General features: G+C 39.5%; 116 protein-coding genes, 1 other RNA gene and 1 riboswitch (1 of these 118 only partly in view). Of the genes, 81 read left to right on the top strand and 36 right to left on the bottom strand.

The genetic code is table 11. From position 1 onward, the window contains the following. A protein-coding gene (locus AB986_RS07805) for a TetR/AcrR family transcriptional regulator (protein ID WP_048310296.1) crosses the window boundary here: on the bottom strand, positions 1–598 show its 5' portion. Its footprint begins 314 nt before the window's first position; only the first 598 of its 912 coding nucleotides appear in the window; its start codon is at positions 596–598; its stop codon lies off the left edge, out of view. Between the two features lie 199 nt (positions 599–797). On the opposite strand from AB986_RS07805, the gene AB986_RS07800 reads away from it, so the two are divergent. Then, a complete protein-coding gene (locus tag AB986_RS07800) occupies positions 798–2318 on the top strand; it encodes a DHA2 family efflux MFS transporter permease subunit (RefSeq protein WP_048310295.1) in 1521 nt (506 codons plus the stop codon). Between the two features lie 120 nt (positions 2319–2438). After that, positions 2439–3224: a class I SAM-dependent methyltransferase gene (locus AB986_RS07795; RefSeq protein WP_048310294.1), complete on the top strand. Its 786-nt coding sequence runs from the start codon at positions 2439–2441 to the stop codon at positions 3222–3224. A 42-nt stretch (positions 3225–3266) separates the two neighbouring features. Here AB986_RS07795 and AB986_RS07790 read toward each other — a convergent pair whose 3' ends face one another. Then, positions 3267–5126, bottom strand: a complete 1860-nt coding sequence (locus AB986_RS07790; protein ID WP_084006449.1) for an ABC transporter substrate-binding protein — start codon at positions 5124–5126, stop codon at positions 3267–3269. On the opposite strand from AB986_RS07790, the gene AB986_RS07785 reads away from it, so the two are divergent. The 4 genes from AB986_RS07785 (at position 5089) to AB986_RS07770 (ending at position 8652) form a co-directional block, all read left to right on the top strand. Beyond that, positions 5089–6348, top strand: a complete 1260-nt coding sequence (locus AB986_RS07785; protein ID WP_152670939.1) for an MDR family MFS transporter — start codon at positions 5089–5091, stop codon at positions 6346–6348. The two genes, AB986_RS07790 and AB986_RS07785, sit on opposite strands and share 38 nt — an antisense overlap. Positions 6349–6389: 41 nt before the next feature. Beyond that, the gene (locus AB986_RS07780; RefSeq protein ID WP_048310291.1) at positions 6390–6944 is read left to right on the top strand and encodes a DEAD/DEAH box helicase family protein; all 555 of its coding nucleotides are present in this window, start codon (positions 6390–6392) and stop codon (positions 6942–6944) included. Positions 6945–7078: 134 nt separating this feature from the next. Beyond that, positions 7079–8374, top strand: coding sequence for a S41 family peptidase (locus tag AB986_RS07775; RefSeq protein WP_048310290.1), 1296 nt, complete (start codon positions 7079–7081; stop codon positions 8372–8374). 47 nt (positions 8375–8421) lie between these two features. Then, positions 8422–8652, top strand: coding sequence for a hypothetical protein (locus AB986_RS07770; protein ID WP_048310289.1), 231 nt, complete (start codon positions 8422–8424; stop codon positions 8650–8652). A 104-nt stretch (positions 8653–8756) separates the two neighbouring features. Here the strand turns inward: AB986_RS07770 and AB986_RS07765 are convergent, their stop codons facing one another. Genes AB986_RS07765 through AB986_RS07755 form a run of 3 tightly spaced genes read right to left on the bottom strand, consistent with a single transcriptional unit; the run spans position 8757 to position 12431 of the window. Further along, a complete protein-coding gene (locus tag AB986_RS07765; RefSeq protein ID WP_048310288.1) occupies positions 8757–9905 on the bottom strand; it encodes a Ger(x)C family spore germination protein in 1149 nt (382 codons plus the stop codon). Next, a complete protein-coding gene (locus tag AB986_RS07760; protein ID WP_048310287.1) occupies positions 9902–10990 on the bottom strand; it encodes a GerAB/ArcD/ProY family transporter in 1089 nt (362 codons plus the stop codon). The genes AB986_RS07765 and AB986_RS07760 overlap by 4 nt, the downstream gene beginning before the upstream one ends. Further along, positions 10983–12431: a spore germination protein gene (locus AB986_RS07755; protein ID WP_053216079.1), complete on the bottom strand. Its 1449-nt coding sequence runs from the start codon at positions 12429–12431 to the stop codon at positions 10983–10985. Before AB986_RS07755 ends, AB986_RS07760 begins: the two co-directional genes overlap by 8 nt. Before the next feature lie 224 nt (positions 12432–12655). Here AB986_RS07755 and AB986_RS07750 point away from each other — a divergent pair, with 224 nt between their 5' ends. Together AB986_RS07750 and AB986_RS07745 are read left to right on the top strand one after the other, a co-directional pair. Next, complete coding sequence (locus AB986_RS07750) at positions 12656–13921, top strand: NAD(P)/FAD-dependent oxidoreductase (RefSeq protein ID WP_053216078.1); 1266 nt, start codon at positions 12656–12658, stop codon at positions 13919–13921. Between the two features lie 24 nt (positions 13922–13945). After that, positions 13946–14260, top strand: coding sequence for a Rieske 2Fe-2S domain-containing protein (locus AB986_RS07745; protein ID WP_048310285.1), 315 nt, complete (start codon positions 13946–13948; stop codon positions 14258–14260). Positions 14261–14326: 66 nt separating this feature from the next. On the opposite strand, the gene AB986_RS07740 is transcribed toward AB986_RS07745, so the two are convergent. After that, a complete protein-coding gene (locus tag AB986_RS07740) occupies positions 14327–14632 on the bottom strand; it encodes a DUF3243 domain-containing protein (RefSeq protein WP_048310284.1) in 306 nt (101 codons plus the stop codon). A gap of 232 nt (positions 14633–14864) precedes the next feature. Between AB986_RS07740 and AB986_RS07735 the strand changes: the two genes are divergently transcribed. Further along, positions 14865–15614 (top strand): class I SAM-dependent methyltransferase, encoded by a 750-nt coding sequence (locus tag AB986_RS07735; RefSeq protein WP_048310283.1) that lies wholly within the window; start codon positions 14865–14867, stop codon positions 15612–15614. A gap of 40 nt (positions 15615–15654) precedes the next feature. On the opposite strand, the gene AB986_RS07730 is transcribed toward AB986_RS07735, so the two are convergent. Continuing rightward, positions 15655–15996 (bottom strand): DUF192 domain-containing protein, encoded by a 342-nt coding sequence (locus AB986_RS07730; protein ID WP_048310282.1) that lies wholly within the window; start codon positions 15994–15996, stop codon positions 15655–15657. Between the two features lie 433 nt (positions 15997–16429). Here AB986_RS07730 and AB986_RS22040 point away from each other — a divergent pair, with 433 nt between their 5' ends. From AB986_RS22040 to AB986_RS07660, 15 genes are all read left to right on the top strand, one after another. After that, on the top strand, positions 16430–16591 hold the full coding sequence (locus AB986_RS22040; protein ID WP_152670938.1) for a Flp family type IVb pilin: 162 nt from the start codon (positions 16430–16432) through the stop codon (positions 16589–16591). Positions 16592–16665: 74 nt separating this feature from the next. Beyond that, positions 16666–17160: an A24 family peptidase gene (locus tag AB986_RS07725; protein ID WP_048310281.1), complete on the top strand. Its 495-nt coding sequence runs from the start codon at positions 16666–16668 to the stop codon at positions 17158–17160. Next, positions 17157–17531: a TadE/TadG family type IV pilus assembly protein gene (locus AB986_RS07720; RefSeq protein ID WP_048310280.1), complete on the top strand. Its 375-nt coding sequence runs from the start codon at positions 17157–17159 to the stop codon at positions 17529–17531. The genes AB986_RS07725 and AB986_RS07720 overlap by 4 nt, the downstream gene beginning before the upstream one ends. Next, positions 17531–18430 (top strand): pilus assembly protein TadG-related protein, encoded by a 900-nt coding sequence (locus AB986_RS07715; protein WP_048310279.1) that lies wholly within the window; start codon positions 17531–17533, stop codon positions 18428–18430. The genes AB986_RS07720 and AB986_RS07715 overlap by 1 nt, the downstream gene beginning before the upstream one ends. Positions 18431–18457: 27 nt before the next feature. After that, positions 18458–19036: a Flp pilus assembly protein CpaB gene (gene cpaB, locus AB986_RS07710; RefSeq protein WP_048310278.1), complete on the top strand. Its 579-nt coding sequence runs from the start codon at positions 18458–18460 to the stop codon at positions 19034–19036. Position 19037: 1 nt separating this feature from the next. Beyond that, a complete protein-coding gene (locus AB986_RS07705) occupies positions 19038–20210 on the top strand; it encodes a CpaE/TadZ family protein (protein WP_048310277.1) in 1173 nt (390 codons plus the stop codon). A gap of 13 nt (positions 20211–20223) precedes the next feature. Further along, the gene (locus AB986_RS07700) at positions 20224–21558 is read left to right on the top strand and encodes a TadA family conjugal transfer-associated ATPase (protein WP_048310276.1); all 1335 of its coding nucleotides are present in this window, start codon (positions 20224–20226) and stop codon (positions 21556–21558) included. A gap of 1 nt (position 21559) precedes the next feature. Beyond that, positions 21560–22519 (top strand): type II secretion system F family protein, encoded by a 960-nt coding sequence (locus tag AB986_RS07695; RefSeq protein WP_053216077.1) that lies wholly within the window; start codon positions 21560–21562, stop codon positions 22517–22519. Between the two features lie 2 nt (positions 22520–22521). Next, a complete protein-coding gene (locus tag AB986_RS07690; RefSeq protein ID WP_053216076.1) occupies positions 22522–23448 on the top strand; it encodes a type II secretion system F family protein in 927 nt (308 codons plus the stop codon). A 155-nt stretch (positions 23449–23603) separates the two neighbouring features. After that, positions 23604–24470, top strand: a complete 867-nt coding sequence (locus AB986_RS07685; RefSeq protein ID WP_048310275.1) for an MBL fold metallo-hydrolase — start codon at positions 23604–23606, stop codon at positions 24468–24470. A gap of 413 nt (positions 24471–24883) precedes the next feature. After that, positions 24884–24993: riboswitch (SAM riboswitch) on the top strand. A gap of 173 nt (positions 24994–25166) precedes the next feature. Then, entirely contained in the window at positions 25167–26963 is a 1797-nt protein-coding gene (locus tag AB986_RS07680; RefSeq protein ID WP_048310274.1) for an assimilatory sulfite reductase (NADPH) flavoprotein subunit, read from the top strand. Positions 26964–26984: 21 nt separating this feature from the next. Continuing rightward, positions 26985–28685, top strand: a complete 1701-nt coding sequence (gene cysI / locus AB986_RS07675) for an assimilatory sulfite reductase (NADPH) hemoprotein subunit (RefSeq protein ID WP_152670937.1) — start codon at positions 26985–26987, stop codon at positions 28683–28685. Between the two features lie 82 nt (positions 28686–28767). After that, positions 28768–29991, top strand: a complete 1224-nt coding sequence (locus tag AB986_RS07670) for a threonine synthase (protein WP_048310272.1) — start codon at positions 28768–28770, stop codon at positions 29989–29991. A 169-nt stretch (positions 29992–30160) separates the two neighbouring features. Beyond that, positions 30161–30502 (top strand): hypothetical protein, encoded by a 342-nt coding sequence (locus AB986_RS07665; protein WP_048310271.1) that lies wholly within the window; start codon positions 30161–30163, stop codon positions 30500–30502. Positions 30503–30624: 122 nt separating this feature from the next. Then, complete coding sequence (locus AB986_RS07660; protein WP_048310270.1) at positions 30625–31098, top strand: divergent PAP2 family protein; 474 nt, start codon at positions 30625–30627, stop codon at positions 31096–31098. A 61-nt stretch (positions 31099–31159) separates the two neighbouring features. Here the strand turns inward: AB986_RS07660 and AB986_RS07655 are convergent, their stop codons facing one another. Further along, positions 31160–31639: a site-2 protease family protein gene (locus AB986_RS07655; protein WP_048310269.1), complete on the bottom strand. Its 480-nt coding sequence runs from the start codon at positions 31637–31639 to the stop codon at positions 31160–31162. A 372-nt stretch (positions 31640–32011) separates the two neighbouring features. On the opposite strand from AB986_RS07655, the gene AB986_RS07650 reads away from it, so the two are divergent. Next, positions 32012–32440, top strand: a complete 429-nt coding sequence (locus AB986_RS07650) for a DUF1801 domain-containing protein (RefSeq protein WP_048310268.1) — start codon at positions 32012–32014, stop codon at positions 32438–32440. A 67-nt stretch (positions 32441–32507) separates the two neighbouring features. Here AB986_RS07650 and AB986_RS07645 read toward each other — a convergent pair whose 3' ends face one another. Further along, positions 32508–33077 carry an HTH domain-containing protein gene (locus tag AB986_RS07645; RefSeq protein ID WP_048310267.1) on the bottom strand — a complete coding sequence of 190 codons (570 nt, stop codon included), beginning with the start codon at positions 33075–33077 and terminating at the stop codon, positions 32508–32510. Between the two features lie 333 nt (positions 33078–33410). Between AB986_RS07645 and AB986_RS07640 the strand changes: the two genes are divergently transcribed. Further along, positions 33411–36455 (top strand): cell wall-binding repeat-containing protein, encoded by a 3045-nt coding sequence (locus tag AB986_RS07640; protein WP_053216075.1) that lies wholly within the window; start codon positions 33411–33413, stop codon positions 36453–36455. Positions 36456–36515: 60 nt separating this feature from the next. On the opposite strand, the gene AB986_RS07635 is transcribed toward AB986_RS07640, so the two are convergent. Then, positions 36516–37790, bottom strand: coding sequence for a hypothetical protein (locus tag AB986_RS07635; RefSeq protein ID WP_048310266.1), 1275 nt, complete (start codon positions 37788–37790; stop codon positions 36516–36518). Between the two features lie 479 nt (positions 37791–38269). Here AB986_RS07635 and AB986_RS07630 point away from each other — a divergent pair, with 479 nt between their 5' ends. The 3 genes from AB986_RS07630 (at position 38270) to AB986_RS07620 (ending at position 40397) form a co-directional block, all read left to right on the top strand. Then, entirely contained in the window at positions 38270–38500 is a 231-nt protein-coding gene (locus AB986_RS07630) for a group-specific protein (RefSeq protein WP_048310265.1), read from the top strand. 225 nt (positions 38501–38725) lie between these two features. Next, the gene (locus tag AB986_RS07625; RefSeq protein ID WP_048310264.1) at positions 38726–39082 is read left to right on the top strand and encodes a hypothetical protein; all 357 of its coding nucleotides are present in this window, start codon (positions 38726–38728) and stop codon (positions 39080–39082) included. A 121-nt stretch (positions 39083–39203) separates the two neighbouring features. Beyond that, complete coding sequence (locus tag AB986_RS07620) at positions 39204–40397, top strand: serine-tRNA(Ala) deacylase AlaX (RefSeq protein WP_048310263.1); 1194 nt, start codon at positions 39204–39206, stop codon at positions 40395–40397. Positions 40398–40447: 50 nt separating this feature from the next. On the opposite strand, the gene AB986_RS07615 is transcribed toward AB986_RS07620, so the two are convergent. Then, complete coding sequence (locus AB986_RS07615; RefSeq protein ID WP_048310262.1) at positions 40448–41431, bottom strand: DMT family transporter; 984 nt, start codon at positions 41429–41431, stop codon at positions 40448–40450. Positions 41432–41543: 112 nt separating this feature from the next. On the opposite strand from AB986_RS07615, the gene AB986_RS07610 reads away from it, so the two are divergent. Continuing rightward, positions 41544–42128 (top strand): helix-turn-helix domain-containing protein, encoded by a 585-nt coding sequence (locus AB986_RS07610; protein WP_048310261.1) that lies wholly within the window; start codon positions 41544–41546, stop codon positions 42126–42128. 339 nt (positions 42129–42467) lie between these two features. On the opposite strand, the gene AB986_RS07605 is transcribed toward AB986_RS07610, so the two are convergent. Beyond that, the gene (locus AB986_RS07605) at positions 42468–43916 is read right to left on the bottom strand and encodes a SulP family inorganic anion transporter (RefSeq protein WP_048310260.1); all 1449 of its coding nucleotides are present in this window, start codon (positions 43914–43916) and stop codon (positions 42468–42470) included. 355 nt (positions 43917–44271) lie between these two features. Between AB986_RS07605 and AB986_RS07595 the strand changes: the two genes are divergently transcribed. Both AB986_RS07595 and AB986_RS22565 read left to right on the top strand, forming a co-directional pair. Further along, positions 44272–44463, top strand: a complete 192-nt coding sequence (locus AB986_RS07595; protein WP_048310258.1) for a helix-turn-helix domain-containing protein — start codon at positions 44272–44274, stop codon at positions 44461–44463. A gap of 238 nt (positions 44464–44701) precedes the next feature. Beyond that, complete coding sequence (locus AB986_RS22565; RefSeq protein WP_169749933.1) at positions 44702–44866, top strand: glycine zipper domain-containing protein; 165 nt, start codon at positions 44702–44704, stop codon at positions 44864–44866. A 61-nt stretch (positions 44867–44927) separates the two neighbouring features. Here the strand turns inward: AB986_RS22565 and AB986_RS07585 are convergent, their stop codons facing one another. Then, positions 44928–45674 (bottom strand): MerR family transcriptional regulator, encoded by a 747-nt coding sequence (locus AB986_RS07585; protein ID WP_048310256.1) that lies wholly within the window; start codon positions 45672–45674, stop codon positions 44928–44930. A 198-nt stretch (positions 45675–45872) separates the two neighbouring features. On the opposite strand from AB986_RS07585, the gene AB986_RS07580 reads away from it, so the two are divergent. The 4 genes from AB986_RS07580 (at position 45873) to AB986_RS07565 (ending at position 48989) form a co-directional block, all read left to right on the top strand. Further along, positions 45873–46775: an alpha/beta fold hydrolase gene (locus AB986_RS07580; protein WP_048310255.1), complete on the top strand. Its 903-nt coding sequence runs from the start codon at positions 45873–45875 to the stop codon at positions 46773–46775. Positions 46776–46797: 22 nt separating this feature from the next. After that, on the top strand, positions 46798–47358 hold the full coding sequence (locus tag AB986_RS07575; RefSeq protein WP_048310254.1) for a maltose acetyltransferase domain-containing protein: 561 nt from the start codon (positions 46798–46800) through the stop codon (positions 47356–47358). 202 nt (positions 47359–47560) lie between these two features. Continuing rightward, positions 47561–48688 (top strand): sensor histidine kinase, encoded by a 1128-nt coding sequence (locus tag AB986_RS07570; protein WP_048310253.1) that lies wholly within the window; start codon positions 47561–47563, stop codon positions 48686–48688. A gap of 85 nt (positions 48689–48773) precedes the next feature. Next, a complete protein-coding gene (locus AB986_RS07565; protein WP_048310252.1) occupies positions 48774–48989 on the top strand; it encodes a hypothetical protein in 216 nt (71 codons plus the stop codon). Between the two features lie 123 nt (positions 48990–49112). Here AB986_RS07565 and AB986_RS22320 read toward each other — a convergent pair whose 3' ends face one another. Then, a complete protein-coding gene (locus AB986_RS22320; RefSeq protein WP_161797349.1) occupies positions 49113–49289 on the bottom strand; it encodes a hypothetical protein in 177 nt (58 codons plus the stop codon). A 318-nt stretch (positions 49290–49607) separates the two neighbouring features. Between AB986_RS22320 and AB986_RS22680 the strand changes: the two genes are divergently transcribed. The 4 genes from AB986_RS22680 to asnB all read left to right on the top strand — a co-directional run bounded on the left by AB986_RS22680 (position 49608) and on the right by asnB (position 53234). After that, entirely contained in the window at positions 49608–50213 is a 606-nt protein-coding gene (locus tag AB986_RS22680; protein WP_394172986.1) for a peroxiredoxin, read from the top strand. Between the two features lie 121 nt (positions 50214–50334). Continuing rightward, positions 50335–50736: a class I SAM-dependent methyltransferase gene (locus tag AB986_RS07550; protein WP_053216074.1), complete on the top strand. Its 402-nt coding sequence runs from the start codon at positions 50335–50337 to the stop codon at positions 50734–50736. A gap of 48 nt (positions 50737–50784) precedes the next feature. After that, positions 50785–50940 carry a hypothetical protein gene (locus AB986_RS22315; RefSeq protein ID WP_161797348.1) on the top strand — a complete coding sequence of 52 codons (156 nt, stop codon included), beginning with the start codon at positions 50785–50787 and terminating at the stop codon, positions 50938–50940. Between the two features lie 386 nt (positions 50941–51326). Continuing rightward, positions 51327–53234 (top strand): asparagine synthase (glutamine-hydrolyzing), encoded by a 1908-nt coding sequence (gene asnB / locus AB986_RS07545; RefSeq protein WP_048310249.1) that lies wholly within the window; start codon positions 51327–51329, stop codon positions 53232–53234. 155 nt (positions 53235–53389) lie between these two features. Here asnB and AB986_RS07540 read toward each other — a convergent pair whose 3' ends face one another. Then, entirely contained in the window at positions 53390–54775 is a 1386-nt protein-coding gene (locus AB986_RS07540) for a DUF2254 domain-containing protein (protein ID WP_048310248.1), read from the bottom strand. Positions 54776–54992: 217 nt separating this feature from the next. Here AB986_RS07540 and AB986_RS07535 point away from each other — a divergent pair, with 217 nt between their 5' ends. The 5 genes from AB986_RS07535 to ssrS all read left to right on the top strand — a co-directional run bounded on the left by AB986_RS07535 (position 54993) and on the right by ssrS (position 57821). Continuing rightward, a complete protein-coding gene (locus tag AB986_RS07535) occupies positions 54993–55469 on the top strand; it encodes a CBO0543 family protein (RefSeq protein ID WP_048310247.1) in 477 nt (158 codons plus the stop codon). 68 nt (positions 55470–55537) lie between these two features. After that, positions 55538–55864 (top strand): DUF3889 domain-containing protein, encoded by a 327-nt coding sequence (locus AB986_RS07530; protein ID WP_048310246.1) that lies wholly within the window; start codon positions 55538–55540, stop codon positions 55862–55864. A gap of 143 nt (positions 55865–56007) precedes the next feature. Continuing rightward, positions 56008–56304 (top strand): hypothetical protein, encoded by a 297-nt coding sequence (locus AB986_RS07525; RefSeq protein WP_048310245.1) that lies wholly within the window; start codon positions 56008–56010, stop codon positions 56302–56304. A gap of 305 nt (positions 56305–56609) precedes the next feature. Beyond that, positions 56610–57524, top strand: a complete 915-nt coding sequence (locus AB986_RS07520; RefSeq protein ID WP_048310244.1) for an AEC family transporter — start codon at positions 56610–56612, stop codon at positions 57522–57524. A 113-nt stretch (positions 57525–57637) separates the two neighbouring features. Then, positions 57638–57821: non-coding RNA, 6S RNA (gene ssrS / locus AB986_RS21535), on the top strand. 160 nt (positions 57822–57981) lie between these two features. Here ssrS and splB read toward each other — a convergent pair. From splB to AB986_RS07495, 5 genes are all read right to left on the bottom strand, one after another. Then, positions 57982–59010: a spore photoproduct lyase gene (gene splB / locus AB986_RS07515; RefSeq protein ID WP_048310243.1), complete on the bottom strand. Its 1029-nt coding sequence runs from the start codon at positions 59008–59010 to the stop codon at positions 57982–57984. Positions 59011–59023: 13 nt separating this feature from the next. Further along, complete coding sequence (locus AB986_RS07510; protein WP_048310242.1) at positions 59024–59281, bottom strand: transcriptional regulator SplA domain-containing protein; 258 nt, start codon at positions 59279–59281, stop codon at positions 59024–59026. Between the two features lie 436 nt (positions 59282–59717). Beyond that, on the bottom strand, positions 59718–59963 hold the full coding sequence (locus tag AB986_RS07505) for a hypothetical protein (RefSeq protein WP_236690318.1): 246 nt from the start codon (positions 59961–59963) through the stop codon (positions 59718–59720). Continuing rightward, entirely contained in the window at positions 59956–61155 is a 1200-nt protein-coding gene (locus tag AB986_RS07500; RefSeq protein WP_048310240.1) for a Ger(x)C family spore germination protein, read from the bottom strand. The genes AB986_RS07505 and AB986_RS07500 overlap by 8 nt, the downstream gene beginning before the upstream one ends. A gap of 26 nt (positions 61156–61181) precedes the next feature. After that, the gene (locus AB986_RS07495; RefSeq protein WP_048310239.1) at positions 61182–62768 is read right to left on the bottom strand and encodes a spore germination protein; all 1587 of its coding nucleotides are present in this window, start codon (positions 62766–62768) and stop codon (positions 61182–61184) included. Positions 62769–62957: 189 nt separating this feature from the next. Between AB986_RS07495 and AB986_RS07490 the strand changes: the two genes are divergently transcribed. The 7 genes from AB986_RS07490 to AB986_RS07460 all read left to right on the top strand — a co-directional run bounded on the left by AB986_RS07490 (position 62958) and on the right by AB986_RS07460 (position 69428). Further along, entirely contained in the window at positions 62958–63959 is a 1002-nt protein-coding gene (locus AB986_RS07490) for a DUF3231 family protein (RefSeq protein WP_048310238.1), read from the top strand. Between the two features lie 213 nt (positions 63960–64172). Continuing rightward, a complete protein-coding gene (locus AB986_RS07485) occupies positions 64173–64670 on the top strand; it encodes a CBO0543 family protein (protein WP_048310237.1) in 498 nt (165 codons plus the stop codon). 57 nt (positions 64671–64727) lie between these two features. Further along, entirely contained in the window at positions 64728–65813 is a 1086-nt protein-coding gene (locus AB986_RS07480) for a GerAB/ArcD/ProY family transporter (RefSeq protein WP_048310236.1), read from the top strand. A gap of 125 nt (positions 65814–65938) precedes the next feature. Beyond that, entirely contained in the window at positions 65939–66502 is a 564-nt protein-coding gene (locus AB986_RS07475) for an HD domain-containing protein (RefSeq protein WP_048310235.1), read from the top strand. A gap of 250 nt (positions 66503–66752) precedes the next feature. After that, positions 66753–66998 (top strand): biotin/lipoyl attachment domain-containing protein, encoded by a 246-nt coding sequence (locus tag AB986_RS07470; RefSeq protein WP_048310234.1) that lies wholly within the window; start codon positions 66753–66755, stop codon positions 66996–66998. 228 nt (positions 66999–67226) lie between these two features. Beyond that, positions 67227–68417: a dicarboxylate/amino acid:cation symporter gene (locus tag AB986_RS07465; protein ID WP_048310233.1), complete on the top strand. Its 1191-nt coding sequence runs from the start codon at positions 67227–67229 to the stop codon at positions 68415–68417. Between the two features lie 258 nt (positions 68418–68675). Next, positions 68676–69428 (top strand): class I SAM-dependent methyltransferase, encoded by a 753-nt coding sequence (locus tag AB986_RS07460; RefSeq protein WP_048310232.1) that lies wholly within the window; start codon positions 68676–68678, stop codon positions 69426–69428. Between the two features lie 78 nt (positions 69429–69506). Here AB986_RS07460 and AB986_RS07455 read toward each other — a convergent pair whose 3' ends face one another. Next, positions 69507–70190: a bacteriorhodopsin gene (locus tag AB986_RS07455; protein ID WP_053216073.1), complete on the bottom strand. Its 684-nt coding sequence runs from the start codon at positions 70188–70190 to the stop codon at positions 69507–69509. Positions 70191–70376: 186 nt separating this feature from the next. Here AB986_RS07455 and AB986_RS07450 point away from each other — a divergent pair, with 186 nt between their 5' ends. Further along, the gene (locus AB986_RS07450) at positions 70377–72338 is read left to right on the top strand and encodes a phospholipase D-like domain-containing protein (protein ID WP_048310231.1); all 1962 of its coding nucleotides are present in this window, start codon (positions 70377–70379) and stop codon (positions 72336–72338) included. Between the two features lie 445 nt (positions 72339–72783). Next, the gene (locus tag AB986_RS21530) at positions 72784–73698 is read left to right on the top strand and encodes an exonuclease domain-containing protein (protein ID WP_048310230.1); all 915 of its coding nucleotides are present in this window, start codon (positions 72784–72786) and stop codon (positions 73696–73698) included. A gap of 72 nt (positions 73699–73770) precedes the next feature. Here AB986_RS21530 and AB986_RS07440 read toward each other — a convergent pair whose 3' ends face one another. Next, on the bottom strand, positions 73771–74400 hold the full coding sequence (locus tag AB986_RS07440) for a redox-sensing transcriptional repressor Rex (protein WP_048310229.1): 630 nt from the start codon (positions 74398–74400) through the stop codon (positions 73771–73773). Positions 74401–74688: 288 nt separating this feature from the next. Between AB986_RS07440 and AB986_RS07435 the strand changes: the two genes are divergently transcribed. Continuing rightward, entirely contained in the window at positions 74689–74943 is a 255-nt protein-coding gene (locus AB986_RS07435; RefSeq protein WP_048310228.1) for a membrane protein, read from the top strand. 473 nt (positions 74944–75416) lie between these two features. Next, a complete protein-coding gene (locus AB986_RS07430) occupies positions 75417–75632 on the top strand; it encodes a hypothetical protein (protein ID WP_048310227.1) in 216 nt (71 codons plus the stop codon). 59 nt (positions 75633–75691) lie between these two features. Here AB986_RS07430 and thiM read toward each other — a convergent pair whose 3' ends face one another. Next, complete coding sequence (thiM, locus tag AB986_RS07425) at positions 75692–76483, bottom strand: hydroxyethylthiazole kinase (RefSeq protein ID WP_048310226.1); 792 nt, start codon at positions 76481–76483, stop codon at positions 75692–75694. A 214-nt stretch (positions 76484–76697) separates the two neighbouring features. Here thiM and AB986_RS07420 point away from each other — a divergent pair, with 214 nt between their 5' ends. Continuing rightward, positions 76698–77738: an STAS domain-containing protein gene (locus AB986_RS07420; protein WP_053216072.1), complete on the top strand. Its 1041-nt coding sequence runs from the start codon at positions 76698–76700 to the stop codon at positions 77736–77738. A 39-nt stretch (positions 77739–77777) separates the two neighbouring features. Here the strand turns inward: AB986_RS07420 and AB986_RS07415 are convergent, their stop codons facing one another. The 6 genes from AB986_RS07415 to AB986_RS07390 form a co-directional block, all read right to left on the bottom strand. Then, a complete protein-coding gene (locus AB986_RS07415; protein ID WP_048310224.1) occupies positions 77778–78017 on the bottom strand; it encodes a hypothetical protein in 240 nt (79 codons plus the stop codon). Continuing rightward, positions 78017–79657: an ABC1 kinase family protein gene (locus AB986_RS07410; protein WP_048310223.1), complete on the bottom strand. Its 1641-nt coding sequence runs from the start codon at positions 79655–79657 to the stop codon at positions 78017–78019. The genes AB986_RS07415 and AB986_RS07410 overlap by 1 nt, the downstream gene beginning before the upstream one ends. A 151-nt stretch (positions 79658–79808) precedes the next feature. Next, the gene (locus tag AB986_RS07405) at positions 79809–82169 is read right to left on the bottom strand and encodes an FdhF/YdeP family oxidoreductase (RefSeq protein WP_048310222.1); all 2361 of its coding nucleotides are present in this window, start codon (positions 82167–82169) and stop codon (positions 79809–79811) included. A 118-nt stretch (positions 82170–82287) separates the two neighbouring features. Beyond that, positions 82288–82647, bottom strand: a complete 360-nt coding sequence (locus AB986_RS07400) for a Na-translocating system protein MpsC family protein (RefSeq protein WP_048310221.1) — start codon at positions 82645–82647, stop codon at positions 82288–82290. Between the two features lie 69 nt (positions 82648–82716). Beyond that, positions 82717–83979: an L-lactate MFS transporter gene (locus AB986_RS07395; RefSeq protein ID WP_048310220.1), complete on the bottom strand. Its 1263-nt coding sequence runs from the start codon at positions 83977–83979 to the stop codon at positions 82717–82719. Between the two features lie 479 nt (positions 83980–84458). Next, positions 84459–84686 carry a hypothetical protein gene (locus AB986_RS07390; protein ID WP_152670935.1) on the bottom strand — a complete coding sequence of 76 codons (228 nt, stop codon included), beginning with the start codon at positions 84684–84686 and terminating at the stop codon, positions 84459–84461. A gap of 178 nt (positions 84687–84864) precedes the next feature. Between AB986_RS07390 and AB986_RS07385 the strand changes: the two genes are divergently transcribed. The 4 genes from AB986_RS07385 to AB986_RS07370 all read left to right on the top strand — a co-directional run bounded on the left by AB986_RS07385 (position 84865) and on the right by AB986_RS07370 (position 88740). Then, on the top strand, positions 84865–85752 hold the full coding sequence (locus AB986_RS07385) for a diacylglycerol/lipid kinase family protein (protein ID WP_048310218.1): 888 nt from the start codon (positions 84865–84867) through the stop codon (positions 85750–85752). Positions 85753–85881: 129 nt separating this feature from the next. Next, a complete protein-coding gene (locus tag AB986_RS07380) occupies positions 85882–86826 on the top strand; it encodes a nucleoside hydrolase (RefSeq protein WP_048310984.1) in 945 nt (314 codons plus the stop codon). A 197-nt stretch (positions 86827–87023) separates the two neighbouring features. Continuing rightward, entirely contained in the window at positions 87024–87632 is a 609-nt protein-coding gene (locus AB986_RS07375) for a serine/threonine-protein kinase (RefSeq protein WP_053216071.1), read from the top strand. A 4-nt stretch (positions 87633–87636) separates the two neighbouring features. Further along, complete coding sequence (locus tag AB986_RS07370) at positions 87637–88740, top strand: AI-2E family transporter (RefSeq protein WP_048310217.1); 1104 nt, start codon at positions 87637–87639, stop codon at positions 88738–88740. Positions 88741–88797: 57 nt separating this feature from the next. Here the strand turns inward: AB986_RS07370 and AB986_RS07365 are convergent, their stop codons facing one another. After that, complete coding sequence (locus AB986_RS07365; RefSeq protein WP_048310216.1) at positions 88798–89595, bottom strand: peptidoglycan-binding protein; 798 nt, start codon at positions 89593–89595, stop codon at positions 88798–88800. Positions 89596–89840: 245 nt separating this feature from the next. Here AB986_RS07365 and AB986_RS07360 point away from each other — a divergent pair, with 245 nt between their 5' ends. The 5 genes from AB986_RS07360 (at position 89841) to AB986_RS07340 (ending at position 93331) form a co-directional block, all read left to right on the top strand. Next, positions 89841–90104 (top strand): hypothetical protein, encoded by a 264-nt coding sequence (locus AB986_RS07360; protein ID WP_048310215.1) that lies wholly within the window; start codon positions 89841–89843, stop codon positions 90102–90104. 126 nt (positions 90105–90230) lie between these two features. Beyond that, positions 90231–90878, top strand: coding sequence for a type 1 glutamine amidotransferase domain-containing protein (locus AB986_RS07355; RefSeq protein WP_048310981.1), 648 nt, complete (start codon positions 90231–90233; stop codon positions 90876–90878). A gap of 114 nt (positions 90879–90992) precedes the next feature. Next, complete coding sequence (locus tag AB986_RS07350; RefSeq protein ID WP_048310214.1) at positions 90993–91946, top strand: alpha/beta hydrolase; 954 nt, start codon at positions 90993–90995, stop codon at positions 91944–91946. A 205-nt stretch (positions 91947–92151) separates the two neighbouring features. Beyond that, the gene (locus AB986_RS07345; protein WP_048310213.1) at positions 92152–92433 is read left to right on the top strand and encodes a hypothetical protein; all 282 of its coding nucleotides are present in this window, start codon (positions 92152–92154) and stop codon (positions 92431–92433) included. A gap of 28 nt (positions 92434–92461) precedes the next feature. Beyond that, the gene (locus AB986_RS07340) at positions 92462–93331 is read left to right on the top strand and encodes an aldo/keto reductase (protein WP_048310212.1); all 870 of its coding nucleotides are present in this window, start codon (positions 92462–92464) and stop codon (positions 93329–93331) included. Between the two features lie 203 nt (positions 93332–93534). Here AB986_RS07340 and AB986_RS07335 read toward each other — a convergent pair whose 3' ends face one another. Continuing rightward, the gene (locus AB986_RS07335; protein WP_048310211.1) at positions 93535–94041 is read right to left on the bottom strand and encodes a cupin domain-containing protein; all 507 of its coding nucleotides are present in this window, start codon (positions 94039–94041) and stop codon (positions 93535–93537) included. A 255-nt stretch (positions 94042–94296) separates the two neighbouring features. Between AB986_RS07335 and AB986_RS07330 the strand changes: the two genes are divergently transcribed. Next, positions 94297–94797, top strand: a complete 501-nt coding sequence (locus AB986_RS07330; protein WP_048310210.1) for a PTS sugar transporter subunit IIA — start codon at positions 94297–94299, stop codon at positions 94795–94797. A gap of 156 nt (positions 94798–94953) precedes the next feature. On the opposite strand, the gene AB986_RS07325 is transcribed toward AB986_RS07330, so the two are convergent. Further along, entirely contained in the window at positions 94954–95259 is a 306-nt protein-coding gene (locus AB986_RS07325) for a hypothetical protein (protein WP_048310209.1), read from the bottom strand. Positions 95260–95527: 268 nt separating this feature from the next. Here AB986_RS07325 and treR point away from each other — a divergent pair, with 268 nt between their 5' ends. Continuing rightward, positions 95528–96247 carry a trehalose operon repressor gene (treR, locus tag AB986_RS07320; protein WP_048310208.1) on the top strand — a complete coding sequence of 240 codons (720 nt, stop codon included), beginning with the start codon at positions 95528–95530 and terminating at the stop codon, positions 96245–96247. A 45-nt stretch (positions 96248–96292) separates the two neighbouring features. On the opposite strand, the gene sinI is transcribed toward treR, so the two are convergent. After that, complete coding sequence (gene sinI, locus AB986_RS22025; RefSeq protein ID WP_236690317.1) at positions 96293–96427, bottom strand: DNA-binding anti-repressor SinI; 135 nt, start codon at positions 96425–96427, stop codon at positions 96293–96295. A 258-nt stretch (positions 96428–96685) separates the two neighbouring features. Here sinI and AB986_RS07315 point away from each other — a divergent pair, with 258 nt between their 5' ends. From AB986_RS07315 to AB986_RS07305, 3 genes are all read left to right on the top strand, one after another. Further along, positions 96686–97204, top strand: coding sequence for an SRPBCC family protein (locus AB986_RS07315; RefSeq protein WP_048310207.1), 519 nt, complete (start codon positions 96686–96688; stop codon positions 97202–97204). Between the two features lie 27 nt (positions 97205–97231). After that, complete coding sequence (locus AB986_RS07310) at positions 97232–97474, top strand: hypothetical protein (RefSeq protein ID WP_048310206.1); 243 nt, start codon at positions 97232–97234, stop codon at positions 97472–97474. Between the two features lie 129 nt (positions 97475–97603). After that, the gene (locus AB986_RS07305) at positions 97604–98605 is read left to right on the top strand and encodes a zinc-dependent alcohol dehydrogenase family protein (protein ID WP_048310205.1); all 1002 of its coding nucleotides are present in this window, start codon (positions 97604–97606) and stop codon (positions 98603–98605) included. Between the two features lie 86 nt (positions 98606–98691). Here the strand turns inward: AB986_RS07305 and AB986_RS07300 are convergent, their stop codons facing one another. Beyond that, positions 98692–99555 carry a glycine betaine ABC transporter substrate-binding protein gene (locus tag AB986_RS07300; RefSeq protein WP_048310204.1) on the bottom strand — a complete coding sequence of 288 codons (864 nt, stop codon included), beginning with the start codon at positions 99553–99555 and terminating at the stop codon, positions 98692–98694. Positions 99556–99686: 131 nt separating this feature from the next. Here AB986_RS07300 and AB986_RS07295 point away from each other — a divergent pair, with 131 nt between their 5' ends. Beyond that, positions 99687–99881 (top strand): hypothetical protein, encoded by a 195-nt coding sequence (locus AB986_RS07295; protein WP_048310203.1) that lies wholly within the window; start codon positions 99687–99689, stop codon positions 99879–99881. A 38-nt stretch (positions 99882–99919) separates the two neighbouring features. Here AB986_RS07295 and AB986_RS07290 read toward each other — a convergent pair whose 3' ends face one another. Continuing rightward, a complete protein-coding gene (locus AB986_RS07290) occupies positions 99920–100558 on the bottom strand; it encodes a LysE family translocator (RefSeq protein WP_048310202.1) in 639 nt (212 codons plus the stop codon). A gap of 571 nt (positions 100559–101129) precedes the next feature. Here AB986_RS07290 and AB986_RS07285 point away from each other — a divergent pair. From AB986_RS07285 to AB986_RS07245, 9 genes are all read left to right on the top strand, one after another. Continuing rightward, positions 101130–104369 carry a DEAD/DEAH box helicase gene (locus AB986_RS07285; RefSeq protein WP_236690316.1) on the top strand — a complete coding sequence of 1080 codons (3240 nt, stop codon included), beginning with the start codon at positions 101130–101132 and terminating at the stop codon, positions 104367–104369. Between the two features lie 101 nt (positions 104370–104470). Next, positions 104471–104758 (top strand): HNH endonuclease, encoded by a 288-nt coding sequence (locus AB986_RS07280; protein WP_048310201.1) that lies wholly within the window; start codon positions 104471–104473, stop codon positions 104756–104758. Positions 104759–104988: 230 nt separating this feature from the next. Next, a complete protein-coding gene (locus AB986_RS07275) occupies positions 104989–106560 on the top strand; it encodes a glycine betaine uptake BCCT transporter (protein WP_048310200.1) in 1572 nt (523 codons plus the stop codon). Positions 106561–106918: 358 nt separating this feature from the next. Further along, the gene (locus AB986_RS07270; RefSeq protein ID WP_048310199.1) at positions 106919–107638 is read left to right on the top strand and encodes an NAD-dependent deacylase; all 720 of its coding nucleotides are present in this window, start codon (positions 106919–106921) and stop codon (positions 107636–107638) included. A gap of 129 nt (positions 107639–107767) precedes the next feature. After that, complete coding sequence (locus AB986_RS07265) at positions 107768–108232, top strand: GNAT family N-acetyltransferase (protein ID WP_048310198.1); 465 nt, start codon at positions 107768–107770, stop codon at positions 108230–108232. A 29-nt stretch (positions 108233–108261) separates the two neighbouring features. After that, positions 108262–108858, top strand: coding sequence for an LOG family protein (locus tag AB986_RS07260; RefSeq protein WP_048310197.1), 597 nt, complete (start codon positions 108262–108264; stop codon positions 108856–108858). 171 nt (positions 108859–109029) lie between these two features. Continuing rightward, entirely contained in the window at positions 109030–110586 is a 1557-nt protein-coding gene (locus AB986_RS07255) for a fatty acid--CoA ligase (protein WP_048310196.1), read from the top strand. A 148-nt stretch (positions 110587–110734) separates the two neighbouring features. Next, complete coding sequence (locus AB986_RS07250) at positions 110735–111976, top strand: DHH family phosphoesterase (RefSeq protein ID WP_048310195.1); 1242 nt, start codon at positions 110735–110737, stop codon at positions 111974–111976. A 131-nt stretch (positions 111977–112107) separates the two neighbouring features. Further along, positions 112108–112311, top strand: coding sequence for a hypothetical protein (locus tag AB986_RS07245; protein WP_048310194.1), 204 nt, complete (start codon positions 112108–112110; stop codon positions 112309–112311). Positions 112312–113165: 854 nt separating this feature from the next. On the opposite strand, the gene recQ is transcribed toward AB986_RS07245, so the two are convergent. Continuing rightward, a complete protein-coding gene (recQ, locus tag AB986_RS07240; RefSeq protein ID WP_048310193.1) occupies positions 113166–115259 on the bottom strand; it encodes a DNA helicase RecQ in 2094 nt (697 codons plus the stop codon). Between the last annotated feature and the right edge of the window lie 84 nt (positions 115260–115343).

Raw genomic sequence — 115343 nt, 5'->3', positions numbered from 1 at the left:
CAGGGGTGTTTAACTGATCGCCTGATTCCGAAGCTCCGTTAACGATATTCACGATTCGATCGACAGTATATCGGACAACAGGGTAGATGTCTGCACTTGCTCCATTAGCAATCGAATAATACTTCACATTGTGATGAAGCATTCCAAGGAACATGATTGAACTGTCAAGTAAATATGGGCGCTTTTCCTCACCGAATAACTCAATGAACCGATGAAATACCCAATTTAACATCCTCATTTGTCCCGCTTTAAGAAAGTTTTTCAATTCCTCATCCGTAGAGACGAAAACTTCTTCAAATAACGTGATCAACTTATTCTTTTTATTTGTGTTCATCTGGAATTCAATTTGTTTGACGAAGATGTCTAGGTTAGATGGATCTTGCCCAATGAGAAGTTCATTTCTGCTTGATTCCATTGATTCATACAGTGATTTAAAAAGTGCAATTAACAGCTCATTTTTGGAAGAGAAGTAATTGTAGAAAGTGCCTTTCGAAATGCTGCTATATTCTAGAATATCTTGAATCGAAGTTGATTGAAATCCTCGTTCTATGAAAAGCTGATGAGCCATTTGTATAACATGTTGTTTTCGATTATTCATCGTATCACCTTTGAGAATAGTTATTTTTATGAATTGTACTGCCTGTATAAAAATGATCATACATTACTTTTAACTCTAAGACAAATGCCTTAGAATAGGGAAATTTTATTGATTGCAATTAGTGAACTCATGGTATATGATGTGAAGAGTTGAAACGATAGTATAAATTATTGTACTAAAGGTGTATGGGGGAATTACCATGAGCAAAACAATGACTGAAACGCCTCGTCCAAAGTATGGCATTCTAGCTGTGCTAATCATTGGTGCTTTCATTGCATTTCTAAACAATACATTACTAAATATAGCGTTACCTTCCATAATGGCGGACTTGAAAATCGAGACGGCTACGGTCCAGTGGTTAACAACTGGATTTATGCTAGTGAACGGAATTTTGATTCCAACAACAGCTTTCCTAATTGAAAAATATACAGTAAGAAGACTTTTTCTAATGGCTATGGGGTTATTTACCTTAGGCACAGTTGTAGCTGGAGTCGCAGATGTTTTTCAAGTTCTTTTAAGTGGGCGTATGCTGCAAGCTTCTGGGTCAGCAATCATGATGCCGCTCTTAATGAACGTTATGCTTGTTAGCTTTCCGATTGAGAAAAGGGGAGCGGCAATGGGTGTTTTTGGTTTAATTCTTATGGCAGCACCTGCAATAGGACCTACCTTATCAGGGTGGATTATTGAAAACTACGATTGGCGGATGCTATTCCATTTCGTAACGCCAATTGCCATCACTGTATTTTTACTAGGCTTCTTCCTATTAAAAGATAGAAAGGAAAAAGTGAATATTCGACTTGATTTCACTTCTTTACTATTATCAAGCGCAGGTTTTGGCGGGATCCTATTCGGATTTAGTTCAGCAGGAAATAAAGGATGGGATAGCCCACAAGTTTATTTAACAATTGGTATTGGCTTTGTATCGCTCGTAACGTTTATCGTTCGTCAGTCTAAACTAGAGCGCCCAATGCTCAATTTTACAATCTTTAACTATCCGATGTTCGCTCTATCTTCATCAATTTCGATGGTGTTGAACATGGCAATGTTCTCAGCTATGTTGCTTCTGCCAATCTACGTGCAAACGATTAGAGGCATCTCACCGATAGATGCAGGATTAATGATGCTTCCAGGTGCACTTGTAATGGCATTTATGTCTCCTATTACAGGACGCCTGTTTGATAAGTTTGGCGGGCGCATTCTTGCGATTACTGGGCTATCAATTACAGTCGTAACAACCTATCTATTTAGTACGCTATCGATGGATACGACGTACAATTCGATCATGATTCTTCATGCTGTAAGGATGTTTGGTATTTCGATGGTTATGATGCCTGTATCGACGAACGGGTTAAATCAATTGCCTGCTCGATTCTATCCGCACGGTACTGCCATGAACAATACGCTGAACCAAGTAGCTGGTGCGATTGGAACTGCGTTACTTGTAACGATTATGTCCAATAGGACGGAATCTGTCGCTTCGGACTTAATGTCATCAAGTGCAGGCACCCAAACGGATCCGGCAGCACTAGCCACCATGCAAGAGCAGGTTGCTATGCAAGCGATGCTTGAAGGAATTAACTATGCCTTCTTTATTGCAACGTTTATCGCGGGTCTTGCCCTTTTCCTATCGTTCTTTATTAAACGGGCAGGTTTCGAAGGGAAAACAGATGATCAAGGTGTAGTGAAAGAGCAAAAATCAGGTAAATTGGTTACCAATTAAGTGAAGAGGAAAGCAGCTGGTATGTGACAGCTGCTTTTTCTAGTTGATTAGTAAAAATAGTGATGATTCCAGATTATAACCAGTTTATGGTATTCTTTAATCGAAGAGGGGGGTTAAATCATGGACTCAACGCTACATAACAGCAATGCATGGGATCGAAAGGTTGAAGAAGGTGCGAGGTACACGCAAGCGGTTAGTACAGAAATAATAGAGGAGAGCAAGAAGGGCAATTGGTCCATTTCAGTGACGACTGAGAAATCAGTGCCAAGGGAATGGTTTCCATCATCCTTGGATGGTGTAAAGGTGCTTTGTCTCGCCTCAGGAGGAGGCCAACAAGGTCCTGTTCTTGCAGCAGCAGGGGCAGATGTGACGGTGATGGACATTTCTAAGAAACAGTTAGAGCAAGATGAATTTGTGGCGAAACGTGATGGATTAGAACTCCATACTGTGCAAGGCGATATGACAGATCTCCACGTTTTTGATGATGAGGTTTTCGATATCGTTGTTAATCCGGTTTCGAATGTTTTTGTTAAAGATGTTGCACCGGTTTGGAGAGAAGCGTCTCGAGTTTTGAAGAACAATGGTGTACTGATATCTGGTTCTACGAATCCCCTTCTATTTATCTTTGATGACAATGAGGAGCAAAAAGGGGTACTGAGTGTGAAACATGCTGTGCCTTCCTCAACGTTAGATACCTTGGGTGAAAAAGAAATAGAAGCACATTTGAAAGCGAATCAAACGATTGAATATGCTCATACGTTGGAGGAGCTTATAAAAGGACAACTGGATGCGGGGTTCTTGATATCGGGCTTCTATGAAGATGATTTCGGTGGATCAAGAGTTCTTGATCGGTATATTAAAACCTTTATTGCAACGAGAGCAATTAAGATGAGTCCGAAGGTATAAGACAATAGAATGCGAGGAGGAGTTGCGTCCCCCGCGCTTTTTCTAATGCGGAATCCATAGTTTCTTCAGATCGAGATGTCCAAAGGACTGAAATTCGACGTCTTTAATGAGCGGATGAAACGTTCTTGTTTTGAGAGGATGGTGTTGGAAGAGTAATAGGTTATCACTGCGTATTTTTTCTTCAATTCCTTTCATGAAAGCTATCCTACCCTCTGTTGTAGGGCTTGCTTTCACAAGTTCTAATTGTTGATCAATCCAGTGAAGAGCATGATCAGGGAACATGCGACGGAACAGGAGCGTCTCGTTGTAGAAAGCATCTAGGAAGGAAAGGTGGGGATCAAGGGATGAGACTTCACCCATAAAAATCAGATCTGCTTCGCCATCCATACTCCGCTCAACGAACTCATCTAATGTAAAGGCCGTGGGCTTAAGGTCAATTCCGTACGTTTGAGCTCTCTCAACTAACCAGTCAGCTTCTTGTTTTGCACTAGTAAAATCAAGGTGATAGAGCTGTAGCGTTTCACCACTGTATGAAGATTGACGGAGCGATGGTTTGATTTTATTAGCCTCTTTAGCGTGGTGAGTCGATCTTGAATAGTGAAAGCTACTCGCTTCAATCCACTTTTCCCAATTCAAGTCACTTGCCATCATCTCCATGTCAAGAAGGTGATATATCGCTTCTCGAAAGTGTGAATCACGTACGACGTTTCTCTTGTTGTGATTAAAGATTAAATACCGAAACCCGGATTCGATTTCCTGCTTTTGAAGGGGCGGTGTACTTACATCATCATCGACCGTGTAATTTACGAGATCTGCGATTTCTTGTGACACAACGTAGAAATGAATTTCATCAAGCAGCGGTCGTTCTTTAAAGTAGCGATCAAATGCTGCAAGTACAATCTTGTGCTTCTTCCTTTCCTTAAGATAAAAGGGACCTGTTCCAATCCAGTCTTCTTCGTGAAATGGAACGCCTGCTGGAAGAATGCAAAGGTTTGGTGATGCCATGTATCGTAGGAAAAATGGATTAGGTTGTTTCAGCGTTATCGTTAATTGATACCGATTATTACACTGTACCTGTTGGATGCCACGTGTGAGCCATGAAAAAGATGCTGGTCCTTCTTTGACGCGTTGAATAGTCGCTTCCACATCTGTACTAGTCAGTTCATCTCCGTGATGAAACTGGATCCCTTTTCTTAAATAAAAGATCCACTTATGTCCACTGTCATTTGTCTCATAGTGATGCGCGAGGTGAGGGACCACAGTGTCTGTTAAAGGATCATACTTCACTAATGAATCGCCAAGCTGTTCGATAACGTGAGCTTCGAATGCAATAGCTACCTTAAGAGGGTGAAGCGTTGTTACAGGTCTAGAAATAAACGACCGGAGAATATCGCTTGAAGCGGTATCTTCTTGATAACCGAAAAGCCTGCGAATATCTTTCGAAGATTTAGCAATCCACGATTGTGGAATTGGTAGTCTTAAAATGTGCGCGGTTAAATCCAATTGCTCATTTTGAAGACATTTTTTCACATAGGATTCCACTTCGGTTTGGAAGGAAATAGGAAACGTGATTTTTGAAACGTTTCCCCTTCCTTTGCCGGGTATGTAAGTAAGCCATTTCTTCTCTTCTAAGCTATTCAAAATGCGCTTTGCGTTTTTAATTGATGTGTACCACATATCCGCCACTTCGGATAATTTAAAGGATATAGTACAGTCTTTTTCTCGCTCGTACATATATGATCTTAGTGTGAAATAGCGCTCGACTTGAATAGAAGCACCTCCTAAAAGGGGACAAGATTTCTTAAAGTGTACCCTTTTTAACCCCTTTTGCAAAGATGATAATAAAGGGGAAGGAGGGATGGTCTTGTTTCGCACACTGCATCCAAATATTAAAATCCGCATTTATACCTCTTTTCTAAGTCGTATTGTAGGTTCTGCTATTTTCCCGTTTATGGCCATTTATTTTACAACAAGAATGAATGCGTCCATTGCCGGCGTTCTTGTTATTAGTCAAGTTTTCATTCAATTTATTACAGGTTTGTATGGTGGTCATTTAGCCGATCTTGTAGGACGCAAACGGTTAATGGTAGCTGGTGAAGTTATTAAAGTAGGTGCTTTTATTGGCATGCTTCTAGCCAATTCACCATGGTATGAATCAGCTTTGCTTACATATGTGATGATGCTTCTTGTTGGTGTTTCAGGTGGGCTCGTTAACCCCGCTGCAGAAGCGATGTTAATCGACGTTAGTACGAAAGAAACGAGGTCATTTATGTACGCCGTTAACTACTGGGCGGTTAACCTCTCCATTATGATTGGACTTAGTATTGGTGGATGGTTTTTCGAAGATTATTTATTTGAACTGCTCATTATTCTTATGGCACTAAGTATTCTTACGTTATGGATGACAGTAACGTTTATTATCGATACGTATGTGGTGACTTCGGAGAAATCTCGTGGGCAATACGGAATTAAGCCACTGCTTAAGAGCTATCAGCTCGTTTGCAAAGATCTTTCATTTCTAGCCTTCACACTTGGAGGCGTTGCGATCTTAGCCATTGAATTCCAGCGCAATAATTACATATCGGTGCGCCTTGAGCGAGACATACAGCCAATGATTGTTGATTTCATAAACATCTATTCCTTTGAACTCGATGGCATTAAGCTGTTAAGTCTCCTTACGGTTACGAATACACTTATCATCGTCCTCTTTACTGGCATCGTTTCGAAATGGATAAAAGGGAAAGGAGAGCAACCGCTAATGTATGCTGGATTTATTCTTTTTGGATTGGGGTATGCGTATATGGCATTTAGCATAAACCTTCCTGGGTTATTCCTTGCCGTTGTTGTTCTATCGATCGGTGAACTCCTTTATGTTCCAACAAGACAAGCGATGTTAGCTGAAGTCGTTGACGATCGTCGAAGGGGAGCGTATATGGCTTTTAACGGTCTTGTATTTCAGTTAGGTAAAATGCTAGGTGGACTCGGGTTAATTATAGGAAACGTGATCGGAGGAGTTGGAATGAGTGTGCTATATCTCCTCCTCGTCTGTGCTGGAATATTCTTTACGAAACTCGCCCTTCATCGACATAAAATCAATGCAACTAGGACGGTGGAAGTGCAGTAAATGGTGATTACATAGAAAAAATAGAATAGGAGGCATTTTACATGAAGTTTGTATTACTATTTGGACCACAAGCAGTAGGTAAAATGACTGTTGGTCAAGAATTAGAGAAAATAACGGATCTTAATCTGTTTCATAACCATATGACAATTGACTTTCTTGAACCTTTCTTTGGGTTTAGCCCAGAAATGTGGCGACTATCCACTTTGATGAGAGAAGAAATCTTCTCATCATTCGCCAAAACGGACAACTATGGGATGATTTTCACTTATGTCTGGGCCTTTGATCAGCCGGAAGATTGGGAGTTCGTTGAAAAAATTTGCGAGATCTTTAGCGAAGCTGAAATCTATTTCGTTGAGTTGGAAGCTGGTGTCGATGAAAGACTAAAGCGGAATACGACACCGAATAGACTCGAACATAAACCAACGAAACGGAACATTGAGCAGTCAGAAGGAAACTTGCTTTCTACCATGAAAGAGTTCCGCGTGAACTCAGAAGTTGGAGAAATAGATAGAGATCACTACTTGAGAATAAACAATGAGAATATTAGTGCTGAAGAAGTGGCACAAATGATCAAAAAGAAGTTTGGATTCCACTAAACAAGGAAGGCGCTTTAGATAGAAGCGTCTTTTTTGGTGGAATGAAAGAAAAATGTTATTGAGTTTAGGAGGGTCATTTGAAATAATTGGTAAGTAGAGTGGTTGCTATAAAATAACAGTAAATGGGTGATAAGATGTTTGTAACTATTTTTGATGAAATTGTTCAAATCCTGCATCATGATTACGCCGGCTGTATCGATAAGAAAGGGTGGGATTCGCCTCATGATTATCGAAATAAGATTAACAGGCTTCAAGATCAAGGTGGTTTAAATAATCATACCTTTGTAGAGTTTGTAGAAGACTATTTACTTGATTTCAAAGACTTACATATGAGTTTTCGAGCGACAAATAAGGCTAAAGAACCTACGAGTTATGTTGGCTTTACCGTTCGGAGATACGAGGATCGTCTATACATTATTTCAAGTACGGAAGAAAATAGATTGAAACCAGGAGATTGCATAACAGCATTAGATGGGATAAGTATCTCTCAGCTTGTCGAAACTCACAAAAGACGCTTAATGGAAACGCAGGCAGAACGAGAAAACTGGAGCCCAATTCTTACACGATACGAGACAGCACAAGTGACGGATCAGGAAGGACAAACGTTCACGCTCGATCTTCGAAACTATGAGAAAGAGCCGTACGAAGCGGATTATTCCCTAAAAGAAGTAGCACCAGACACATTATTGTTAACGCTAACAGACTTTATGAATCATCACGCGATCTCATCGTTAATAGACGAGAACAGTAACCTACTTAAAAGGTGTGATCACTTAATCATCGACGTTCGTATAAACAAAGGTGGCAATGATTTAGCTTATTTTGAGTTACTCCCTTACCTTTTTGAAGGAGACGAAATTAACTTAGCGGATTTCACGACAGATCGTATGCTAACAAATTGTACAAAGCGTAACGTTGAGTTGCGTGTGGAATTTCTAGAGAAGATTCGACATTCAATTCAGGATGAGAATACATTGAATCAGCTAAACGCTCTTATCTGTGTATTGGAAGAAAACAAAGGGAAGGGCTTTGTTGAATTGACCTCTACAGCTATAGAGGACAGTCTTCTCATCAAAACGAAAGAAGGTCCAAAGAACGTTATTCTTTTAACAGATGTATATTGTGGAAGTTCAGGCGACTCTTTTGTTGAGGTGTGTAAACATTCCTCCAAGGTTACGGTCGTCGGAAGGCCAACAATGGGATTAAATGATTATTCCAACCTTGCAGTTAGAAATTGGCATGATGAATTTGAACTTTGGTATCCTACTTCTAAATTATCTAGAGTGGAAATAGGGAGAGGCATGAGTGGGAAAGGAATCGAACCTGATCTTTATATTCCATGGTCTAAACATCACATCCACGAGGATATCGACTTACAAAAAGCAGTGGAGCTAATTATAGAGCGGAATCGACTTTTTCTCAAATCGTAGCATATAGTAAATTCATCACTGAAAATTGAATGGAATGAGGTGTTGTGATGTTCAAGAAAGTGCTACTCGGGCTTTTGGCTTTCTTTGTTGTAAGCGGTATTCTTATATTCGTTGGTAACACGTTTCAAATTGAGATTCTGATGTTTCAATTCTACACGGAAACGTCAGATGGATTTGAAGCAGGTGGCTCTCTCATTCCTTTTGGTATTGCTGCAGTGGTTACTTACCTTGTTGGAAGATGGTGCGAGAAAAGAAAAAAAGTCGTACTTGATAAATAAAACGTGTTTTAAAGCAGAAGAACCTCTAGAGGTTCTTCTGCTTTACTTATGAACGAATAATTATCTGATGAGAAAACAGTAGTTTCATTAATATTCAACGTGAATCAATTAATATCCTGTGTTCCATAGCCTGTAAGCGTAAAATCAACGTCAACATTGACTGGGACATCACTGAATTTCGAATTCCATTCTTTTTCGTGTTTCATCCAATAGTCAGGATGCTGAATTCTTACCCAAGTGTAAAATTCAAGAAAATCTAATCCGTATTCTTTTTGTGCGAGTGATATGACGTGTTCGATTGATTCTTTCACAACTGCTTCACTGTTTTTCTTAATTTCTTTATCCCATCCCGGTTTAAATACATTTCGTTCCACATTCCAATCTTCTGCAAGTCGAAGGGAGGCGTTGACCGACAGATTAATCGATAGTTGATCCCCTTTTAGTACAGGTTCAATTTTTGTATTCGATTTATTAATTTCAAGTATTACCGGTTCTTCTCCTGAATGTTCCTCATCGATGGTTACAACTCCTCCTTGTACGGTATCCTTAATCCACTTTAATCCACCAACTTCGTCAGGTTTTAGCCAACCAGCAATTTTATGATCCAGGTTTGAGATAATTGCTGCACCTGTCAACCGGATTCGATTTTGATTAATAGAAACTTCAGGAATAACAAAGCTTGATCGATCGGAAATGTGTTTCGATAGATCACCGAAGTCCAGATTATCTTGAACGTTAAGACTTCGGTCAATGTTCTGTGTTAATTCTTTAATTTGTACAGCTGGGAACATTTCTTTAGTTGGTTCAATACTAAGAATGTCCTCCACGTTTTCCCTTGTTATAAACACTGGGACCGTTCGTCTAAATTCATGATCGCGCAGAAAGAAACTTATGATATTGTTGATTGGTTCATTTCTCAATAACTTTTCTGAGACGACCATTGATTTAAGGTGGGTGTAATTAGGGGGGCGGTCTGACTCTAATGAATTTTGGCGGATGATCGATAGGAAACTGTCTCCATTTAATGTCATATTTTGATACGGTGTTCCAACACTCCCTCCTGTCTGGGAACTTGGTATGTTATTTGGTACAACGTATTGATTCGTCATGGAGTAGCGAGCTGATTCTTCATCTAGAAAGTCAAGACCAATTGCCATAATAATCCCAAGGTCTTCGATTTCATCACTATCCCAGCAGGCAGATAGGTTCAGTAATAGGAGTGGGATGAGTACCATAAGATGTTTTCTTTTCATTGGAATTTCTCCTTTGCAAAAGAAATTACTAGTAGGATAAATGGAATTCCAATGAGTGCAGCATACGATAGGTTGTTTAAATAAGTAGCGGATGAGAAAAGCTCAGTTATACCAGATGGAACGAGTGCGAGCGAGAAAATAGCTGTACCGACTAAGGTGTTTAGGCAAATGTTTCGTTTGCAGTTGATAATTTTACATACGCCGAGAAGGGCTGAATAATAATATGCAGTCAGTGTTGTAAAGATGGTTACGATCCAACCAAAGAGAAATAAAAGCTCAAATCGCTCGAAGAAAAAACCTTGATATTCAATCGTTTTTGCCATTTCAATTGTTGGAAAGGTAATTACTTTTAATTCACCAATACTCAATATTCCAATGTTCAGTATAAAGAAAAGAACATAAATAGCACAAACAGAGCCTAGGCTAATGCCTATGATTTTGGTCATGCATCGCCATTTTGTAAACGTCTGATACCCTGAAAGAACCATTATAAGCTCGTAACCTACAAAAGAAAAAAAGGTTGTATTTGTCCCTTTTAAAAGTTCCAATCCATCATTCACAAAAATCGGACGTAAATGGGTCACTTCAATACTTTTGATACTTAAAATGGTGAGTATAATGAACATGGAAATGATGATAGGAAAATAAAGCTGAAAGAACATCAAGATGTTCGATAACCCACTCGAGACAAGATACATACACGACAGAACAAGTACGGCAAGTACGACAGAGTTTGGTGTTCTATCTAATAAGTAGTAATTGACGATTTCAGACATGGTTCGAATGATAAAAGCTGAGATGGAGATGGCGTACATAACAAAGATTAAACTAAATAACTTCCCAATCCACTTTCCTACTACCTTTGGAGCGAAATCAAACAACGTTTGTTTTGGAAATCTTTTAATCAACATGAAAATGAGGCAAGCGTTTAAGAAAGCGACAATTGAGCCGAAAATAACGCTCACCCACATGTTCGGCTGCCCAACGATTAAAGCGGTTTGTCTTGGCAACGTTACAATCCCCACCCCAATAATCGTTGAAATTAGAAAAATAATGATCGGGAGGGAAGGCTGTTTTTCATTCATTTACGTTATCCTCCTTAGCCCCTGCCTTAAAGTACAAACGGATAAAGCCGTCTTTCCATTCTTTTATGTTGATAGGTGCAAAAGGTTCAAGGTATGGAACAGAAAAGCTTCTTAATTTAACGAGATGGGTTGAGACAATAAAAATTGCAATCAGCATGCCGTATATACCAAGTGTTGCTGCTGAGAACAGAATAAAAAAGCGAATGGTTCGTAATGCGAGACTTAATTGATAGTTTGGAATTGCAAAAGAACAAATTGCTGTAAATGAGATGACCATTACCATCATCGGGCTAACAATACCAGAACTTACAGCAGTCTCTCCAATAACAATTGCCCCGACAATACTTACTGTAGAGCCAATTGGCTTAGGAAGTCTTACTCCAGCTTCACGGAGTATCTCGATGGTTAACTCCATAAGAAATGCCTCAATCACTGAGGGAAATGGTACACCTTCTCTTGTTTTCGAAAGAGAAACTGCAAGACTTGTTGGAATTAGGCCGTGTTGAAAAGAAACCAATGATATATAGGTGGCAGGAAGGAGTACTGATATGAATGCTGTAATATACGTTAGCATGCGAATTAATGAAGCTGGAATCCACTTGAAATGATAATCATCTGGCGTTTGTAAAAGCATATTCAGCGTCGTTGGAGCAATCAAAGCGGTTGGAGAACCATCTGTTAACAAGGATACTCTTCCTTCTAAGAGAGCATTGGCTACTTTCGTAGGGGTTTGAGTTGATGTTAATTCGGGAAACACAGAAAACTTATTTCGTTCAAGTAATTGTGCAAGAATTGCCCCATCCTTAACATAGTCCACTTCCACGGAACTGACTCGATCTCTTACTTCCTGTATTAACGTTTCTTTTGTTTTTCCTCTTAGATAAACCAAATATATATAAGTTGAAACATCCGTTCCTAAAGTAAACTTCTCAAAGATCAAATCCTTTGATTTTAAGTGCATGCGAAGCAGAGTCTTGTTGTCCTGAATACATTCAATAAACCCATCTCTAGGACCACTAATCGTTGGCTCATTGACTGGTTCATCAGGTGTACGTTTAATGAATTTAATCGTATCAACAACATAAACATTCTGTGTCTGTTTATCCCTCACAATGATGATCGTACAACCGTCCATTACATGTTCTGTTATGGAGTTATAATCAGTAACCTTTTGAATGGATGCAATTGGTAGGAGGTCAGGAAGACCTTCTATTTGAATTGAGTTATCTCCATCTGAGACTGTAAGAAGCGGAGAAATAATGGTTTTCTGTATTATTATAGGGTCAGAAATATCTTTTAGAAAAGCAAGTGTAATATCCAGAGAAGCCACTTTAAATTTCTTGAATTGAAGATCACTAGTGTTGTGAAATTCCAGTTTGATTTGATTCTCTAATGTCGATGAATTTGTAGTTTTATTGTGTTTGCTTCGACGTATTCTCATTAAGATATCACCCCAAACGTTTTCTACTCTATAGTGTTTGCAATGACAACCGTTCTATCCGCAGAGATAGGTATCTATTTTCTAATGCCTGATGATAGGTAATTTACGAGGCAATAAAGCTCTCTGCAAAACATTGTAAGGCTATCTCACCAAGTTGTTATTTTGACTATTCAATCATGTTAGGATTTCTTTATAGTGGTTCAGAGTAGAAAGAAGGGGATACTGTGAAGAGAATTGTGGTAGTTGGGGCAGGTATGGCAGCAATTCGATTTCTTGAAAGCCTCCTATCTGTGAAATCGTTCAGATTTGAAATCATGATTATTGGGGAAGAACGTCAGCCTGCATACAAACGACATCTTCTATCGCGTGTTTTGCAGGGTGAGATGAGGGTAGAAGAAACACTCTCACATGAGCAGGAGTGGTATCAGAGAAATGGTATTCGCTTTTTAATGAATGAAAAAGTTCAATCTATCGATTGTAATGATCAGCAAGTGAAAACGGATCGAGGTAGGAAAGTTAGATACGATTATCTCGTCTTGGCAACTGGCTCCACACCACATTTATTACCTGTTAAAGGCGTAGGGAAGCAGGGAGTTAGAACCTTTCGAACGTTGGAAGACTGTTATGCGCTTTTGGAAAATGCTCACCTATATAAGAAAGCAGCTGTTATTGGCGCAGGTGTTCTTGGGCTTGAAACAGCGATGGGACTCGTTTCACTCGGAGTGGAAACAACGGTTGTCCATCATCAACCGAATGTGATGAATCGTCAGCTAGATCGACTTTCTGCTGAAATGCTTCAAGAAGAGCTTGAGGAAAGAGGAGTGACTTTCTTACTTAGTAAACGAACGAAAGAGGTATTAGGGAATTCACAAGTGGAGGGAATAAGGTTTGCTGATGGGACGATATTGGAGACCGATCTAGTCCTGATGTCAGTTGGAATCAGACCAAACATTGAGCTAGCTCGAAAGGCGGGTCTTGAAGTCCACCGTGGTATTGTAGTGAACGACGACCTGCAAACGAGTATGCCTAACATTTTTGCGATAGGTGAATGCATCGAGCACCGAGAGGCAACTTACGGTGCGACTGAACCAATATATGAGCAAGCGGATTCTTTGGCAAGAACGCTAACAGGATTCCTCGCCACTGGTTACCAGGGTTCAACAGTCTCTACTCACCTTAACATTGGTGGTATTAACGTTTTCTCAAGCGGTCAGGTTCTTGAGACAGAAGAAACAAGAACGTTTCAATGGATTGATCCCATTCGTCATGTCTACAAAAAAATCGTAACCCTTCATGGTCGAGTGATTGGAGCTATTCTATACGGAGATACATCTGAAGCAAAGCATCTTAAAAGACTGGTGCAAGAACTTGCACCGGTTTCTAGCATCCCTTCAAATCACCTTTTTAGAGGAGAAGATATAAGTTCACATTCTACTCTTAAAATCGTAACGAAAAAGGCTCTTTCAAGTCGTTCTCATCGCCATTCATAGCAAACTCTCGGGAGGATCGTACACATGCCAGTTCAGGCGGTTAAGATCAATTTAGGAAAAGTACGAGATTTTACAAAAGGAACAGGGACGAAAGTAGATCTATTAAAACTGTCTATTGCTGTATTTCGTTTATCAGATGGCACCTTTCGCGCGATTCATAATCGCTGTCCAAGAGGTGAAGAGTTAGTGAATGGTGTGGTTCTTAAGGAGTATCTTTTCTGCGAGTATCATGATTGTGAAATACATTTGAGTAATGGGAAGGTGGAAGCAGGAAACGAAGTAGTTGAAACCTTCTTAGTAGAAGTGGATAAAGGTTTTGTCTATCTAACGTTAGAATAGGGTCGGGAAAGAATGTAAAAAACCGCTGTTCTCTTGTTACAAGAGAACAGCGGTTTTGTGAGTCACTTAGTTTGTTTCAGATGCTAGTTTTACAAGTACGTGAGCCATGTGCTCGCGTTCTTCTTTGTTCGCTACGTTCCATAGTTCATTTAGAACTTTTTCTTCACGGTTACGTGGCTCTTCGTGATCTGCTAGATAATCTGCTACGCGCTTAGCACCTTTAGCAAGACCTTCTTCACCTAGACCAAGCTTCTCACCTTTATGAACTTGATCGCCAAGATAATCTTTAAAAGATTGGAAATTCTGCATGATATCGTCTTTCTTGTCCTCGCTCATTTTTGCTACTGCTTGCTTTGCATCCTTCTCTGCCATTTTACTTCATCTCCTTTATTATCGTGTCTAGTAGGTATGTATCCGAAAATAGACAGTGTTAAACTTATTGAATGTTCTTGATGCTTAATATGGTAGAAATGACACTCTTTTATAGATAGTGTAATAAACCTCTTACTTACTTATTGATTCCAATAATGGTAATGGTAAGTTCATAACTAGGTGATTAATGGTATGTTATGTGTAGTGAAAAGGTAAGAAAGGATGAACTCGGTTGAATCAAGTAGAATACGAAACGTTCTATAATAAAGTAGGAAAAGAAAACGGATGGGACTTCAGTTCTTTACAGTTTACCTCTGAAGGAGTGAAGTGGGACTTCTATGATGAAGTTACGAAAAGAGTGAGGGAGACTGATCTATTATTAGATATTGGAACTGGGGGAGGAGAGAACCTCTTAAAGATTGCGTCTTCCTCTCATCTATTAGTCGGGATTGATCTTTCATCAGGCATGATGGACACAGCTCAATCGAATCTTCAAAACGCAAACGTAACAAATGTACGCTTTGCTCAGATGTCTTCAGATTCCTTACAATTTCCTGATAGCTTTTTCGATATCGTTTCATGCTGCCATGCTCCTTTTAATTCTAAAGAAGTTTCAAGAGTACTAAAGAAGGAAGGACTATTTTTAACGCAGCAAGTAAGTGAAGCGGATAAGAGTAATATGAAAGAGGCGTTTGGAAGAGGTCAATCCTTTGGAGTAGAGGATGGTTCTTTGAAGCAAAGGTATATTAATGAGCTACTAGAAGCGGGGTTTTCAGACGTTCAATCGTTTGAATTTGATGCAATCGATTATTTTCATAGGCCAGAAGATGTCATTTTTCTTCTTACACATACCCCAATAATCCCTCAGTTTGGGGAGCAAAACGAAGACTTTCATAAGTTGAACCGCTTTATTGAAGACAATCAGACGGATAAAGGCATTCGAACGAATTCAAAAAGGTTTATGATACTAGCCAAGAAATGATTATTAAAAAATGACAACGCTTTAGTGGCGTTGTCATTTTTTATTGGAGGTTAATGAATTCTCCTACTTTAATAGAAGAACTTCTAATCGCTCCAACTGGTAATTCCAATACTGCATGAGCACCTTTAACTGGTGGAACAAATCGCCAGGGTTTTAAGTTTTCTACTACTTTGATGATTTCATTGTTCTGGGTCAGGAATACAACATCAATGGAGAAAAACATGAAACACATATGAATAGAATTGCATGGGACGATTAGAAGGCCTTCTTCTAGCGGTGTTCGACGAAACATTAAACCTTTTAATCTAGTTAAAAAGGAATCTGCTCGTATAACTGTAAAAGGGATTGTTCGATATAGTGCGCTGTTCTTAGAGTTTATCATGACGATTCTCCTATATAATGACGTTGTCTTTACTATATAGGAAGTCTTTTTAATACTCAATAACGAATATTTTACTAGTTTTTTTGCAAAAAGAAGAAAAAAGTTTAAAAAAAGGTATTTACAAATTCTCTATAACGAACTATTATTAACTCAAGAGATGTTCTATAAAAAGAACAAAGTGATCAAAAGCGAACACTATATTGAACAGTGAAGCTTGAGGTTATTCCAGAACATCTTTGAAAGGGGGAACGGATGGGGAGAAGATCAAGTGCTTTCTCAGAGAGAATAAAGGTTACGATACATTCTAAATCGTTGTCGCCATGATTCTAATCTTATTCCGTTACAATTAAGACACTTTATTTCAGGTAGTAATGATTCATTCATACATGTTTTTCAAAACAAAAAAATTATAAAATTCGAGGAGGAAATGATTATGTTGAACAAAATGGCTCGTTTGGTAAAAGAAGAAGAGGGACAGGGAATGGCTGAGTACGGGTTGATTCTTGCGGGAGTAGCGGTAGTAGCTGCAGGTATCTTTATTACACTAGGTGAAAAAATTGAAAGTTTGATTCAATCAGTTATCGATGACCTGTAAGAGAATAATAAAATAAATCATCCTAGCCCCACTTACCTAAGTGGGGCTAAATTTAAAAACAAAGAGGTACTAATATGACATACAGTATCCTGGGCATTACCTTACTTATTTCGTTTATAACCGACATTCGAAACCGGCGTATTCTTAATATCGTCACGTTCCCAGCAATGATCATAGGGTTACTTTACTACACGATAACATTCGGTTTTCAAGGTTTTCTATACAGCGGAGCAGGACTACTTATTGGTTTTTCTCTTCTACTAATTCCTTATTTACTAGGCGGGATGGGGGCAGGGGATGTGAAGCTGCTTGCTGCTGTAGGAGCACTTATGGGCACTTCGTTCGTTCTACATTCATTTTTCTATACTGCTCTTATTGGTGGAGTTATTGGTCTTATCTTATTGTTGAAAAGAAGCGGGCTTTGGAATGTGTTTAAATCCCCTACTTATACACTTTACTCACTGTTGAATGTAAAAGGGATCAGCAAAAACAGTGGACTAACATACCCTTATGGCGTAGCGATTACACTTGGAACAGTATGTGCTGCACTTCTAGGAGGGATTGGATGAAATCTGAAAAAGGACAGTCGATGGTAGAGTTCGCTCTTGTCCTTCCCGTTCTTGTCATGCTGTTGTTTGGAATCGTCGATTTTGGACGCATCTTTCATGCTTACATCACAATCGATCATGCAAGTCGCGAAGCAGTTAGAGTAGCAAGTATTGGTGAAAGTGATTCAAAGATTGTGTCCACGGCCGTTACGAGTGGTTCTAGTATTCACCTTTCTTCAGGTCAGGTTTCTGTTTCTCCAGGTGGGACGAAAACAGCTGGTAACGATGTTAGGGTGACCATTACCTATCCTATTACGTTCCTAACACCAGTTATCTCCTCGATAAGTGGTCCAATTACCTTATCAAGTTCGGCCGCGATGAGGGTTGAGTGATGAAGGCACTCAGGTCGTTACTAAAAAGCGAACGTGGAAATGTAGCAGTCATGTTTGCGATTAGCATGACTGTTTTGTTAGGAGCAACCGCAATGGTGGTCGATATTGGAAGACTCTATCACGAGAAAAGAATACTCCAGAATGCCATGGATGCGTCTGCCCTAGCTGGTGCTCAAGGATTACTAACGAGTCAAGCGAGAGCTTCGACACTTGCGAAAGAGTATGCGGATAAGAATGCATTTCCTATTGGGAGTGGCGACTTAACGATTACGAGTCAGTCGATTAAGGTAGCGAAAGAATCTACAGTACCAATGACATTCGCTCGCATATTCGGTATCCAGCAAGCCTCAGTCAGTGCCTCTGCAAAAGCGGAAGTTGGGTTATTAAAATCTGTGAAACGAATAACGCCAATCACGATCGAATATACGGCAATCCCACATGAAACTCAGCTGAAGTGTGATAATCCGGGCAAAAATAAGGGGAACTGTGGCTATCTTGACATTAATAGCAATGGTGCAAGCGGATTGGCTACTAACATCATAAACGGTGTGGAGCTGGCACCCGGGACGAAGTTTGTACAAACTGAGCCAGGACAAAAGTGGGGACCTGTGAAGAATGCATTTCAGACATTGATTGATAATGATGCTACTAAACCACATTGCCAAAGCGCAGCTACAGCGGATAAATCTTGTGATCGTATTATCATCATACCCCTAATAAAAACGTGGGCTGGTGTGAATGGAAAATCGTTAGTTGAAATCGTCGGATTTGCATCCTATTGGCTTGAACGAGTTGAAGATGATAAGCAGATTGTTGGGAAATTCAAAGAAACCGTCTCTTCAGGTGAAATAGGGGGAAGCGGCCCTGGTAACGTGTATGGAGTTAAGCTTGTTGAATGATCTTAATGGAGAAATAGGGGTGAGCGCATGAAAACCAAACGTATTTGGATGTGGTCGCTTATATTTGGGGTATTCGCTACATTGATCGTTTATGTAGGGTTATTTACAAATTTAACGGCTGTAAGTACAGATTCAACAGAAGTGAAAGAAGCCGAGAAAACAGAAGTGTTAACGGAAGCAGAAGAAACAATTGCAGGACGTGAGATGGCAAATCCAATTGCAGAGGTGAGCGAAGGGAATCGCGCCATTTCCATAAACGTTGATCTCGCTGGTGGGGTTTCAGGGTACATTGAACCTAATTCATATGTGGACGTTGTTGCTTATGAACAAAGTATAGATGAAGAAACAGATAAGGAATACAAGTCAGCTGTTCTCGTTTTGCAGAATAAAAAGGTCCTTACCTCAGGTAAAGCACCTGATAGCGTAGATGAGGCACTTCACTATGAAACAGTGACACTTGAAGTAACGCCAGAAGAAGGGGTTCTGCTTAGTCTAGCTGCGAAAGACGAGAGCGGGTTCTATTTAATGCTAAGAAATAAAGAGGATGATGGAGTAAGTAAGAAAGCGTTGAAAGAAACACGTCAGGTTTATAAGGAGAGTAATTAATATGAATTTATATTGGTATTTTTATTCAGATACGAATGCTAGAGCTGATGAAATTGAAACCATCCTGACTAACAAGAATGAGTCGTTAACCAGTTTCTATCGTTTAGAAGATCTCCTTAAACAGCTTGAGAGCACACCAAATGCCGTTCTTTTTCTAAGAGCACATACAACATACAATGTGTATGATCTTTGTCAAGAGATATCGTTTAAATTCCCGCATATTTATATGATTATCATCTCTCCAGAAAATTTAGAGAATACGAAAAAAGCAATGCAGGTTGGTGCTTCAGACATGCTCACTTTCTCATCAACTGGTGATGAAGTAACAGACGTTATATTCCAGGCTCAAGCTTATATGAAGCAACGGAATAGTCGAGAACCTTCTCTTCAATTAATGAAAGAAAACAGTCGGGTCATAGCGGTTTGTAGCTCTAAGGGTGGATCTGGAAAAACATTTCTTACAGTGAATCTAGCAGCATCACTAGCCAAAGAAGGGAAAGAAGTAGCTATTCTTGATGCTAACTTTCAATTCGGTGATGTGGCTATGTATGTCGATATTAAGCCGAAGAATTCCATCTATGAGTGGGTGAAGGAAGGTGTTGAGCGAGGAGAGTATGGGATTGAATCATACTTATCCCATCACAAAAGTGGAGTCTCCATTCTCGCAAAGCCTCCTCGTCCAGAATTCTTTGAGATTATGACAGAGGAACACTTGAAAATCGCTGTGACAGAGCTTCAGAAAAGATACGATGTCATTCTCATAGATACACCTACGTATATATCAGAAATTCATCTAACATGTCTTGCTCTAGCAGACGAAACCCTTCTATTAACGACAAGTGAGTTACCAGATCTTCGAAATAGTAAGCTCTATCTCGATATGATGGAAACGCTGCATTTCGAAGAAAAAGTCAGAGTCGTCTTAAATCGAGATTCTAAGCATCGAACCATTGAAGAAAAGCGGATGGAAGAAATTCTACAAAAGTCAATATTTGCAACTTTACCTGATCAGGGGCAGCTTGCCATTTCATCAGTTAATGAGGGAGTTCCACTTGTCGTTAAATCGTCGAGAAGTCCATTCAGCAAGGGGATACAGCTTCTAGGAAAGAAACTATTTCCGCCTAATGAACAACCGGTGAAAAAGGTGAAACGTCTTGCTTTACTAAGTCGATAAAGGAGGGGTTCGGTTGTCACTGTTTAAGCGGTATGTGGAAGAAGAGGCGCCTAATCGGGTAATTGAACGAAAAGAATTGACCGTTGTTAAAACGGCTGATTACAGTCAACTAGAAGAAAGCTTACAAAACTACTTACTTGATGAATTAAAGAAAAAGCAATTTAAGAAGGAAGAAGAGTCTCAAAAAATTCGAGAATGGGGCAAAGCTTTTCTGGATAAGGAAGGCGAGCGGTTTACGTTTGAAGAAAAGAAATTATTACTGGAGTCAGTAGAGTATGAACTACTAGGTTACGGACCAATTACCCCTTTTCTTGATGACCCTACCGTGTCTGAGGTTATGGTCAATGGACCATTTGATATTTACTATGAGCAATTCGGTAAATTGAAAAAAAGTGATTCAACGTTTCGGGATGATGCTCATGTGAGTCGTGTTATTGAGCGAATTGTAGCACCGATAGGAAGACGTATTGATGAAAGCTCACCTATGGTTGATGCCAGATTGCCTGATGGTTCCCGTGTTAATGCAATTATTCCACCGCTCTCATTGAAAGGACCGTCACTCACGATCCGAAAATTCTCTGAAACGCCATTTCTAATGCAGGATTTAGTTAGCTATCACACGTTAAGTAAGGAAATGGCAGAGTTTCTTGAGATGGCAGTCAAATCCAGGCTGAATATTTTCATTAGTGGGGGTACTGGATCTGGAAAGACATCTTCTCTTAATGTCCTGTCATCCTTTATTCCAAATGATGAACGGATCGTGACGATTGAGGATGCTGCCGAGCTAAATCTATCACAAGACCATATCGTTTCTCTCGAATCACGCCCTCCTAATATAGAAGGTAAGGGTGAAATAAACATTCGTGACCTAGTACGAAACGCCCTCCGAATGCGACCAGACCGTATTGTCGTAGGGGAAGTTCGTGGAGCTGAGGCGCTTGATATGCTTCAAGCGATGAACACAGGACACGATGGAAGTTTAAGTACTGGTCATGCCAATTCTCCAAGAGATATGCTATCGAGACTTGAAACAATGGTTCTAATGGCAGGTTTCGATTTACCTTTAAAGGCAATTAGGGAACAGATTGCAAATGCGTTAGATCTTATCGTACAACAAGTTAGAATGAAAGATGGAACGCGAAAGATTACTCGTATTACGGAAGTGCTCGGCATGGAAGAGAATATTATCGTACTGCAGGATTTATTTATTTATAAAGAAACAGGGAGAGGGCCAGATGGAAAGATAATAGGAGAATTTCAGTCGACGGGTGTTCGCCCGAATGTTTCAGAGCTTTTGGAACAGAACGGATACGAAATTCCTGCATCCTGGTTTAAAGAGGTGTGGTAAGATGAAGGATTTCATTGTAATTGGAACGCTTTTGCTCACTTTTACAATCGTTTTCTATATCGTTTCGACTCGTATTGCTAGAAAGAAGCAGATGAACAAGCGAATCCATACATTTATTCCTCTTCCAGCCTCCAAAGATGAGGTCGAGCATGTCCAAAATAATAACGTCTTAAAACGATTCGTTTCTTCTGTATCTCGCTTTTTCGAAGGAATAAAGTTGAGTTCAAAAACGAAGCAGTTGTTGGAGCAAGCGGGAAGTCCTTTAAAAGAAGAAGAATTCTTCGTTGTTCGACTGTTAAGTGCATTGGGCTCTAGTGTTAGCCTTTATCTAGTAGGTCTCCCCTGGTATGTTGCTGTTCCTTCAGCATGCATTGGGTTTGCCATTCCAAATAGTTATATGAAATACAAAGGAAGAAAGCGAGTGAAGCTTCTTTCTTATCAACTTGTCGAAGCACTTGGGACGATGTCTAATTCAATGAGGGCGGGTTTTAGCTTCCTGCAAACGATGCAGCTAATAGGGAAAGAAATGCCTGATCCGATCGGACCAGAATTTGACCGCGCTGTTCGGGAAATCGGTATGGGAATACCAATGGATGACGTATTTACTAGCTTGCTAGCTCGCTTACCAAACAAGGAACTTGAAGTAGTTGTCCAGGCTATTCTGGCACAGCGTAAAAGTGGGGGTAATTTAGCACAGCTTATGGATACGATGGAGGAGACGATTAGGGGAAGAATTCGTGTGCTAGAAGAGCTGAAAACCCTGACAGCACAAGGAAAGTTATCTTCGGTCATTATTACTGCTTTACCTCTAGTCATGGCGCTTTATCTTTTCTTCGTTAGTCCGAGTTATTTTGAACCAATGTTAACGAATCCGTTAGGCATGTTTCTCCTTGTATCAGGGGCGATATCTTTAATCATTGGTTGGGTTCTGATCCAAAAGATTGTTCGAATTGAGGTGTAGAAATGATTCCTTTCTTATTTATAATTTGTGCCTTACTGTTCTTCGTGCTAATGTTTTCGGCTATTCTTAATACGATCTATCGTAAAGAAATAGCAGTGGAATATCGTTTCGAACAATACTTTGGGAAAAAGGAAGAAAATAGTTCTAGAAAGAAGAAAAGAACCAACCTGTTATCAAATCCACTAGTTCATAAATACTGGCAGATTGGAGTAGAACAGGTAAATAAAACCTTTGCAAAGAAAAATCAGAAGAAGCTAGATCTCCTTCTACATGAAGCTGGATATGGAAACCGGTCAGCGGTGGAATTTCGATTGATGCAACTTCTAATTAGCATAACCGGTGGTTTCTTAGCATTCTTACTTATCGCACCAGGTTCAGAGAGTAATAGTTCCTTTGCGTTATTACTAGTGCTCGCCATCGTCTTCTTATTCTATCGCTACCCACTATTCTATCTGGCTAAGAAAAAAACCAAGCGAATTAAACAGATTGATAAAGAGATGTCGGATTTCTTCGATATGGTTAGCTTACTTCTTGAAGCGGGAGTTGGACTTGAGGGAGCCATCTCGAATGTTTGCTCAAGAAAGCCAGGTCCATTGTCTGAAGAATTTAAACAGGCCCTGGATGAAATGAGGCGTGGAAAGTCGCGACGTGAAGCTTTCCATAGTTTGAAACAACGAGTTCCTTCCGAACGTTTTCAAGGTGTGATGATGTCCATTATTCAAGCAGACCACCTTGGGATTGGCATGTCCAAAGTTATCAAAAATTTAACGAATCGTATTCGTGAACAAAGACGTGAAGCAGCTCGTGAACTTGCAATGAAAGCTCCAGTAAAGATGCTCATTCCTATGATTCTCTTTATTTTCCCACCTCTTTTTATCGTTATAATCGGACCTATGGTGGTGAAAATTATTGTGGATGGATTAGGATGAATCAAAATGTATAACGTATTTCCTACTCAACACCTACATCGTAAAAAATCGAAGGCACCTTCAAATGGAGGTGTTTTTAAATGCTGAGCAATAATCTTAAGACTGAATTAGTGATAAAATGAAGAGAGTTAAAAGTTTATGTAGGAGGACATGTTATGCAACAGATTAAGAAAATTGGGGAACGGTTTTGGTATCAAACGCCTGTTTCAGAGACGGATCGGCCCATTCTCGGAATGGTTGTTGGGGAAAAGCAAACTCTTATGATCGATGCCGGAAATTCAGAAGCCCATGCAAACTATTTTCTTGAAGAACTTAAGAAAAGAGAAGTTCAAGAGCCGAAACTCCTAGCACTAACGCATTGGCACTGGGATCACATTTTCGGGTTATCTACGCTTGATGTTGTTTCCATTTCATCTAAAGAAACAAAGCGAGAAATGGAGAAGCTTGTTCATCTAGGGTGGTCGGATCGTGATTTAGATGAGCGGGTGAGAGAAGGGACTGAAATCGAATTCTGTGCAACAGCGATTAAAAAAGAGTTCGTGGATCATCGTGAGATCACGATTGCATTACCGGACATCACGTTCGAAGGAAATATGGAGATTGATCTTGGTGGCGTTACCTGTCAATTGCACCAAGTAGGTGGAGATCATGCAGCAGATTCAACTGTCATCTATATAAAAGAAGAGAAGATTCTCTTCCTTGGTGATTGCTTCTATCCAGATATTTTCTCGCCAAAAACGAATTACACAGTGAATACCACACTGACTTTACTAGATAAGCTTGAAACGTTCGATGCTGAATGGTTTATCCTCTCGCATGGAAGTGCGATTTCAAAAGAGGAGTTTATGAAGGAAGTCGCTATGTTAAGAACAATGGCTTCATTGACGGATGAGTGCAATGGTAATCATGAATATATGACAGAAAAGTACATAAACCGAGTTGAAAGAGAATTAACGGAAGATGAGAAGGAATTAATACAGGAATTCGTGAATGGGATGGAGATTGAGAAGGAAATGAAATAGGTGCTTTCTCATTACGTTTATTATAAAAGAGAAGGCTTGTGTTTCAACTTGTGAGAATTGTAGAAAATGGACAAAGTTTATGAAAGAGACTCGCTATTAAATAAGGGCTGATAGGAGCACCTGAAGCGTAAATCAACCACTACTCTCAAAGTCACTATGTTTTCGAAAGGTTTACGCTTTTTTATAGCATTTTTTTGTATGGATTTAAATGCATCATAGCCGTTGTTTCCTTAGTTGGTTGGCTAATTTTATTTCTGCCTGTTTATCCTATTACAATCAAGTTATCGAATAAAAAGCCATCCATATTTAATTAAACAAATGCCGAGATATTTTCTTTTAAAGGATTGACATTTCTTTCTTCAGAAGATAAAATTTGAAACAATCATTGTATTTTGAAAATTCCATAGCAACATTTCTTATCAAGAGAGGTGGAGGGACTGGCCCTTTGAAGCCTCGGCAACGGATGTGATGATCGATCACGAACTGTGCCAAATCCAGCAGGTGCATACCTGAAAGATGAGAAGATGGGCAGATCCTATTAATAAAAACCTTTCTTCTTATGTTAGAAGAGGGGTTTTTTTTCGTACGTTGAATCTACAGTTAGAAAGGAGATGTTCCTTTTTGGGATTAATTCCGAGTAAACAGCTTGAACTAGGGTGAATTATGATCGTCAATTATATTGTGAGGTGAATCGTATTGCAGTTCGAGGTTATGAATAGTCCTTTCAATCAAGAACAAACAGAGCTTTTAAATCGTCTCTTACCAACGTTAACTGAAACACAGAAAATCTGGTTAAGCGGTTATCTTTCAGTACGTGGAGAAACGGAATCCGTCGCCACTACTGATCCTGCATCTAAGCAAAATGAAAGTGAAAGAGAAACGCGTGAAATCACCGTCCTCTATGGGTCTCACACGGGTAATTGTCAGTCACTTGCTGAGTCATTTTTTCAAAAGCTAGAAAATGAAGAGTATAAAGTTACCCTGTCGTCCCTAGATGATTTTAAACCGAAAGCTCTTAAGAATGTAAAGGATTTGTTGCTCCTGACAAGCACGCATGGAGATGGTGATCCTCCTGATAACGCGCTGAGTTTCTATGATTATCTTTTTAGTAACAGAGCACCAGAGGTTGAGGATCTCAGGTATTCGGTCCTTTCTCTTGGCGATAGCTCTTATGAGTTTTTCTGTCAAACAGGGAAGGATTTCGATCAACGATTAGAAGAGCTTGGGGGAACAAGACTCTATCCTCGGGCTGATTGCGATCTTGATTTTGAGGAACCTGCAGAAGAATGGTTCGAAGGTGTATTCGCCGTATTAAATGATTCACCACTATCAGAGGAATCTGCAAAGCGGGAAGTTTCAACGCATGGAACATACTCAAGAACAAATCCGTTTAAAGCTCAAATTCTTGAGAATGTGAATCTTAACGGACGCGGATCGAACAAGGAAACACGTCATCTTGAATTAGATCTTGAAGGCTCAGGATTAGAGTATGAACCTGGCGATAGTCTCGGTATTTATCCTGAGAATGATACAAAGCTAGTGGATCAGCTTATTGAAGAAATGAAGTGGGACCCTAAAGAAGAGGTGCCAATTAATAAGAATGGAGATCTCCAGTCTCTAAGTGATGCGTTAACGAAAACCTATGAGATTACAAGTTTAACGAAACCGTTGCTTGAGAAATTAGCGTCGCTCACTCCAAATGAAGAATTACCGACCATTTTGAATGCTGAAAGCGAGGAGTTGAAGACATACCTCTACGGTCGAGATTTAATTGATTTAATACGAGCTTTCGGTCCGTGGCCAGTAACTGCAAAAGAATTTATTGGGGTACTGCGAAGAATACCTGTACGACTTTATTCAATCGCAAGCAGTTCCAAAGCAAATCCGGATGAAGTGCATCTAACAATTGGAGCACTCCGATATGATGCACATGGTCGAAAGCGTGCAGGTGTATGTTCAGGTCAATGTGCGGAACGCTCTTTGCCTGGCGATGAATTACCGGTATTTGTCCAGAAAAATCAAAATTTCAGGCTTCCTGATCATCCAGATACACCTGTCATCATGATTGGAGCAGGAACAGGTGTAGCGCCCTATCGTGCTTTTCTACAAGAACGAGAAGAAACAGGTTCACAAGGAGATACTTGGCTATTCTTTGGTGAACAACATTTCGTTACAGACTTTCTCTATCAAATCGAATGGCAGAAATGGCTCAAGAAAGGCGTGCTTTCAAAAATGGATGTGGCATTTTCACGAGATACAGATGAAAAGGTATACGTTCAGCATCGCATGTTAGAGCGTAGTAAAGAATTGTATGAGTGGCTTGAAGCAGGTGCGCATGTGTATGTATGTGGAGATGAGAAATACATGGCAAAGGATGTTCACGCAGCACTCGTTACGATTGTAAGAGAAGAGAGAGAGATTAGTGAATCAGAAGCAGAGGCATATCTTGCCGATCTTCGGAACGAGAAGCGCTACCAGAGAGATGTTTATTAAGAAGCAGGAAGGAGATCGATTATGTCTAAAAAGACAACACAAGGTACCCCAAGTGAAATGGAGAACATTAAAGAGAAAAGCGATTACTTACGAGGGTCACTCGTTGAAAGCTTTGCAGATCCCATTACTTCTTCTATTCCAGATGCTGAAACGAAGCTATTGAAATTCCACGGTAGCTATATGCAGGATGATAGGGATCTTCGGCAGGAACGAAAGCAACAGAAGTTAGAACCTGCCTATCAATTTATGGTTCGTGTTCGATTACCGGGAGGGGTTGCGACACCCGAGCAATGGCTTGTAATGGATGACCTTGCGAATAGGTATGGAAATGGTACGTTGAAGTTAACGACTCGGCAGACGTTTCAGATGCACGGTGTATTAAAGTGGAATATGAAGAAGAGCATTCAAGCAATGGATCGTGCCTTAATGGATTCGCTCGCAGCATGTGGTGATGTGAACCGGAACGTGATGTGTAATGCTAATCCATATCAATCTAATATTCACGCTGAAGTGCACGAATGGGCGCGGAAGTTAAGCGATGATCTTCTCCCAAGAACGAGAGCGTACCATGAAATCTGGTTGGATGAAGAAAAGGTTCTTGATCGCAGTGAGATCATTGAACCAATGTACGGTCCGCAGTACTTACCAAGAAAGTTCAAAATCGGTGTTGCTGTTCCACCATCAAACGACGTGGATATTTTCTCTCAAGATCTTGGATTCATAGCGATTCTTGAAGATGGTAAGCTTCAAGGCTTCAACGTTGCAGTAGGAGGCGGAATGGGAATGACGCACGGTGACCCGAACACCTATCCACAGCTGTCGCGGATCATTGGGTTCTGCTCACCGGAAAAGATCGTTGAAGTTGCTGAGAAAATCATTACGATTCAGCGTGATTACGGTGATCGTTCTGAACGTAAATATGCTCGCTTTAAATATACGATCGATCGCAGAGGACTCGAATGGGTACGTACCGAATTAAATAATAGATTGGGTTGGAATCTTGAAGAAGAGCGATCCTACCACTTCGATCATAATGGTGATCGCTATGGATGGTTAAAGGGTGATGGGAAATGGCATCTAACGCTCTTTATTCAAAATGGTCGGATTGTTGATTCGAGAGATAGTGAGATTATGACCGGACTTCGGGAAATTGCGAAGGTGCACACAGGTGATTTCAGACTCACTCCGAACCAGAATTTAATTATTGCGAGTGTTTCAGAAGAGAAAAAATCCGAAATCGAAGCACTTGTTGAGAAGTATGGATTGACTGACGGTAGGCAAAATTCTGCACTACGACGAAACTCGATGGCGTGCGTAGCTTTTCCAACGTGCGGACTTGCGATGGCTGAGGCGGAACGTTATTTGCCGTCGCTCATTGATAAAATTGAGGTCATCGTTGATGAAGCAGGATTACGTGATGAAGAGATCGTTATCCGAATGTCCGGTTGCCCGAACAGTTGCTCAAGACCAACGCTTGGTGAGATTGCCTTTATTGGGAAAGCACCAGGAAAATACAACATGTACCTTGGTGCAGGATTTGTAGGAGACAGATTGAGTAAGCTTTACAAAGAAAACATTGGTGAAGAGGAAATTCTACAATCTTTGAAACCAATTCTTTTTAAATTTGCAAAAGAAAAAGAAGAGAATGAGCACTTTGGTGATTATGTGATACGAGCAGGATATGTTGAAAGAGTTCATTCAGGACTTGATTTTCATAAATAAGAGAATGATAGAGGTGTGATACCCAGAGTTCTTCTGCAGTTCTTTGGGTTTCTACTTTCTTATGATTCTAGGAGGTGCTTACATGACATACAGTATGATTTCTCATCTTTCTTGCCCGAAATGTAACGAAACGTATCTTTCAAATACAATTCAACAGCTATGCAAATGCGGCTCGCCGTTACTTGTTGATTATAAGCTAGATGAGGTTAAAAAAAGGGTAACGAAAGAAGAATTGAAGAGTCGTCCTTATTCTCTTTGGCGCTATCATGAATTGCTGCCTGTAGAGCATGAAGAACACGTGATAAGTTTTGAAGAAGGGATGACCCCATTATCGAAACTTCCCTTCCTAGGGAAACAAATGGGGATTTCGAATTTGTACATAAAAGATGAAGGACTGGTGCCAACTGGCTCCTTTAAAGCTAGGGGAGCTTCAGTTGGGATTTCGAAAGCAAAGGAATTAGGTGTAAAACACCTCGCTATGCCGACAAATGGAAATGCTGGTGCTGCCTGGTCCCTATACGCTGCGAAAGCTCAGATTGAAGCGTATATTGTTATGCCTGAAGATGCACCGGAAATTACGAGAAAAGAAGTGAGTATTTCAGGAGCCCAGCTTTTTCTAGTAAATGGATTAATTAGTGACGCAGGTAAAATTGTAGCGGACTTGGTGAAGGAACGATGCTTCTACGATGCTTCTACTCTAAAGGAACCGTACCGAATTGAAGGCAAGAAAACGATGGGTTATGAAATTGCAGAGCAAATGAACTGGGAATTACCCGACGTTATTCTGTATCCTACTGGGGGAGGAGTAGGGTTAATTGGAATATACAAAGCTCTTCTCGAACTACAGCAACTCGGCTGGATTAGCGGAAAGCTCCCTCGGTTGGTAGCAGTTCAATCAGAAGGGTGTGCGCCGATTGTAAGAGCCTATCAGGAAGGGGAAACAGAGTCTGAATTCTGGGAGAATTCAGAGACTCATGCTTTTGGTATTAATGTTCCAAAAGCGATCGGTGACTTTCTCGTTCTTGATGCCATCTATCAAACTGAAGGATGTGCAGTAGCTGTTTCAGAAGATGAGATTAGAGAAGCTCAGCGTGATGTAGCAAAGGAAGAAGGACAGTTTATTTGCCCTGAAGGGGCTGCGACGTTTGCAGCAGCAAAACACTTGAGAGAGTCTAACTGGATTCATGATAGTGATCGAGTCGTTTGTTTAAATACAGGGCTCGGAATAAAGTATCCAGATGCTTTCGAAGTGGAAGCGCCTTTATTAGAGCCATATGAGAGAGTTTCCTTCTCTCAAGAGAATTAAAGCTTAGTAGATAATTTGACCCCGCTGATGTGATCAGTGGGGTTTTTTTGATAGAAAAAATATATAGATATTAAGTTGTTAAGGTACTGGAGAAATCTTCTATGAAAGATCAGAAAGTGATTTTGTTACACTAACCATTAGACCAATCGTTCGTGAAAGAAGTGATTCAATGTTTTTTCCAGAAGCAAAAGATCTTGCTCAAGTTGAATTTTATACGTTTATTGCTTCTATGATCTATCTATTCATCGTTAGCATCATGCTATTTTACATTTTTTACAGATTAGCGATGGTATCAAATCATAGAGGGCTAATGAATTTCTTCATGTATCTCATGAGTCTATTGCTACGTATGCCTTTTCAATCAGTCGAGGTAATGGGTGAGAGTCAGTTGTCTCGTCGACGAATAATAAAGGAAGTGTGGAAAGAGCTATTGGTGATTAGTGTTGCTACAATTTGGTTTCTAATAGGATTGATTTTGGCTTATTTCCAAATTCAAGATTTTAAGAATTGAAGTATTCAAACTAGTAAATTCATCATGAAATAACTTGCTCATTTGAATAAAATTCTCCACTTAGGGTAATGGGATAAAAGAAGCATTATGATAGAAACGATTGCGAAGTGGAGGATGAAATAATGCAAAAGATGAACAGAGGAATTCTAACAGCAATCTCGTCGATTGCAATTGCACAGGGGTTAAAGATCCTAACACATAAAAAGGTGACAGGTGAGTGGGATGTGAAGCAGGTAGCAACAACAGGTGGCATGCCGAGTTCCCATTCAGCTGGCGTGTCAGCACTAGCAACATATATTGCTGCAAATAAAGGATCACGCCATACTGAAACAGCCCTTGCAGCGATATTTGGTGTGATCGTAATGTATGATGCGCAGGGAATTCGCCGACATACAGGCGAAATTGCACGCCTTGTCAATGAATTGGAAGATAGTTTCGCTTCCCTCTCAGGAGATTTTCCAAGCTTTGAATTTGTAGAAAGAGAAAAAGAATTAAACGAGTTCCTAGGTCATCAACCGATCGAAGTACTTGGCGGTGCGATTCTTGGTTCAGTATTAGGTTTTGTTTCTGCAAAATTTGAGAATAGAGAAGATTAGTTATAGACTATAAATGGTAGAACGTGTAGAGGGATGTGCCATCCCTCTACACGTTTTTGTATCAATCAATTGGATCAGCAGATTTTCCGTATCGAAGAACATCCAATACAGCCATACCATCACTTGGACGACCATCGTCATTTCGAAATGGCAAGAGAGAAAAGAAGATAAAGTAGATCGAGAAATACGTGAATTGATAGAAAAAGAGAGTCACTGGCATGATTTCGGAAACAATTAAATAGTTAATTGTAAGTATTACGATGAGATTAAAGAGACTCCCACCTAAATAAATGGCGATATGTGCCCATGTTTTGTTGTATTTCAACTCTTCATACTGACACCAGCCCTCCATAAAATACTTTCTTTTTATTTCTAACTGTCCTATTTGAAACAGGGTGCGCCCTGTACCGATACAGAATTTAACTTTCCCACCGAAGACTCTTGCAATTAACACGTGACCAGCTTCGTGAACAAGCGTTACAATTGGCAAAATAACGAAGAAATTCACGAAAAACATTGGGATGTCATTTAAGGTAAACATTGTTAAACCTCCGTGATGTTTTATCTTATTGTTGATGGTGACTCTTGAACAGAACGTTCCCGATTTGGCTTCTAACTAACTCATTTTGAGGAATAAACATGAAACCGTAATAAAAGAAATAAGCGGGATATACTTTTGGTTATATGTTTAAAATTGTGGTAAGTTATTCTGCTTATTTATGGGTCTTTACTAAAAGATTGTTGCTTTTAAAGGTTTTTGTTTAGAAAACCAAACTTCGCTAATTGGAGCGGAAATTAACCACTTATCTATAAGCAACAACGTCTACGAAAAGGTTCTTATTTAAAGGAGTTGCATCGTTGACGTGGTATTCTAAAGTAATGAGGCATAGAAAAACGGAAGGAGATATTGGGCATGTATGAACTGAAAACAAAAGAAACAGACAATAGTGTTCTTGAATTTATCGAGAATGTAGATTCTTCTAAAAAGCGTGAAGATGCTTATCGGCTGTTAGATCTATTTACTGAAACAACAGGACATGAAGCTAAGATGTGGGGGCCAAGTATTATTGGATTTGGTTCTTATCATTACAAATACGATTCAGGTCATGAAGGGGATGCGCCACTTGTCGGTTTCTCACCACGCAAAGCAAAAATCAGTTTGTATTTTGCTACTGGGGATTCAGAACGAAATCAGTTGTTAGAGAAGTTCGGTAAACATAAAGCGGGTAAAGCTTGTGTGTATATTAATAAAGTAGCTGATATTGATGAAGAAGTATTGAAACAATTAATCGATGAGTCAGTCGTGTTTCTAAAGAAGACATATCCTGATGGTATAAAATGAGCACAAAGAAAGAAGCGGTGAATGCCGCTTCTTTCTTTGTGTATATGGTTAGAATGATTTTGCGTCTTCAGTTTCTTTGACTGGCGTTTCCATCCATTTCAAAGGTAAGGATTCTGATTGCTTCTTCATAATGATAGACATCTCCACCAAATCCTGTTTGGAATTGTCTCGCATGTATACGTGACGCAAATGTAATAATCTGCTGCTGACAGCAATTGAGGTTAAGATCTGAATGTAATAGGTAGGTTGCACCTGTTGCATCGATTGGTTTATCCGTTAAATAATCTTTGCAAATGACTTGAGTGACATCCTCTTTCGTATCATTGTAGCGCATCAATCCGCAGCGAGCGCAGCAGAAAGTTTCTAATTGTTTCTTATCGAAACTTATTTCAAAAGATAATCTAGTATGTACAGGTTTCAAACAAGAGGGACATTCACCTTCCCGACGCCTTGGAGGGTTCGGTAATCCGATTCCATTTGGTATTTTCAGTGCGTGGTTCAGTTCAATTAATGGTTTAACGTCACGATAAATTGTCATTTCTGAGACATTAAGTCGTTTGCTAATCTCTGAGATTTTAAGCGCCTTTTCGTTTTTGAGCCAAGTTAAAATTTGTTTTTTTCGTGCATTTGGTAACAATTTATCGCCTCCATTTTTAATAGAAGGGTGTATTCGTAAACATCGTTGCTATAAGAGTAGTGATTGTGATGAATTGAGGTTTATAATACTAAACTTTTTACAAAGACAACAATCTTCTTAATAATACCCTTTTAGAATAACGTTTCTTTTTAGAGAATAGATCACTTTTTATTGTAGAAATAGTAACAATTTTGCTGAGGTATTTAGTAAGCATTATTCTATGTGAATTCCGACATCCTTTATGTTCCATTTTGTAGAAAAATTTTCCACCATTTTCATCCGATTTGTGATTTAATAGATTTGTATATTGAATCTATTAGATGGAGGTTTAGGATGAAGAAGATTAGTAGCGTCTTGGTCGTCGTTATGATTTTCACAATGCTTTTCAGTCAGTTCCCCGTGAAACAAGTTCAGGGTGCAACTGGAAATGTACCAGAGAATGAGGTCACATTAACAAGTTCAACCCCTATTGAAGGGAGTTTTAATGACAGTGAGCAGGTTCACTGGTACGTAGTCCATCCTTCCGAATCAGATATTAAAGACTATACTCATTTCAGGATGAAGCTTACGTCAGAGCAGGAGTTAAACGTTACAGTCTACTCAAGCCTTGAGAATGCTGTAGACAACCGTGCTTTTGATCGTTATATGGGATATTCATTTGAAAATGAACCTGCAATGATCGATTTTCCTTTAGCATGGATCGGCCCTTATTACATAAAGGTTGAACACTATGGTGGAGAAGAGTTTGAGGAAATAGAAAGTGAAATAAGCGGAGCCTATACCTTATCTTACGACGGTGTTACGCTTGCACCATCAGATTATGTTATGACAGAAGAATGTCCAGCAGAGCTTAGCACGAATGAACGTGAGAATGGTGAGGTTATTCTCAAAGATCTTCGGACGATACGTGAAACCGTTCTATCTCAAACAGACAAAGGTAAGAATTTATCAGGGCTTTATTATAAGAGTGCACCGTTTATTAGTGCCAAAATGGTTTTTAGTAAGTCGATGAGAGAAAATGTCTATCATGACTTAGTTCAACTAAAGGACTTATTCCGAGATGTAGCTGAACATGGAAGTGCAAGTACGTATAAAGTGACGCAGCAAGATCAAAATGCAATCAACAGGTTGTATGAAACAGCGCATGATTCTGTACCTGCTTTCCTTCAAAAGCAAATCCAAACAACTGCGAAGAGCGTTGGAATTACAAATCTAACTCAATCAACGATTTCGTCTATTCTTACAAATACTGGTTATGCAACACCAAAGGCTGGTAATCGTGTGATTGTGAAGTTGAAGGACGATCAGAAGGTTTCAAGTATTACTTCAAAAGCACAGTCATATGGTGTTCATGCAATCGACCCGCTTAAAGCGAACGGAGCAGGGTTTGCAAATATGTATGTGATGGAAATGGATCAATCATCAGCAAAATCACTTGAAACTACTTCAAATAAAATTTCGAAGCTTCCACAAGTGGATTTCGTTGAACCTGTTCAACAGTACTCTATTTTCACTGAAGATCGTCACTACTCTTATCAATGGTCACTTCATAACAGTGGCAGTGACGGTGGAATGAGTGGAGTAGATGTTCAATTCGAAGAGTTGCAAAAATGGATGATTGGAAAAAAGTTGAAAAACACAGTCATTGCCGTTGTCGACACAGGTGTTGATAACACGTTAGCAGACTTAAGCTCATCAGTTGATACGAGTAGCGCTTATAATTATATCGATCGAAGCTCGAATGCAATGGATGACAATGGACATGGTACTCACGTATCCGGAATTATAGCAGCCGAAGCTAATAACCATTTTTCAATGGCAGGACTCAATTCACATGCTACGATTATGCCAGTTAAAGTGCTTGATGCTTCAGGATCTGGAGATACCGAGCAGATTGCATATGGTATTAAATATGCAGTAGATCAAGGTGCTCAAGTCATTAACCTTAGCCTTGGGGGATCTTATAGTCGCGTAATTGAATATGCCCTAAAGTATGCAAACGATCACGGTGTAACAGTGATCGCAGCAAGTGGAAATGATGGGTTTGAGGAACTTTCTTATCCAGCATCTTCAAAGTATACGATATCAGTCGGTGCAACAAATCGTCTCGATATCGTCTCGGACTATTCAAATTATGGATCTGGCTTGGATTTAGTAGCCCCTGGGACAGATATTCCATCGATTATGCCTGATGGTCATGTTTCTTATATGTCTGGAACGTCGATGGCTACCCCTCACGTATCAGCTGTTGCGGGATTATTACTTTCACAAAAACCAGAACTAACACCAGGTGAAATACAAGAGATTCTAACTGAGACAGCGATCGATGTTGTTTTTGATGAACAAGATAATCCTTACAGTGATTATGAAGAGTATTACTATGAAGGGGAAGAGCCTTATCCGTTTGAGGAGCCAGTTCCGGGATACGATCTTGTTTCCGGATGGGGGAGATTGGATGCATTTGGTGCAGTTCGTGCTATAGATGGGACGAAAGCGGCAATGGAGCGAATTTCAGGTGCCAATCGTTATGAAACAGCAGTGAACGTTTCGAAGAAAGGGTGGAAAAAGTCAAACGTTGCTGTTATTGCCACTGGTCGAAATTATCCAGATGCGCTTAGCGCAACACCACTTGCTCATCGAAACAAAGCACCGCTCCTATTAACAGACACGAATGCGTTACCAGAGTCTGTTATGAAGGAACTCGATCGACTTGGCGTGGAGCAAGTTATTCTAGTAGGTGGTAAATCAGCAATTACAACGAATGTTGAAAAACAGCTGAAAAGTCTTAGCATTACATTTAAGCGAATTAGCGGAAGTGATCGATATGAAACGTCTGTTAATGTTGCGAAACAGCTAGGGAAATCTGAGAAGGCAGTTGTTACAACAGGAGCAGGTTTTGCTGATGCTCTTTCTATAGCCCCAATTGCGGCATCACTTAACATGCCAATTCTATTAACAAAGAAAAGTTCGCTTCCAGATTCGGTAGGGAACTATGTGAAAACATCTTCGATGAACGAGTTTTTCGTCATTGGGGGAACAACAGCAATACCAAATAGTGTAGCGAAAAGTCTTGGGAAATACGTGCGAATTAGCGGGAACGATCGCTACGAAACAAATAGTAACGTGATTCACTACTTTGCAGGTAAGCTGAACATGGCAACACCTCTGATTGCTACTGGAAGTAATTATCCAGACGCACTATCGGGATCTGCTTTAGCTGCATCTAAAGGAGCCCCAGTTCTTTTAACACATGCGACACAAGCGCAGGCGACAACAAAGAAAACAATTTCGAAGTATGGCGCTTTTGCTGATAAATATTACATTGTTGGTGGAAAGATTGCCTTATCAGATGAACTAGTGCAATCATTAGTTGAATAGTGTAAATCGTATGACAAAGAAGAAGCCAGATGATGGTTATCATCTGGCTTCTTCTGATAATTAATGCGCTAACTTACTACGTTGCGATTCAAGCTGAACGGCTTTAATGTCGCCTTCTTTAGAATCTGAAACGAAGGAAAGCTTGTTCTCTCCGGAGTTATAGACGTGAAAATAGACGTTATCAAGTTCATTGAAAATCACTTCGTCTGGTTCACCGAACTGACAAACGAGATCGGAATAAGGAATAGCTTCACCTTCTGACAATGCATTATAACGTAGGTTGAAGACCTCTTGATCGACAGTTAAGTACGTATATTTATTGTCAAAGAAACCAGGAAGCCCTTCATAAAGGTCCTCGTTATACGTCATGGAAGGTTTCTCTTGTTTCAACTCATCTTCTGTCATCCCCAGGAAAACAGAAGAGTCTTTTAAATGACCTTGTTCCGCAAATTTCAGAAGTTCAGTATGAAATGGAGCAGCAGTACATGATGGATCTGGTTTTGTAGTTGTTAAAGGTTTCTGGTCAGTCATTGTAAAGCTACCTGTAAACTCTATTCCTGCACCATGGTAATTGATACAGGAGTCTTCTTTAAATGTAACAACGTTATTCAGAAGAGCAAACGTTCCTTTACAAGCTGGATCATCTTTATCCTGAAATGTTGCTTCATCCCCAGTGATTTCGGCAGTTCCTGTTAGTTCACCATCCTGACCAGCATGGCTTATATCAAAATTGAACTGAAAAGAATCCTCTGAAACGTTTGAAATACTGAGATTCCCTCGGTCATAGCTAGCATCGATGTAGAGAGCTTCCTGCCAATCGGATCCGTTACTTTCTGTGGTTTCCTCAGCCTCAGATGGATTTGATATTTCCTGTTTACCAATTTGTATGAATGTATAAATGCCTGTGAACGATACGGTGTTCTCTTCCGTTTGACAGGCTTCACTCGTATCAACTGCAAGTTGATTTTGTTGCCAACCGAATGTGGCTTTACACTTCTCATTAGTGGGATCAGTGAACGTCGCTGTGTCGCCATCTACTTCCGCTGTACCTGACAGCTCTCCAACATTTAGGCCATCATATGCCTGAAGAATGAACGAAAATGAGCCTTCTTGCGGCTCGATGATGTCCATTGCTCCTAAAATCATGTTATCCTCTTCCCATTTGTATGTTCCTTCTTGAAACAAAGAGCTCATTTCACTAGACGATTTTGACTGCTTGTCCTCTGTTTCTTTCTTGGCGTCGACTTCTTCAGACGAATTGGAAGACGTTAGAAAACTGCACGACGTTACGAGAAATAATAGGGCGAATAAGAAGATCAAACGAAGAGCTTTCATATGATTCCTCCCACTGTTGATAGATTATATAATGATTATACACAAGCTTATTTGAAAGAATGGACTATTGGTGTCGAGGAAGAAAAATTAGGTTTGTCTAGTTTAAAAGAATGACTCTGTAAATTAATAGTCAATTTCCGGGGAAATGATTGGAAGAAGTCGAAAGACCAATATTTTCCTTAAATCGACGTTGAGAAAGATCGAATTTCATCAGTTCAATTGGAATTAAAAGCAATCTTGAAGTGGATTATGGTATCCTTTTGCTATTAATGTCATTTCGTTTGAAAGGTAGATGGGCTTAATTGGAATTGATATCTGATAATGTTGTGCTAATCGGCGTGTTTCTACTTATATTCGCGCTATTGTTAGCAAAATTCACGAAGAAGAAGTAAGGCATTTTTAATTATTACTCTTATCCAACTACTTGTACGAGAATAGCCAAAAACAAAGATTTAATAAGAGAAAGGGGGTTCGACACCGTGGGGAAATGTACCATTGATCATTCATATGGGGATGTTTTAGCAAAGCTTGAAGATCAATCAGACTTTATGCCTGATGCGCTTGTTCAAAAGACCTATAAATTTCTTCAACAAACGATTTCTCAAGAAGCGTTGAATGAGCTGTTTCATCTCTTAAAAAAGTATGATTTAGCAACTGATTCAGAGAGAGAAAAGCGAAATCAAGAAATTGAAAATATGACAGGTCGATAAGGTAAACAGAGGTTATGTTGCAGCTTGCATCATAACCTCTGTGTAGGTAAATGACGAAGGTTTCATTTTTGTGTCATTGTGTTGAACAACCTAGTAATGTAAGCGGTTTCGGATTATAATAAAGGTGAAGATAATCTGTCATATGACAAATTGTTCAGTGAAGCGTGTCGGTCTGCAGGTGTAACTCCTTTTCTATGAAAAATGATGATATTGGAGGGATATGAGATGAAGCAAAGTGCAATGGAACAACGAATTGCTGAGCTTGAAGAGACGGTCGACTATCTTTTATTCAGGCAAGAGCTCCTTTTCTCAAACACATCAATCGATCGAGTGCTATACGAATATGGGATTAAAAGAGAGCAGTATGATCGTATTATCCTTTTGATGACAGATTATGAAGAAAGTATTGTAGAGAAGAAATCAGTCAATCATTACGCATTTGAAGAAGCGATTTATGGCATTGTCCCCGAGCAAGCAGGTAACCATCAATTTGCAGAATACTTAACAAGGGTGTTCTGGGAAAATGACTGCTGTCAAAATGTCTTTAAAGAGCTTTATGCAATGGAACTATACTCACTTTAAATAAGTTGTAAGGTGTAAGGCAGTTGAATTTCTCAACTGCCTTTTTGAATTTCTTTTTTATGTAAGAAACGTGATACGATTGTGGATGGGAGCAAGTACAAATAGAAAGTAGTGAACTCTTATGACTCAGAAATTATTCTATGAAGATCCATACCTAACAAGTTTTCCAGCACAAATTGTAAAGCAAACGACTGATGATGCGGATCGCCGTTATGTTGTCCTAAATCAAACAGCCTTTTATCCGACTGGCGGGGGACAACCTTTTGACAAAGGAATGTTAAATGGAGTCGCTGTTACCGATGTGGAAGAAGTGAACGGTGAGGTTCGACACTTTGTTGAAAGAGAAGTGGAAGAAGATGTGCAAGGTGAAATTAATTGGATGAGACGGTTTGATCATATGCAGCAACATGCTGGACAGCATATTCTATCTGCTGCATTCGAAGACCGTTTTGGATATAAAACGGTAAGTTTTCATCTCGGACAGGAAGTTTGTACGATTGATCTTGATATCTCATCATTAGATGAAGCAGAAGTAAGAAATGTGGAAGCTCTCGCTAACTCATTTGTTCAAAATAACCATCCAATTGAAACGAAATGGATTACGAATGAAGAAGTGACTCAATTTAATCTTCGGAAAGAAGTCTCAGTAACTCATCATATCCGTCTTGTTTTAATTTCAGATGTTGATACTAGTGGCTGTGGTGGGACACATCCTTCTTCAACAGCTGAGGTAGGTGCCATAAGCGTTCTGAAATGGGAGAAACTGAAGAAGCAATTGCGTGTTCATTTTGTGTGTGGCAATCGCGTGTTGGATCAGCTACATCAAAAACAAAAGGTAGTGCAGGGACTTACAAATGGTCTCAATGTCCCACAGGGTGATCTTGTTGATGCAGCTAATCGTCTCGTCATGCAAACGAAAGAGCACGAGAAAATAATAGAGGAGTTGAACGATCGTCTTCTCACATTTAAAGCGAAAGAGCTGTTGCAGTCTGCAGAGACGATACATGGGCAAAGAGTAGTACAAATGATCTCCTACGAGTACGGTATGAAGGAGATTCAAAAGCTTGGCAAAACAATTTTGAATGAAGATCCATCTGTTATTGTTTTCTTAATAAGTGAGGTGGAGAATAAACTTCAGGTTGTGTGTGGCAGAGGAGCAGAGCTTCATTTGGATATGAACCTCGCTTTGAAAGAAGTCCTACCGCTTATCAACGGTAAAGGCGGAGGGAAGAAAGAGTTTGCTCAAGGTGGCGGAGATGCTATTAGGTCTGCAGAAGAGATTTTGATTGAGCTAGTGAAGGTGAGTTTACAATAGGAAGAAGGCGCGAAGGGTATCAACCAAACGCGCCTTTTCTATGTCATTTCTTATACACTTTGCTTAAGCTTTCGACCATCTTCCTTATTCTTTACGCCTATTTTCTTCACGTTAAAACTGTGTAGAACAATACCTAATATGATAAGACTAATGCCAGTCCATGCAAGACTCCCTGGTAGAGGACTTGAAAGAAGTAAAGATTCTCCAGCTACGACGAACAACACTTGTGTAGACTGGGTGGCTTCAACTGCAGCGAGTTTTCCTTGGTTAAGTCTAACCCGATCAGTTGCGATGAAGAAAAGAGTTGTCGCAATGAGGCCGGAACAAACGGCGACAATGAAAGATTGAATTAGTTGATCAGTAGTAGGTGGTCCTACTTGTTGAATTGCAATAAGACTAATGATAATCCAGAACGGTAGTGAAGCTAGCGTCATACCTAGTACACGTTGAAACGTATCGAGTCTACCTTCACAAAGCTCCATCATTTTGCGGTTCCCAAGTGGATATGCAAAGGCGGCAAGAAGGACGGGAAGGATTCCAACCGTAACTTCCAATAATGTAAGATCTTTGGCTTTTGGGAGTTGGATGAGCATCACACCGATTAGAATGATGACGGAGATGTAAAGTGCTTTTGTTTGTATAGGATGTCGTTTCTTGATCAGACCTTGATCGGTTTGAATGGTTTGGAAGAAGAGAGGCGCAACGAAAATCCCTCCAACAATCGTGATTTGCCATGTCCCAGCTACGAGCCAACCAGGTCCGTATGCAGCAGCATAAGTTAAAGGAGCGTAGAACAACACAAATCCTACGAAGCTCCACCACATCCACAAAAAAGGATGTTTTCTCATTTCAACAATTACTTGTTTCAAATTATGTCTACCTAGTACAATAAGAATTAGAAAAGGTACCATGAACAGAAATCGCAAAGACGAGCTCCACATCCAGCTTCCTCCAGCAAGCTCCATTGATCGATTCAGTATGAATGTAACAGAAAAAAAGATAGAAGCGAGAATTCCGATAGCAAGTTCCTTCATACATAAACACATCCTTAGCATTTGGTATATCATGATTAACTTTAGATATAATATAATATACTAATCGAATAGGCAGAAAAGTACAACAGTAAATGATTGAGAGGATCATCAAATGAGTGATAAAGAATTGAAAGAAGCAGAAAAACTCGCAAGACAAGTTGGGATAACCTTAAGAGGAATCAGAAAAGAACGGAGTATTAGTTTGCAGGAATTGGCTGACTTAACAGAGGTAAGTAAATTAACACTAGGTAAAATCGAAAGAGGAGAAGCGAATCCTTCCTTAACAATCATATGGAAAATCGCAAATGGCCTTGCTATTCCTATTTCAACGTTACTTGCTGAAACACAAGAAGTTGTTATTTCTAGAAAAAATGAAGGAAATAAAGTATTGAGTGCTAATGAAGCACTTACGCTTGAACCAATGTTTACTAATAGTGGCTATGGTTCAATTGAAACGCATAGGGCATTCCTAAAAGCGGGCGGGGAATATGTTGCTGATGCGCACCAAGATGGAGTAATTGAATATGTAACGGTGATGGAGGGAAGCGTGACGGTTCAGGTTCAAGATCAAATGTATGAGTTACAAACATACGACTCCATTAAATTTAATGCAAATCAAAAGCATGGATATCTCAACTACGGTTCCACACCAGCAACCCTACACTTTGTTATGATTTATACAAAGACAACATATTAAGTCATCTTAGTAAAAGATAATCTTATTGAAGGCGAGTGAAACTGAGGTTTCACTCGAATGAGCCAAAAATCGAGAAATCAACAATATGAGCTAACATAGCCTTTTTGAAAGAGGTTTTTGTGTAAAAAACGAGACTAACTGATTGGAGCGGAAGGATGCTCGACTCCTGCGGGACTAGCGGGACAGGTGAGACCCCACAGGCGCAATTTTTTAGTGCGCCGAGGAGGCTCACCGCCCGCCCCGCGGAAAGCGAGCATCCTGGAGCGGAAATTACCACCATTTACGAAAACAGCCAACTAAAAAGCAAGCCACAACTATCTGTAGCTTGCTTTTTTGACCTTATTTATTATAAACCGCTAATCGGTCTATTAACTGAGAACTTTCCTGATTCACACCAGTTATTTCAACTTCAATATCATTTTGCCTGAACTTCGAAACAACCTTATCAACTGCTCCAACACCTGAATCGTCCCAAACATGAGCGTTTGATAGATCAATTTCTACCCGTTCAACTGAGTCTTTATAATCAAAGCCATTCACTAACTCAGTAACGGAAGCGAAAAACAGTTGACCGTGAACATGGTAGATTTTCTTTTGCGTGTACTCATCTACTTTTTCATCAATGTGCACTTTTGAAATCTTCGATGCGAAGAAGAGAGCACTTAAGATAACACCTGCGAACACACCTTTTGATAAATCGTGTGTTGTGACAACAGTCACGACGGTTACAACCATAACGGCAGCATCAGAACGCGGCATTTTGTGAAGATTTCTAACGGATGACCAATCGAATGTACCGATTGATACCATAATCATAACGCCTACAAGTGCAGCCATTGGGATCTTAACGAGAAGATCGTTCAGTACGAGAATAAGGAACATCAGAAATACACCTGCAACAAGTGTAGAAAGACGACCACGACCACCAGATTTCACGTTAATAACAGACTGTCCAATCATTGCACAGCCGGCCATTCCGCCGAAAAATCCAGCAACAACGTTGGCCGTACCCTGGCCTTTAGCTTCTCTATTTTTATCACTATCTGTATCTGTTAAATCATCTACAATCTGAGCTGTTAAGAATGTCTCTAGTAGTCCAACGATGGCTAAAGCCATTGAATATGGAAAAATAATTGCAAGCGTTTCGAAATTCAACGGAATGCTTGGAATTAAGAATAATGGAAGAGCCTGTGTTAATTCACCCATATCGCCTACAGTTCTTACACCACTACCTGTCATAATTGCAACGATTGTAATGACGACAATTGCAATTAATGGTGAAGGCAAAGCTTTCGTAAATCGTGGAATAATGTAAATGATAGCAAGCGCTCCTGCGACCATTGCGTACATTGGCCATGATTCACCAGCAAAGTGAGGCAGTTGAGATGTGAAGATTAGAATACCTAGTGCATTTACGAAACCAACCATAACGGAGCGTGGTATGAATTTCATAAAACGCGCTAATTTAAAAACGCCAAGTAGGAATTGAATGATTCCGGTTAGGATCGTAGCAGCAAGTAAATACTGGAGACCATGATCGGCGACAAGTGTAACCATTAAGAGCGCCATCGCTCCGGTAGCTGCGGAAATCATCCCTGGTCTACCACCAACAAAAGCTATGACAACAGCAATACAGAAGCTCGCATACAAACCAACCATTGGATCGACACCTGCGATAATGGAAAATGCGATTGCTTCTGGAATTAAGGCAAGTGCGACAACGATTCCGGCGAGCGTATCGTTTTTCACATTCCCAAACCAGTTTTCTTTAATTGAAGTTAAATTCAATGTGGCACCTCTTTCTAACTCTAGTATTGTGATGACTTCTAACTCTCATAGAAGTCGGGTCCGTTTACAACAAGATGAATTCTAGCATAGAATCTATGAAAATAAAAGTTCTTATGTAAGCCTACATCAATGCGTTTTTCCTTTAATTTGCTTTCTTTATCTCCTATATTCTTTAATTTTCTTTTTGATAATTTTGCTTGATTGGAATTCAATGCAACCATTTATATTCATTTTTAACCTATTTAACTATTATTTGATATAACCTGTTATAATGAGTTATCTTATTGTTAGAGTGATCTTCACGAGGAAATAAATTTTGTTAGACTAAGAAGATAGAGTGATAAGGGGCGATACAATGGATAGTGAGCATCATGATATAATGACGATCTCTCAAGTAGCCAAATACTTTCAAATAAGTGAAATGACCACATATAAGCTCGTTCAGGATGGTAAAATTCCTGCTTTCAAAATTGGTAGTCACTGGCGAATCCAGAAATCGGATCTTACCGACTTAATTCAAAAGCTTAAAAATGGTGAACGGATCTAAAGAAAAGTGGAAAGGCGTTTACGTAAAGAACCCCGATCGTCGATACGATCGGGGTTCTTTTTTCAAGCCATTTATTTCCTCAGGAATGTTTCCACAAAAGTAAATAAAGCAACCATCATAGCTTTAGCTCCTATTTATGTGAACGGTAACATGATTGTTTCTGGTGAAACATTTTGCTTCTTTTATCGTAACCCATACTAATAGAACCATATTCTTATTTGAAGGAGTGAGGTTTAGGTTGGAAAAGAAGCGGACCAAAAACAATGGGTTCGGAGTAGCGATTGGAACCGGAGTTGCGATCGGTGCTGGTGTCGGTGTAGCTTTAGACAGTATTGCGTTAGGTATAGCCATTGGAATAGCGCTCGGCGTATCATTTTATAACGGTAAAGGAAAGAAAGAATAAAGTGAAACATCTCAACCTTTTTAAAGTTGAGATGTTTTTTTGTGGATTTGATCTTGCCCCTCTATTTTCTTGAATCCGCATAAATCGCCATCGCTTGCTTCATGAACTTTGCAAGTCCGGCGCCAAACCGATCAATGTTTTTTGTGAAGCGCTCATCATCTACATACATTTGCCCAAGATTTTTAAAGGCATCAAGCGTATAGGTATAGCCGAAATTCGCGTTAAGGTACTCATACCATTCATGAATTGCTTCTTGAGCTTCTTTCGAAGTTGAGGGACCGTGGCGTAAGGAGGCGAGCTTTTTGTATAATTCATCAAAGGTCTGACTGAGCTCTTTTCTTTCATCTTTATTCAGCTTAGCAAGTTTTTTACTTGAACGGTCGATTGCTTCATCGCCGTATCGTTTGCGTGCTTCTTCTTCAAATGGATTTTGAGCGAAATCAAAGCCTTCAAACTTCTCTTTGTCTGTCATATTAATTTCCCCTTTCGCATGTTGAATGGATTTGTCGATTGTATTGATCATCGACATGATGCGCTGTTGTTTTTCAAGTAGGATTGCTTTCTGGTATTCCAAAGCTTCGATCCGATTGAATTCTGGATGCTCCAAAATCTCTTTGATTTTCTTAAGTGGAATGTCGAGCGCTTTTAAAAAAAGAATTTGTTGAAGTTTTTCAAGGTCGCTTGCGGAATACAGGCGATATCCAGCTTCTGTCGTCTTCGGAGTTAATAAATCAATTTCATCATAGTAATGAAGAGTGCGAACGCTAACACCTGTTAATTCTGCAACTTCTTTCACTTGTTTAGTCATCGGGTGCGCCTCCTTTCAATAGTAACGATAATGGATCACGTAACGTAAGAGTCAATACTCAAAAATACAGATTGCTAGTGTTAGGGAACTAATTGAGTTCTTAATCGTAGAAAGTAGTAGAGATGTCGCACTAGTTATATTATAAAGCGGGTATAGAAAAGAAAAAGAAACACTAACAAGTATTTAGAGGAGGGTAATATGCAAGAAAAGTCGATAACGTTAGAGGATGGACGGAAACTAGGGTATTGGACTTATGGTGATCCGACTGGGATACCGGTTCTGCTTTTTCATGGAACGCCGGGATCACGGGTATGGTTTAAAAGTGATGATTCACAGGCAAAAGCTATGGGGATCTATTTAATCACAACCGATCGACCTGGTTACGGATTGTCAGAATTTCAGAAAAACAGAACCATTTTAGACTGGGCATTAGATATTGAAGAGCTGACGACATATCTTGGTTTAGTTAGCTTTTCTGTTCTAGGTGTATCAGGCGGAGGAGCTTTTGCCGCAGCTTGTGCCTATGCGATGCCCGAACGTGTTCAGAAAACAGCACTTGTCTCCTCAGCGGCTCCATTTCCAGAAGGAAAAGCACCTAAAGATATGGCGAAAGAAAACAGGAGGGCTTTTTTTCTTACAAAATATTTTCCCTGGCTTATGAAACGAGCGAATCTTGCTCAAAAGAAGGTGCTTGAGAAAGATCCAGATAAGTATATTAAATCTATACTTAAAGGTAATCATCCCCATCTTGCTGAGTGGGATCGAACGCTTCTTAAAGATAAAGAACTTGTCGAGTTAAGTCTCTACCACGCAAAGGAAGCTTATAGGCAAGGCGTGGAAGGAGTACTATATGAAACGAATCTATTAGCTAAAGACTGGGGATTTGATGTGAACGAAATTAATGGTCCAGTGCGTATCTGGCACGGTGAAAAAGATACGCTTTCACCTGTGGGGGAAGTGACGAAATTAGCGCAACGGCTACCGTCTTGTGAGGTCTCTTTAATTCCAGAAGGTGGTCATTTTTTAACGGAGAATGAAGAGTTGTGGATAGATATGTTAGCGTATTTAAAGGATTGGAAAGCAAGTGTAGTACTGACATAAGGTATGGATAGGAGTGGGACTTGTGAGAACAGAAAAAGAAAAAATGATAAACGGTGATCTTTATGAACCAGTTGATGAAGAATTGATGAAGGACCGTCTCCACGCTCGTAAATTAACGCGGTTATTCAATCAAACGATTGAAACAGATATAGAGAAGAGAACCAATCTATTGAAAGAACTGCTTGGTGGAGCGAAAGATAATGTCTACATTGAACCAAACTTCAAATGCGATTATGGATACAACATTCATGTTGGCGAGAATTTCTTCGCGAATTTCGACTGTATCATGCTTGATATTTGTCCGATTCGATTTGGCGACAACTGTATGTTAGGTCCAGGCGTTCATATCTATTCAGCGACACACCCATTGCATCCTGATGAACGAAATTCAGGTAAAGAATATGGTGAACCTGTCACAATAGGTGACAACGTCTGGATAGGGGGAGGCGCAATTATTAACCCTGGAGTGACGATCGGGGATAATGTTGTTGTAGGGGCAGGAGCAGTTGTTACAAAAAACGTACAGTCTAATGTTGTGATTGGTGGAAATCCTGCAAGAGTGATAAAGCAACTAGTCGTATAACGATGTAGTGATTAGATCGATCTCAGAGCAACAATATCGCTTGTTTTGAAGAAAGAGGTATTTAGGACTAGTAGGAAAGCGGTGTTTCCAAAATTTATAGTTTGATATATCTATTAACCTAATTTGGTTTCCTGTTATACTTGTGACAGATAGTAAAACCTTACATATACATTCACAGCACTTGTGAAAGGGGGAACACCTTATGTCTGTACGCGAGCAATTACTTGAATACTTAGATGACAACCTCGAAAGGTATTTGGAAAATTGGAAGTCTAAAATCCGAATATCAGATACTGATGTCCATCAGGATAAAGTAGAAGAGAACGGTGTCATGATGTATCGCCTTGTTCAAAAAAATATAGAAGCCCCTATTTGCTTGGATAGAATAATTGCTCTTGCTAAGAAAGTAGCACTTGAGCGAGTAGAAGCAAACGTTAACATCGGAGACTTTATCTACAACGTTAATGCTGGAAGAAGCGTTTTGATGAAGCATATGACATATGCAGGGATTGAAGTAAGCGAATTGCAAAGTATTTTGGACTCGATTAATGAGTTGTTTGATCAATTTTCTTATCATGCTGTTTCTGAATACACGAGAATGAAGAATAATGAGCTACAAGAGAAGATCTCTTTTATTGATGAAACACATCAGGAAAAGCTGTCCATTCTAGGTCAGATGTCCTCGAGCTTTGTACACGAGTTCAGGAATCCGCTTACGGCTATTATGGGATTTGTGAAGCTACTACAGAAAGAGTATCCGGACTTGGAATACATTGATGTTATTGATCACGAATTACAGCAACTCAATTTTCGTATTTCTCAATTTCTTCATGTTTCAAAGAAGGAGATTGATGTAGGGTCCCTTGAATGGTTGGAAGTAAAAACTATTCTAGTGGGAATTATAGACTTTATTTATCCGAGTATAGTGGATTGTGATGTTGAAATACATAATAATATTCCAGCTAATTTGAATGTCTTTGGTCAACAAGATAAATTAAGGCAAGTTTTCTTAAACATTATGATGAACTCGATCGATGCCCTGAAAGAAACGCCTGGTCCAAGACGAATCGAGTTACATTGTGATCAAGATGAAGAAATGGTGAATATCTACCTTACAAATAATGGTCCAAGAATTCCAGCTGAAACACTAAAAACAATCTTTGAGCCTTTCTATACAACAAAGGAACTTGGAACAGGAATTGGTTTATACGTATGTAGAAAAATCATTCAGAATCATCAAGGTAGGATTAGTTGCCATTCGAATGATGAGTACACAACGTTCAAAGTGAGCCTACCGCTAGCGGAAAAACTTTCGATTGAACAGGCATAATCCTTCAGGGTTGCTTTGCTTAAAGATATCCTATTATAATAAGCATACTTAATTAATAAAGGATTAAGCGAGTGGAGGGAAAGAGATGGTTACGAAGAACGGTAGTAAGCTGAGTAAGACTTATTTTAAGTCTTATATGCAGCTAGTGATGAGTTCCAGAGAGTTCTCCCTAGATGAAGCAAGAGCATATGCTTTTGCAGAGATTTTTCAAAATGATGAAACAACGAATGGACCCGCCTCCTTCGAACAATTTGAACTGGCTTATGAGGAAATGGTTGCTGAGCAAGATTTATCGAATTAAATGTAGCGAAGGGTGAAAGAGAGCCTTTAAATAGTCTCTTTTTTTTGAATTCATTGTGTCTAACTCTTTAATCTGATAAATGGTGCAGAAATAAAAAAGGCAGGTAAGCACCTGCCCTTTTAGCTAAAGCATTTTATATTCTTCGTGTCTGACAACCACACGCTTTTCTTCGTCTTCTCCGTATTCTTCCCATTCAGCAACAATGGTGTTGTTTAATAAACTAACGACCTTAGCTTTGCGATCATCGATTTCAACGACACTACCGATTTCAGGGAGAATGATTTCCTGTTCTTCCTCCATGTAAATCCCTCTTTTCTCTTTAAACTGATTTATATAATAACATAATTTATTTCGGTTTCCTAATAATCCGAGGTATTTTGCTGACATTTTTCAGGTGAAATCTCGTCATAATGAAGCGCTTACGAACATAATGTGAATTATAGCCTATTCTCTCCCCCCTCTTCTTGAGGGGATTTTTTGTTATGGAAGTGTTTTATGAAAATTTTATTAGGTAGCTCATAAGTCAATTCTATTAGAGAAACAGCGCACCACAAAAAGAAGGAAACAGGCAATATGCTGGTTGATTGCTCATATACTGCTCTGAAAAGAGGTGAGACAGTGGAGAATGATCAGAAAAGACCAGACAAACTACCTAACTGTGCTCAAACAACCGATCTGGCCCCTTCCTTCCGAGCACAGGCATATGATCCAATTGATAAAGAAATAAAAGAAGTAAGTCTTGAAGATTATCGAGGGAAATGGGTAATTCTCTTTTTCTACTCTAGTGACTTTACATTTGTTTGACCGACAGAACTTGCAGCGGTCGCTGCTATTTATCCTCAGTTGAAGGCGATGAATACAGAAGTATTGGGAATTAGCACCGATAGTGTTTATGCTCATAAAGTGTTTACGGAAGTATCTCCTGCTGCGTCAAAGGTGAACTATCCACTTGTGAGTGATCGAAATCACTATATCAGTAGAGCTTACCGAATACTTAATGAGCATTCAGGTGCTACTTATCGTGGAACAGTCATTGTCGATCCAGAAGGAATCATCGTGACAAAAATGGTTTACCCGGTTGAAGTGGGACGGAATGTTTATGAGATTTTACGATTAATGCAAGGGTTACAATATAGTGAAAAAACAGGTCAAGGAATTCCTGCTAATTGGGTTCCAGGACAGCCTGGAATTATACGAAACACGCTATATATTGGGAGGATATGAAAGCTGCGGAGTATATCCGCAGCTTTCTTTAGGTTAGAGATATTTACAGAGCTTCTCTAAATTGGCGATGTTATAGTAAAGGCAAATACCTGAGAATAGATAATAGGAAAGGAAGTGCGCAATGAACCCTTCTAAACAAGCGAAAATATTCGATAAACATGCAAGGTTGTATGAGAAGCGTAGAAATAAATCTACGATTGATACAAAGTTCCGTAAGAAATTACTAGCAAGTGCAAGTGGCAACATTCTTGAAGTATCTGCTGGCACAGGAACAAATTTTCCACTATATCGCAACGTAACGTCATTAACTGCGGTTGATTTCAGTACAGAAATGGTCCGGTATGCTAAAGAAGCAGCTAAAGAAGTTTCGTTCGATTGCACTGTGATCCAAGAAGATGTTGAGAAAGTTGTATTTCAAGAGAATCAGTTCGATACCATTGTCTCAACACTTTCCATGTGCTCGTACCCTCATCCGGACTTTGTTCTTGAGCAAATGGGACAGTGGTGCAAACCAGATGGATAGATCCTTTTATTCGAACACGGTATTAGTTCAAATAAAGTAGCCGCAGGCTTGCAAGAAAAACTAGACCCATTGTTTTCTCAAAAGATTGGTTGTCATCTTGATCGCGATATTATTGGAAAAGTAAATGAAAGGTTTGAAGTAACGAGAGTAGACAGTCATCTGATGGGAATTTTCCACCTCATTTGGGCAACACCATTCAAATAAAAGCGGATCAGTTAATGGAATATTTTTATTTAGAGTAAAAAGAATCCAGCAAAAAAATGTCTAGTTAAGTCGATTGGTGTCTTATTCTGAAAAGGTGTTACGAGTAGGAAATTAATGTGATTTAATAGAAGTGATTGATGGAAAAGAAATGTCAGTCTATACATACTGCATTCAACGAACAGTTATCTGAATCAAATATTAAAGGTACACAGTAAATAACAACAAGATTAATGGATTTACAAAAATAAATAAATTCTCTCTAGTAAACTAAATTTGGACTACATAACTTCCATCAAGGCAATAAGTATTGTAACAATTTAGTTACATTATTATTACAAAAGTGTTACGATATACTTATTATTCCAAATGAAAGTGTGGCTGCTATTATGTGTGGTTTTGTTGGAGTGTTACGTACAGAACTAGGGAATTACGATCACAAAGATTGCTCTGATTTCGTACGAAGAAATCAAGTTATTACACATAGAGGTCCTGATGATGAAGGGTATTATACAGATGAATCTATATCTCTTGGATTTCGAAGGTTAAGTATTATCGATCTTGAAAGTGGTCATCAGCCCTATCATTATGAAAATGAACGATATTGGATGGTATTTAATGGCGAAGTGTACAATTACGTTGAACTTCGTGAACAGTTGAGGAAAGAAGGCTTTACGTTCCAGACGGAATCTGACACGGAAGTCGTCCTTAGTCTTTTTATTCACAAAGGAGAGAAAGCGTTTACGGATTTACGCGGCATGTTTTCGATTCTAATTTGGGACAAGCTTGAGAAAAAATTGGTTGGAGCTCGTGATCCATTCGGCATTAAACCGCTATACTACAAGCAAGATGAAGATGAGATCATCTTTGCCTCTGAGAAAAAGAGTATTTCACTCGTCGAAGAATTCGAGAAGGTGAACCCAGCGGCATTGCAGCACTATTTAAGCTTTCAATATGTACCAGAGCCGTTCACGATGACAGAAGGCATTAAGAAGGTTGAACCCGGTTATTATTTTGTTAAGAAACAGAATGAACCAATCCTTTTTAAACGATATTTTCATGCTACATTTAGTCCAATCACAACCGAGCGTAATTGGATTAAATCAATTCGCGATGTTCTATATGATTCAGTTAACGTTCATATGCGAAGCGACGTACCTGTAGGGTCTTTCTTGTCAGGAGGAATTGATTCTTCCATCATTGTATCAATGGCGAAAAAGGTGAACCCACAAATTAAAACATTCTCTGTAGGATTCGAGCATGAAGGGTATTCAGAAGTGGATGTGGCGAAAGAAACAGCTGATAAGTTAGACGTTCCGAATTATTCTTATATGATATCAGCAAAGGAATATGTGCAGAAGCTTCCTAAAATCATGTGGCACATGGACGATCCACTTGCAGATCCTGCTTGTGTCCCACTTTATTTCGTTGCAAGAGAGGCACGTAAGCACGTGACAGTTGTTCTTTCTGGGGAGGGAGCAGATGAACTCTTCGGTGGTTACAACATCTACCGTGAGCCGAGTTCTCTCCGTTACTTTAACCCAATGCCTACGATCATGAAACGCGTGTTTAATCAAGTTGCAAGCGTCCTTCCAGAAGGCATGAGAGGGAAAAGTTTCCTTGAACGAGGATCAACGCCACTTTCCGAGCGTTACATTGGAAATGCAAAGATGTTTGAAGAGAAAGAGAAAGAGCAGTTGCTTACTACTTATTTTGAGAATGAGAATTATCAGAAAATCACGAAGCCATTCTATCAAAACGTTAAGCGTCAAGATCCTGTAAATCAGATGCAGTACGTTGATATTCAAACGTGGTTACGTGGGGATATTCTATTAAAAGCGGATAAGATGACGATGGCGAATGCTCTTGAGCTTCGTGTTCCATTTCTTGATAAAGAAGTATTTCGTGTAGCGCGCGAAATTCCGATACGTGAGAAGATCAATGATGGGACAACAAAGTCCATTCTTAGAAAAGCAGTTCGTGGAATCGTTCCTGATCACGTTCTAGATCGGAAGAAGCTTGGCTTCCCAGTGCCGATTCGTCTCTGGTTGAAAAACGAACTATACGAATGGGCTAATCAGTTGATCCATGTTAGTGAAACCGATTACTTAATTAACAAAACTTATGTGAAGAATTTATTAGATGCACACGCAGCAGGAAAAGGTGATTATTCTCGTAAAATATGGACTGTGCTCATTTTTATGCTTTGGCATCAAATTTACGTAGAGAATATTTATTCTTCAGAAGAACTGCGATTAGAAGATGAAATTGTAAGCAAAGTAGCTGCATATCGCTAATAGAAAAGGTGACCACGATGGTCACCTTTTTGTTATTGATATAGGTTCTTTTAAAAGCTTTTAAAAGGATTTTTGTATACAGAACCACACTTAGCAAATTGCAGCGGAAATTAACCATTTCTTATTGAATCATTGTATACGAAAAGAGCTTTGATTTAAGAATGCTTTTTTTCAATGTTGAGTAGGCGTTTTTTAATTGGCTCATAGTCTTGTTGGTGATTCGTAAAGACGGCTAGATCGTAAAGTTTCTTTAATAGATAGTCACGATCAAGTTCATAAATGAATTGTTTCGGGATATGATCTGTGGAGTTTTTCGCAAAGTCCCATACCATATCTAGCCTTTCCTCACTAATGGATTGTGCGACCATACTAAGCGCAATAATAATCTCAGTAATAATAGGGTAGTTATCTCCAGCATAATGCCTTAAGTAGCCGAATCCCCTGTATAAGTAGTAGCTGAAGTCTTCGGCATCCATAATGACGCGAACTTGATTGTTTTGATCAGCGAGGTAGGGTGTAAAGGTAATATCTCGTTCAACTTCAAGAAGAAGATCAGCCATCTGATGGATAACGGTGATCGTAGTCTGAGGATCATTGTTTCCAAGCGATTTGACACCAATTTCCGATAGTTTTGTCATCCCCATTTTGATATCTTGAATTTCTGTTTCTTTGTAACCAACTTCAATAAAAGATGTATATTTATCAGGATTAACGCGCTCAGCACCTGGGCCCCAATAAGAAAAGTAGCGATTACCTTTCAGGACATAATCTCCTACTTTGTTATGAAGTTTAATGATTACGTGATCTTTTTTTGCTTCATTAATCATGGACTTAAAATCGATCAGTTGCAGATAGCCAGATTCACGAGCAGTAATGAGTGTTTCCGTCTTTTGTTCCTCTTCCATCAGGTCGTTAGGCTCTTCACAACGAAACTGTTCGAGATCATTTCGTAGTGTTTTTCTAACAATCGAAATCGATTGTTCTTTCATATGTGTTGTAATGTTATGCACTTGCATCCAACTAGTCGCGTGATTCATGAAGAAAATAAAGGTGATGACTGTCACAAAGGCAAGAAATACGGTCATGCCTGGGATTGCTACGAAATATTCATTTTCTTCACTTGTGATAAATAAGAAAACCACAAGAACATAAACAAAGCTAAAATGAAAGATGCCGATAAAATGCTGTGTCGTTCGATCTGCTACGAAGTTCATTAACATTCGAGGTGAGAACTGACCACTAAACGTTGTAAGAACAACGAGTAAGGAGTTGAGTGTAAAGGCGCTGAGTGTTAAGATACCGCCAATTAGAGCGCTAATTAACAGGCGAGTCGGCTGTGCTGATGTATGGAACATTTCAGGAACATAACTTGAAAGTTCAAACACAGTGTCTAAATATAGTGTGATCGCTACGAAAATGAATGATCCGATAATGTAAAGTCCAGGCATATACCATAGCGTAGACTGAAGCTCATGCTTACGGATCCGCCTTGGCATTTCAAAATACTTTCGTAGCTGCCACGGCAGAAGTTTCTTCAACATGGCAGGGGCTCCCTTCTAAGTGTCTCTATAACACTTTAGAATTACCCTTAGGGTTTTTAGTTAAACCGTGATTAATTAATTTTTTAGAAAGTGTTTCATAAAAACCAATATTAGATCAAGTTGCTTATAAAACAGTAGTCTTGTTTGAAATGTATGATTGTGACACATACTTATAGTGATTAAAGAAAAAAACTGTTAATCGCAGTAGGTGATCTAATTGTTAGATGAAAAAACAGTGTTATGGATTTTGGCTGGGGGTGGAATTTGTTTACTCCTATTTAACCTGAGGAAAAGTCCATTCAAAGATCGGTTGATCGTCTTCCTTTTATCGAGTTACTATTCATCCATTCTTGGCATTTTGGTCGTAGGAGAAGGATTGCTGTCTTATCCAGTGAACTTATTTAACAATCAATTTGAGTCCAGCCTGACGTATGAATATATCCTTTTTCCTTTAATCGGTATTTACTATTACCAAACCACCATCACTTCAACATGGAAAGGAATCGTTTGGCAGGCGGTGCTTTATTCGGTGGGAATCACAATAATCGAAGTAATCCTTGAGAAATATACGGGATTTATTAAATATGAGTATTGGAAGTGGACCTATACGTTAGCAAGCACTTTTGGTTTCTTAATTATTGTTCGATACTTAATGAAAATTATTAACTACAAAGATCGACAGCAGCAGAATTAAGCATTATGTATGTTTTGCGCGAATTCTATAAATACTATCTTCAGACAATTGAAAAGGAGGTAGTGTTTTTGAATAGAACGATCATGATTAGCGTGTGTTTGTTTATCAGTTTACTTGTACCGGTATCGTTTGCATCAGCACAAATTCCTTCATACGCAAAATGGGGGAAAACAGCGATTGAAGAAACCACTAAAAAGTATCCCGATCAAAACGTAACGGATTATCGATATGATGGTAAAGTTTTCATATCGGATGTTCGTGAGCAATATGACTTTGAATTTACGTTAAAAAAAGAAGATGGTCAATCGAGAGAAATTAGAGTTTATGTTCTAGTGAACCCTAAGACCGATCAAGTTATTGATGTTAAATACGATGAGATTGAAGAATTCCAATAAACACTGTTTAGGTAGAGGGTTAGCAAATGAGCTGACTCTCTTTTTGTGTAAAAAGGAAAGAAGGATTTTACCGTATTAAATCGAACTTATTTATACTATAGAGAGAAGCAAGACCGATTAGTAAGAGGGAGAGGAGAACCATAATGATTATTAAACGAAAACGAGATGCAGAAGAATTGCTCTCGAATTTCGAAATTGTTGCACATTACGACAAAGAGGGAAACAAACATTACATTGTTTTTGAGGATTTTGTGAGAAATGGACAGTGCACAATTATGAAATATGATGATACATCCTTTTCGATTCATGGTAAAGGTGAAGGTTATTGCGACGAGTATGAACAGTTTATATCAAAAGATGAACTAGCTTCTTATTTATGGAAACATAGAAAAGCAGTGAACCAGTTACTTAGAAGTGTGCAGAAAGAGAGCGTATCTTAAGTGAATTTCCGCTCCAGGATGCTCGCTTTCCGCGGGGAGGCGATGAGCCTCCTCGTCGCTAACGCTCCTGCGGGGTCTCACCTGTCCCGAGTCGAGCATCCTTCCGCTTCAATTAGCTAAATGTGGTTTCGGCTCATTAACATAGTCAAAAAGAAACAGCGGAGTTCTCTAAGAGCTTCAGCTGTATTTTTTATGAAATGAAATGTGTAATATTGAGCAATGACAAGCGGAATGCCTGAATAGATGAATCATTTCATGTAGACTAGAAGAGGTAACCATACTCAGTTAAGAATTGAGGGACGCTTGTGATTGGTGTATTTGTAGATATTATTGTGCCTGTTTTTATCCTAATAGGCATTGGAGTTGTGCTTCATCGTATATTTCATTTCGATTTATACACACTTGCTAAGGTGAATATTTACTTTGTCGTACCTGGATTTATTTTTTTGAAGCTGTATGAAACAGCTTTTTCTTTGTCTCTATTTCTATCAGTGCTTTGGTTTTTCTTAATTCTAATTATTGTTCTCTATTTTATTTCAGCAGGCATCAGTCGTTTATTCCGTTATAGCAAAAGCGTGCGTGCAACTTTTACAAACAGTATCTTATTCTACAACTCTGGAAATTATGGTGTACCTGTTAACGATCTCGTTTTTAAACACGATCCTTTTGCGATGTCGATTCAGGTAATTATCCTTACATTTCAAAACATCTTAACGTTCTCGTGGGGAATCTTCGCGTTAAAGACAGTTGAGGGAAATAAATTAAGTGCTGTGGTTGGTTATTTTAAGATGCCCGTGCTTTATGCAATGATTTTAGGAATTGGCTTCAACCTACTGAACGTTGATGTTCCGGAATTCGTCCTCATTCCTGCGAATTACATAGCAGATGCCATGGTGGCGCTAGCTCTTGTGACGCTTGGTGCACAAGTTGCTCAGCTTCGCTTTGCGAAGAACCTTTCTGTGGTTTATGTTAGCCTCATTCTAAGATTAATTATGGGTCCAGCTATTGCGCTTGCTATTATTTATCTCTTAAGTCTTGATGGGGTTATTGCTAAAGCGCTGCTCATCTCATCCGCAATGCCTACAGCTGTGAATAGTGCAATCATTGCCCAAGAATATGAGAATGAGCCAGAGCTCGCTGCCCAAATTGTGCTCGCTTCAACTGTGTTTAGTATGGTAACGGTGACGGTGGTGATCTCAGTTAGCAGGCTCTTGTTCTAAGATAAGAAAGTTGGAGGAGGGTCAGAGACCGTTTTAAAAATTAAGAGTAAATTGGTAACGTCATCCATTGATTTTCTAATGAAAAAGGTGTAAAGTATGGTCATAAGCAATACCCATTCCTGCAACGCACGTTTACAACGGTTGTCTCAAACCGATGCTAGTTTTCCGGGAACTCTACATCCACCTACTGATAGCAAGCCGGCCTTCTGAGCGGGACGTTAAAGGTAGTTGTGCGGGTACCCACCTGCTTTTACGCGGGCTTTGAGACACTTATAGTGACGACGAAGCGGGTTTGGGTTTATTTTTTTGTTTATTGATCTTCTAAGATTAGAATAGCGTTCGATACATAAATGTAAAAGCACGTGAGGGTGTTAAACCTCACGTGCTTTTTTGCGTTCTAAAAGATTCGACATTGATCGAGTTTATTCGGGTGGTGACAGGCACCCGCTACTCGCTATTACGTAAAGTATTCTAGTTTAGCGTTAGGGAAGAATTTATCGATGTAGCCACCGAGGGTGTCTTTCATATCCTGCTGTTGGTCTTTTTGGTAGACGTATTTTCCGATACCGTATTTACCCCATTTGTACATACGATCTTCTTCTTCCATTTCTAATTTGGACATAGGGTAGTTCTTCTGGATAACGCGCTTCGCAGGCTTGGTGAAGCGGTGTTGAATGAGCTCGAAGGTAAGATCCTTTGTTGCGCTTTTCGGGAGTTTGTCTTCAAGTTTCTCAAATAACTCAAGATATCCTTGTTTCCAGTCATCATATAAATAGATCGGCGCAACGATGAAGCCAAGAGGATAGCCTGCTTCGGCAACTTTTGCTGCTGCTTCAATGCGTTCATCTAGCCTTGATGTCCCAGGCTCAAGGAATTTAATAACATAATCGGCATTCATACTAAATCTGAATCTTGTTCTGCCCTGATGATCTGCATCAAGAAGATGGTCAACATGGGCAAATTTCGTTACAAAGCGTAGACGACCGAAATCAGACTTACCGAAATACTCAATGGCACGCTTAAGCGTATGTGTTAAGTGATCAATACCTACGATGTCAGATGTACAGGACGCTTCAAATCGAGTTGGTTCAGGTGCTCGTTCTTGCATATATTTCTCTGCAGCATCAAAAATGTCTTCTGTGTTTACATACGTTCGTATGTATGGCTTACTTCCCATTGTGGTTTGTAAATAACAGTAATGGCAGTGACCCATACAGCCTGTTGCGAAGGGAATGGCGTATTCAGCAGATGGTTTGGACGTATCGAATTTCAGTGTTTTACGAACGCCGACCACGAGTGTTGATTTGGCAACGCGATACTGCTGAAAGTGATTGTCACCAGGAAGGTTACGTACCTGGTTATGTGAGGTTGTTTCACGAATCTCAATCCCCATTTTAGTGAACTTCTCATGAAGCTCTTTGCCTAATGGATACTCAAGAGCCCGAGGCTCCATATAAACAAGTTGTGGAACGAATGGTTTTACCAATTGTAGTACCCCCTTATTCAGCAGAGCCGAAATATGTGGCGTAGGCTTGTTCAGCTTCAGCCTCTGAATGATAAATAGCAATATCTGAATCAAGCGGATAGTACGTTTCATATAGAAATAGAGCGAGCTGACCAGGTTGGTCTGGGTCATTCACCACAGCTGCTTCTTGTATATTCGCTACATTATACGTGTGTGGATTACGGTACATCACGTACACAATATCACCAGCTTGATAACCTTGAGGCTGTTGAGAAGAATCATAAATATCCATGCATTATCACTCCTTTATTCGCTTCTTCCTCATTGTTCCACAATAGGTGGAATACCTTGCTGGTAAATTCCGCCTATTTTCTTCATATCGAGTGCTTTCCTGCATATAATGTTGCGTTGACTTCATAGTAAGGAGGTGTGTGAAGGTGTGCTAAACTATCTCATGAAACTCTTGCCTTCACTGAGTTTTTGCGACAGAACGTTTTCGCGTTTTAAGGTTTATAGGAGAATGAGGGGTGGCGTCTGGTATAAAGTGTCAGACCGCGTTATGCCGAAAAGGAGTTTATGGGTTAGGGAGATCATAAATTCTGAGGCATATTATGTGTGGAAGAGAGAGGTTCACTAAAGAAATAGCCAAAAGCACAGCAGCTCTTCAGCTTCTGTGCTTTTTTACGACATAATATGACATAAAGCGGGTGGTGACAGGCACTCGCCTACTAGCTCATTAACGCAAACAGAACTTTACTAACGGGTTTATACACGAATGTGATCATGTCCAAAGGATTAGGGATAGGCGCATTCATCGTTTGAGCAATTAAGAGAGAGTATCCAACGAGGAGAAGACTCGAGAATGTCCATAGCTCTTTCTTCTGGTTGCTTTTCTTGAATTTTGGAATTTCAATTACACTGTAAGCGAGAATGATGATTCCAATTAGTAAGACAAACCACATCTTTTTAGTCATCCCCTTTTCTTTGGAAGGATTCTGTAATCGTTCCAAGACGAGGTATGGTTACGTTAACTTCATATTTCACTTCAACTTCTTGGAATGCTTCGTCCCAGTTTTGTTTCATTACTTTCCACTCGCCTGGGTGATTACGATAAAGTAACGTACCGAAGCCAAATATATCACTTTTCAATTCTTTCGCAGCTTTAACCGATTTTACCATTTTATCTTTAACATCATTTTCAACGCTTTCTTCAACTTCTTTAAGATTTTGAGGATTAGTAAGATTTGTTTTACACTCAACATCTCCTACATTACCTTCCATTTGTATAGCTGCTGTAATAGTAGGTATGTGGTTGTTTATTTTACTAGTCAATTTGGTTTTCGTACTAATCACTTCAATTGAAACAGATGCGGCAGAGTTATCAGAACAGGGAACATTGATAATTGTGCTTTTTACATTATCTTGTAAATAATTAAACCCTTTGCTTTCATCTTCAGTGAGCCAACCAACTAGCTTATCTCGTTTGAATACCCCAATATTTGAGATTTGGATTGTAGTAGGTGGATGAACTTTTTCTACGTTACCCATATCCATTCCAATTTCAGGGTCTCCTTTCAGAAGCACTCCTGTTAGAACAGCTTCAACCCCATCACCTACAAGGGTATTAATCAATTCATCTAATTTGACAGTATGCGTTGGAGCCCAATTTTTCTCGGCATTTTCGAGGGAGGAAACCATTTTGCTTGCAGGGATTTTATCCATTGGAGTTAGAACAGTAAGAAGTTCTTCTGCAGTAGTTTCTTTTGCGATAACAAGTAAGAAATCTGTTCGCATTTCATGGTCTCTGGAAAGAAAATCAAGCGTTTTAAGTATGCCGCTTTTTGCCATTTCCTCACCAAAAACGACACTTTGAACGTGGGAGAAATATACTTTTCGAGGTGCTTCTACCGTTAATCTTCGAAATGCTTGAAATAACGTTTCGCCATCTGTTTGATAGGTTGTGACTGCTGTACGACTAGTTGGATTAAAGGAAACAATTTCGGCAGGATTTAATACTTGAACAGATAGGTGATAACCGCTATCGCTTTTATCAATACCGATCGCAGTAGCAATCGCAACCTCATTTAACTCTTTACTACTCCAGCAGCTTGTAAGTGAGAATAAGCACAAAACAAGGGGCGCGAGTCGACAAATAAAACGTTTCATGATCTTATCCACCTTTTCATTAGTGATCATTTCGTATCAGGTTTGGGAGAAGGTGTTTGATTTCGAGTACTATTTTCACTCAAAAATGTAGGACGTGATCGTAAAGCCCATAGAGGAGCTCGAAAGATACCATCTTTTTGATCCTTCATAATAAGTGGAGCCATTGGCGACATGTAAGGCACCCCAAAAGAGCGAAGACTACAAAGGTGTAGAACCATTCCGATAAGCCCTAGAATGATACCAAATAAACCGAAAGTTGCTGCGAGAATCATAAATGGAAACCTTAGGATACGTACAGAGATTGACATGTTAAAGGCTGGCATAACAAAACTACTGATAGCGGTAATCGAAACAACAATAACCATAGCGTTAGAGACAATACCAGCTTCTACTGCAGCCTGTCCTAGAACAAGAGCTCCAACGATTGATATAGCAGAACCAACAGCTCTCGGCATACGGACTCCTGCTTCACGCAATATCTCAAAAGTTAGTTCCATTAGAACCGCTTCAATTAATGCAGGAAAAGGAATTCCTTCTCGTTGCGCTGCGAGACTGATGAGTAGAGGTGTTGGGAGCATCTCTTGATGAAAAGTGGTAACCGCAATATAAGCAGATGGTGTAAGTAAAGCTAGAAAGAACGATAGATAACGAAGGAGTCGAATCAGGATCCCTTCATCAAAGCGTTGGTAATAGTCTTCGCTTGATTGAAAGAACTGAACAAATAATGCAGGAACGAGTAAAGCGAATGGCGTTCCGTCGATAACGATTGCAATCCTACCTTCAAGAATACCTGCAGCAACCGTATCAGGTCTTTCAGAGTTGAAAATCGTTGGGAAGGGGGAATAGGTCCCATCTTGAATCAGTTCTTCGATATTCATGCTCTCTAGAATCCCATCAATATCAATACGGCTAAGTCGCTCTCGTACTTCAACAACTAATTTCGGATCAACTACACCATTCAAATAAATGATAGACACATCTGTGTGAGTTTTTGTTCCAATTTGTTTCGTTTCAATCCATAGGTTTGGGTCTTTAATTTTACGACGGATAAGAGCTGTGTTAGTTCGAAGCGTTTCTGTGAATCCATCTTTCGGTCCTCGAATAACGGTTTGAGATGTTGGCTCATTAACTCCACGATCTTCCCACCCTTTTGAATCAATGGCAACGCCTTCAGTGTCTCCATCAATAAGGATAGCTGTATCACCTGATAGCACATATTGATAGAATGTATCAAAATCACCAATTGGAGTTACTTCGCCAGAAGCGATCGAAAACGTTTTTAGAATCTCCAAACTACTTCGGTTTGTGAAAGCCTTACTCGTTAAGTCGGTGTTTCGTATATCAAGCATTAACGGCTCAATGATAAAATCTTGTACTAGAGTTTTGTCTGCTAAACCGTCCGTATAGAGAACGGCAATGTGCATTGATTCGTTCGTACCTGCTTTAAATTCTCTAACAACAAGATCTGAACTGTCTCCGAGTGTTTTCTTAATTTCGTTTATGTTTTGCTCAAGGCTAGTATGAAAAGGAGTAGAGCTCTCTGAGGTATATCTTGTTTGCTCATTTGAAGTGCGTTTCTTTCTTCGTTCACCTAATTGACGGATACGTTTCATAGCAAAACTCCTCAAACATGGTCTATCAGTTATCTTTTCACCTATTGACTTTTTTATCCTATAAACGAAAAAGCAAGTGTTACACATAGTGGATGTTCTTCATGTATAAATGTTAAAGCGAGTGTCACATACTATCTTTTGTATATTTATATGGAACTGAACGTCAAGGCGGATCGAGGAGGGATATGTATGGCTAATAAGCCGAAGCTGTGTTCAACTGAAATCGGTGCATTGTGGATGACTTACCAGAAGAAGACAGTCATTCTGAGAATGCTCGAATACTTTATTGCAAATTCTGATGATAAGAAAGCGAAAAGCTTAATGGAAGGTCTATGGAAGAAGTTAAAACCGAAAGTAAAGAAAATAGAAGACTTATTTCGGGAAGAGGGAGCGGCTATACCAATAGGATTCTCAAGTGATGATGTGTTTACAGAGGCTGCTAAGCTGTATGATCATGGTTTTGATATTATGTTCATGCGTGTCTTAAAACAAATTAGCATGGGGATGTATACGTTGCACTTAAGCATGGCTTATAGAGAAGACATTGTGACACTATATTCAGAATTAACAGCTCTTACTCAAACTTATTATAACGAGTTTACTCAATACCTCTTAACAAGTGGTATTCTTCCACGTCCGACATATATATCCGTTCCAGAGTCAGTTGAATTTATTACCGACAAGAATTATATGAAGTCTTCTATTTTGTCTGGTTCTAAGCGAACGCTTAGTACAATTGAATTTGCCTACCTCTATCATAGTATTGAAACAAATATCACAGGAATGCAGATGATTACTGGGTTTGCACAAACGGCTCACGATGAGAAGGTGAGAAAGTATTTCCAGAAAGGAAAAGAACTTTCCAAAGAGATTATTAATGAGACAAGTAAACTTCTTGAAAAAGATGATATCCATGTACCAGCTACACCTGGTGGTACCGTAACAAATTCACAAGAGGCGCCGTTTTCGGATAAGTTAATGTTGTACTGTACATACCTGTTGAGTAACTTTGGTTTAGGTGGCCAAGGCTTCGGTGCTGCGTTCAGCATGAGACACGATTTGAATTTGAAATCAGGAGTGTTTGCGAAAGATGTATATGGTTATGCGCGTGAAGGTGTTGAATTAATGATTGCGAATAATTGGATGGAGGAGCCGCCTCATATGGATCAGCATGATGATCTTCTTAAGTAAAGGCTCTTTTGTAAAAGATTTTTGCTTTTGGAACAAATATTGAAAAAACCACACTTAGTGATTGGAGCGGAAGGAATGTTCACCGCCCGCCCCCGGGGAAAGCGAGCATCCTGGAGTAGAAATAATCGCAATAGCAACAATGTCTACGAAAAGAGCCTAAGTAAAAGAGAACATACCTCCTAAATAGTCAAAGGTTAGAAAGAGGAGAAAACGATGAATGTATTCCTCGGATTGATTGTCATCTTGCTTTCAATTTGGAAGGGAGATTGGCGGAATTGGGAAAAATATTATCCAAGCATGCTTTATATGGCTTTAGCAACATTTATTTACGAATTTATTTCGCATGAGCAGTATCAGTTATGGGATCTTCATAGGGATGCCTTTCTAAGTGATATGAATACTCACTTTGTACATAATTTAGTCATCAATCCACTAGCTATTTTTGTTTATTTATCAAATTACCCTACGAATGGCTTAAGTAAGATAATTGCTTATAACGCTAAATGGATTATTATTTTTTGGTTAGTTGAATGCGTTGCTGCATGGATGAATATCATCACTTACCACAATGGCTGGAATTTAGTTTGGTCGTTAGCCTTTTTATCAATCATGTTTCCAATGGTTCGTCTGCATTATACTAATGTTCGCTTGGCTCTCCCACTATCTGTCTTTTTTACAGTATTGCTCCTCTTTCTTTTTGATTACGTCTAAGACTATATTCTTGGATTGAATAAACCAATTTTAGAGCAAAAAAGGGAGGTGCAAAGAATGAAGCGAGAAGTCATCAGTTCGCGTCAGTTCACCTGGTTAATTTCACTTTATACGATAGGAAGTTCTATCTTGATTATACCTTCTTCACTTGCTGGGGAAGCGAAACAAGATGCTTGGCTGGCAGCTACTCTTGCTGGAATGGTAGGTATTCTACTAGTTGTTTTCTATAGTCTGTTTATTACTAAATTTCCTCATCTTACAATTGTCGAAGTTAATGAGAAGATTCTTGGTAAGCCAATCGGTAAAATTGTCTCACTGTCATTCTTTTGTTTCACTTTTTTGCTAGCTGCGCTTGTTCTTCGTAACATTGGTGATTTCTTTACAACTCAAATACTTATCGAAACTCCTCTGGAAGTCATACTAGCGGTTTTTTTGGTCGTTATTATTATGGGTGCTCAATTAGGGCTTGAAACAATTGCTAGAGCCTGTGAGATTTTCTTTCCGTGGGTATTCGGTTTGTTATTAATACTTGCTCTCCTTCTTCTTCCAGAAATTAAATTTGCAAATATTCAACCTGTGTTTGATGAAGGCTTCAAACCTATACTACGAGCCACTCTTCCTTTTATCGGTCTCCCATTCTTAGAACTAATCATTTTCTTAATGATTCATCCATCAGTTAAGGCTACGAAAAGTATTAGAAATGATTTTCTGAAAGGTACTGTAATTGGTGGAATGATGCTGTTCACAATTATTGTTCTATGTCTTCTTGTACTTGGAGTGGATTTCACAGCAAGGAATGCCTATCCGACCTATGTGCTTGCCAAAAAAGTGAACATAGGACAATTTATTCAACGAATTGAAGTAATTGTTGCTATTATCTGGATGTTGTCAATTTATTTTAAATTAGTTCTCTTGTATTATGTTTCTGCATTAGGATTATCTCAAGTAATGAAAATGGAAGAGTATCGTCCTCTCCTTTTTCCTATGGGAATTACGACTATTGTTCTAGCTCAAATAAGCTATCCCAACATTGTTTACGTGCAAGAGTTCATTTCGAAAATATGGGTTTTCTATGCTTCAACTTATGGAATACTACTCCCGTTATTCCTACTAATAATAGCCAGGATAAGAAAAATAATATAATCGACATAAATCGAGTTAATTCGGGCAGTGCCTGTGAATACTCGGTTTTTTCATTTTGAAAGGGACGGAACCATGTTCGCAAACATATAAAGAACATAACCACCTTTTGAAAAGGAGTGTAGATTATGGATGCAATGCAAATGATTACTTTCGTCAAAGATCTTGAACGATTGAAAGAGACGACTCGATCAGCATATATGAAAAGTGGGCGACGAGAAAGTGTGGCAGAGCACTCATGGAGGCTAGCCATGTTTGCGCTTGTTCTTAAAGACCACTTCCCCGAACTAAACATGTCACGTGTGATCTCCATGTGTCTTGTTCACGATTTGGGTGAGGCGTATGATGGCGATGTTTCAGCTACAATTAAAGTAAATCAACAAGAAAAAATAAGAAAAGAAGAAGAAGCGGTCAAGAGGCTTACATCAACTATGGCACTTACTAATAGAAATTCAATTCTAACGCTATGCAAAGAATACAATAAGGGTATTACAAACGAAGCGAAATTTGTTAAAGCTTTGGACAAAATCGAGACCATAATTCAACATACACAAGGGAAAAATCCTCCAGGTTTTGATTATACGTTTAACCTTACTTATGGAAGAGAATATGCCGATCACCATCCCATTCTTAAATCATTACGCGAAGAAATTGATAAAGAGACGCAGAAAAGGATAGATGAGAATACCTGATTTCACTTTATCAGGGGTTCTTTCCTCATTAACCGAATAGAGGAAGCGTTTTCTTTTGGGACAAGTCTTATTCGTCTTAAATTAAATAAAAATTTGGGGTTGTCAAATGCAAAAAAGTAGGTAAAATAGATGCAAGGTTTAGGTTTCAAATGTTTCGCATCATAGAAAAGCAAGTGAGACATATCATGAATATATAGAAATCTACTGTTCCTATGAGGAACGATTACAAGTTGGAAAGGGGAAACAATTCATGAATCGTTCAGTGGTCTGTCCATGTGAGGGAGTAATTGAAAAAGTATTTGTCAATCATGCATCCCGTGTGTACGAGTGGGAGCCAATGTTTGTTATTCGCAACGGGCAGGGCAATCAAGAGAAGATCACGCTAGGTGTCAGCGGAGAAATTTCTGAACTTCATGTGAAAGAGAACGATCGTGTAACAGGTGGTTTTGTTCTCGCATCAATGAAAGAAGATGACTTTGTAACAGGAAGTGACTGATCTATTCAAGTCTCTTAGTCTGATTAAATAAAGGATAGCGAGCGCAAGCTTTTAACGGGAGACCGTGAGCTTGCGCTTTTGTTGTGATTGGGGTAATTTGGTAAAGGTTTTGAAATAAAACTATTTTGGACTTTTTGAAACAAATGCCTTGCTAGAGTGTGGTTTTTTTAGTAAAGTACACAATAGATTACATCTGAGAAGGACAAATGTTTTTGTATGGAGGACACTATGAAGAGAATTGGACTTTTACCACGTATACTTATCGCCATTACGCTTGGGATTGTGATTGGAGCGTACTTTCCCGATTGGGTTGTTCGATTTTTTGCAACATTCAACGGAATCTTCGGTAACTTTCTTGGATTCGCGATTCCGCTTATCATCATTGGCTTCATTGCACCTGGTATTGGTGAGATTGGAAAAGGAGCGGGAAAGTTAATTGGTATTACGACTACCGTAGCGTATTTATCTACATTTCTTGCAGGTTTACTTGCATTCTTCGCCGCTAGGAATCTCTATCCTTTATTCCTAGAAACAGGTGGCGTTGCGTCTGAAATGGCGAACCCTGAAGAATCGTTATTAAAACCATTCTTCGAAGTTGAGATCCCGCCTGTGATGGGTGTCATGACGGCGCTTGTTATCGCCTTTACACTTGGGCTTGGAATGGCTGCTATGAAAGGCAACCAGCTGAAAGGTGTCATGGTTGAATTTAGAACCATTATTGAGAAAGTGATTAGCTTTGTTATTATCCCGCTTCTTCCGCTTCACATCTTAGGGATTTTTGCGAACATGACAAGCGCAGGACAAGTTCAAACGATTCTTAGTGTTTTTGCGAAAGTATTCGTTATGATTATTTTGCTTCATCTGACTATGCTTTTGATTCAATATAGTGTAACGGGTGCAGCGACATCCCGTAATCCATTGAAACTTCTGAAAGGTATGATGCCAGCGTATTTCACAGCGCTTGGTACGCAGTCATCAGCTTCAACTATTCCAGTAACGCTGAGACAGACAAAGAAGAATGGTGTTCGTGACAAGATCGCTGATTTCAGCGTTCCTTTACTCGCAACGATTCATCTTTCAGGAAGCACAATAACAATTGTGTCGTGTGCAATGGCAGTCATGCTGCTAAATGGACAAGATCCAACTTTCGCATCGATTATTCCGTTTGTATTGATGCTTGGTATTACAATGATAGCAGCACCTGGTGTGCCAGGTGGGGCAGTGATGGCTGCCATTGGTTTACTAGAAAGCATGCTTAGCTTTGATGCAACGATGGTATCTCTTATGATTGCTCTTTATCTTGCACAGGACAGCTTCGGTACGGCTACTAACGTAACAGGCGATGGTGCACTGTCAGGGCTAGTTGATCGTCTAACATCAGAAAAGAAATCCGCCAAAAACGTAGCAAAAATAAGTTAGTGATTGAAGGGAACAGGATAACCTGTTCTCTTTTTTTATGTTTTTTTCATAGACGTTTTTGCTCTAAGAATGGGGTGATTTCCGCTCCAATCAGCGAAGTGTAGTGTTTTATTCAACAATTGTTTTAAATGCAACAATCTTTTAGATAAGAGACTTTTTATATAACGTTTTCTATTAAATCTAGAATCTATTACTGAAAGAAAAATAAAGGACCTTTCTAATCCAATCTCGAACTAGCAGTTGGAGGGAGAGATCAAAATGAAAAAAGAAGTGCTTAATCAAAATAAAGAAAGCTGGAATACAGTTGCACACCATTTCAATGGTGTTGATGCTCTACCAAGTTACGGGCCATTAGCCCAAACAGAGGATGAGCTTAACTTGCTTGGAGAGTTAACACATAAGAAAGTGCTTGAAATTGGCTATGGCAGTGGGCATTCGTTACGGTACATGGCGAACAGAGGTGCGAGTGAGCTGTGGGGTGTTGATTTGTCTCTGAATCAGAAACATACAGCGGAACAAACACTAGCAGATCTCACCACTTATCTCTACTGTGCACCAATGGAAGAAGAAATTGGGTTGCCAGTGGAATACTTTGATGTAGTATATTCCATCTTTGCAATTGGGTGGACGACTGATTTGGAAGCAACGTTTAACCTGATCTATCAGTATTTAAAAAAAGGTGGGAGCTTTATTTTCAGCTGGGATCACCCACTTTATGTTCATTTAAAAAGCAAAAACGGTCAGATTACACTTGATGGTTCTTATCAAGAAGAAGGTCCTCATACGTTTTTGAATTTCAAAGGTGAGGATGCGACGATGGTGATTCAGAAACGAAAAATGAGTACATATATTAATGAACTGATAAAAGCGGGATTCACGATCCAAGAAGTGGTTGAAAGTGACGTTTCTGAGATTGATAAAGAAGGAGAGGTTCCAATTTCTGACCGATATTATTCTCTGTATAAAGCGAGGAAATTCCCTACAACGATGATCATTAAAGCCGTGAAATAGTATGTTAATTAGATTCTGAAAGAAAATGAAAGCACCAAAAAGCACCTAAACATTTTCAGTTTAGGTGCTTTTCGCGTTTTATTTTGTTTTAAGTTTTCGTAAACCATGGAGATCTAGTAATCCAAAGCCAACTTTTGAGAAAATAGGCAGAATAACAAAAGCTAATGTATCAACGAGTCCTTGGGTCACACCGATACCAGAAGCACCGAGTATCCATGCGGTAGGATACATGACCCAGAAGATTGTGAGATAAAGGGCAACGCGCTTGTAATGTTTAGAAAGATGTTCGTGACGATCTGCGATTTTCTTTAATGGAATCCATGTAATAAGCAGAATGATGACTAAGGCAATCATACCAAGAGAATACCAGATGTATTTTAGAGAGTCTGGAGAGAAATCTGCAATTAAGCCTGTTAGTATCATAAATACATCTGCTGCGACAATGGATGCAATAAGAACTTTGTTTTTCTTTACTTCGTAGTGCATGGCCGTTAAGGCAAGAGACAGCAATAGAAGAGGTGTAGAAACAACCCAATCCAGATATCGGGCAAAAAAGATGGTTTTCTCTGGCAGTTCTATGAATCCCTGTCCTAGTGAGATTGATAAGTAAGCAACACCTGACCAGGAAGTGATCATCATCGCAATAACGTACTCATAAAGCGGCACACTTTTTGGTTGTCGACTCAAAATAAAAAAGTAGATAGCGGCACCGATCATTACAACAAAATAGAAATAGTATAGTGAAATTTCAAATGAAGTCATAGTCCACCCCGATTTCATAGCGTGTTACCCATTATTGTCAATGATTAGAAAAATATTCAAACAAATGGATTGCCTTTATTTGTGAATTTAAAATTTACAAACTATTTAAACGAAAATCATATAAAAAATTCGTCGAATTATGTAAGATGAATTAGTACGCATTTTATTTCCTGGGGAGGACACATCATGAAGAAATTGGTTAAACTACTTGCTACTGCAAGTCTAGCACTGACGATGACTGCACCTGCATTTCCAGCTCCAACTGCTGAGGCAGCGAGCACTGGTGAAGTTGTCATTAACGAAATTGCATGGATGGGGACGACAGCGAATTACAATGATGAGTGGGTTGAACTGTATAACAATACGAGCTCAGCTGTTTCATTAGATGGGTGGAACTTGGCTGCTACAGATGGTAGTCCAGCTATTCCATTAACCGGTACGATTCCTGCAAATGGATACTATCTACTTGAAAGAACAGATGATCGTACAGTTACTGAAGTTTCTGCCAATGAGATTTATAGCGGAGCAATGGGGAATACAGGAGAAGTACTTGAGTTAAGAGATTCAGGTGGCGCGTTAATCGACAACGTTGATGCTTGGCATAGTGGTGATAATGATACTAAAGCAACAATGGCACGGATTGATTCGAATGGAAGCGGTACAGATGCATCGAACTGGGTTACTTCAACAGGAAGTTACGCTGAAGGAATCGGAACTCCTGGCGCGGCTAACTCTGGGGCAGGTTCTCCTAGTAACGCATGTACAGATACAACTGAACATTTGAATCAGGTTTCAAACGCTCCTGATGCCATCAATGTCTATTTCAATAAATGCGCGCTCGACCAATACGCTTCTCCAGGAAATGAAGCGAATTATAATGTGAATCTTGAAGATCGTTTACTAAATCGCATAAATGGTGCGACAACTAGTATTGATTTTGCTACATATGAAATTAATTTACCTAGAGTAGTAGATGCATTGGTTACTAAAGCTGCTGAGGGCGTTGATGTACGAGTTATTGCAGATGCAAAAGATGCGTCAGACCCTCATTATGTAGAACGATTTGAAATAATGAGACTATACGTTGAAGAAATGGTACGAGGAAAAGATATGGTGATTGGAACTTCTGATGACATTACAATCCTTTCTGATTCCCCTATGCTTGCAGTTGAAGATCAAGCAAAACGAGCAGATCACGGACTACCATCATCACCTGATGATTTTCCACAGAAAACAATAATGGTCGGTAATACAGAGATGACAGGCTACTTATTCGTTGATGCAGAAGTGCAAAGCGATGGTTCGTATTATTCTCCTGGCACGCAAATGCACAATAAATTTGCCATTGTGGATGATAAGTGGGTATTTACTGGTAGCTGGAACTTTACTGTGACAGGTCTTTATGGGACGGATGAGAATATGCAGAATGGCATCTTGGACGGTAACCAGCAGCATGTTGTTGAAGTGAATTCTTCTGAACTTGCTGGTATTTATGAAACAGAATTCAATGAAATGTGGGGTAGCAATACGTTATCACCCAACATTGAGAATGCAGATTTTAGCTCACGTAAAACAGATAACACAGTGCATGAGCTTACAATTGGTGGTAAGAAAATGGAAGTATATTTCTCACCTGGCGACAATGCAGTAGACTATATGGCTGAGCTCGTGAAATTGGAAGCTGATCTTAACACGTATTTCACTATTTTTGCATGGAGTGATCAGGCTCTTGTTGATGAGTTAAAGAATAAATGGGAAGGCTCATACACAGATCAGCAAGGAACGCTAACTGGTTTTGATGTAAAAGGGGTTTTTGACAGTAGCTTCTGGAACCAATGGTGGTCTGCAAGTATTGAGATGACAGGTCAAACGGTAACAGGAAGCACGAACAATCCGAATACTCGCTGGGCAAATGCAGCACCTGTTTATAAGGACGCAGAGTCTCGTAAGCTTCATAGTAAAACGATGCTAATCGATGCGGATACGAACAGTGATCCTACAGTCATTGTAGGGTCAACAAACTGGAGTACAAACGGTAATGACATAAATGATGAGAATATGCTTATTATTCACGACACAAACATTACCAACCAGTTCGTCCAGGAGTTTAACGCACGTTATACGCAAGCTGGAGGCACCGTACAATAGGTTTGAGGAGTAGCTGATGATATCAGCTGCTCTTTTTAGCTTTCGTAAACATGGTTGTTATAAGCGTAGTCCAAGATGCTCGACTTTAGCGGTATTAGCCAGAGGCTTATCACACGCTTAGACTTCTAAGCTTAAGATAGTTGTTTTTGAAAGAGGTTTTGTGTAAACAACCACACTTCGCTGATTGGAGCGGAAGGATGTTCGACTCCTGCGGGATTAGCGGGACAGACCCCGCAGGAGCGTAAGCGACGAGGAGGCTCACCGCCCGCCCCGCGGAAAGCGAGCATCCTGGAGCGGAAATCACCACGTATATAAGCTAAAAATGTTTTAATAAAAATACTTTCAGGAGGAACAATTTTTAGCTAAGAGCCTAAAACAAAAAGTTGGACGATCGAATCAGAACCTTTTAAGATAGATTTATAGATGTATAAAAAGGAGTGAAGCGATGGATTTTGTAGCGCTAGATTTTGAAACGGCTAATTCGTCTAGAGGTAGTGTGTGTTCAATTGGACTTGTTGAATATGAAAAGGGAAAGCTGAAAAGAGAGTACTATCGTTTAGTTAAACCAAAGCAAAACTATTTTGCTAGTATCAATGTCAGCATTCACGGGATTACGAAAGAGGACGTTGCTGATGCACCGGAGTTCGATGTTCTTTGGGAAAGAGAAATTCGTGAGTTGCTAGAAGGGAAGTTTCTTGTAGCACATAATGCTCAGTTCGATATGAGCGTATTGCGAGCGGTTCTTGATCAATACAATCTTCCTTACCCGATGCTTGCCTACAATTGCTCAGTGAATATATCGAAAAAGACGTGGACGTTGCCTCGATATAAATTAAATGTAGTGTCGGATTATCTAGGAATTGAACTGGAGCATCACCATGCATTAGATGATGCACGAGCGTCTGCACAAATTCTACTAAAGGCAGCAGAAGAATTACAAGCAAACAATGTGAAAGAACTTGTTGAGAAAACGAACACAATGAACGGAATGATGTTTGATACAAGCTATGAACCTGCTAAATTAAACAACAAACGCCGAGCAAAGAAGCAGTCAGAATCGTATGTAGCTGCTACTTCTGAAGTCGATACAACCCACCTGTTCTACCAGTCTCATATCGTGTTTACAGGTAAGCTAGAAGCGATGAAAAGAGAGGAAGCTGTTCAGCGTATAGTAGATAGGGGAGGAAAGTTGCAGCGTAATGTAGAGGCTTCGACGAACTACCTTATTGTGGGAAATGCGACATTTCGTGATTATATGAATGGTAAAAGAAACAGTCAGATAGAACGAACCGAAATGTTGCTTGCAGAGGGACATGCTATTGAAATTATTTCTGAGTCTGATTTTCTAAAGCACCTGTAGCGCTCATCCTATTGATGGGCGTTTTTCTATGTGAATTATGACGAGTTATAACACTCGTCATTTGTCTTTTAGTTATAAGAAATTGATTAGAAAAGCTAGAGTATCAAGTTCCTTCGCTAAATCAATCTGTTGAAGATGGATGTTTGATGGTAGCTTAAGATAAGCAGATGAGAAGTTCATAATTCCCAAGATGCCAGACTCTGTTAGAGTTTCTGATATGAGTTGAGCCGAAGCTGCAGGAATTGCGAGTATAGCAACTGTTATTCCTGGTGTTATACGCTCTGGAATTTCATCAATATGATAGACAGGTACCCCTGCAATGGTTTTACCTACAACGTTAGGATTGTTGTCAAAAACCATTTTTATTTTAGGAGATGCTTTCCTAAGATGATTGTAATGAAGTAACGCTGTTCCTAAATGTCCGGCACCAATTAAAACAGCTTCTGTTTCTGCATTCTCATTAACGATATGATGAAGGTGATTGATGAGCTTTTTAACTTCATATCCTGACCCTTTCCGACCGGGTGCTTTAATTCTAGAGAAGTCTCTTCTCACAAGATCAGATTTAAGATTAAGAGCATTCCCAAGCTCCACAGAAGAAATGGCTTTCTGTCCAGACTTCTTAACGCTTTTCAAATAAGAGAGATAGAGTGGGAGACGTTTAATCGTCGCATTTGGAAGTTTATTCTTTTCCTTGTTCATACTATTACCTCCGTCTAGCTAGTACGCTTACCACTCTATTATAATCCTAATCTAGCAAAGTGCAATTTCCAAAGTACTCTTAAAATTATAGATTCCACACTCTTTTTTTCCTTTAATTCCCTGTATAAACTTCATATAGAAATAGACGTAAGGAGGGATGATAAGAACAGTAAATAGTGAATAACACACATAAACTAGAAGCGCCGAATAAATTATTTAGCGTACTTGTTTACCTGTTTAATGGCACACTTGTTAGGGAATCATTTTGAAGAGAAGCGAGGTGAGCTTATGGAGCTGTCATTTGGTTTTATTATTAATATTGCTATTGCCATTTATTTATTTATGGATGCAAGAAAGCGTGATAAAAGTGCATTTTTCTGGGCGATTATTGGATTAATTATTGGACCGATCGTTCTAGGTATTTACTTTATTCAAACAGGTCGTAAAGGAATCGGATGGACAATTGTTATACTTTCCATTATATGGTATATTATTGCGATAGTGTTTGGCATACTTGCGGCTATTTTAGCACTCTTTATATAAACAAAACCTGAAGCTGTGGCTTCAGGTTTTTTAATTTTTTGGTTAGGTTAATGAACAGTGTTGATTTTTGGCTCATTTACGCCCTTTGGTGACCAATCAGCAGAGCTGAAAGGCGAGTGAAACTGAGGTTTCACTCGAATGAGCCAAAAATCGAGAAATCAACAATATGAGCTAACATAACCATTTTATTTTCTAATTTAACAATGAATATACTGACATAAAGGTAAACTGATGATAGGGTGAAACAGGTAGAGGAAAATTGAGGGATATTATGGAAGGGGATATTGAATTAATTATTTAAATTTAGGCTGTTTTTTTACCGATTTAAAAAGGTGGGGTTTGAGTATCCACCTAAAAAGGAATGGACTACTACATACTACAAAATCGAGTTCGAGAGCTATATGGAAGTGAAGGGGTTCAATTTGTAGATAAAAGCTATTGAACTTACCATATGTTGGATCAAGGGGGAAGTAATGGATGAAGAACAAAAAGTGATAGAGTGGATCACTTCTGAACTAGAACCAAAAACATATACATTACAAAATTATCCTGTATATCGATCGGGGAAACGCATCGTTGACAAGAGCGGGGACTACTTGATCGTCTACTTTCATCCGTTACTTAAAAAAGTTGTCTATACGTTTAAAGGGATAGAGGATCATTTTTTCATTGCTCATAACTACTGTTAGTTTATTTATTTGTTACCGAAAGGGAGCGCAGTCTTAAGACTGCGCTCCCTTTCGGCGTTTTATCGAATATTTTCTTCAATTTGTGTTGGCGTCACAAGTGATAGTTGGTTAAGTAGTTCAATTTGGAAGCTACCTGGGCGGTTTCCTGTTTGTTCAGCTGCTAATTCGCTTGCTACACCATAGAATGCAAGTGCCCCATATGCTGCTAGAAGAGAATCTGGTTCAACCGCTGCAAATGCGCCGAGTAGAGAAGAAAGTAAGCAGCCTGTTCCCGTTACTTTTGTTAGAATAGGATGGCCGTTCGAAAGATGGATCGTTGTAGACCCATCTGAAATCGTGTCAATTTCTCCAGTTACCACAACGGTACAGCCGAACATCATGGCTGCTTTTGAAGCAAGTGAATCACGGTTTCTAGGACCCTCACTAGCGTCCACACCTTTTATTGCCCACTTTTTACCTGCAATGTTTGCGATCTCAGCTGCATTTCCACGAAGGTATTGAACATCAATTTCTTTCAGTATTCTTCTTGCTGTTGCAGTTCGATACGGAGTTGCGCCAGCTCCTACAGGGTCTAGGATAACCGGGATTTCCATCTCATTTGCAGCTTTACCAGCAAGTAACATAGCTTCTACCACTTCATTTGTGAGTGTACCAATATTTAGGACGAGCGCTCCAGCTATTTTTGCCATATCCGCTACTTCCTCATGGGCGTATGCCATCACAGGACTTGCCCCTGCAGCAAGGAGGCCATTGGCAGTGAAATTCGTGACAACTGTATTTGTAATATTATGGACGAGAGGAGATACCTCGCGAACATTTGAGATGAGGGAAGCCGCTTGAGTTTTATCCATAGCTAACATCCTTTCCTAGCTTTTAATCTGTAACAATCTATTAATTGTACCAATAAGCTTAGAAGGTTTAAATGAAAATGGGGTCAGACACGTGTCTGACCCCCAATAATAATATATACTGACAATAGGCACATTATCTGAGACAATAACACGAAGGAAATATTTGTAATGACAATGGTAGGCTTTGAAAGATATCACAATTTGGAGGTCTATGATGAATAATGAAATAACTACTGGACGATATACAAATGAAGTGAATGGGTCTCAATTTGAGTGGGATTTGAAAGAAGGAACGTTTACTTACCAAGGTGATGATGTTATTTTATTTTGGATTAATACAGCTTTTAAAGTGTTTATGGATACAATTGAAGATATTTCAGGAGGCGAGGAAGCACGACTTGTCCTTGAAACGGCCGGTTACCGAACAGGTGAAAATGTTAGTCAGTTCTATCATGAATCGATGGGGAACATAGAAGAGATTGTATCGCTTCTTCCAAATACCTATTTAACGGCTGGATGGGGCGTTACAACGATTCAATCTGTTTCAGAAGCAGAGACTACAGCCGTTGTAAGAGTGAGAAACAGCTGGGAGTATAAAATACATAACGTGCAGGGCAAGAAAACGGAAGGAACGTTTATCCCTGGGCATTGGGCCGGCGTTTTTAGTGGGCTTTTTGGCCAGAGTGTATGGTATCGGGTTGTGAAAAGTCAGATTGAAGGGGATGAGTATTCTGAATATGTGTTCTCTCCATCATCCATTACACCCAAAAAAAATATTCTTTCTATGATTAATGAAAAGGATCGTCATGAAATCGTGAAGCTCGAGAATAAAGTTTCTGAGCGAACAGAAGATCTTCAAAATCTCATAAAGGAACTATCATCGCCAATTATTCCGGTGCTCGATAATATTGTTGTGATTCCGTTAGTGGGTCGCTTTAATGAGGAACGGTCGGAAGAGTTAATGACTAAAACCCTTTCCCAGTTGCCAAACTATCAGGCGCACACGCTAATTCTTGATTTAACGGGTATTTATGGTGTTGATGAATATACGATTGAATTAATGAATAACCTTGTTGGTGCATGCCGACTTTTAGGAGTCAATACGATTTTTGTTGGTGTGTCTCCAAAGCTTAGTATATTAATGGTTCAGTCTAAAGCAGAACTGGAGAATACGGTGTGTTTAAGCACTCTTCAGCACGGTATTCATTATGCTCTTGCTGAAGAAGGCTTGCATATAACAGAAAAGAACAAATAGAGAAAAGGGAGACGATTTCGTCTCCCTTTTTCGTTCACATTAAGGTCTTGAATACCTATTCCAGAAACGTAAAATCCATGAGAAAGGAAAGGGGAGGCGATAACCTGCTTTTTCCAATTGCTTTAATAGATTAATAAAAGCACCGCCGACTCGCCTTTTTTGTTTCAGTTCTTCCTCATTTCCTTTCACTGTAATGCGATACCCATCGGTTAAACCTTCTATTTTCACTTCGGATTGACCAAGCTTTTCTGTGGTTTCTTTCATGACGTTATCTTCCATTAGTTCGATCTCTCCTTTTTCTTCCAAATCCTTCTTTCAAATGCATTAGTTATGATGACGACTAGTATGCTAATCCCACCTGATATCGATGTTGCAAGTAGGAGATCAGACATCTTGAGTGATAAGCTAATAAAGAAACCGATCATACTAAACAGTAGTAAGGTGAAACTATAATGTTTGTTCCAAAGCATGCTTCTTGAGTAGGATTCTTTTCGTCTAACTGTTTCTTCCCATTCTCGGTGCTGATCGAGTTCATTTGACAAACGGTCCAGTGGATTTTCAATTGAAGTGAGGCGTGCATATAGCTGCCTAAGAACTTTCGTTGGATCATACCGCTTATCAGCTGATTCCTCTCGATTAATCCATTCCTGTACAATTGGTTTACCTTCTTCGATTAAATTGATCTCAGGATCAAGAGAATAGAGAATACCTACAATTGTCGAGATTGCGCGACCAAGAAAGGCGAATTCACTTGGCAGCTGGATCGGTTGTTTGTTAACGAGTGTCTGAACTTCTCTTAGCACTTGTTCAGCTGTGTCTTCATCCATCATTGTTAGATCCTGCTCAACGAAAAGGGTTACTAACGTTTGAATTGCTTTCTCAATTTGACGCTTATCAGAATTTGGAAGAAGAAAGCGGAGTTCTTCTAGCGCGTTTGTCACATCTCTGTATTGACTTAGAACTACGCCTGTTATTAGCTTACGAATCGAAAGCGCGTCACGCGCTTCAATATGTCCAACCATTCCGAAGTCGATGAATACGATCGTACCGTCTTCTTGAATAAGAATATTTCCGGAATGAGGATCTGCATGGAATTGACCTTCTTGGAGTAGTTGCTCTAAATAACCTTTTAGTAGCTTACGTGCTAAATCATTTCGGTTTATACCCTTGTCTTCTATATAGGAGAGGTCGGTGATGCGAGCACCCTCTATCCATTCCATTACGAGCACTTTCTTTGTTGACCACTCTGAGATATAGTTTGGAATTCGGTAACCTGGGCTATCTTTATACCGTTCCTGAAAATGAAGACCATTCTTTAATTCTTTTTTAAAATCGAGCTCATCTTCAATTACATTACGCACTTCTTCATACAATCTTGATAAATCGAGCTGATTACCATACGATGTGAATTTATCCATTAACCAGAATACGATGCGAAGTGCTTTGAAATCTGCTTTAATAATCTTCCGAATAGCTGGTCTGCGAATCTTAATCGCCACATCTTCACCTGTTATAAGGTTTGCTCGATACACTTGGCCGATTGAAGCCGAAGCAATTGGGCGTTCTGAAATATTCTTTATCACGTCGTTGTAATCAGACGACCATTCCTCTTCAAGGATTCGCTTTGCTTTATCCCAAGGAAAAGAGGGGACTCGATCGACGAGATCATCAATTTCTTCTAGAAAGACTTTCGGAAGGATGTCTGCTCTTGTTGAGAGAAATTGACCGAGTTTAACGAGTAAACCTTCAAGCCGAATGGCTTTTCCTTTATACTCGATTGCTTGTTTCTTCAAGAGCTTTTGCCATCTTTCTTGATCCCATGAATGTTTGCTTTTTCTTCGGAATGTTTCAAGCTGAATGAAGAACTTGACCGACATCCAGACAATAATAATAATGCGATACAGAGAATTGAATTTCATCTTTTTCACCTGATTCTTTTAGAGTACGTATAAGTGTTAACATAGCCTATTTCGCTTTATTAGAAACAATTTTTCCAACAAGATTGCACATTCATGCAAAAAGAAAATGCCCCAGCTTAATGTAGCGGGGCATGTAGGTTAATTCAGCGTTTTAAACGGGTGCATCGACTTCTAAATCTTCAATTACTTTCTCTTGATACTGCACATCTTTTCGAGCATTATACCGATCAGCTTTTTCAACGGTTACAGTAATGTTGTAATCAGGGATACCGGCGTATTTCTCATAACGCCCTCGTGGTAAAAGAAAGTTCCCTTCTGGAAAATGAACTTCAAGATTTCCTGGAGCAATATCAACAAACTTCGCGCGACCCTGGAAAACGCCAAATCCATTATAAACTACGATACCTTCTCCTTCAGCAATACTCAATTTACCAGCATCGTCTGCATTCATAAGAACATCATAGCGTTCGGCACTATTAAAGGGATCTTTCTCTTTATAAACCATTGAATTGAATTGCTTTCCTCGTCGTGACGTTACAATAAACTGACCTTCTTTTTTACCGAGATCGGGAATATCGACTGAAATAAGGTTTCCTCTCCCATCAGGAGTAGGACAAATACCTCCTTCACATAGCCATGCGCCACCCCACTGGAACACATCACCTTTTTTCGTCAAGTGTTGCACACCATCATAGTCTTTATTGGCAATCGCTATTTCGTCTCGAATTTCCTGCCCGGACTTGAAGTCAACAAAGTGTGCAGTGTTTGGGTTCACACGCTTCGCAAGATCGATGTAAATCTTCCATTCAGAGCGAGCTTCTGCAACCTGGTTATTGTTTCCCTCAATTTCTGGAGAGAAGTAAACCATGCGCTCTGTTGAAGTCGATGTGCCGCCACCTTCCTGCTCATACCGTGTTCTAGCTGGTAAAACAATAACAGCTTCTTTTGCATCAACAAGGGTAGAGGTATTTAAGATAATATCCTGGTGAACACGGATTTCAAGTTCTGACAATGCTTTTTCAATGAAATCTGGATCAGGCATAGTTTCAAGGAAGTTTCCACCTGAGAGATAATAAAGTTTAATCTTACGCTCGTGATCTTCTGGGAGCACGATGTTTTCTAACGTGACACCAACAATGTCTCCTTGCCATTTAGGAAGCTCAAATCCCCATATTTGCTCCATACGTTTAATGTTTTCTGGATCAAACCCTCCACCAGGTAATACGAATGGATCTGCTCCCATTTCACCTGAGCCTTGTACCGATGAGTGACCGCGGAATGGCATGAGTCCATTGTTTTTACTACCAAGGAATCCTCGTAGTAGAGCAAGGTTTGCGACTTGAGAGATGTTATCTGTCGCGAAAGAGTGCATCGTAAGTCCAAGCGCCCAAGCAAATACCGCACTTTTGCTTCGTGCAAGCAGTTCAGATAGCTCGATGATCCGCTCTTTTGAAATTCCTGATGACGAGATAATGTCTTCCCAGCTTTGATTCTGAACGCTTGCTTTTAGCTCTTCATAGCCGTTAACATGCTCAGAAACGAATGGGTGATTGATTGCAGAGCCGTGTTCATTCTCTTCCATTTCAAACCAGTGTTTCATAATCCCATGCATGAAAGCAATATCGCCACCAACATTAACTTGATAGAAGTCATCTGCTACTTTTGTACCGAAGAGGGCAGATTCAGCGTTAGATGGAATCCAGTACTGATCCATGGCAGGCTCTTTATAAGGGTTAACCATGATGATTTTAGTTCCTCTTTTTTTCGCTTCAAGCATGTACTTAGTTGAAACAGGTGAACTATTTGACGCTACGCTACCCCAGAACATAAGAACATCTGTCCCAAACCAATCCTGATAGTTTACGGTTGAAGCACCAACTCCAATTGAACGCTTTAGGGCTGTTTTACTTGGAGAGTGGCAAATTCGTGATGCATTGTCTACGTTATTCGTTCCGAGAAAGCGCGCTACTTTACCAGCGACATAGTACGATTCATTCGTTATTCCTCTTGAAGTAAGGTAGAAGGCGAATTGTTTCGGATCTAGTTGTTTCATTTTATTCGCAATCATATCCATCGCATCATCCCATTTGAGTCGAGAGAAGTTTCTCTCACCTTTACGACGAATGAGTGGGTACGGGATGCGACCTAATTTACGTAATTCGGTACTACTGTATTGACGTAGCTCATCGATATCGGAATGAAGAATATCTTCGTCAATTGCGGGCATTGTGTTCAATCGAAGAACATTCAACCTCGTAGTGCAAATGTGCGGTCCTTTCAATGTTTGATCATATAGTCCAGAAACACCAAGCGCACAGCCATCACAAACGCCCTGTGTGAGGATTTTGGTTGCGTAGCCAATGTTATCTTTGTTCTCCCAAGCAATCTTCATCGTATCTCTGAAATGCTGGGGTTTCACTTTACCTAACCCAAATGGAATAGGGCTAACCCAGTGTTTTGGTTGAGGCTTCTTCGTTGCTTTAATTGGTCCATGGTGTTTTGTGTTACCCATTGCTCTCACTCCTAAGTTAGTGGTGATAAATAAAAAACCACCGTCTGCTCATGTCATGATAGATGAATGAACAGTACGGTGGTTGAGTCTTTAACAGGGTCGCTGCCAAGTGCCTAACCTATTTCGAATATTTCTCTTCTATATTGTCAGCAAAGACAAAGATTGACATGCCGAAATCGCGGTCAATATCGATGTCTACGAAAAGATCTACGAATTTACTTTCTAGAAACTCTTCCATTTGTACAGGAGGATTGTTTCGATACATTTCTTTCACCATTTCAGTTCTTGCAGCTCGTAGCATTTGTTTGCCTTCATTCGCGCTAGCAATGAACTTCTCAACAGGTGAAAGGTTGCCTTCCATTTCGCAGATAGCCCAATTTTTGCAAAAAGTTGTTGTGATCTTACTTGGTCCTTTGCCCATGTGCTTTTTTCGAAAAGACCGAACAAGGTTGCTGAATTCTGCTTCATGCTTATTCATTGTGTCCTACTTCCTTATCGTGATAATCTTATCCATACTTTACCATAGGGTCTTACCTTAATAAAGATCTTAAGTATTCATATTCGCAGCAGGTTGGAGTGAATTTTGTTTCCGCAGCCTGCGAATATCTTTCCGAATGACAATTGAAATAATGAGAGCAACGACGAACATTCCAGCGAAGAATGTCAAACTAGCCGCGTAGCTTCCTGTGGTATCCTTCATCCATGCAGCAAACATAGGACCAACTAATCCTGCAGCAGCCCATGCTGTGAGAATATATCCGTGAATTGCACCGAGTTGTTTTGTACCAAATAGATCGCCGATAAAGGCTGGAATGGATGCGAAGCCACCCCCGTAGCACGTATAGACGATTGCGAGCATGATCTGGAAAAGAATGGCCGTCGACGTATGTGGTAGAAGAGCAAACAGGCCAATTTGTAGAACGAAAAATGTCGTATACGTATTTGGTCGACCAATGTAGTCTGAGACTGAAGCCCATCCAATTCTTCCAAGTCCATTAAAAATACCAAGAACGCCAACTAATGCAGCGGCCTCTGCAGTAGATAGTCCTATGCTTTCTTGTGCAAGAGGTTTAGCAGCTGACAAAATAGCAATGCCGCAAGTAACGTTAATAAAGAGCATGAGCCATAAGAAGTAGAATCGTGACGTTTTAATTGCTTCATTTGCAGTTAATTGAGAAAGGTCACCTTTCTTCTTTGATTTCTTCTGCTTTTCTTCAAAGCCTTCAGGCATCCATCCCTCGGGTGGTTTCTCTAAATAAAGGGACGAGGCAACCATGATGATGAAATAACTTGCACCTAGAATGTAAAACGTGTTGGCTGTTCCGACAGATTTAATTAAACTGTCCATGACAGGACTTGCAATTGCTGCAGCAAATCCAAATCCCATAATTGCGAGTCCAGTTGCTAAGCCGCGACGGTCGGGAAACCACTTAACAAGTGTCGATACAGGAGCGATGTAACCTACTCCAAGTCCTATCCCACCGAAGGCTCCGTAGAATAGATAGAGTAGTGGTAATGATCCCATAGCTACTGCAAGTCCTGAACCTAGGATTCCAACTCCGAAAAAGCTTGCAGCTAGAAGCCCTGATTTCTTAGGTCCATATTTCTCAACGAAATGTCCCATAAAAGCCGCTGATAATCCAAGGAAGAGAATAGCTAGACTGAATGTAAACTGAACCTGTTTTGCAGACCATCCAAACTCATTGATTAATGGGTCGGTAAAATTACTCCATGCATAAACGGAACCAATCGAAATATGTATTCCTACTGCAGATGCTGCAATTAACCATCTGTTTTTCACCTTACTCATCCACTTCATCCCCTTTAGTTCTTTACCATGCTAACTTAGCTGAAAAAATAAAAAACTGTCTATCTACCAGTATAGAGAATAGAGATCCTCTATTAGGAGATCGACAGTTAGTTGTTAGCAGGTTACGCTACTATCAAACCAACAGTTAATCGCTTACAAAAAAGTGTAGCCCTTTGGACCGATGACAGGTTCGCTATCTCGTGTCGAAAAATGTTACACAATTATGAACTTTTCTAAATAATAGCATGAACTGTAAATTTATATCAATAGCGAAACTCTTTGGAGGATGATTTTATTCAATAGCTATGTTAATGAACAGTGTTGATTTTTGGCTTATTTACGCCCTGTGGTGACCTTTCAGCAGACCTGAAAGGTGAGTGAAACTTCAGTTTCACTCGAATGAGCCAATAATCGAGAAATCAACAATATGAATTAACATAGCCTATTCAATAGATATGTAAAGCGGAAGGGTTACTAGATCATCTAGAAACTCTTTTTACCAGCCATTTTTGAATACCATAAGCAAGACTAGCTGAGATAACGATGACGACGATCGTCGTTAGAACGGAATTCTCAGCAGTAGTATAGTCGCCAAACTGTGTATAAGACTCTCTATCAAAGAACAATGTGTAAGAGAGCCCCGTGATAAATTGTAAGATGAAAAATAGTACGATGAAACTAATAGAGAAATAGAGTTGTTTCTTCAATTCTTCTAATCCTTTCCGATTCATTCGTGTGTTGGTTCCAACTAAATGTCTTCGTACCTGTTCTTCATTTCTCGGGTGGGTGAATTGGTGAAACGATCAAATCTGTTTCGAGATACTAAAAGAAGGGAATGAATGAAGCGGAATACATAACGATTAAGGTCTTAAGGAGGGCTCTACATTGAAGCGAGCGATGCTAATCATTAACCCATCTTCTGGTAAAGAAAAGGCTAAGGATTTTGAAGATCAAGCAGTAGCGATTTTAGAACAAAATCATGTTGATGTAACTGTAAAATATACCGAAAAAGAAGGGGATGCTGTTCGATTTGCTAGAGCTGCTTGTGAAAATCACTTTAATACGCTTGTAGCTATGGGTGGTGACGGCACAATTAACGAGGCTGTGAATGGCCTTGCGATGGAAAAAGAACGACCGGATTTTGGGTTTATTCCACTAGGGACTGTTAACGACTTTGCAAGAGCATTAGGCATTCCAATGCAACCCAAAAAAGCGCTCCAAGTTCTCGGTCAGCAGCATACTAAGCCGGTCGATATTGGTCAAATTAATGAGCGGTATTTCATGAATGTTCTTGCTGTTGGAGCTATAGCAGAAGCTGTGTATGACGTTAGTCCAGAACAAAAATCAAGGTTTGGACCACTCGCTTATTTAATTGAAGGTGCAAAAGCTTTAAAAGACAAAACACCATTTGATTTAACTATTTCGTATGATGGAAAGGTGTGGGATGGAAAAGCGTATATTATGCTTGTGGCGTTAACCAATTCCGTAGGAGGAATCGAATCGTTCGCAGAGCATGCAGAAGTAAATGATGGTTATTTCCATGTGTTTATTCTACGAGAGCTTTCACTTCCACAAGTATTTAAAATTATTCCGGACCTATTTAGTGGTAAGTTGCAGAACAATGGACAGGTAGAGTACTTTGCAGCATCAAACCTTAAAGTTGAATCGAAATCTGATCTTGTTGTAAATATCGATGGTGATGAGGGGGTACAACTTCCTTTCGAAGCAAAAGTCATGCATAACGAACTCAATATATTTGTTCCAGAAGAGTAGGGGCTTCCTACTCTTTTTTTATGATCTTCAGCTATTCCTCTTCTTAGGATTAAGTTTTCAACCTTCTTAAATTCCGAATGATTGAATATCTTAGTCAGTATAGAATGGAAGGGGAATGAGGTGTGGAACTTGAGAAAGAAAGTGCTCTTTTTTGGTGATGTAGGAATTGATGATACGATCGCTCTTATGTATGCCTATTTCTCAAATCATATCGATGTGATCGGAATCGTGGCGTCTTACGGTAATGTTTCGAAAAAACAGACGACCCGAAACGTCAGGTACTTATTAGAAAAGGTTGGAAGGTCAGATATTCCAGTCATGGGCGGAGCCGAGAAGCCGATGACTGGGGAAGTTCCTGTATTCTACCCCGATGTTCATGGACCACAGGGGCTAGGACCGATCTCACCACCTCCTGTCGATGCTCAACCATTAGAGAATTTCTTCGAAGTGATTGGAATTATTGAGAAATATTCAGATCTAATCATTGTGAATGTGGGGAGGATGACTTCTCTCGCAACACTATTTCTACTCTATCCTGATACTATGAAATCAATTAAATCCTATTACATTATGGGGGGTGCGTTTAACGTGCCAGGCAATGTAACACCAAGTGCTGAAGCCAATTTCTATGCTGATCCGGTGGCGGCTAACATTGTAATGAAGTATGCAGAAAATGTATTTCTCTATCCATTGAATGTAACGCAAAATGCAATTGTTACTCCTGGCATGGTGAACTATATTAATAGAAAAGACAGGACACAGTTGTTAAAGCCGTTACTTGATTATTATTATGAAGAATTCTATAAGAAAAAGGTTCCAGGCATTGAAGGTGCTCCTGTTCATGATGCATTAACGATGATGGGAGTAGAAGGAGGAACAATGTGTGAATTCTATCGAACGGCTGTGGCTGTAGAGATTACGGGTGCAGCGCGTGGTTTAAGCATTGGTGAATTTAGAAACACAGATGAGCCTCATGACTTCGATGGAAGACCGATTCAGTCTGTCGCTATCTCACTTGATTACTTATTATTTTACAAAACATTTATGGGAACAATGAGTGGAGAGGTATTCTAAAGAGATGAAACATTTATTGCGCTCTCTTCGTATAGTAGAATGACTGATCTACTGGTCGAATAAAAAGCCAATTCGACCTCTTTTACACTTAGGCAGGGTGGACAGGCATTTTTCTCTAAACGTTTCCTATCTTTGAAGGAGTAAAGTATACTTAACTTAAATATATGTTGGATTGATTATGAAGAGGGTGCACGGATGTGAACGTTATAGCTGATATGGTTAATAGCATTATTATAAGAGACGAAACAGTGATAACTAAACCAGATGAGCTTGTTATTGTTGGAAGAGGAAGAAGTGCAGTTGTATTCAAGCTACCCCATGAAGATAAAGTGTTGAAGGTTTTCTATCCAGCCTATACTCACCTAGCAGCACAGGAGGCGTCTATTTATCACGAACTTGATAATGCTACCTATTATCCTACCCTTTATGAAGAAGGAGCAGGTTATCTTGTTCTTGAATATTTAGAAGGTATGACTCTTTACGATTGTTTAAGACAAGGAAAAATAATTACGGAAGAGATCATAAAGCAAGTGGATCAAGCTCTTGACTATGCCAGACAGAAAGACTTAAATCCATCTGATACTCACCTACAAAATGTTATGCTTCTTTGGAACGGGGAAGTAAGGGTTATTGATGTTGTTCGCTTCCGTCAAGCTACCGTATGTACACACTGGGATGATTTGAAATCAGTCTATTATAACTATTATCAACACAGCTATTTTCCAAAAAAATATCCAAGGTGGGTTATTGAGACAATTATTCGTCTCTATCGTCGTGGTTATATACGAATCAAAAAAAGGAAGTGATAGTATGCAGCAATCTCGATTATTTCGCTTTTTCGTTTGGTTGCTTCTCATTTTTACAGTGATCTGGGTGGGGAGCAGAATTGACTTTATTTTTCGACCGCTAGTCATTTTAGTAACCACGCTTGCGTTTCCGATCATTGCGGCAGGTGTCTTTTACTACATTCTACGACCTGTTATTGCACTACTAGAGAAATGGAAGATTCCTCGTCCGCTAGGGATCCTCATCGTTTATCTGGCTCTTGCAGGTGGTATGACGGGTCTTGTTATCAGTATTGGTCCAGTTCTCGTTGATCAGTTTAATAGTCTTGTTAAAGGAGCCCCAAACCTCATTTCTGATTTACAAAGAGCGATTAGTGATTGGGAGCGAAACCCTTACATAGCCAGACTTCTTCAAAGTGATATGGTGGACATTAAAGGCCTTACAGAGCGAATCTCAGGTTCTATTGGTGAAATTAGCTCATCATTTGGAAACTATATCTTCTCCATTCTAAATGTAGTAACAAATGTACTTATCGGCATTGTCTTACTGCCATTTATACTGTTTTTTATGTTGAAAGATGGAAAGAAATTAATGCCTTCTTTATTACGCGTAGTACCTAAAGAGCATAGAAAAGAAGGCGCGAAAATACTTGAGGATATGGATGATGCGCTTAGTGGATTTATTCAGGGGCAGCTCATTGTTAGTTTGTTTATCGGAACGTTCGTCTATATCTGGTATGTCATTATCGATTTGGAATATGCGTTAATTCTGGCATTAATTGCGTTGTTTCTTAATGTTGTTCCATTTATTGGACCTATTATCGGAACCGCACCAGGTGTGATTGTTGGTCTTATACAATCACCGCTTACAGCACTGTGGGTTGTTCTCGGGGTCATTGTGATTCAACAGATTGAAAGTAATCTTGTTTCACCACTTGTGATGGGAAAACGCCTTGATATCCATCCTCTTACAATCATTTTACTACTTCTTGTAGCAAGTAGTCTTGCGGGCTTCCTCGGATTGATCCTTGCGATTCCAACATATGCGGTTCTCAAAGTAATTTTCACACATTCGTATCGATTAATTAAATTGCAGCAGCGAGGAAAACATGCCACTCGTAGCTCGTAGCTATACAAATAAGGACAGGCCCTTTTAGGGCCTGTCCTTATTTAATTTTTTATGAGGTTACTCAATTACTTTTATCGTAACGTCTTTTCTTCCCCAGTTCATCGCGTCATCTTTATTTGGGACGAATACATCAATTCGATCTCCATCAATAGCGCCACCGATGTCTGCAGCAATGGCAACTCCATATCCTTCTACATCAACAATCGAGCCAAGTGGGATAACGTCGGGGTCGACGGCAACAACTTTTGCGTCTGAATAGGTTTTTAAATCAAGGCCCATCTTTGTGACGCCTGAACACCCTTCGCAATTCGCTGTATATGCGGTGCTTTCAACTGTTATTTCTTTTCCAGCTGCTGATCCCTTTGAAGCTTTGCGATCTAATGTTTCTCGAGTACCTGGTCCAGCAATCCCGTCAACTTCAAGGTTGTTGTCGCGCTGAAATTGCTCAACTGCCTGAACTGTTCCAGATCCATAAATACCATCCATCGAAACGTTATAATTTAATTGTGATAATTGGCTCTGGATATGTATAACTTGCTTTCCAATATTACCTCTACGCAATACTTCTATTTTTTGAATCGTTTCTGGTCCTGCAATGCCATCATCTTTAAGATTTCTTGAACGTTGGAAGTCTTTAACTGCTTCCTCTGTAATCTCTCCATAATAACCTGTAGCTGTATGATATGGAAAATCACCTTTTGTCATAAGGTAATCTTGTAGTTCAGAAACATCTGAGCCTTGAGCACCTTTTTGCAGTGTTCGATCTCCGAATGCAGCTGAAGCAAATGTAGGTGTGGCTATAAAAATCACACTCGCCAACAGGATCATTGTTATCTTTCTTGCGTTTCGTATCATGTTATTTCCTCCCCGTTTTAATGCTTAACACACGTGAAAGCTTTCGGGAGGAAGAAAGACTATCCGTCTTTAATGCGAAAAATCACTACGAAATATTCATGATTTGCCCATATTATGGTAGAGAGTGAGTGACATATTTCGTTGTTTTCTAATCGAATCATAAAAAGAAGATTGACTCTTAATCGGCTGAATCAGAAAATAGAAGGTGGCTTAGAAACGGATTTGTAGGAGAGGAGTTCTTATATATGAAACAACTAGATCGAAAATGGATTCATATTATCAACATCATTTTAGGAGTCATTATAGTTCCCTACTCAATTCTAGAGCTGATCGGTGTCTTTCTATTAACTGATAACAAGTTGTATGCACTCGTTCCGATTGGCCTTCTATTGGTATGGTTCGTATTTTACATCGTCCAAGTAAAGACGCAAAAAACACTTCTTGTTATGATTGCAGTATTTATTAACATTTTCTACATCTTTTTCATCATTCCGAAATTGTTATATTGAAAAACTTTCTGTTTTGTAGAATTTGATGAATACTTTTTTTCATATCGGGTATTGTACTAAAGTGGTCATGAAGAACTACAATGCAAAAGAAGTTAAAGGAGAGGAATTCAATTGACTAAAGTATTAATGGTCGTAACAAATCATACAGAAATCGATTCAGAGCATAAAACGGGACTTTGGCTAGAAGAGTTCGCTGTTCCTTATAACATCTTCAAAGACAAAGGGTATGATATTAAAGTCACTTCAATCCAAGGTGGAGAAGTGGAGCTTGATCCAAATAGTATTCCTGAAGAAGATCCAAAAGAGTGGGAAGATGCTCAGAACCAGCTTAAGCATACAACGAAGGTAACAAAAGAAGATGCAAACAACTTTGATGTTGTCTTCCTACCTGGTGGTCACGGCACAATGTTTGACTTCCCTGATAACGAAGTATTGCAACACATCCTACAAGAGCAGGCAGAAGCTGATAAGATTATCGGTTCTGTATGTCACGGTCCAGCTGGACTAGTTAATGTAACGTACAAAGATGGTACACCACTAGTAAAAGGTAAGACAGTAAGTGCATTCACTGACTCTGAAGAACGCGAAATGGGTCTAGTAGAGCAAATGCCATTCTTACTTGAATCGAAGCTTCGTGAAAAAGGTGCAAACTTTGAATTAGCTGATAACTGGTCAGTATTCTCCGTTCGTGACGGTAACTTGATTACAGGACAAAACCCTCAATCAAGTGAAAGTGCCGCTAACAAAATCATCGAAGCAATCGAAGGTAAGTAAGAAAAAGTAGCAGACCCAAGCGGTCTGCTTTTTTTTCTATCTAATGATTAACAAGGAACTTGAATACTATATGTAGAAAGAAAGTAGAGTATTAGAGTAGAAGGAGGTTTATGAATGCCGGTATACGAATCGATACAATGGCTTTTGAGATCACAACAAAATAACCCACCTCTTTATAACCTATCTCTTGATGAAGCGCGAAGGAAATTTAACGAAGGAGCGTCATTGATGGCCGGGACAAGAGAACAGGTAGCCAAAGTAGTCGATCGCGTCATTCAGGTTGAAGACGGTGAAGTAAACGTTCGATGCTATTATCCCGTATCTGTAACCCATGAAGAGCGTTTACCTGCCTTCGTTTTCTATCATGGTGGTGGCTTTGTCTACGGTAATATCGAAACACATGATGTGTTTTGCAGATTGCTATCCAATCGTTCCAAATGTATTGTCATCTCGGTCGATTATCGACTTGCACCTGAGCATAAATTTCCGAAAGCTACAGAAGATGCTTACCAAGCTTTCCTTTGGGCACATAAACATGCAGAAGAATTAGGAATTAATGATACTCGTATAGCAGTTGGTGGTGATAGTGCAGGAGGAAACCTTGCAGCCGTAACAGCGATTAAGGCTCTGGAGAGGGGAGCACCATCTATTGCTTATCAGCTGTTAATCTATCCCGTAGTAGATAGCGCGAAGATTTATCCCTCCTATAAAGAAAACAGCGAAGGGTACTTTTTAACTGCTGCAGAAATGAAATGGTTTCACGAACAATACGTAGAGGAGACAATTGATCCATTTAATCCTCACTTGTCTCCTCTTCATTCCGAACATTTAGCTGATCTTCCTTTAACTCATATTGTTACAGCTCACTATGATCCTCTTCGAGATGAGGGAGAGGCCTATGCTGAAAAAATTAGTCAAGCTGGAGGCAGAGTATCTGTCAAACGTTATGATAGAATGGTACACGGATTTATTAGTATGACTGGTGTTGTGCCAGAAGCTTATACTGCAGTAGAAGAGCTTGGGGAAGAGTTGAGAAGGGTTTTATATGAGGAGTCGATGGTGAGATAGGTTCTATTGTTGATGTGGATGAGAGTCTCTTAGTGCTTGACGGGTCTAAACGGCCACTTCCGCTTTAGACATCTAGCTGCGCGGGCCAAATCCTCCGGCTGTTTCGCCCATGAGAATGAGACAAAAAGCGTCTCAGTCTCATGTGCTCCAACATCCTGCGGATTTAAACGGGCCCGCTCCGCTTTTGAGGAAAGGATTTGTTTTTTTGGATATTATTTTTAGTCAGCCTTTTGTTGTTGTTGAACGTAAGATTGAACGGACTGGGCAGAGAACGATTGAGGAGGAGCATACGATAGAGTTGTATGTGGATCGGATTCGTGCTGGGCAGGAGGATTTTGCGCTTGGGGATGTTTTTGATGTGTCTTATCGCTTTACTTCTGCCCTTTACGGTTTTTTGTATCTTCATACAAACCGCGGTGTCGTTTCTTATATTATAAAGAAGGATCCAAGTATTTTTATTGAGGAGTATAAGAAGTTGATTCAATAGTGAAATTCAATCTTAAGGAGGCTAGTTCATGGGCATTGATAAGCGTGTGACTCTTTCGAATGGTGTAAAAATGCCATATCTTGGTTTTGGTGTTTTTAAGCTTGGAGATGGTGAGGAAACGACGAATGCTGTGAAGATTGCGCTTGAAACGGGTTATCGAGGGATTGATACAGCCTCTTATTATGGAAATGAAGAATCTGTTGGACGTGCAATTAAGGAATCAGGGGTTGAAAGAGAGGATCTCTTTATTACTTCCAAAGTGTGGAACGATGAACAGGGATACAATGCCACTCTTAGAGCGTTTGAGCGTTCACTTGAGCGACTGCAAACGGATTACCTTGATTTGTATTTAATTCACTGGCCGGTGCCAGGGTTGTATACTGAAACTTGGCAGGCGCTTGAAAAGCTCTATCATGAGGGTAAGGTATGTGCGGTTGGAGTAAGTAACTTCGAACCGCACCACCTTGAAGCCATTTCCAAAATCTCTAGTGTCAAACCCGTTATTAATCAGATTGAGTTTCATCCCGAGTTGCTTCAGGGAGAAGTACGTGATTATTGCCTATCGAAAGGGATACAAGTAGAAGCTTGGTCTCCGCTGAAGCGTGGTCAGGTTCTGAATGAACCTGTAATTCAAACGATTGGTAAGCAACATGGCAAGACGCCAGCCCAGGTAGTACTTCGTTGGTGTCTACAACATGATATAGTTCTTAATGTGAAATCTTCCAAGGAAGAGCGCATTAAAGAAAACGCCGATCTATTTGATTTTGAATTAACAGAGGAAGAAATGGTTTCGATTGATTCTTTGCATGCTGATAATCGTATTGCCCATCATCCAGATAGCCTTGATTTTTATGAGAAAACGGTTCCTGGATTTAAGAAATCTCAATACTCCTCATGAAAAAGACGCCGCTTAGGCGTCTTTTTTAAGGCTCTTTTCTAAAAGATTGATGTTGATACAAATATTGAAAAAAACATACTTAGTGATTGGAGCGGAAGGATGCTCGACTCCTGCGGGATGAGCGGGACAGGTGAGACCCCACTGGAGCGGAAATTAACCCACTCCTATAGCAACGATGTATACGAAAAGAGCCTTTTTTATGTTTAATTTAAATCCGACCATAGTACAACTAAGTGACCATTTTGTCCTTGAAGGGGATCAGTGGAAGGTAGGGGGACATTTTGAATGTTCTCAATCACTTCGGGTCGTTCTTCGGCTTCCCCTGTTTTTAAATCGTGTGACATGCCGTTTGGATATGCTCCGACAACTTTAAAATCTGCTGAACTTTGTTCTTTCTTATGGCCAACTCCTGCAGGAATGACAACAACATCACCTTTCTCCACTTTTACGCTTTCGCCATTTTCGCCTCCGAACGTTATAGAAGCTGACCCACTGATCACTCCAAGCACTTCATGTGTATTGCTGTGATAATGGTGGTACGGAAATACGCCATTTTCCCATGAATTTGACCACTTGTTTTGTTTAAACAATTTTATACAAGAATCGATTCGACCCTCAAGGCTCCTCCGATAGAGAACTAAAGGCAAAGAATTATTTGGTATATGACCGTTATCTGAGAAGTAAAACGTCTCTGTATATAGTTTGTTCATCTATTCATTCCCTCCCTCCTTTTGTCTTTTACTAATACACGTTTCGAAAATTTATTAAACCTTACATAGTTTAGCGATGGACGATACGGGAAAACACTAATTGTCTGTCAAAGCCTACCTTACCCCTTAGAAAAAAGAAATAAGGTAAGCTCTCCAGTTGACTATCTTGTCTATACAAGATAAACTTCATTTGTAAGCAAAACTTGTATAGACAAGATAAATATAAATGAAAGCGGTTGAAAGGAGAATGTTTACATGCTAAAAAAACTTTTTGGTAAAAAAGAAAAATCTCTAGATGAGGTTATTTATTCCCCGCTAAACGGTAAAGTTGTAGAGCTTGAAACGGTACCTGATCCAACATTTTCTCAGAAAATGATGGGGGATGGCATTGCGATCGAACCAACTGACGGTAAAGTTGTTTCACCTGTAAATGGTAAGATCATTCAATTCTTCCATACGAAGCATGCTGTAGGTATTGAATCTGAATCAGGTCTTGAGATTCTCATTCACGTTGGACTTGAAACAGTTGGCATGGGTGGCGAAGGCTTTGAAGGTCATGTGAAAGAAGGCGACAAGGTCAAAGTCGGTGATCCATTAATTACGGTTGACCTTGATCTTGTTAAAGAAAAAGCTTCTAGTACTATTACACCTGTTATCATTACGAATCCTGATGTTCTAGAAACTGTAGACAAAAAGTATTCAGATGGCGCTACAAATGAAACAGAAATCATGTCCACAAAAGTAAAAAGAAATTGAAATAGACTCTAGAAATATGGACAATAACTAGTTTAAAGATATAGCCAATTAGAACAAATGTGAGAGTTATATTTTACTAAACCCAATATTAAAAAGGGAACTTCTATAATAAAAAAGTGTAGAGAAAAATTTTTCTCTACACTTTGCTGTATTCAATTAGTTAAAATAAATATAATATGGAGAATAAGATACGTTAACTACTCTTCCATTAGTACTTGTAACTCTTGACTCAATTTGTTGAGACCATTTACAGGTATAGTTTGAGCTGCTAGAAATGTAACTACCATACTCATTAACTGCGTTTTCACATTTCCTTGCTAATGTTCCCCAAGAAGATGATGTCAATTGAGAACCACTAAAAGTAGTGTAATATGGTCCGTATGTAGTTGGGTTAGCACTTGCAGGATTTATACCAACAAAAAGAAATCCAACTACTGCACATAATAAAATAATTTTTTTCATGTTTTTCCCTCCCTTATTTACGAAGATAACCATATCATATAATTATCGATAAATTACCATATTATTAAAAATTAGGTAATTTATCACAATTAAATTAAGGATAGAACCTAGTTTTGGTGACTTTGGTAATGGTGGTAAATTCCTAGTAAAATGAATGTCTCTCCTAATAATACTTTTGTAACTTTTTTAAAAGTATTATTAGGAGTATTAAAAAAAGTAAGACCATATGAGTCTATTGTTTATCATCTAACACAGGCAAGGTGATTCTATGAAACAAACCAAGTATCAGCAAATATATAATGAGCTCTCATCTAGCATTCAAGATGGTACCTATAAGCCTAATAGCAAGTTACCATCGGAGCATGAACTTGCTGATGCGTTCGGTACATCTCGTGAGACGATACGTAAAGCACTCAATCTGCTTTCTCAGAATGGCTTGATACAGAAAATTAAAGCGCGCGGATCTGTGGTGCTTGATCTTAACCGATATGAGTTTCCTGTATCAGGTCTTGTAAGTTTTAAAGAGCTTTCTGAAAAGATGAATCGCTCATCACGTACGATTGTCCACCAATTGGAGAAAAAGATTCCTTGTAAATGGGTGAGGGAGCAGTTAGATTTGTCTGACGACTCACTTGTATGGCACGTTGTTCGTGCCCGTGAGATTGATGGAGAGAGAATCATTCTTGATCGCGATTATTTTCCTGTAGACTATGTACCAGAGTTAACAAAATCAATTTGTGAGAATTCCATCTATGATTATCTCGAAAATGATATGGGGTTAACGGTTAGCTATGCGAAGAAGGAAATTGTTGTAGAAGAGGCTGATGAAGATGATCTTCTCTATCTTGATTTAAACGAGTACAAGCATGTTGTAGTAGTACGAAACTACGTGTATTTAAATGATACAACGCTAATCGAGTATACTGAATCTCGACATCGGTTGGATAAATTCAGATTTGTTGATTTTGCAAGACGTGAGAAGCAGTAGTAGCAAAATGAGCCACCAAGCATTAGCTTGGTGGCTCATTTACATTTAACTAATAGTGATCCCTTTTTGTTCCCCTACTTCTATTAAGAAAGCCTTAAATTCTTCTTTCGTAATGGTTGATTCCATAGCTTCCTCAACAAGACGTCTCCATTCCTCGGGTAAGCTTTTCTCGCTATTCACATAACATTTCCCCTTTTTTCTGAATGTATGACATTGATAACCATCTAGGTGAGTGGTTAATAGTATCATATACAAAGTTATGACAAACTTCAACAAATTTTCTCATTATTCATTCATTTTAATGGTAACTATGCGAAAAGTATTATGAATATAGCGCTCTTACGTGAAGGAAATATACCTCTTGTGCAGAACTTTTGAAAGATAGAACGCCTGCAGATGAATGATAAGAACGAAGCATTAAATTTTAGGAGGATAAAGATGACAATGAAGAGTGAATTCCAAAAAGATCAAACTGAGTTAGTTATTGAGAGAACATTTGATGTACCACGAGAGCTATTATATGCAGCATGGACAAGCCGGGAGAAATTGGAGAAGTGGTGGGGACCTAAAGGGTATGACCTGCATGTTACGCAATTCGATCTTCGCTCAGATGGCATCTTTCTCTATAAACAACAGTCACCCGAAGGAATGGAAATGTGGGGCAAGTTTGAGTTTAAGGAAATCGATGCGCCAAGGAAGCTCATGTATATAAGTTCATTTTCCAATTCAGCAGGGGAAACGGTTCGAGCACCGTTTAGTTCGTCCTGGCCCCTCGAAATTCAGAATACCCTAATGTTTGTAGAACAAGATCGTACAACTAAATTAATAATGCGAGGAACCCCTCTCAATGCAACTGCGGAGGAATACCAAACATTTGAAGCTGCCAAAGAACAAATAGAAGAAGGATTCAATGGAACGTTAGATCAATTAGAAAGTTATTTAGATGACATTCTATAGTTTTTATTCAATTATGGAAGTCTCTGATTGGCACTAAATCTCTCCGAAAGAGTTTTGAAAAAACCACTTTTAGCTGATTGGAGCGGAAGGATGCTCACCGCCCGCCCCGCGGAAAGCGAGCATCCTGGAGCGGAAATTACCGGCTATAGGAACAATGTCTACGCTAAAAGCAAAAAAGGGAAAGCCCCTCTCAATTATGAGAAGGGCTTTCGCTATGACTTGCCATGGTACAGCCGGTCACCTGACAGCATCTTTTTAATGAAAAGATAATGACCGGCTATATCAAGAAGTGTTGTCATAAAAATGAAATGCAATACCTGTTTGTGCAAAAAGATATAGGGGAAGATTTAAGAGTAGTTAAAAAATAGATGAGTGAAAACAATAGAAGGAGGAAGTTTGATGAAAGCCGCAGTAATTCGAGAGTTTGGATCAGCTAGCCAATTTAGCATTGAAGATATTGAGGTAAGGGAATTAAGATCCGGTGAAATAAAAATTAATGTGAAAGCAACTAGTGTGAACCCTGTAGATCTTAAAATTCGATCAGGGGTAGCAGAGGCTTTCGCTCCTGAATTTCCTGCTGTGCTCCATGGAGATGTGGCTGGGATTGTAGAGGAAGTATATGAAGGGAGTCATTTTGAAGTAGGTGATGAGGTTTATGCATGTGCTGGTGGCGTTCTTGGATTAAGCGGAGCGCTTTGTGAACATATGATTGTAGATCAAAAGCTAGTAGCCAAAAAGCCAACAAACCTTTCTATGAAAGAAGCAGCTGCACTACCGCTTGTATCGATTACAGCATGGGAAGCTCTCGTTGATCGGGTCAATGTCCAGCCTGGACAGAACGTTCTCATTCACGGTGCAACAGGTGGAGTTGGACATATTGCGATTCAACTTGCAAAATCACTCGGTGCGATCGTATACACGACAGCATCGACACTTGAGAAAATGGAAATTGGAAAAGATCTTGGAGCAGATTACGCTATTAACTATAAGGAAACGTCTGTTGAAGAGTATGTTAATCAATACACAAATGGTAAAGGATTCGATGTTGTCTTTGATACAGTAGGTGGAGAAAACATGGAGAAATCGTTTCAAGCAGTTAAAAACGGTGGACAGGTTGCTTGCATAGTTGGTAGTGGCGAACATGACATTACACCACTTTACGTGAAAAGCGCAACTTACCATGGCGTATTGATGCTGATCCCTATGCTCACAAACGAAGGTCGCGAGCATCACGGAGAAATTCTAACACGTGTTACCCATATGGTTGATCATGGTGCCATTAAACCAATACTAGATGAAGAAACCTTCAAGTTCAGCACAATTGGTGATGCCCACGCTCGCTTAGAGTCTGGCAAAACAATCGGTAAAGTAGTAGCTGAGAATGATTTATCTAAACTATAAAAGAAAATAGATGGAAAGAAGGAACCTTCGACACAGTCGAGGGTTCCTTCAATATTAGCTAAAAAATTCAAATAATACGAGTAGAGTTATTCTGTCCATTCTGAAACTAACTCTTGATTCTCTTCAATCCACTGTTTCGCACCGGATTCTGCATCGTCAGCTTCTTTAATCGTCGCCATCAGGCTGCCTAGAGAATCATCGTCCATCTTCCATTTGTTCATCCATTCTACGATTTCAGGGTGATCTTCTTCAAAGTCTGTTCTTGTCATGTAATAAATATCGTCTGCTTCACCATATACTTTCTTTGGATCTTCTAGATACTTTAAGTCATATTCAGCAAAGGCCCAGTGTGGATTCCACAACGTTACAATAATGGGTTCCTCTTTTTCGTACGCTTTCTTCAATTCACTCATCATCGCAGGACCAGAGCTGTCAACAAGCTCATAGTTAAGATCGTACTCTTCAAGTGCAGTACGACTCATTTCCATTAAGCTAGCACCGGGATCGATTCCAACAATTTGTTCTAAACCAAGTTCTTCTTTATTTTGATTTAGCTCTTCTATACTCGTAATATCCATGTAAGAAGGTACAACTAGTCCAAGGCCAGTTCCTTCATACCAAGTTTTATGTAGTTTAAGGTCATCTTTGTATTCTTCATATAGGGGCTTGTCTGTAGCAGGTAACCAAACCTCAGCAGCAACATCCAGGTCGCCTTGGGAAATGCCAGCCCAAACAGGGGCCTTCTCCATAGATTTTAATTCAATGTCATATCCTTTTTCTTCAAGGATTACTTTCCACATATTTGACACAGCAATGTTTTCAGCCCAGTTGTTTAAACCGAAAGTCACCGTTCCCTTTGATTCTTCTTCACTTGAGTTATCTCCAGCTCCACCACATGCAGCTAGAATGGATAGTGCAGCAATAAATAGTAATAGAATTCCTCTCCTCATAAATACATTCCTCTTTCTAATTTATGTTGTAGTGCAAAAAGCACATGTTTACTAGCATAACAAATGTTACGAACTTTTGCAGGTTCCTTACGGTTAGAAGACAGTGTATGATGAAGGTGAGGGGGGAGAAAATGATAAAAATCGCAACGATCCTTATTGTTGTTTTTCTTGTTATGATACTGTTTGGTACATTAATGATTGCAGGTAAAAGTGACCCGGGCTATGGGAAGAAAGCGAAGAATACAACCCTGACGATTTCTGTTATTTATCTTTCTGTAGGAATACTTGCTGTTGCGGGGATTGCTGCTTACGTGTATTTTAGTTGAGAGCGTCTGCTATTAGTTGATGCTCTTTTGGACTTTAGCTATTTAGATGCAACGAAAATCATTTCAGCAGCTAGGTATCCAAACCGTAACCCGAAGAATAGCAATACGAGACTAGCAGTTACACTTATAGCTCTGAGCGTTCGGGGTTTCATAAGTGATTTACCAAAATGGACTGTCATACATAAGTTTATATTCCATAGACCGATTCCGATAAAGACAAGAGCGGACAAGAAGAAAGCCTGCCATTTATCAGGCTGTTGAAGAGATACGCTAAGAACAGATCCATAAATGCCGATCCAGAACAGAAGATTCATAGGGTTAAAAGCAGCAATCATAAATCCGGCAGCATAGGATGAAAAAAGGCCAGATTGTTCTTTATCTTTTTCCTCATCTAGACTAACCTTTGATAGACATCCTTGAATTCCGGAAAGTGTTAAAATGATTGCACCTAGAATTAATAGGGAAACCTGAACATATGACACCTTTACAAAAGCAGCTAATCCGAAGAACATTAAATACATAAGCAAGAGATCCGCGCTCATTCCGCCGGCACCGACAAAGAGGGAAGACCAGAAGCCTTTATGGATGCCGCGTTTCATAATTTCAATATTGATTGGACCAAGCGGTGCCGCAATTGATAATCCAAGAACAATGTGGGCTATCGCTATTTCGAACATAAAGAGCATTCTCCTTTTCAACCCGTCTGCTTTATTAGAATATAGAGAAGAGTTTTGCATTGGTACTCTGCGTAGACATTGTTGTTATAAAATGTGGGGTGGTGATTTCCGGGATGCTCTGNTCCGCGGGGCGGGCGGTGAGCCTCCTCGTCGCTAACGCTCCTGTGGGGTCTCACCTGTCCCGCTAGTCCCGCAGGAGTCGAGCACCTTCCTCTCCAATCAGCTAAATTTGTTCTTTAATCAATGATAGATTCAAAAGCAACGATCTTTTAGAGAAGGGCTTTTCCATTAAAAGAAGCTACATTCTAAATACATGTCCATCCTCTGAGAATTAGAAGTCAAATTTATAAAAAGACTCTTCTCATAAAGATTTTTCTTCTAGATATTTGGATAAGAAAGTACTCTCAGTTGATCAGGGCTAAAATCAACTGAATTATAGCAAAAGGAATAATGTTTATGAAAAGCTTTAAACATGCTATTATGCATCTTTATTTGCGTCATATTTTGAAGAAGATGTGGAAAATTGTATAATGAAGGTTACTACTACCATTGGAATTGAAGTGATGTGGATATGAACCATTTTTCGATGTTTACAAAAAGCGAAATTAAAGAACGTTTTCCCGTAAGTTTTTATCAGAGAGGATTTACTTATTATCAGAACGGGAGAGTATCTGAACTTACATATGATGAAAAAGATCAATCGTACCGGGCATACGTTAGCGGGAGTTCAGAATACAACGTATTAATTGAGTTGTTAGGTGATAATTGGTTCGGCTCATGTGAATGCGCCGCCTTTGAAACGTATGGCACTTGTAAACACTTAGCAGCTGTACTTATCGCCATTAGTGAGAACGGTCCACCTGAAGAGATAGAAAGTGAGAAACCTGTTGAGAAGCCGATCCGTAGCTATCATGAAACGAATCAACTGATACAAGTTCTTGGAGATTACCAACCAGACGTAAATCGATCTCGAATGAGATCAGATGAGCTTAAAGTAGAATTTACACTTAAAGCAAGCTCCTATCCTTCTCTTAGAAGATCTCGCGGTGACTCTCCTTGGACCGTTGAATTAAAAGTTGGCGTTAATCGTTTATATGTAGTAAAAGATATTCGCTCCTTTTTGGATGCTATTCTTGATGAGGAATCTTACTTGTTTACGAAAAAATTCAGCTATGAGCCAGATGAGCATCATTTTCAGGAGTTTGATGAGCCTCTTCTCCAATTGCTTCTTTCCATTAGAAGAAATGAAAAGGTTTATTTAGACTTACCTGACAATTGGGGGCGTTTCACTGAGAACCGAGAATTAATTCTACCTCCACTTACCGCGAATGATTTTCTAAATGAGCTACTAAAACAAGAGAGAACCATTCGATTTGAGTTTAATCGCACGCTCTACGAAGAAACTGAGGTTCATGAAGGGAAATTACCCTTCTCGTTTCAGATTGAGGAACGAGAGGACGACTATGTCCTTGACCTAAATGGTTTTCAAACAGCTGCTTACTTTCCAACTTACGGTTGGCTTTTCCATGAAGAGAACTTATATAAATTAAGCAAGCAGCAGCAAGCTCTTCTTAAGGATCTTTCGAATTTCAGAAATGCAGCTAGAAAGAGTGATCTTTCTATTTCGCAACAGCAAATTGAGCCGTTTCTTTCACAAGTAGTACCAGGTTTAAAGAAGCTTGGGGATGTAACCATTTCAGAGAAGCTGCATGAGAGAATTGTTAACCCTGAATTGAAAGCGAAAGTGTACGTCAATGCAGAAGGTCCACGTCTTCTCGTTACAGTTGAATACAAATATGGTGATGACCTTATTAATCCATTTAAAGATGATACTAGAATGGTTAGTGAGCAAGGTGGAATCATTCTTCGAGATAGTGAGAAAGAACAGCAGATCATGTCTCTTATTGAGCAGGCCTCGCTTAAATTCAATGGACGTGAGCTTTATGCCGAGGATGAAGCGCTTATTTTTGACTTCTTATACTGGACGATTCCAGAACTTAACGACCTTGCTGATGTATTTCTAACTGAATCCGCTCGTGAGTGGCTTTTAGATGAAGCCTCTTCTCCAGTTACATCAGTTGATATGGACAATAGCGGGAACTTTCTTGATGTAAGCTTTGATATGAAAGGATTAGATCAAAGTGAGATTTCTAATATCCTAAAAGCAGTGATCGAGAAAGATCGATACTATCGCCTATCAAATGGAGCATTTGTTTCAATAGAGGATGATGATTTTCAGCACGTAAGTCAATTGCTAGACGATCTAAATATTAAAGAAACAGATATTGATCAAGGGGAACTGCATCTACCGCTATACAGAGGTCTTCAGCTTGATGAGCGAATTAGTAGTGGGAAGCACGCTTCAAGATACAGTAAAGCTTTTCGAGAACTTGTCTCTCGGTTAAAGCATCCAGAAGATCTTCACTTTGATCTTCCTGAAGGGTTAGATGCAGACTTAAGAACGTATCAAATGACGGGTTTTCAGTGGTTGAAAGCTCTCGCTTACTATCAGCTTGGAGGCATTCTTGCAGATGACATGGGGCTTGGGAAGACGATTCAGAGCATCGCCTATTTGCTATCAGAGAAGCAGGAGAATCCTGATGCAACAGCTCTCGTAATTGCTCCAGCATCACTTATTTATAACTGGAAAAAGGAATTCGAGAAATTTGCACCAGATCTTCACATTGAAGTGAATACAGGGACACCTAGCGAACGAAAAGAATTGTTAAATCAAGGTCTCCAACCGGATGTTTGGATCACATCTTATCCAACATTAAGGCAGGATATTGCCCATTATGAAACAATTCAATTTGATTCCGTTATACTTGATGAAGCTCAAGCCATTAAGAATCCTGCTACTAAAACGTCCCAAGCTGTCCGTCAGATTCGTGCTACAAAGCGCTTTGCACTGAGCGGTACGCCAATTGAAAACTCTCTAGATGAATTGTGGGCTCTTTTTCATTCGATTATGCCAGGCTTTTTCCCAGATCAATCAACCTTTAGGAACTTACCACACGAGCGAATTTCACGGATGGTTCGTCCGTTTATTCTAAGACGAGTGAAGAAAGACGTTCTGAAAGAGCTTCCTGATAAGATTGAGACGGTTCAAGTTTCTGAATTAACGAAACAACAAAAAGAACTCTATATTGGATATCTTCACCGTATCCAACAAGAAACGAAAGAGAACCTTGCTGGAGAAGGATTTCAGAAAAACCGGATGAAGATATTAGCTGGATTAACACGTTTACGACAACTTTGCTGCCACCCATCTTTATTCGTAGAGAATTACGAAGGGCAATCAGGTAAACTCGAACAGTTATTAGATATTGTGACAACATCGGTTGAAAACCAAAAGCGACTTCTGATTTTCTCGCAGTTTTCTAGTATGTTGAAAATCATTCACCAAAAGTTAACTGATCTCGGCTACTCTGTGTTTTATTTAGACGGTCAAACTCCTTCTAAAGAGAGAGTGGAGATGACAGAACGATTCAATGGTGGAGAGAAAGAAATTTTCCTTATCTCACTAAAAGCCGGAGGAACAGGATTAAATTTAACCGGTGCTGATACGGTCATCCTTTATGATCTTTGGTGGAATCCAGCAGTTGAAGAACAAGCCGCTGGTCGAGCACATCGCATTGGACAGAAGAAAGTTGTTCAAGTGATGAGACTTATTACTCAAGGAACGATCGAAGAGAAAATTTATGAGTTACAGCAAAAGAAAAAAGAATTAATTGAGAAAGTCATTCAACCTGGAGAGACGATGATATCAAGCTTATCAGAAGATGAGATCAAAGATATTTTAAGTATTTGATCATCAAGCCTTCCTTTATGGGAGGCTTTCTCCATTTCTTCTAGGGGTTGCATACTAGTTGAGGAAGAAACAAACAATAATGTTCAGGAGGGGGAGAATGAATGGAGGTGTGTGAGCTCTGTGGCAGAAGTGATGTTAAATGTACGGTCCATCACTTAACTCCAAAGGAAGAGGGCGGTACTTTCAAACCTACGGCACTTCTTTGTGTTCCTTGTCATAAGCAAATTCATGCGCTTTATACGAATCAAGAACTTGCAATTAGATTGGATACAATTAGCAAGTTAAAAGAAGATGACAAAATTCGTCGTTATTTGAAATGGATCAAAAAACAACCAGGAACAAAAAGTGTGAAGATAAAAAAATCAAATGAACGAAAACGGAAAAAGTAAACACTATAGAGGTAATATATGGGGTGGGCGTAACAAATTGTAATAAATTTTCTTTTTGCTCAACTCCTGCTACGGTAGTGTTTTTTGACTTAATCTCTATAGGACATATTGCTTAGAATTGAAATTCGGTGTTTCGACATTTTTTATAGTGGTATAAATAGATAGAGGTAAAAAAGAACTAATTTGTACTGTATTTGTATACAGAAATAATTTAAGTAGAGGTGAGGTTTATGACAGAAAAAGTATCTTCAGTGTTTTGGAGCACGCTGGTTATTAGTTTAATTATGGTGGTGTGGGGAGCTACGTCTCCTGGTACTTTAGAATCAATAACTACCACAGCCCAAACGTTTATTTCAAATAAATTAGGGTGGTATTATTTAATTCTTGTAACATTACTGGTTATCTTCTGTATTTTTATTATTTTCACGCCTTATGGCAAAATCAAGCTTGGTAAGGCAGATGAAAAGCCAGAATTTACACGTCTTAGCTGGTTCGCAATGCTGTTTAGTGCAGGAATGGGAATTGGACTTGTATTCTGGGGAACAGCAGAACCAATGTCTCATTATGCGGGAAATGCTCCTACAGCAGAAACCGGGACACCAGCAGCAATTAAAGAAGCGATGCAGTATTCTTATTTCCACTGGGGTATTCACGCTTGGGCCATCTATGCAATCGTTGCACTTGTATTAGCCTACTTCAAATTTAGACATGATCGCCCTGGTTTAATTAGTGCTACGCTTTATCCAATCTTTGGTGAACGCGTTAATGGCCTCTTTGGTAAAGTGATTGATACGCTAGCTGTATTTGCTACAATTGTTGGGGTTGCAACAACACTCGGATTTGGGGCAGTACAAATTAATGGAGGTCTTTCTTTCTTAACTGACATACCAAATAGTTTCAGCTCACAACTCATTATTATTGGCGTTGTAACTGTTCTATTTATGATTTCTGCCTGGTCTGGACTAGGGAAAGGAATTAAGTACTTAAGTAACGCTAATATTGGACTAGCAGGAATTCTTTTTCTTGCTATGTTTATCCTTGGACCTACAATTTACATTCTAAATATATTTACGGATACACTTGGAGCTTACCTTGCGAATCTAGTTGCAATGAGCTTCCGTATCGCACCGTTGAATCCTGAAAACCGTGAGTGGATTAACAACTGGACAATTTTCTATTGGGCTTGGTGGATTTCATGGTCTCCATTCGTTGGTATTTTCATTGCACGTGTTTCTAGAGGAAGAACAATTAGAGAATTTCTTGTAGGTGTTCTTCTCGTTCCGTCAATCGTTGGTTTCCTATGGTTCTCAACGTTTGGAATATCTGCTATTAACATTCAACAACAGGGCATTGCAGACATTGCTTCACTAGCAACGGAAGAGTCATTATTCGGTACTTTCCAGAACTATCCACTTGGAATTGTTCTATCGATTGTAGCGATTACGTTAATTGGTACATTCTTTATTACATCTGCTGACTCAGCTACGTTTGTATTAGGTATGCAAACCACATACGGCTCGTTAAATCCAGGAACAAGCGTGAAGTTGACATGGGGAGTTACACAATCTGCAATGGCAGCCGTTCTCCTTTATTCAGGCGGTCTCCAGGCATTACAGAATGTACTAATTCTCGCCGCACTACCGTTCTCGATCATAATGATCTTGATGACCGTGTCCTTCTATAAGGCACTAAAGAAAGAGAAGTATTTAGTGGCAAAGGATCCAAAGCCTAAGAAAGAGAAACGGAAAGAAAAAAAGGGTGGCATTGATTCAGACGATCAAACAGCCCCTGCTACGAAATAACAATAAGAGAAGGACGATGAGGGAACTCCCTCATCGTCTTTTTTTGAAGGCTTTACTCTAGTGAAACTTTTCTAAAAGAGTTTTGCTATTGAAAGTGTTTTAAATCAACAACCACACTTAGCTAATTGGAGCGCAAGGAGGCTCAACGCCCGCACCGCGGAAAGCGAGCATCCTGGAGCGGAAATTAACAAGTACAAAAAGATCTATTGCATTTCCCATCTATAAAAAAGAAGTCAATACTATTTCAAACAGGTAAACAAAAAGTAGTTTTAATTTACAGACATTAGGAAATAAGGTTTAGAATAAGTGAAATGTGTGAATTGATAACTATTCGTACAGATGAAAGCTGGTGATTAATATGCTTACAGAAATGTTTCGAGAAGCCAAGCATACTGTTGTTCTTACTGGTGCTGGGATGAGTACAGAGAGTGGGTTGCCTGATTTTCGTTCTGCCATCGATGGAATGTGGAATGAAGTAGACCCACTTCAGTTTGCAAGTAGAGACGCCATGCAATTCGAACGAGATTTATTTGTTCGATTTTATAAACAAAGAATACAAAAGTTGAAAGGTGCTCGCCCTCATGCGGGTTATTACCATCTGGCTGAGTGGGAGCGAACTGGAGAAGTTGGTTTTATCCTTACACAAAATGTTGATGGCTTTCACCAACAGGCTGGAAGTCAAAATGTAGCTGAATTGCATGGGACGTTATGTGATATCTATTGCGATGAATGTGGTGATAAAGCTTCAAGTGATGGGTACTTAAACGATGAAATCACATGCGTTTGCGGAGGCTTTAAAAGACCGGGAGTCGTGTTGTTTGGTGAACCATTGCCGTTAAGTGCCATACATCAGGCGAAGATGGAAACGAAAAAAGCCGATCTCTTTATTGTTCTTGGATCATCGTTACAGGTATCTCCTGCTAATGTGTTTCCGATGGAAGCAAAAAGAAATGGTGCTAAACTTGTTATCGTGAACCAGGAAGCAACAGAATATGATTCATATGCTGATCTTGTGATTAATGATAAAATCGGAAGTGTCCTTGATGAACTAGTTCAATCTAATAATTATAAATCGTAACAGAGCTTTATATGTGTAAATACAAGAAAATACCGATGACCATCGGTATTTTTTATTTTGAGTGAATTTGCCCTGTTTTTCTTACATAGTTAATAGTAAGATGACGTTAAAGTGAGTAGGGGGGATAACGTGATCTTACTAAAGCCGATGAGCGATTTTGATTTTCATCAGTTTTTGGACTTCTCAATCGATAGCTATGCTGAGGAAAAAGTGAAGGCGGGAAATTGGAAAGAAAATGAAGCTTATGAAAAGTCGAAGCAAGAATTTAATAGACTTTTACCAGATGGACACCATACAACAGATCATCTGCTCTATTCTATAATTGATACTGAATCAGATGCTAAAGTTGGTAGTCTCTGGGTTCATTGTAAAGTAGAAGATAAAGAAGCTTTCATATATGAATTTGCTGTTGATGAAGATCACCAAGGCAAAGGATACGGAACAAGAGCTATTCAAGAACTTGAACAAATTCTTCAAGATCAAGGAATGAATGGACTTTCGCTCCATGTGTTTGGTCATAATAAGAAGGCGATCCGGCTTTATGAACGACTGGGATTTGAAACCACTAACATTAATATGAAGAAATCATTTTAGCAAATCACTTGTTAAAGGGGGAAATTGATTTGAACAAGCTTAACAAGATAACAGTATTTTGTGGTTCAAGCGAAGCTGTTGACAAGGAATACTTTACAGATGTCGAACAACTAGGACAAGTACTTGCAGAAAATAAGATTGAAGTGATCTATGGCGGAGGGAACCTCGGTCTAATGGGGGCACTAGCAAGATCGGTGCTACATCACGGTGGTAAAGTAACCGGCATTATTCCTCGAAAAATATACGAAAACGTAGCACACATTGAGTTATCAGAGCTCATTATTGTTGATACAATGCATGAACGTAAAGCTAAAATGTACGAATCTGGAGACGCCTTTATTGCACTCCCTGGTGGGATTGGTACGCTTGAAGAGTTAACTGAAATCTTCACATGGTATCAACTCGAATATCATAATAAGCCAATTGGTCTACTTAACACGAAGAACTACTATGCTCCTTTCTATACGATGCTAGAACATATGGTTACCGAATCATTTCTTCATAAGCGCTACCTAGAGCCTTTATTAAAAGAGGACAACCCGTCTAAGCTTGTTGAGCGAATTCAAACCCATACTGTTCCCTTAATGAATAAATGGAAGCAAGATGATATTGGAGATCGTATCTAAAGTACCGGAAGGAACCGGTACTTTTTTTATTTTACTGCCGCCTGAGATGATGTTCAATTCAAGAAATACGACTAATTAACTTACTATTCTGAAAAGAAAAAGGGTTTTATAGGATCGGAATGGAACTATACATACGTTAACCTAAATCGAATAACAGATGGAGGGATATGAATGTATGTAACAATTGGATCTTTATTTCTTCAAACAGTCAAAAAGTATGGTAAAGAAGAAGCGTTAATTGACCCAGAACGTGATGTAAGGTGGACATATGAGCAATGGAATGCAGAGGTCAATCGTTTAGCCAATGCTTTACTAGATGCTGGTGTGAAAAAGGGCGATCGAGTATCAACGCTTCTTTTTAATACGGTTGAATTAGGAACACTGTTTTTTTCCTGTGCAAAGATTGGAGCTGTTCTAAATCCAATTAATTTTCGATTGAAACCAAATGAAGTCGCTTACATAATCGAGGATGCTGAGCCTTCCATTTTAGTTTACGAGAAAATGTTAGAACCTGTTGTGTCTGCTATTCAAAATAATTATCCAGATGTATCATTCTGGTCAATCGATGACAGTACCCCCGCATATGCGGAAAGTTATACGCAGCACCTTCGATTATCTAGTGATGCTGAACCTGAAGCAGATGTGGATGAAAATGATTTGTATGCGATTATGTACACGAGTGGGACAACAGGAAGACCAAAGGGTGTTATGCATAGGCATAGAAGCATGGTTGAACAAAGCTTAATGTGCGCAGCATCACTGCATCTAAAGCAAGCGGATAGAGGGCTGGTTGTTGCTCCAATGTTCCACTGTGCAGAGCTACATTGTAGCTTTCTACCAAGGGTTCATTTTGGAGCAACGAATGTTATTCTACATCACTTTGATCCGAAAAAGGTTCTAGAAACAGTTGAGAATGAGAAAATTTCATTGTTCTTCGCTGCGCCTACGATGTGGAATATGATTCTTCAAGAAGACTACTCGCGTTATGATCGAAGCAGTCTACGTGTTGGACTATATGGGGCAGCACCGATGGCACCTTCTCTCGTTACGGCTGTAAAGGACCTATTAGGAATTAACTTAATTCAAGCGTATGGCATGACGGAGATGGGTCCTGCTGTTACCTTTCTTGATGAGCACGAACAACTCGCTAAGGTAGGCTCTGCAGGTCGTGCGGCTATTAATCATGAAGTGAGAGTTGTTCGTCCAAATGAACATGGCCCATCAGAACCTGAAGATGTCCTTCCAAGTGGAGAAGTTGGAGAGATTATTGTAAGAGGTCCTTCGATGATGATAGGGTATTACAATAGGCCTGATGCATCAGAGACAGCTATGTATAAAGGATGGTATCATTCGGGAGATTTAGGTTATATGGACAAAGACAATTATTTATACGTATCAGATCGTGTAGACGATATGGTTATTTCAGGTGGTGAAAACGTCTATCCAAGAGAAGTAGAAGATGCGATTCACGCGCACGCTGCTGTACTAGATGTTGCTGTCCTAGGTCAGCCTGATGAGAAGTGGGGAGAGGTGGTTACAGCTGTTGTTGTTAAGAAATCAGAGGTAACAGCTGAAGAACTTGATCGCTATTGCAAAGAAAGCCCGAATCTAGCTGACTACAAACGTCCGCGAAAGTATATTTTTGTAGATGAACTTCCAAGAAATGCGAGCGGTAAAATACAAAAATTCCGACTCCGGGAACAGTTTCAAGTTGAACCTAACGTATAAACTTTCGATTAATGTGTTGGACAGGGTATGTTAAAACCCTGTATAATGGAAAAATTACAAGAAGAAGCGGGCTTATGCTCGCTTTTTTCTGTTTATTCATGAATTATAATCTGTCGTACATACTAACATGGAAAGGGAGGAAAAGCTGATGATTAAGTTGTTTACTGATAGCGATCTTGATGGCACTGCCTGTGCACTTATTGCAGAAATAGCATTTGAAGATGATGCCAACGTCACACATTGTACATACCGCAACTTAGATAAAAGGGTAGAGGATTTCCTGCAACAGAATACTAATGATCCTGTTTTTATTACCGATCTATCTGTAAGTCGTGAGGTAGAGCAAAAGCTCGAATCGCGTTATCAAACAGGAAGTCACGTTCAAATGATTGATCATCATGCAACAGCGATGCATTTCAATGAATATGAATGGGGCTTTGTGGATCCAGGTAAAGAGCAAAAGACATGTGCTGCTACTCTGTTTTATCAATTTCTACTTGAAAAAGAAAAGATTGAGCGCATGGAAGGCCTTGAACAATTTCTTGAGCTTGTACGCTTGTATGACACGTGGGATTGGGAAGAGGAGAATGAAGTTGATGCGAAACGACTGAACGATCTATTCTCAATCATGGGCAGAGAAACATTCAAATCAGAAATGCTTCGTAGGCTAACACGTGAACCTGATTCATTTTCTTTTCATGAATCAGAAGAGATGATTCTTGATCTTGAAGAACGTAAAATCGAACGCTATATTCATCAAAAGAACCGTCAGCTTGTTCAAACGTTTATTGATGAATACTGTGTCGGTCTTGTTCATGCTGAATCGTACCATTCTGAATTAGGTAATGAGTTGAATAAACGAAATCCTCACCTTGACTTCATTACAATTATAAATGATGGTAGCAGGAGACTTGGTTTCAGGACGATTCATGATGAAGCTGATGTATCCGAATTCGCGTCTCGTTTCGGCGGTGGTGGGCATCCTAAAGCTGCGGGTTGTGAATTGAATGAAGAGACATTTCCTGTATTTGTAGAAGAACCATTTGCCGCAAAGCCGCTTAAACCTGATGCAGATCGCAATCGTTTAAATCAGCGTAACTCTGAAAGTGGTTCTTTCTATGAAAACCATGATGGGAAGATTAGTTATATTCGCCCAGGTCAAGGAAATGAATGGGAAGTCATGTGCGAGGGAGAAATAGAGGACATAACATTCCATTGTTTTGAAGATGCTGAACGTCATGTGAAAAGAAATTATCAGGCCTGGTTGCGATCTGACCGAGCAGTCATTGATGATTTTGTTAGAGTGCTTCCTCTTACAAAAGATCAGGTAATCGAACGATACCATACAATGATTGAAGCGATGCTACATCAAAAAGAAGATGCTCTCTAGCTGAGGGTATTTTTTTTGGAACGACGCAGTAGACTGTTTCTTATTCCACGAACATGGGTAAAGAATACTGCATGCCCATAGCGCAACCTTTGCGTTGTAAGCTTGTAATTTGGGTGTGAAAGGAGAAAACAGTGAAGCGAATGCAAGGTAACAATCGTTACTCTCAAGTCCTTTACCAGACACAGAAAGCCAGGGCACGATGCATGAAGTTGGAGAAAGAACCGTACATCAGGACCATCGCGACACTAACTGGGTTCTCAGAAGAAGAGATCTTGGAATCTCTAGAATTTGGTGATGTCGATTACATCATGAAGCTGCGATTGCACTATAGTTAGTTACAACGCACTGTGTTGTGAAGCTATTAGGGCATGCGTCTCTTTGGAGCATGATAACTAAAGGGTGCGGCTTATCACATAGTCACCTTCTAACCGACTATTTCAACCTAGTCGGTTCTTTTTGTACGTTTTAAAGAAAAAAACGTTTTGTATAAGGAAATCCTACCGGAGAGTCTCCACGTGTTCTAAAAAAATGTTTCTATAAGAGTGGGGAATTTCCGCTCCAGGATGCTCGCTTTCCGCGGGGCGTGAGCCTCCTCGTCGCTAACGCTCCTGCGGGGTCTCACCTGTCCCGCTAGTCCCGCAGGAGTCGAGCATCCTTCCGCTACAATTAGCGAAGTGTGGTTTTCTTTACAAAATTTTTTCGAAAGCAACAATCTTCTAGATAATAACCTAAAAAACGTTTATTTAAAGGAGTTCCTTGCAAACGAATGTTCACGTTTGGGAAATTATGAATGATTATAAAGCATGATAAATATGAATGGCTTTCGATCCACATATTACATTTGAAATAAGCAATCATCATTTCGACCACTCTTATACGCATTCTTTTCTTGCATATTGAAGAGAAATTAATAATTTTCCTTATATTAAGGCTATGTTAGCTCAATTGTTGAATTCTCGATTTTTGGCTCATTCGAGTGAAACCCCAGTTTCACTCGCCTTTCAGCTCTGCTGAAAGGTCGCCCTGTGGTGACCAATCGCCTGAGCAAATTCATTTGCTCGAAGCGATTGGTCACCACAGGGCGTAAATGTGCCAAAAATCAACACTATTCATTAACATAGCCTATATTAAAGAACGCGAATTAGATCATCGATCTAATTCGCGTTCTTTGTTTGTGCAATAGATAATGTTAAGACTCAACGCTTTTTTGTTGCCTATGCTTCGACAGGGCAGCTTTGATCTGGAAATATGTGATCTCATCTGAGAGTGCTTCTTTCAAAGGCTTTAATTTGTCAAACCCAAACGATTCTGCGGCTTGAATAATGTCGTGAAAGACGTCACTAGGAAGAAATGCATCCACGTTAGTTATCAAACCTTCTTCAATGGCTTTTAGAAGGTGTCCTTCAACAGTTGAAGGACTTAATCCCCTTGTAGCAGCAATGATTGAAATATCTTTTCCTTCTTCAAATAACTTAAGTGAAGCTTTGTGACTTGCTTCATCAGAGGACTCTGGCTTCGCATTTGCAGCTGAAAGTAGTTCAAGGAAATCTTTCCCGTATTTCTCATATTTCATATCGCCAACACCTTTAATTTCTAGCATTTCCTCTCGGGTAGAAGGTGTCTTAGCACTCATTTCACGTAGTGTGCTGTCGGCAAACACTACATATGGAGGGACGTTGTCTTTATCCGCAATTTGCTTTCGAAGCGTACGAAGCTGAGTGAAGAGTTGATCGTTTTCTTCAATCGCAACAGGTTTTCTTGCAACTTTTTTAAAAATGGTCTCTTGTCCCTTTAGAACAGGCAATGTTTTTTCTTGTAATACAAGGGTAGGATACTTACTCTCAGTTAGAACAATGAACTGTTCAGCTGTAAGGAAATCAATCATATCCACAATATCTTGCTGCGTGAAATGTTTTAATAAACCAAACGTTGAAACCTGATCAAGTCTTAGCTCATTAATCCGTTTCGATTTCGAACCTTTTAGAATTTGGGCAATAATCGTTTTGCCAAATCGTTCATTCACTCGTTTAATCGTTGAGAAGATCATCTGTGCTTCGCGTGTGATCTCAACTGACTCTCGGTCGTCAATGCAATTGCTACATTTCCCACATTTATAGCCTGGGCGATGGTCACCAAAATAATGGAGAATCGTCCCTTGCAGGCATTTCTCTGTGTGACAGTAGTCAACCATGGCTTTCAATTTCGTCAGCTCTGCTGATTTCCTGGATGTATCGTGCTGGTTTTGATCAATAAGAAATTTCTGCACATGAATATCTCCAGGAGAGAAGAGGAGAAAGCAATCACTTGGTTCTCCGTCTCGACCAGCTCTGCCAGCTTCCTGATAATAGGACTCCATGTTTTTCGGAAGATTATGGTGAATAACAAATCGCACATTGGATTTATCGATCCCCATTCCGAAAGCATTTGTAGCAACCATTACTGAAATGTTATCGAAAAGAAATTCTTCCTGAGCACGTTTACGCTGTAATTCTGTCATGCCGGCATGATATTTACCTACGTTGATTCCTTGTTTTTGTAATGATGAATAGAGCTGATCTACTTCTTTTCTAGTTGCTGCGTAAATAATTCCTGACTCAGAAGGATTCTTACTAATATAATTGTCGATAAACGATTTCTTCTTTTCGCCTTTTACGACAGAGAAGTGCAGATTCTCACGAGCAAATCCTGAAATATAGGTTTGTTCTGTAGAGATATTTAAAATACGTTGAATATCACCGATTACTTCAGGAGTTGCAGTTGCGGTTAAAGCAATTACGGGAGGTTGTTCACTGAAATGGTTTAGCATGCTACTAATTTTCATGTAGCTTGGTCGAAAGTCATGTCCCCATTGTGAAATACAGTGTGCTTCGTCAACGGCAATGAGAGAGATTGGCGTTTCCTGTAGTAAGCGTTGGAAAGTTGGAGCCTCTAGTCTTTCTGGAGCAATATAGAGGAGCTTGACTTCACCGTTACGAGCTCCTTGCATTTGTTCTTGAATTTCTGTATCGGTAAGTGAGCTATTAATATAAGCTGCATCTATTCCATAGCTTCGCAGTGCATCGACCTGATCTTTCATTAAAGAGATTAGAGGCGAAATTACAATTGTTAGTCCATCTGATAGTAAAGCTGGAATTTGATAACAAATTGATTTACCACCACCGGTCGGCATAATACCAAGTGTATTATGGTTGGTTAGAATACTCGTGATAATGTCTTCCTGACCACCTCTAAAGTGGTCATATCCGAAATAATGTTTGAGTTGATCTCTTGCTACTTGAAGCATCGTATCTTCCTTTCTACCTCACAAGAAGTTCGTTTGCTTTACTCATCTTACCGTATTGTTTGATATGTGTATAGAGAACGTATC

It is taken from the genome of Guptibacillus hwajinpoensis (assembly GCF_001039475.1).
Lineage (GTDB): Bacteria > Bacillota > Bacilli > Bacillales > Guptibacillaceae > Guptibacillus > Guptibacillus hwajinpoensis.
Note: the sequence above shows the minus strand (reverse complement) of the source record. Positions and strands in the feature narration are given on the sequence as shown.

Excerpts from the sequence above, each read along its gene's own strand:
- AB986_RS07565 (WP_048310252.1), top strand. The coding sequence starts at position 48,774 with ATGGTTACGAAGAACGGTAGTAAGCTGAGTAAGACTTATTTTAAGTCT.
- AB986_RS07650 (WP_048310268.1), top strand. The coding sequence starts at position 32,012 with ATGTATGAACTGAAAACAAAAGAAACAGACAATAGTGTTCTTGAATTT.
- thiM (WP_048310226.1), bottom strand. The coding sequence starts at position 76,483 with ATGGATAAAACTCAAGCGGCTTCCCTCATCTCAAATGTTCGCGAGGTA.
- AB986_RS07280 (WP_048310201.1), top strand. The coding sequence starts at position 104,471 with ATGGAGGTGTGTGAGCTCTGTGGCAGAAGTGATGTTAAATGTACGGTC.
- AB986_RS07660 (WP_048310270.1), top strand. The coding sequence starts at position 30,625 with ATGCAAAAGATGAACAGAGGAATTCTAACAGCAATCTCGTCGATTGCA.
- AB986_RS07295 (WP_048310203.1), top strand. The coding sequence starts at position 99,687 with ATGATAAAAATCGCAACGATCCTTATTGTTGTTTTTCTTGTTATGATA.
- AB986_RS07500 (WP_048310240.1), bottom strand. The coding sequence starts at position 61,155 with ATGAAACGTTTTATTTGTCGACTCGCGCCCCTTGTTTTGTGCTTATTC.
- AB986_RS07325 (WP_048310209.1), bottom strand. The coding sequence starts at position 95,259 with ATGAAAAAAATTATTTTATTATGTGCAGTAGTTGGATTTCTTTTTGTT.
- AB986_RS07365 (WP_048310216.1), bottom strand. The coding sequence starts at position 89,595 with ATGATACGAAACGCAAGAAAGATAACAATGATCCTGTTGGCGAGTGTG.
- AB986_RS07525 (WP_048310245.1), top strand. The coding sequence starts at position 56,008 with ATGATTATTAAACGAAAACGAGATGCAGAAGAATTGCTCTCGAATTTC.
- AB986_RS07315 (WP_048310207.1), top strand. The coding sequence starts at position 96,686 with ATGACAATGAAGAGTGAATTCCAAAAAGATCAAACTGAGTTAGTTATT.
- AB986_RS07800 (WP_048310295.1), top strand. The coding sequence starts at position 798 with ATGAGCAAAACAATGACTGAAACGCCTCGTCCAAAGTATGGCATTCTA.
- AB986_RS07740 (WP_048310284.1), bottom strand. The coding sequence starts at position 14,632 with ATGGCAGAGAAGGATGCAAAGCAAGCAGTAGCAAAAATGAGCGAGGAC.
- AB986_RS07770 (WP_048310289.1), top strand. The coding sequence starts at position 8,422 with ATGTTCAAGAAAGTGCTACTCGGGCTTTTGGCTTTCTTTGTTGTAAGC.
- AB986_RS07610 (WP_048310261.1), top strand. The coding sequence starts at position 41,544 with ATGAGTGATAAAGAATTGAAAGAAGCAGAAAAACTCGCAAGACAAGTT.
- cpaB (WP_048310278.1), top strand. The coding sequence starts at position 18,458 with ATGAAAACCAAACGTATTTGGATGTGGTCGCTTATATTTGGGGTATTC.
- AB986_RS21530 (WP_048310230.1), top strand. The coding sequence starts at position 72,784 with ATGGATTTTGTAGCGCTAGATTTTGAAACGGCTAATTCGTCTAGAGGT.
- AB986_RS07780 (WP_048310291.1), top strand. The coding sequence starts at position 6,390 with ATGAAGTTTGTATTACTATTTGGACCACAAGCAGTAGGTAAAATGACT.
- AB986_RS07505 (WP_236690318.1), bottom strand. The coding sequence starts at position 59,963 with ATGACTAAAAAGATGTGGTTTGTCTTACTAATTGGAATCATCATTCTC.
- AB986_RS07360 (WP_048310215.1), top strand. The coding sequence starts at position 89,841 with ATGAAACAACTAGATCGAAAATGGATTCATATTATCAACATCATTTTA.
- AB986_RS07290 (WP_048310202.1), bottom strand. The coding sequence starts at position 100,558 with ATGTTCGAAATAGCGATAGCCCACATTGTTCTTGGATTATCAATTGCG.
- AB986_RS22320 (WP_161797349.1), bottom strand. The coding sequence starts at position 49,289 with ATGGAGGAAGAACAGGAAATCATTCTCCCTGAAATCGGTAGTGTCGTT.
- AB986_RS07685 (WP_048310275.1), top strand. The coding sequence starts at position 23,604 with ATGCAACAGATTAAGAAAATTGGGGAACGGTTTTGGTATCAAACGCCT.
- AB986_RS07715 (WP_048310279.1), top strand. The coding sequence starts at position 17,531 with ATGAAGGCACTCAGGTCGTTACTAAAAAGCGAACGTGGAAATGTAGCA.
- AB986_RS07415 (WP_048310224.1), bottom strand. The coding sequence starts at position 78,017 with ATGGAAGATAACGTCATGAAAGAAACCACAGAAAAGCTTGGTCAATCC.
- AB986_RS07440 (WP_048310229.1), bottom strand. The coding sequence starts at position 74,400 with ATGAACAAGGAAAAGAATAAACTTCCAAATGCGACGATTAAACGTCTC.
- AB986_RS07430 (WP_048310227.1), top strand. The coding sequence starts at position 75,417 with ATGGATGAAGAACAAAAAGTGATAGAGTGGATCACTTCTGAACTAGAA.
- AB986_RS07625 (WP_048310264.1), top strand. The coding sequence starts at position 38,726 with ATGAAGCAAAGTGCAATGGAACAACGAATTGCTGAGCTTGAAGAGACG.
- AB986_RS07550 (WP_053216074.1), top strand. The coding sequence starts at position 50,335 with ATGAACCCTTCTAAACAAGCGAAAATATTCGATAAACATGCAAGGTTG.
- AB986_RS07580 (WP_048310255.1), top strand. The coding sequence starts at position 45,873 with ATGCAAGAAAAGTCGATAACGTTAGAGGATGGACGGAAACTAGGGTAT.
- AB986_RS07350 (WP_048310214.1), top strand. The coding sequence starts at position 90,993 with ATGCCGGTATACGAATCGATACAATGGCTTTTGAGATCACAACAAAAT.
- AB986_RS07720 (WP_048310280.1), top strand. The coding sequence starts at position 17,157 with ATGAAATCTGAAAAAGGACAGTCGATGGTAGAGTTCGCTCTTGTCCTT.
- AB986_RS07395 (WP_048310220.1), bottom strand. The coding sequence starts at position 83,979 with ATGAGTAAGGTGAAAAACAGATGGTTAATTGCAGCATCTGCAGTAGGA.
- AB986_RS07335 (WP_048310211.1), bottom strand. The coding sequence starts at position 94,041 with ATGAACAAACTATATACAGAGACGTTTTACTTCTCAGATAACGGTCAT.
- AB986_RS07570 (WP_048310253.1), top strand. The coding sequence starts at position 47,561 with ATGTCTGTACGCGAGCAATTACTTGAATACTTAGATGACAACCTCGAA.
- cysI (WP_152670937.1), top strand. The coding sequence starts at position 26,985 with ATGTCTAAAAAGACAACACAAGGTACCCCAAGTGAAATGGAGAACATT.
- AB986_RS07795 (WP_048310294.1), top strand. The coding sequence starts at position 2,439 with ATGGACTCAACGCTACATAACAGCAATGCATGGGATCGAAAGGTTGAA.
- AB986_RS07695 (WP_053216077.1), top strand. The coding sequence starts at position 21,560 with ATGAAGGATTTCATTGTAATTGGAACGCTTTTGCTCACTTTTACAATC.
- AB986_RS07490 (WP_048310238.1), top strand. The coding sequence starts at position 62,958 with ATGGCTAATAAGCCGAAGCTGTGTTCAACTGAAATCGGTGCATTGTGG.
- AB986_RS07465 (WP_048310233.1), top strand. The coding sequence starts at position 67,227 with ATGAAGAGAATTGGACTTTTACCACGTATACTTATCGCCATTACGCTT.
- treR (WP_048310208.1), top strand. The coding sequence starts at position 95,528 with ATGAAACAAACCAAGTATCAGCAAATATATAATGAGCTCTCATCTAGC.
- AB986_RS07400 (WP_048310221.1), bottom strand. The coding sequence starts at position 82,647 with ATGAATAAGCATGAAGCAGAATTCAGCAACCTTGTTCGGTCTTTTCGA.
- AB986_RS07760 (WP_048310287.1), bottom strand. The coding sequence starts at position 10,990 with ATGAATGAAAAACAGCCTTCCCTCCCGATCATTATTTTTCTAATTTCA.
- AB986_RS07620 (WP_048310263.1), top strand. The coding sequence starts at position 39,204 with ATGACTCAGAAATTATTCTATGAAGATCCATACCTAACAAGTTTTCCA.
- AB986_RS07470 (WP_048310234.1), top strand. The coding sequence starts at position 66,753 with ATGAATCGTTCAGTGGTCTGTCCATGTGAGGGAGTAATTGAAAAAGTA.
- AB986_RS07670 (WP_048310272.1), top strand. The coding sequence starts at position 28,768 with ATGACATACAGTATGATTTCTCATCTTTCTTGCCCGAAATGTAACGAA.
- AB986_RS07330 (WP_048310210.1), top strand. The coding sequence starts at position 94,297 with ATGCTAAAAAAACTTTTTGGTAAAAAAGAAAAATCTCTAGATGAGGTT.
- AB986_RS07745 (WP_048310285.1), top strand. The coding sequence starts at position 13,946 with ATGCCAGTTCAGGCGGTTAAGATCAATTTAGGAAAAGTACGAGATTTT.
- AB986_RS07690 (WP_053216076.1), top strand. The coding sequence starts at position 22,522 with ATGATTCCTTTCTTATTTATAATTTGTGCCTTACTGTTCTTCGTGCTA.
- AB986_RS07370 (WP_048310217.1), top strand. The coding sequence starts at position 87,637 with ATGCAGCAATCTCGATTATTTCGCTTTTTCGTTTGGTTGCTTCTCATT.
- AB986_RS07250 (WP_048310195.1), top strand. The coding sequence starts at position 110,735 with ATGATTAAGTTGTTTACTGATAGCGATCTTGATGGCACTGCCTGTGCA.
- AB986_RS07285 (WP_236690316.1), top strand. The coding sequence starts at position 101,130 with ATGAACCATTTTTCGATGTTTACAAAAAGCGAAATTAAAGAACGTTTT.
- AB986_RS07305 (WP_048310205.1), top strand. The coding sequence starts at position 97,604 with ATGAAAGCCGCAGTAATTCGAGAGTTTGGATCAGCTAGCCAATTTAGC.
- AB986_RS07730 (WP_048310282.1), bottom strand. The coding sequence starts at position 15,996 with ATGATAAACTCTAAGAACAGCGCACTATATCGAACAATCCCTTTTACA.
- AB986_RS07435 (WP_048310228.1), top strand. The coding sequence starts at position 74,689 with ATGGAGCTGTCATTTGGTTTTATTATTAATATTGCTATTGCCATTTAT.
- AB986_RS07725 (WP_048310281.1), top strand. The coding sequence starts at position 16,666 with ATGACATACAGTATCCTGGGCATTACCTTACTTATTTCGTTTATAACC.
- AB986_RS07475 (WP_048310235.1), top strand. The coding sequence starts at position 65,939 with ATGGATGCAATGCAAATGATTACTTTCGTCAAAGATCTTGAACGATTG.
- AB986_RS07405 (WP_048310222.1), bottom strand. The coding sequence starts at position 82,169 with ATGGGTAACACAAAACACCATGGACCAATTAAAGCAACGAAGAAGCCT.
- AB986_RS07615 (WP_048310262.1), bottom strand. The coding sequence starts at position 41,431 with ATGAAGGAACTTGCTATCGGAATTCTCGCTTCTATCTTTTTTTCTGTT.
- AB986_RS07450 (WP_048310231.1), top strand. The coding sequence starts at position 70,377 with ATGAAGAAATTGGTTAAACTACTTGCTACTGCAAGTCTAGCACTGACG.
- AB986_RS07635 (WP_048310266.1), bottom strand. The coding sequence starts at position 37,790 with ATGAAAGCTCTTCGTTTGATCTTCTTATTCGCCCTATTATTTCTCGTA.
- AB986_RS07355 (WP_048310981.1), top strand. The coding sequence starts at position 90,231 with ATGGTCGTAACAAATCATACAGAAATCGATTCAGAGCATAAAACGGGA.
- AB986_RS07665 (WP_048310271.1), top strand. The coding sequence starts at position 30,161 with ATGTTTTTTCCAGAAGCAAAAGATCTTGCTCAAGTTGAATTTTATACG.
- AB986_RS07510 (WP_048310242.1), bottom strand. The coding sequence starts at position 59,281 with ATGGATATTTATGATTCTTCTCAACAGCCTCAAGGTTATCAAGCTGGT.
- AB986_RS07460 (WP_048310232.1), top strand. The coding sequence starts at position 68,676 with ATGAAAAAAGAAGTGCTTAATCAAAATAAAGAAAGCTGGAATACAGTT.
- AB986_RS07640 (WP_053216075.1), top strand. The coding sequence starts at position 33,411 with ATGAAGAAGATTAGTAGCGTCTTGGTCGTCGTTATGATTTTCACAATG.
- AB986_RS22040 (WP_152670938.1), top strand. The coding sequence starts at position 16,430 with ATGTTGAACAAAATGGCTCGTTTGGTAAAAGAAGAAGAGGGACAGGGA.
- AB986_RS07705 (WP_048310277.1), top strand. The coding sequence starts at position 19,038 with ATGAATTTATATTGGTATTTTTATTCAGATACGAATGCTAGAGCTGAT.
- AB986_RS07765 (WP_048310288.1), bottom strand. The coding sequence starts at position 9,905 with ATGAAAAGAAAACATCTTATGGTACTCATCCCACTCCTATTACTGAAC.
- AB986_RS07775 (WP_048310290.1), top strand. The coding sequence starts at position 7,079 with ATGTTTGTAACTATTTTTGATGAAATTGTTCAAATCCTGCATCATGAT.
- AB986_RS07275 (WP_048310200.1), top strand. The coding sequence starts at position 104,989 with ATGACAGAAAAAGTATCTTCAGTGTTTTGGAGCACGCTGGTTATTAGT.
- AB986_RS07595 (WP_048310258.1), top strand. The coding sequence starts at position 44,272 with ATGGATAGTGAGCATCATGATATAATGACGATCTCTCAAGTAGCCAAA.
- AB986_RS07790 (WP_084006449.1), bottom strand. The coding sequence starts at position 5,126 with ATGCGGATTTTAATATTTGGATGCAGTGTGCGAAACAAGACCATCCCT.
- AB986_RS07495 (WP_048310239.1), bottom strand. The coding sequence starts at position 62,768 with ATGAAACGTATCCGTCAATTAGGTGAACGAAGAAAGAAACGCACTTCA.
- AB986_RS07540 (WP_048310248.1), bottom strand. The coding sequence starts at position 54,775 with ATGTTGAAGAAACTTCTGCCGTGGCAGCTACGAAAGTATTTTGAAATG.
- AB986_RS07485 (WP_048310237.1), top strand. The coding sequence starts at position 64,173 with ATGAATGTATTCCTCGGATTGATTGTCATCTTGCTTTCAATTTGGAAG.
- asnB (WP_048310249.1), top strand. The coding sequence starts at position 51,327 with ATGTGTGGTTTTGTTGGAGTGTTACGTACAGAACTAGGGAATTACGAT.
- AB986_RS07300 (WP_048310204.1), bottom strand. The coding sequence starts at position 99,555 with ATGAGGAGAGGAATTCTATTACTATTTATTGCTGCACTATCCATTCTA.
- AB986_RS07655 (WP_048310269.1), bottom strand. The coding sequence starts at position 31,639 with ATGTTTACCTTAAATGACATCCCAATGTTTTTCGTGAATTTCTTCGTT.
- AB986_RS07755 (WP_053216079.1), bottom strand. The coding sequence starts at position 12,431 with ATGAGAATACGTCGAAGCAAACACAATAAAACTACAAATTCATCGACA.
- AB986_RS07480 (WP_048310236.1), top strand. The coding sequence starts at position 64,728 with ATGAAGCGAGAAGTCATCAGTTCGCGTCAGTTCACCTGGTTAATTTCA.
- recQ (WP_048310193.1), bottom strand. The coding sequence starts at position 115,259 with ATGCTTCAAGTAGCAAGAGATCAACTCAAACATTATTTCGGATATGAC.
- AB986_RS07255 (WP_048310196.1), top strand. The coding sequence starts at position 109,030 with ATGTATGTAACAATTGGATCTTTATTTCTTCAAACAGTCAAAAAGTAT.
- AB986_RS07410 (WP_048310223.1), bottom strand. The coding sequence starts at position 79,657 with ATGAAATTCAATTCTCTGTATCGCATTATTATTATTGTCTGGATGTCG.
- AB986_RS07585 (WP_048310256.1), bottom strand. The coding sequence starts at position 45,674 with ATGACTAAACAAGTGAAAGAAGTTGCAGAATTAACAGGTGTTAGCGTT.
- AB986_RS07270 (WP_048310199.1), top strand. The coding sequence starts at position 106,919 with ATGCTTACAGAAATGTTTCGAGAAGCCAAGCATACTGTTGTTCTTACT.
- AB986_RS07420 (WP_053216072.1), top strand. The coding sequence starts at position 76,698 with ATGAATAATGAAATAACTACTGGACGATATACAAATGAAGTGAATGGG.
- AB986_RS07340 (WP_048310212.1), top strand. The coding sequence starts at position 92,462 with ATGGGCATTGATAAGCGTGTGACTCTTTCGAATGGTGTAAAAATGCCA.
- AB986_RS07455 (WP_053216073.1), bottom strand. The coding sequence starts at position 70,190 with ATGACTTCATTTGAAATTTCACTATACTATTTCTATTTTGTTGTAATG.